Origin of the sequence: Salinicoccus hispanicus, from assembly GCF_009831115.1 — a bacterium.
GTDB lineage: Bacteria > Bacillota > Bacilli > Staphylococcales > Salinicoccaceae > Salinicoccus > Salinicoccus hispanicus.
Genome location: NZ_WUUK01000005.1, coordinates 170082 through 278519, shown reverse-complemented (window position 1 = coordinate 278519; position 108438 = coordinate 170082). Strand labels below are relative to the sequence as shown.

General features: G+C 46.3%; 101 protein-coding genes, 1 rRNA gene and 1 pseudogene (1 of these 103 cut by a window edge). 66 read left to right on the top strand and 37 right to left on the bottom strand.

What is annotated here, in order from left to right; translation table 11 throughout:
- Positions 1 to 11: 11 nt before the first annotated feature.
- The 5 genes from rrf (at position 12) to tsaD (ending at position 2783) form a co-directional block, all read left to right on the top strand.
- Positions 12 to 126, top strand: a 5S ribosomal RNA gene (rrf, locus tag GQ671_RS12840).
- A 106-nt stretch (positions 127 to 232) separates the two neighbouring features.
- Positions 233 to 700, top strand: a complete 468-nt coding sequence (gene tsaE, locus GQ671_RS12835; protein ID WP_160657995.1) for a tRNA (adenosine(37)-N6)-threonylcarbamoyltransferase complex ATPase subunit type 1 TsaE — start codon at positions 233 to 235, stop codon at positions 698 to 700.
- On the top strand, positions 681 to 1337 hold the full coding sequence (gene tsaB, locus GQ671_RS12830) for a tRNA (adenosine(37)-N6)-threonylcarbamoyltransferase complex dimerization subunit type 1 TsaB (RefSeq protein ID WP_160657975.1): 657 nt from the start codon (positions 681 to 683) through the stop codon (positions 1335 to 1337). Before tsaE ends, tsaB begins: the two co-directional genes overlap by 20 nt.
- Positions 1313 to 1768, top strand: coding sequence for a ribosomal protein S18-alanine N-acetyltransferase (gene rimI / locus GQ671_RS12825; RefSeq protein WP_322789486.1), 456 nt, complete (start codon positions 1313 to 1315; stop codon positions 1766 to 1768). The genes tsaB and rimI overlap by 25 nt, the downstream gene beginning before the upstream one ends.
- Entirely contained in the window at positions 1761 to 2783 is a 1023-nt protein-coding gene (tsaD, locus tag GQ671_RS12820) for a tRNA (adenosine(37)-N6)-threonylcarbamoyltransferase complex transferase subunit TsaD (protein ID WP_160657969.1), read from the top strand. The genes rimI and tsaD overlap by 8 nt, the downstream gene beginning before the upstream one ends.
- A 271-nt stretch (positions 2784 to 3054) precedes the next feature.
- Here the strand turns inward: tsaD and GQ671_RS12815 are convergent, their stop codons facing one another.
- The gene (locus GQ671_RS12815) at positions 3055 to 4968 is read right to left on the bottom strand and encodes an ABC-F family ATP-binding cassette domain-containing protein (RefSeq protein ID WP_160657967.1); all 1914 of its coding nucleotides are present in this window, start codon (positions 4966 to 4968) and stop codon (positions 3055 to 3057) included.
- Between the two features lie 137 nt (positions 4969 to 5105).
- On the opposite strand from GQ671_RS12815, the gene GQ671_RS12810 reads away from it, so the two are divergent.
- From GQ671_RS12810 to GQ671_RS12785, 6 genes are all read left to right on the top strand, one after another.
- A complete protein-coding gene (locus GQ671_RS12810; protein WP_281354851.1) occupies positions 5106 to 5738 on the top strand; it encodes a redox-sensing transcriptional repressor Rex in 633 nt (210 codons plus the stop codon).
- 10 nt (positions 5739 to 5748) lie between these two features.
- Positions 5749 to 6015 carry a twin-arginine translocase TatA/TatE family subunit gene (locus GQ671_RS12805; protein WP_380645303.1) on the top strand — a complete coding sequence of 89 codons (267 nt, stop codon included), beginning with the start codon at positions 5749 to 5751 and terminating at the stop codon, positions 6013 to 6015.
- 54 nt (positions 6016 to 6069) lie between these two features.
- The gene (gene tatC / locus GQ671_RS12800; protein WP_160657961.1) at positions 6070 to 6831 is read left to right on the top strand and encodes a twin-arginine translocase subunit TatC; all 762 of its coding nucleotides are present in this window, start codon (positions 6070 to 6072) and stop codon (positions 6829 to 6831) included.
- A gap of 12 nt (positions 6832 to 6843) precedes the next feature.
- On the top strand, positions 6844 to 8313 hold the full coding sequence (locus GQ671_RS12795) for a glycoside hydrolase family 32 protein (protein ID WP_160657957.1): 1470 nt from the start codon (positions 6844 to 6846) through the stop codon (positions 8311 to 8313).
- A gap of 112 nt (positions 8314 to 8425) precedes the next feature.
- Positions 8426 to 9262 carry a MurR/RpiR family transcriptional regulator gene (locus tag GQ671_RS12790; protein ID WP_160657954.1) on the top strand — a complete coding sequence of 279 codons (837 nt, stop codon included), beginning with the start codon at positions 8426 to 8428 and terminating at the stop codon, positions 9260 to 9262.
- Between the two features lie 232 nt (positions 9263 to 9494).
- The gene (locus GQ671_RS12785) at positions 9495 to 10580 is read left to right on the top strand and encodes an LPXTG cell wall anchor domain-containing protein (protein ID WP_160657951.1); all 1086 of its coding nucleotides are present in this window, start codon (positions 9495 to 9497) and stop codon (positions 10578 to 10580) included.
- A gap of 174 nt (positions 10581 to 10754) precedes the next feature.
- Here GQ671_RS12785 and GQ671_RS12780 read toward each other — a convergent pair whose 3' ends face one another.
- From GQ671_RS12780 to GQ671_RS12770, 3 genes are read right to left on the bottom strand one after another with little or no spacing between them, the layout of a single operon-like run.
- Entirely contained in the window at positions 10755 to 11396 is a 642-nt protein-coding gene (locus tag GQ671_RS12780) for a hypothetical protein (RefSeq protein WP_160657948.1), read from the bottom strand.
- A gap of 47 nt (positions 11397 to 11443) precedes the next feature.
- A complete protein-coding gene (locus tag GQ671_RS12775; RefSeq protein ID WP_160657946.1) occupies positions 11444 to 12031 on the bottom strand; it encodes a TetR/AcrR family transcriptional regulator in 588 nt (195 codons plus the stop codon).
- A gap of 19 nt (positions 12032 to 12050) precedes the next feature.
- The gene (locus tag GQ671_RS12770) at positions 12051 to 12758 is read right to left on the bottom strand and encodes an MBL fold metallo-hydrolase (protein WP_160658036.1); all 708 of its coding nucleotides are present in this window, start codon (positions 12756 to 12758) and stop codon (positions 12051 to 12053) included.
- 85 nt (positions 12759 to 12843) lie between these two features.
- On the opposite strand from GQ671_RS12770, the pseudogene GQ671_RS13045 reads away from it, so the two are divergent.
- Positions 12844 to 13000 (top strand): annotated as a pseudogene (locus GQ671_RS13045) (IS3 family transposase); the annotation flags it as partial.
- Positions 13001 to 13071: 71 nt separating this feature from the next.
- On the opposite strand, the gene GQ671_RS12765 reads toward GQ671_RS13045, so the two are convergent.
- Positions 13072 to 14772, bottom strand: a complete 1701-nt coding sequence (locus tag GQ671_RS12765; protein ID WP_160657943.1) for a M3 family oligoendopeptidase — start codon at positions 14770 to 14772, stop codon at positions 13072 to 13074.
- 135 nt (positions 14773 to 14907) lie between these two features.
- Between GQ671_RS12765 and GQ671_RS12760 the strand changes: the two genes are divergently transcribed.
- Both GQ671_RS12760 and GQ671_RS12755 read left to right on the top strand, forming a co-directional pair.
- Complete coding sequence (locus GQ671_RS12760; protein ID WP_160657941.1) at positions 14908 to 16335, top strand: phosphate--AMP phosphotransferase; 1428 nt, start codon at positions 14908 to 14910, stop codon at positions 16333 to 16335.
- Between the two features lie 251 nt (positions 16336 to 16586).
- Positions 16587 to 20228 (top strand): S8 family serine peptidase, encoded by a 3642-nt coding sequence (locus GQ671_RS12755; protein ID WP_160657938.1) that lies wholly within the window; start codon positions 16587 to 16589, stop codon positions 20226 to 20228.
- 49 nt (positions 20229 to 20277) lie between these two features.
- Here GQ671_RS12755 and GQ671_RS12750 read toward each other — a convergent pair whose 3' ends face one another.
- Positions 20278 to 21030 (bottom strand): CPBP family intramembrane glutamic endopeptidase, encoded by a 753-nt coding sequence (locus tag GQ671_RS12750; protein ID WP_160657936.1) that lies wholly within the window; start codon positions 21028 to 21030, stop codon positions 20278 to 20280.
- Between the two features lie 173 nt (positions 21031 to 21203).
- Between GQ671_RS12750 and groES the strand changes: the two genes are divergently transcribed.
- The 4 genes from groES to GQ671_RS12730 all read left to right on the top strand — a co-directional run bounded on the left by groES (position 21204) and on the right by GQ671_RS12730 (position 25128).
- On the top strand, positions 21204 to 21488 hold the full coding sequence (gene groES, locus GQ671_RS12745; RefSeq protein WP_160657933.1) for a co-chaperone GroES: 285 nt from the start codon (positions 21204 to 21206) through the stop codon (positions 21486 to 21488).
- Positions 21489 to 21551: 63 nt separating this feature from the next.
- The gene (groL, locus tag GQ671_RS12740) at positions 21552 to 23180 is read left to right on the top strand and encodes a chaperonin GroEL (RefSeq protein ID WP_160657929.1); all 1629 of its coding nucleotides are present in this window, start codon (positions 21552 to 21554) and stop codon (positions 23178 to 23180) included.
- Positions 23181 to 23375: 195 nt separating this feature from the next.
- On the top strand, positions 23376 to 23669 hold the full coding sequence (locus GQ671_RS12735) for a hypothetical protein (RefSeq protein WP_160657926.1): 294 nt from the start codon (positions 23376 to 23378) through the stop codon (positions 23667 to 23669).
- Between the two features lie 493 nt (positions 23670 to 24162).
- Entirely contained in the window at positions 24163 to 25128 is a 966-nt protein-coding gene (locus GQ671_RS12730) for a formylglycine-generating enzyme family protein (RefSeq protein WP_160657924.1), read from the top strand.
- Between the two features lie 132 nt (positions 25129 to 25260).
- Here the strand turns inward: GQ671_RS12730 and GQ671_RS12725 are convergent, their stop codons facing one another.
- Positions 25261 to 26403, bottom strand: coding sequence for a helix-turn-helix domain-containing protein (locus GQ671_RS12725; RefSeq protein ID WP_160657922.1), 1143 nt, complete (start codon positions 26401 to 26403; stop codon positions 25261 to 25263).
- A 265-nt stretch (positions 26404 to 26668) separates the two neighbouring features.
- Between GQ671_RS12725 and GQ671_RS12720 the strand changes: the two genes are divergently transcribed.
- From GQ671_RS12720 to GQ671_RS12710, 3 genes are all read left to right on the top strand, one after another.
- Positions 26669 to 28033 carry an MFS transporter gene (locus GQ671_RS12720; RefSeq protein WP_160657919.1) on the top strand — a complete coding sequence of 455 codons (1365 nt, stop codon included), beginning with the start codon at positions 26669 to 26671 and terminating at the stop codon, positions 28031 to 28033.
- 73 nt (positions 28034 to 28106) lie between these two features.
- Positions 28107 to 29648, top strand: coding sequence for a sulfatase family protein (locus GQ671_RS12715; RefSeq protein ID WP_160657917.1), 1542 nt, complete (start codon positions 28107 to 28109; stop codon positions 29646 to 29648).
- A 62-nt stretch (positions 29649 to 29710) separates the two neighbouring features.
- The gene (locus tag GQ671_RS12710) at positions 29711 to 31990 is read left to right on the top strand and encodes a glycoside hydrolase family 3 C-terminal domain-containing protein (protein ID WP_160657915.1); all 2280 of its coding nucleotides are present in this window, start codon (positions 29711 to 29713) and stop codon (positions 31988 to 31990) included.
- Positions 31991 to 32172: 182 nt separating this feature from the next.
- Here GQ671_RS12710 and GQ671_RS12705 read toward each other — a convergent pair whose 3' ends face one another.
- Both GQ671_RS12705 and GQ671_RS12700 read right to left on the bottom strand, forming a co-directional pair.
- A complete protein-coding gene (locus tag GQ671_RS12705; protein WP_160657913.1) occupies positions 32173 to 32412 on the bottom strand; it encodes an indolepyruvate ferredoxin oxidoreductase subunit alpha in 240 nt (79 codons plus the stop codon).
- 174 nt (positions 32413 to 32586) lie between these two features.
- The gene (locus GQ671_RS12700; protein WP_160657911.1) at positions 32587 to 33354 is read right to left on the bottom strand and encodes an NRDE family protein; all 768 of its coding nucleotides are present in this window, start codon (positions 33352 to 33354) and stop codon (positions 32587 to 32589) included.
- A 165-nt stretch (positions 33355 to 33519) separates the two neighbouring features.
- On the opposite strand from GQ671_RS12700, the gene GQ671_RS12695 reads away from it, so the two are divergent.
- From GQ671_RS12695 to GQ671_RS12685, 3 genes are all read left to right on the top strand, one after another.
- Positions 33520 to 35520: a penicillin-binding transpeptidase domain-containing protein gene (locus tag GQ671_RS12695; protein ID WP_160657907.1), complete on the top strand. Its 2001-nt coding sequence runs from the start codon at positions 33520 to 33522 to the stop codon at positions 35518 to 35520.
- 172 nt (positions 35521 to 35692) lie between these two features.
- Positions 35693 to 36529 carry a glutamate 5-kinase gene (gene proB, locus GQ671_RS12690; protein WP_160657905.1) on the top strand — a complete coding sequence of 279 codons (837 nt, stop codon included), beginning with the start codon at positions 35693 to 35695 and terminating at the stop codon, positions 36527 to 36529.
- Positions 36529 to 37800, top strand: a complete 1272-nt coding sequence (locus GQ671_RS12685; protein WP_160657903.1) for a glutamate-5-semialdehyde dehydrogenase — start codon at positions 36529 to 36531, stop codon at positions 37798 to 37800. The genes proB and GQ671_RS12685 overlap by 1 nt, the downstream gene beginning before the upstream one ends.
- Before the next feature lie 70 nt (positions 37801 to 37870).
- Here GQ671_RS12685 and GQ671_RS12680 read toward each other — a convergent pair whose 3' ends face one another.
- Positions 37871 to 38071, bottom strand: a complete 201-nt coding sequence (locus tag GQ671_RS12680) for a cold-shock protein (RefSeq protein ID WP_145288934.1) — start codon at positions 38069 to 38071, stop codon at positions 37871 to 37873.
- A 242-nt stretch (positions 38072 to 38313) separates the two neighbouring features.
- The gene (locus GQ671_RS12675; protein ID WP_160657900.1) at positions 38314 to 39204 is read right to left on the bottom strand and encodes a fructose bisphosphate aldolase; all 891 of its coding nucleotides are present in this window, start codon (positions 39202 to 39204) and stop codon (positions 38314 to 38316) included.
- A gap of 460 nt (positions 39205 to 39664) precedes the next feature.
- Between GQ671_RS12675 and GQ671_RS12670 the strand changes: the two genes are divergently transcribed.
- Positions 39665 to 40432 (top strand): glycerophosphodiester phosphodiesterase, encoded by a 768-nt coding sequence (locus GQ671_RS12670; RefSeq protein ID WP_160657898.1) that lies wholly within the window; start codon positions 39665 to 39667, stop codon positions 40430 to 40432.
- 7 nt (positions 40433 to 40439) lie between these two features.
- Here GQ671_RS12670 and GQ671_RS12665 read toward each other — a convergent pair whose 3' ends face one another.
- Entirely contained in the window at positions 40440 to 40790 is a 351-nt protein-coding gene (locus tag GQ671_RS12665; RefSeq protein WP_170288714.1) for a DoxX family protein, read from the bottom strand.
- Between the two features lie 120 nt (positions 40791 to 40910).
- Here GQ671_RS12665 and GQ671_RS12660 point away from each other — a divergent pair, with 120 nt between their 5' ends.
- Positions 40911 to 41315 (top strand): DUF805 domain-containing protein, encoded by a 405-nt coding sequence (locus GQ671_RS12660; RefSeq protein WP_160657894.1) that lies wholly within the window; start codon positions 40911 to 40913, stop codon positions 41313 to 41315.
- 229 nt (positions 41316 to 41544) lie between these two features.
- On the opposite strand, the gene GQ671_RS12655 is transcribed toward GQ671_RS12660, so the two are convergent.
- A complete protein-coding gene (locus GQ671_RS12655; RefSeq protein WP_160657892.1) occupies positions 41545 to 42462 on the bottom strand; it encodes a DMT family transporter in 918 nt (305 codons plus the stop codon).
- A 118-nt stretch (positions 42463 to 42580) separates the two neighbouring features.
- Between GQ671_RS12655 and GQ671_RS12650 the strand changes: the two genes are divergently transcribed.
- The 3 genes from GQ671_RS12650 (at position 42581) to GQ671_RS12645 (ending at position 46577) form a co-directional block, all read left to right on the top strand.
- On the top strand, positions 42581 to 43159 hold the full coding sequence (locus GQ671_RS12650) for a nitroreductase family protein (RefSeq protein WP_160657890.1): 579 nt from the start codon (positions 42581 to 42583) through the stop codon (positions 43157 to 43159).
- Positions 43160 to 43345: 186 nt separating this feature from the next.
- The gene (locus tag GQ671_RS12935) at positions 43346 to 43501 is read left to right on the top strand and encodes a hypothetical protein (RefSeq protein WP_170288713.1); all 156 of its coding nucleotides are present in this window, start codon (positions 43346 to 43348) and stop codon (positions 43499 to 43501) included.
- Between the two features lie 67 nt (positions 43502 to 43568).
- On the top strand, positions 43569 to 46577 hold the full coding sequence (locus GQ671_RS12645) for an efflux RND transporter permease subunit (protein ID WP_160657887.1): 3009 nt from the start codon (positions 43569 to 43571) through the stop codon (positions 46575 to 46577).
- Between the two features lie 35 nt (positions 46578 to 46612).
- Here GQ671_RS12645 and GQ671_RS12640 read toward each other — a convergent pair whose 3' ends face one another.
- Both GQ671_RS12640 and GQ671_RS12635 read right to left on the bottom strand, forming a co-directional pair.
- Entirely contained in the window at positions 46613 to 47506 is an 894-nt protein-coding gene (locus GQ671_RS12640; RefSeq protein WP_160657885.1) for a cation diffusion facilitator family transporter, read from the bottom strand.
- Positions 47507 to 47572: 66 nt separating this feature from the next.
- Complete coding sequence (locus GQ671_RS12635) at positions 47573 to 48424, bottom strand: prephenate dehydratase (RefSeq protein ID WP_160657882.1); 852 nt, start codon at positions 48422 to 48424, stop codon at positions 47573 to 47575.
- A 445-nt stretch (positions 48425 to 48869) separates the two neighbouring features.
- Between GQ671_RS12635 and ddlA the strand changes: the two genes are divergently transcribed.
- Together ddlA and GQ671_RS12625 are read left to right on the top strand one after the other, a co-directional pair.
- A complete protein-coding gene (gene ddlA / locus GQ671_RS12630) occupies positions 48870 to 49931 on the top strand; it encodes a D-alanine--D-alanine ligase (RefSeq protein ID WP_160657880.1) in 1062 nt (353 codons plus the stop codon).
- 25 nt (positions 49932 to 49956) lie between these two features.
- A complete protein-coding gene (locus tag GQ671_RS12625; protein WP_160657877.1) occupies positions 49957 to 50472 on the top strand; it encodes a GNAT family N-acetyltransferase in 516 nt (171 codons plus the stop codon).
- A 34-nt stretch (positions 50473 to 50506) separates the two neighbouring features.
- On the opposite strand, the gene GQ671_RS12620 is transcribed toward GQ671_RS12625, so the two are convergent.
- Positions 50507 to 51553, bottom strand: coding sequence for an LLM class flavin-dependent oxidoreductase (locus tag GQ671_RS12620; protein ID WP_160657874.1), 1047 nt, complete (start codon positions 51551 to 51553; stop codon positions 50507 to 50509).
- Positions 51554 to 51665: 112 nt separating this feature from the next.
- Between GQ671_RS12620 and pepT the strand changes: the two genes are divergently transcribed.
- Positions 51666 to 52886: a peptidase T gene (pepT, locus tag GQ671_RS12615; RefSeq protein ID WP_160657871.1), complete on the top strand. Its 1221-nt coding sequence runs from the start codon at positions 51666 to 51668 to the stop codon at positions 52884 to 52886.
- 95 nt (positions 52887 to 52981) lie between these two features.
- On the top strand, positions 52982 to 54379 hold the full coding sequence (locus tag GQ671_RS12610) for an MDR family MFS transporter (RefSeq protein WP_160657868.1): 1398 nt from the start codon (positions 52982 to 52984) through the stop codon (positions 54377 to 54379).
- A 49-nt stretch (positions 54380 to 54428) separates the two neighbouring features.
- Here GQ671_RS12610 and GQ671_RS12605 read toward each other — a convergent pair whose 3' ends face one another.
- Positions 54429 to 55895, bottom strand: coding sequence for a DHA2 family efflux MFS transporter permease subunit (locus tag GQ671_RS12605; RefSeq protein WP_160657865.1), 1467 nt, complete (start codon positions 55893 to 55895; stop codon positions 54429 to 54431).
- A gap of 79 nt (positions 55896 to 55974) precedes the next feature.
- Entirely contained in the window at positions 55975 to 56148 is a 174-nt protein-coding gene (locus tag GQ671_RS12930) for a hypothetical protein (protein WP_170288712.1), read from the bottom strand.
- A 148-nt stretch (positions 56149 to 56296) separates the two neighbouring features.
- Between GQ671_RS12930 and GQ671_RS12600 the strand changes: the two genes are divergently transcribed.
- A complete protein-coding gene (locus tag GQ671_RS12600) occupies positions 56297 to 56758 on the top strand; it encodes a DinB family protein (RefSeq protein ID WP_160657863.1) in 462 nt (153 codons plus the stop codon).
- A gap of 110 nt (positions 56759 to 56868) precedes the next feature.
- Here the strand turns inward: GQ671_RS12600 and GQ671_RS12595 are convergent, their stop codons facing one another.
- The gene (locus GQ671_RS12595) at positions 56869 to 57531 is read right to left on the bottom strand and encodes a type 1 glutamine amidotransferase domain-containing protein (RefSeq protein ID WP_160657861.1); all 663 of its coding nucleotides are present in this window, start codon (positions 57529 to 57531) and stop codon (positions 56869 to 56871) included.
- A gap of 124 nt (positions 57532 to 57655) precedes the next feature.
- On the opposite strand from GQ671_RS12595, the gene GQ671_RS12590 reads away from it, so the two are divergent.
- From GQ671_RS12590 to GQ671_RS12580, 3 genes are all read left to right on the top strand, one after another.
- Positions 57656 to 58456 (top strand): class I SAM-dependent methyltransferase, encoded by an 801-nt coding sequence (locus tag GQ671_RS12590; protein ID WP_160657859.1) that lies wholly within the window; start codon positions 57656 to 57658, stop codon positions 58454 to 58456.
- A gap of 123 nt (positions 58457 to 58579) precedes the next feature.
- A complete protein-coding gene (locus GQ671_RS12585) occupies positions 58580 to 59218 on the top strand; it encodes an FMN-dependent NADH-azoreductase (RefSeq protein WP_160657857.1) in 639 nt (212 codons plus the stop codon).
- Positions 59219 to 59297: 79 nt separating this feature from the next.
- Complete coding sequence (locus GQ671_RS12580) at positions 59298 to 59729, top strand: GNAT family N-acetyltransferase (protein ID WP_160657854.1); 432 nt, start codon at positions 59298 to 59300, stop codon at positions 59727 to 59729.
- 4 nt (positions 59730 to 59733) lie between these two features.
- Here GQ671_RS12580 and GQ671_RS12575 read toward each other — a convergent pair whose 3' ends face one another.
- Entirely contained in the window at positions 59734 to 60003 is a 270-nt protein-coding gene (locus GQ671_RS12575) for a hypothetical protein (protein WP_160657852.1), read from the bottom strand.
- 417 nt (positions 60004 to 60420) lie between these two features.
- On the opposite strand from GQ671_RS12575, the gene GQ671_RS12570 reads away from it, so the two are divergent.
- Positions 60421 to 60558, top strand: coding sequence for a hypothetical protein (locus tag GQ671_RS12570; RefSeq protein ID WP_160657849.1), 138 nt, complete (start codon positions 60421 to 60423; stop codon positions 60556 to 60558).
- A gap of 51 nt (positions 60559 to 60609) precedes the next feature.
- On the opposite strand, the gene GQ671_RS12565 is transcribed toward GQ671_RS12570, so the two are convergent.
- The 6 genes from GQ671_RS12565 to GQ671_RS12540 all read right to left on the bottom strand — a co-directional run bounded on the left by GQ671_RS12565 (position 60610) and on the right by GQ671_RS12540 (position 68099).
- Positions 60610 to 61002, bottom strand: coding sequence for a VOC family protein (locus GQ671_RS12565; protein ID WP_160657847.1), 393 nt, complete (start codon positions 61000 to 61002; stop codon positions 60610 to 60612).
- A 62-nt stretch (positions 61003 to 61064) separates the two neighbouring features.
- Positions 61065 to 61907, bottom strand: a complete 843-nt coding sequence (locus GQ671_RS12560) for a carbohydrate ABC transporter permease (RefSeq protein ID WP_160657844.1) — start codon at positions 61905 to 61907, stop codon at positions 61065 to 61067.
- A 4-nt stretch (positions 61908 to 61911) separates the two neighbouring features.
- Positions 61912 to 62799, bottom strand: coding sequence for a carbohydrate ABC transporter permease (locus tag GQ671_RS12555; RefSeq protein ID WP_160657842.1), 888 nt, complete (start codon positions 62797 to 62799; stop codon positions 61912 to 61914).
- A gap of 8 nt (positions 62800 to 62807) precedes the next feature.
- Positions 62808 to 64169: an ABC transporter substrate-binding protein gene (locus GQ671_RS12550; RefSeq protein WP_160657839.1), complete on the bottom strand. Its 1362-nt coding sequence runs from the start codon at positions 64167 to 64169 to the stop codon at positions 62808 to 62810.
- A gap of 378 nt (positions 64170 to 64547) precedes the next feature.
- Entirely contained in the window at positions 64548 to 65939 is a 1392-nt protein-coding gene (locus GQ671_RS12545) for an L-cystine transporter (RefSeq protein WP_160657837.1), read from the bottom strand.
- 87 nt (positions 65940 to 66026) lie between these two features.
- Positions 66027 to 68099, bottom strand: a complete 2073-nt coding sequence (locus GQ671_RS12540; protein WP_160657834.1) for a HelD family protein — start codon at positions 68097 to 68099, stop codon at positions 66027 to 66029.
- Between the two features lie 126 nt (positions 68100 to 68225).
- Here GQ671_RS12540 and GQ671_RS12535 point away from each other — a divergent pair, with 126 nt between their 5' ends.
- The 7 genes from GQ671_RS12535 to GQ671_RS12505 all read left to right on the top strand — a co-directional run bounded on the left by GQ671_RS12535 (position 68226) and on the right by GQ671_RS12505 (position 75460).
- Positions 68226 to 68636 carry a hypothetical protein gene (locus tag GQ671_RS12535; protein ID WP_160657832.1) on the top strand — a complete coding sequence of 137 codons (411 nt, stop codon included), beginning with the start codon at positions 68226 to 68228 and terminating at the stop codon, positions 68634 to 68636.
- A gap of 115 nt (positions 68637 to 68751) precedes the next feature.
- Positions 68752 to 70257: a pyruvate kinase gene (locus GQ671_RS12530; protein WP_160657829.1), complete on the top strand. Its 1506-nt coding sequence runs from the start codon at positions 68752 to 68754 to the stop codon at positions 70255 to 70257.
- A gap of 151 nt (positions 70258 to 70408) precedes the next feature.
- A complete protein-coding gene (locus GQ671_RS12525) occupies positions 70409 to 71560 on the top strand; it encodes a hypothetical protein (RefSeq protein ID WP_160657827.1) in 1152 nt (383 codons plus the stop codon).
- A gap of 22 nt (positions 71561 to 71582) precedes the next feature.
- Positions 71583 to 72818: a metal-dependent hydrolase family protein gene (locus tag GQ671_RS12520; RefSeq protein ID WP_160657824.1), complete on the top strand. Its 1236-nt coding sequence runs from the start codon at positions 71583 to 71585 to the stop codon at positions 72816 to 72818.
- Positions 72819 to 72933: 115 nt separating this feature from the next.
- Positions 72934 to 73443, top strand: a complete 510-nt coding sequence (locus GQ671_RS13150) for a DUF378 domain-containing protein (RefSeq protein ID WP_160657822.1) — start codon at positions 72934 to 72936, stop codon at positions 73441 to 73443.
- Between the two features lie 148 nt (positions 73444 to 73591).
- On the top strand, positions 73592 to 74485 hold the full coding sequence (locus GQ671_RS12510; RefSeq protein WP_160657820.1) for a diacylglycerol/lipid kinase family protein: 894 nt from the start codon (positions 73592 to 73594) through the stop codon (positions 74483 to 74485).
- 87 nt (positions 74486 to 74572) lie between these two features.
- Positions 74573 to 75460, top strand: a complete 888-nt coding sequence (locus GQ671_RS12505) for a YitT family protein (RefSeq protein WP_380645296.1) — start codon at positions 74573 to 74575, stop codon at positions 75458 to 75460.
- Positions 75461 to 75505: 45 nt separating this feature from the next.
- On the opposite strand, the gene GQ671_RS12500 is transcribed toward GQ671_RS12505, so the two are convergent.
- Positions 75506 to 75931 carry a GNAT family N-acetyltransferase gene (locus GQ671_RS12500; protein WP_160657817.1) on the bottom strand — a complete coding sequence of 142 codons (426 nt, stop codon included), beginning with the start codon at positions 75929 to 75931 and terminating at the stop codon, positions 75506 to 75508.
- A 145-nt stretch (positions 75932 to 76076) separates the two neighbouring features.
- On the opposite strand from GQ671_RS12500, the gene GQ671_RS12495 reads away from it, so the two are divergent.
- From GQ671_RS12495 to GQ671_RS12465, 7 genes are read left to right on the top strand one after another with little or no spacing between them, the layout of a single operon-like run.
- Positions 76077 to 76514, top strand: a complete 438-nt coding sequence (locus GQ671_RS12495) for an SRPBCC family protein (RefSeq protein ID WP_160657814.1) — start codon at positions 76077 to 76079, stop codon at positions 76512 to 76514.
- Positions 76515 to 76555: 41 nt separating this feature from the next.
- The gene (locus tag GQ671_RS12490) at positions 76556 to 77770 is read left to right on the top strand and encodes a hypothetical protein (RefSeq protein ID WP_160657812.1); all 1215 of its coding nucleotides are present in this window, start codon (positions 76556 to 76558) and stop codon (positions 77768 to 77770) included.
- Positions 77770 to 78945, top strand: a complete 1176-nt coding sequence (locus GQ671_RS12485; protein ID WP_160657809.1) for a hypothetical protein — start codon at positions 77770 to 77772, stop codon at positions 78943 to 78945. Before GQ671_RS12490 ends, GQ671_RS12485 begins: the two co-directional genes overlap by 1 nt.
- Complete coding sequence (locus tag GQ671_RS12480; protein WP_160657806.1) at positions 78945 to 79841, top strand: ABC transporter ATP-binding protein; 897 nt, start codon at positions 78945 to 78947, stop codon at positions 79839 to 79841. Before GQ671_RS12485 ends, GQ671_RS12480 begins: the two co-directional genes overlap by 1 nt.
- Positions 79838 to 80572: a hypothetical protein gene (locus GQ671_RS12475; protein ID WP_160657804.1), complete on the top strand. Its 735-nt coding sequence runs from the start codon at positions 79838 to 79840 to the stop codon at positions 80570 to 80572. The genes GQ671_RS12480 and GQ671_RS12475 overlap by 4 nt, the downstream gene beginning before the upstream one ends.
- A complete protein-coding gene (locus tag GQ671_RS12470) occupies positions 80569 to 81390 on the top strand; it encodes a carbon-nitrogen family hydrolase (protein WP_322789488.1) in 822 nt (273 codons plus the stop codon). The genes GQ671_RS12475 and GQ671_RS12470 overlap by 4 nt, the downstream gene beginning before the upstream one ends.
- 22 nt (positions 81391 to 81412) lie before the next feature.
- Positions 81413 to 82099 carry a GOLPH3/VPS74 family protein gene (locus GQ671_RS12465; protein WP_160657801.1) on the top strand — a complete coding sequence of 229 codons (687 nt, stop codon included), beginning with the start codon at positions 81413 to 81415 and terminating at the stop codon, positions 82097 to 82099.
- Between the two features lie 9 nt (positions 82100 to 82108).
- Here the strand turns inward: GQ671_RS12465 and GQ671_RS12460 are convergent, their stop codons facing one another.
- Entirely contained in the window at positions 82109 to 82315 is a 207-nt protein-coding gene (locus GQ671_RS12460) for a hypothetical protein (protein ID WP_160657799.1), read from the bottom strand.
- 519 nt (positions 82316 to 82834) lie between these two features.
- On the opposite strand from GQ671_RS12460, the gene GQ671_RS12450 reads away from it, so the two are divergent.
- Positions 82835 to 83065: an AbrB/MazE/SpoVT family DNA-binding domain-containing protein gene (locus tag GQ671_RS12450; protein WP_160657795.1), complete on the top strand. Its 231-nt coding sequence runs from the start codon at positions 82835 to 82837 to the stop codon at positions 83063 to 83065.
- A 51-nt stretch (positions 83066 to 83116) separates the two neighbouring features.
- Here the strand turns inward: GQ671_RS12450 and GQ671_RS12445 are convergent, their stop codons facing one another.
- Positions 83117 to 83374 (bottom strand): hypothetical protein, encoded by a 258-nt coding sequence (locus GQ671_RS12445; protein ID WP_160657793.1) that lies wholly within the window; start codon positions 83372 to 83374, stop codon positions 83117 to 83119.
- A 168-nt stretch (positions 83375 to 83542) separates the two neighbouring features.
- Between GQ671_RS12445 and GQ671_RS12925 the strand changes: the two genes are divergently transcribed.
- Together GQ671_RS12925 and GQ671_RS12440 are read left to right on the top strand one after the other, a co-directional pair.
- Positions 83543 to 83701 carry a hypothetical protein gene (locus GQ671_RS12925; protein ID WP_170288711.1) on the top strand — a complete coding sequence of 53 codons (159 nt, stop codon included), beginning with the start codon at positions 83543 to 83545 and terminating at the stop codon, positions 83699 to 83701.
- Between the two features lie 65 nt (positions 83702 to 83766).
- On the top strand, positions 83767 to 84117 hold the full coding sequence (locus GQ671_RS12440; RefSeq protein WP_160657791.1) for a Fic family protein: 351 nt from the start codon (positions 83767 to 83769) through the stop codon (positions 84115 to 84117).
- Positions 84118 to 84369: 252 nt separating this feature from the next.
- Here GQ671_RS12440 and GQ671_RS12435 read toward each other — a convergent pair whose 3' ends face one another.
- The 3 genes from GQ671_RS12435 to GQ671_RS12425 form a co-directional block, all read right to left on the bottom strand.
- On the bottom strand, positions 84370 to 85416 hold the full coding sequence (locus tag GQ671_RS12435; protein ID WP_160657789.1) for a C45 family autoproteolytic acyltransferase/hydolase: 1047 nt from the start codon (positions 85414 to 85416) through the stop codon (positions 84370 to 84372).
- A gap of 179 nt (positions 85417 to 85595) precedes the next feature.
- On the bottom strand, positions 85596 to 86021 hold the full coding sequence (locus GQ671_RS12430; protein ID WP_160657787.1) for a hypothetical protein: 426 nt from the start codon (positions 86019 to 86021) through the stop codon (positions 85596 to 85598).
- A gap of 43 nt (positions 86022 to 86064) precedes the next feature.
- Positions 86065 to 87561: a flotillin family protein gene (locus GQ671_RS12425; protein WP_160657785.1), complete on the bottom strand. Its 1497-nt coding sequence runs from the start codon at positions 87559 to 87561 to the stop codon at positions 86065 to 86067.
- Positions 87562 to 87848: 287 nt separating this feature from the next.
- On the opposite strand from GQ671_RS12425, the gene GQ671_RS12420 reads away from it, so the two are divergent.
- Both GQ671_RS12420 and GQ671_RS12415 read left to right on the top strand, forming a co-directional pair.
- Complete coding sequence (locus GQ671_RS12420; RefSeq protein ID WP_246153263.1) at positions 87849 to 89360, top strand: PTS transporter subunit EIIC; 1512 nt, start codon at positions 87849 to 87851, stop codon at positions 89358 to 89360.
- A 12-nt stretch (positions 89361 to 89372) separates the two neighbouring features.
- On the top strand, positions 89373 to 89555 hold the full coding sequence (locus GQ671_RS12415; RefSeq protein WP_160657783.1) for a hypothetical protein: 183 nt from the start codon (positions 89373 to 89375) through the stop codon (positions 89553 to 89555).
- Positions 89556 to 89634: 79 nt separating this feature from the next.
- Here GQ671_RS12415 and GQ671_RS12410 read toward each other — a convergent pair whose 3' ends face one another.
- Positions 89635 to 90765 (bottom strand): NADH-dependent flavin oxidoreductase, encoded by a 1131-nt coding sequence (locus tag GQ671_RS12410; protein WP_160657780.1) that lies wholly within the window; start codon positions 90763 to 90765, stop codon positions 89635 to 89637.
- Between the two features lie 177 nt (positions 90766 to 90942).
- On the opposite strand from GQ671_RS12410, the gene GQ671_RS12405 reads away from it, so the two are divergent.
- Complete coding sequence (locus tag GQ671_RS12405; RefSeq protein WP_160657778.1) at positions 90943 to 92532, top strand: glutathione ABC transporter substrate-binding protein; 1590 nt, start codon at positions 90943 to 90945, stop codon at positions 92530 to 92532.
- Positions 92533 to 92585: 53 nt separating this feature from the next.
- On the opposite strand, the gene GQ671_RS12400 is transcribed toward GQ671_RS12405, so the two are convergent.
- Together GQ671_RS12400 and GQ671_RS12395 are read right to left on the bottom strand one after the other, a co-directional pair.
- On the bottom strand, positions 92586 to 94091 hold the full coding sequence (locus tag GQ671_RS12400) for an FAD-dependent monooxygenase (protein ID WP_160657775.1): 1506 nt from the start codon (positions 94089 to 94091) through the stop codon (positions 92586 to 92588).
- A gap of 147 nt (positions 94092 to 94238) precedes the next feature.
- Positions 94239 to 95330, bottom strand: a complete 1092-nt coding sequence (locus GQ671_RS12395; RefSeq protein WP_160657773.1) for a glycerol dehydrogenase — start codon at positions 95328 to 95330, stop codon at positions 94239 to 94241.
- A 253-nt stretch (positions 95331 to 95583) separates the two neighbouring features.
- On the opposite strand from GQ671_RS12395, the gene GQ671_RS12390 reads away from it, so the two are divergent.
- The 3 genes from GQ671_RS12390 to GQ671_RS12380 all read left to right on the top strand — a co-directional run bounded on the left by GQ671_RS12390 (position 95584) and on the right by GQ671_RS12380 (position 99297).
- Complete coding sequence (locus GQ671_RS12390; protein WP_160657770.1) at positions 95584 to 96363, top strand: CHAD domain-containing protein; 780 nt, start codon at positions 95584 to 95586, stop codon at positions 96361 to 96363.
- A gap of 46 nt (positions 96364 to 96409) precedes the next feature.
- Complete coding sequence (locus GQ671_RS12385; RefSeq protein WP_160657767.1) at positions 96410 to 97228, top strand: hypothetical protein; 819 nt, start codon at positions 96410 to 96412, stop codon at positions 97226 to 97228.
- A 248-nt stretch (positions 97229 to 97476) separates the two neighbouring features.
- Complete coding sequence (locus GQ671_RS12380; RefSeq protein WP_160657764.1) at positions 97477 to 99297, top strand: purple acid phosphatase family protein; 1821 nt, start codon at positions 97477 to 97479, stop codon at positions 99295 to 99297.
- A gap of 214 nt (positions 99298 to 99511) precedes the next feature.
- Here GQ671_RS12380 and GQ671_RS12375 read toward each other — a convergent pair whose 3' ends face one another.
- Positions 99512 to 99925: an NUDIX hydrolase gene (locus GQ671_RS12375; RefSeq protein ID WP_160657762.1), complete on the bottom strand. Its 414-nt coding sequence runs from the start codon at positions 99923 to 99925 to the stop codon at positions 99512 to 99514.
- A gap of 113 nt (positions 99926 to 100038) precedes the next feature.
- Between GQ671_RS12375 and GQ671_RS12370 the strand changes: the two genes are divergently transcribed.
- The 5 genes from GQ671_RS12370 (at position 100039) to GQ671_RS12350 (ending at position 108317) form a co-directional block, all read left to right on the top strand.
- Positions 100039 to 101316 carry an acyl-CoA thioesterase/bile acid-CoA:amino acid N-acyltransferase family protein gene (locus GQ671_RS12370; protein ID WP_160657759.1) on the top strand — a complete coding sequence of 426 codons (1278 nt, stop codon included), beginning with the start codon at positions 100039 to 100041 and terminating at the stop codon, positions 101314 to 101316.
- A 102-nt stretch (positions 101317 to 101418) separates the two neighbouring features.
- Entirely contained in the window at positions 101419 to 102156 is a 738-nt protein-coding gene (locus GQ671_RS12365; RefSeq protein WP_160657757.1) for an SDR family oxidoreductase, read from the top strand.
- Between the two features lie 170 nt (positions 102157 to 102326).
- The gene (locus tag GQ671_RS12360) at positions 102327 to 103820 is read left to right on the top strand and encodes a hypothetical protein (protein WP_160657754.1); all 1494 of its coding nucleotides are present in this window, start codon (positions 102327 to 102329) and stop codon (positions 103818 to 103820) included.
- Positions 103821 to 104116: 296 nt separating this feature from the next.
- The gene (locus GQ671_RS12355; RefSeq protein WP_160657752.1) at positions 104117 to 106945 is read left to right on the top strand and encodes a hypothetical protein; all 2829 of its coding nucleotides are present in this window, start codon (positions 104117 to 104119) and stop codon (positions 106943 to 106945) included.
- A 22-nt stretch (positions 106946 to 106967) separates the two neighbouring features.
- Positions 106968 to 108317: a M20/M25/M40 family metallo-hydrolase gene (locus GQ671_RS12350; protein ID WP_160657749.1), complete on the top strand. Its 1350-nt coding sequence runs from the start codon at positions 106968 to 106970 to the stop codon at positions 108315 to 108317.
- A 51-nt stretch (positions 108318 to 108368) separates the two neighbouring features.
- Here the strand turns inward: GQ671_RS12350 and GQ671_RS12345 are convergent, their stop codons facing one another.
- Positions 108369 to 108438, bottom strand: the 3' end of a protein-coding gene (locus tag GQ671_RS12345) for an alpha/beta fold hydrolase (protein ID WP_160657747.1). Its footprint extends 743 nt past the window's final position; the window shows 70 of its 813 coding nt (coding positions 744-813); its start codon lies beyond the right edge, outside the window; it ends in the stop codon at positions 108369 to 108371.

The following is a 108438-nucleotide window of genomic DNA, read 5'->3' as shown; positions in this document are numbered from 1 at the left end:
ATTCAATATTGTCCGGTGGCGATGGCGGAGAGGCCCCACCTGTTCCCATGCCGAACACAGCAGTTAAGCTCTCCAGCGCCGATGGTAGTTGGACTGACGTCCCGTGAGAGTAGGACGCCGCCGGGCAGTACTAATACATAATTAAATTATGGATGCGATGAGCCGCATTGAGACCTTTACAGGTCTCTTTTTTTGTATAATCGGAGTATATGATAGATAAGGTGGCGTAATTATGGAGTATACTATTCAAATCAATGATCTGGGTGAAACTGAAAAGCTTGCCCGGATAATTGCGGATAATATGGAATCGGGTAGTGTGATTCTTCTTTCTGGTGATCTAGGTGCCGGGAAGACGACATTCACCCAATTTCTTGGCAGATCTCTAGGTGTCAAAAGAAGAATGAGTTCTCCGACTTTCAACATCATTAAAACTTATCGTGGGAATCAGACAATCCATCATATGGACTGCTACAGACTTGAGGATAGTGGTGAGGACCTGGGATTTGATGAATATTTCAACGGCGAGGATATTTCGATTGTAGAGTGGCCACAATTTATTGAAGACTTCCTGCCTGATGAACGTCTATCAATCCATATTACCGTTGCAGATGAAGAGACGCGTGTTTTCAGTTTCAACTCATCCGGTACGGAATATACAAAAATAATGGAGGCATTGGCATATGATTTCCCTTCTAATTGATACTTCCAACAGGCCATTATCTGTTGCACTCAACAAAAATGGCTATTGTCTGGCGGAAATAAATACAACCGTGAAAAAAACACATTCTGCTACAGTGATGGTTCATGTCAGCCGGCTGTTTGATATAGCTGGGTATAATCGAAATGATATTGATCGTATTATAGTTGCCCGGGGACCCGGTTCCTATACTGGTGTCCGCATCGGTGTCACTGTTGCCAAGACACTGGCGCACGCACTCGGGGTGGATCTCTATTCCGTATCTTCATTGGCTGTCATTGCAGCATCAAGCAACAAGGAAGGCATACTGGCTCCGATGTTTGATGGCAGAAGAGGGAATGTATACAGTGCAGCCTATCGATTGGGACAGAATGGAATGGATGAGGTTGTGCAGGCTGGATACAGATCCCTTGATGCATTGAATGAACAGTTGGCAGAATATCCGGAACATCAATGTCTTCTGGATGGTGAAGAGAAGTTCAGCGAAGATGTAGAATCATTTCTTCATACAGTCCCGCGTATCAGTACGATTGAGAAGTATGAATCCATGATGCGCCAAGAGGATGTCCATGGTATGGTGCCTGAATATCTGAAAGTATCGGAGGCTGAGAAAAATTGGATGGAGCGCACGCAACAATAAGAGAAATGACGATTGATGACCTGGAAGCAGTATATGAAATCGAGTGTGCTTCTTTTCCTCAGACTTCCTGGAATATAGAATCATTCCTGAGGGAACTGACTGCCAACCAGTTCTCATACTACTTCGTCATCGAAAAAGAAGACAGCATTGTCGGCTATTGCGGCATGTGGCTGGTCATCGACCAGAGTCAGATTACAACCATTGCCGTCAGTAGCAGGGAGCAGGGCCAGGGCTATGGCCGCCAGCTTATGCAGCACGCCAAGTCGTATGCAGAAAAATCTGCTGATATACTGTCGCTGGAAGTAAGTGTAGATAACGAAAAGGCGATGAAGCTTTATGAAAAAGAAGGATTCCTTTATGGAGGAATCCGTAAAGATTACTATGGACCCGGAAAGGATGCACATGTCATGTGGGTGAAGCTGAATGAATGAAGATGTCATTATACTGAGTATCGAGACGAGTTGTGATGAAACAGCATGCAGTATTATTAGAAACGGTAATGAAATTCTATCCAATGTTGTCGTCAGTCAGATTGAGAGTCATAAACGTTTCGGCGGAGTAGTGCCGGAAGTGGCTTCGAGACATCATGTTGAAACGATAACACTAGTAATTGAAGAAGCACTCCAGACGGCAGGTCTTTCGCCTCCAGATCTATCCGCTGTGGCGGTGACTGAAGGTCCCGGCCTGATTGGTGCACTGCTGGTCGGCATCAATGCAGCCAAGGCATTCAGCTTTGCACATGAATTGCCGCTGATTCCTGTACATCATATTGCAGGTCACATATATGCCAACCAGCTCGAGGAGGATCTCCAGTTTCCACTCGTCTCCCTCATCGTCTCCGGAGGTCATACGGAACTGATCTACATGAAAGATCATATGTCCTTTGAAGTCATTGGAGAAACAAGAGATGATGCAGTTGGCGAAGCATACGACAAGGTAGCCAGAGTCATCGGACTGCCGTATCCGGGTGGCCCCCATATCGATCGTCTCAGCAAGGAAGGCGAAGATAGTTTCAACTTTCCGAGACCCTACCTTGAGCCGGGCAGTTATGATTTCAGCTTCAGTGGCCTGAAGTCTTCGGTCATCAATACACTGCATAATCACAGGCAGAAAGGCCTTGAAGTGAAGTCTGCGGATGTAGCAAGAAGCTTCCAGGAGAGCGTCATTGATGTATTGACGAAAAAAACAATACAGGCGGTAGCGGATTATGAAGTTGAGAACTTGATTATTGCTGGTGGTGTAGCAGCAAATAGCGGGCTCCGAGCGCAATTTGAAATACTTTGCCAGGAGCAGGATATAAAATTAAGTATCCCTGCTCTGAAATACTGTACCGATAATGCAGCAATGATCGGCGCCGCAGCATATCATCTTTATAACAATAAAGCATTCGGCGATCTGGATCTGAATGGCAGAAACTACATCGATATAGAAGAATACAGCATATAAAAAGGCAGTCCCAAAATTGTGGACTGCCTTTATCTTCGAATGTAGAACATTTGTTTCGTTATTGGCTGTGGATAACTTGTTAGTAATATTGTTATAAGCTTGTCAAAAGGCGTGGATGCTGGGGATATAAGTGTGGATAAAGATGTGTATAAACTGTTGGCTTTGTGGATAAAGTGCAGAGATGCCCGATACAAGGCACTTCTTAATGTGTATAAAGCTGTATGTCTTACCTGACCGTTCAAATCTTTAAAAAAGAATGTACGTTCCTATCCTATACTTCTTCAATCTGTTCTTCGAGCGCTTCCCATTCCAGCATCTGCTGCTCCAATGCTTCTTTCCGATCATTCAGCTGCTGATCGTATTCGGCGGCTTTTTCATAATCCCCATAAACTTCAGGTTCAGCAAGTTTTTCTTCAATCGTTGAAATTTCTTCTTCCAGTTCAAGGATCATTTCTTCAACTCTGGCAGCACTACGCTTCAATTTCTGCATTTCATTGCGCTTCTGCTTCTGCTGATGGTAATCTGAACCGTTCTGCCCACCTGCCTGGCTGTTTTCGGTCTGGATGGTGAGGGAGGCCTGTTCGTCCTTCTTATGACGGTAGTAGCTGTAGTCGCCGTTATAGACCTTTACATGCTGCTGATCCATTTCAACAATCTTGGTAGCGATGCGGTCGATGAAATAACGGTCGTGCGAAACAAACAGGATGGTTCCTGGGAAATTCTGCAGTGCTTCTTCAAGTACTTCCTTACTATCGATATCCAAGTGGTTGGTCGGCTCATCCAGTATGAGCAGATTATTCTTTTCGAGCATCAGTCTGGCAAGCTGTATACGTGCTTTTTCGCCACCGCTCAGATCATTGACACTTTTCAGCACTTCCTCCTGGGTGAACAGGAAACGGCCGAGCACTTTGCGGACGTCGCTTTCATTCATTTCAGGATACTCATGCCACAGCTCTTCCAATACATTTCTATTGGAAGTGAATTCCGCCTGCTTCTGATCATAGTAGCCGATGGAGACATTTGTACCGTAGATGATTTCTCCCTCATGTCTCGGCAGTTGCTTGGCAATGGTCTTTACAAGAGTGGATTTACCGATACCGTTCGGGCCGATGATGGCGAGCCGGTCACCCTTGTCGACATTCAGATCGATGCCACTGTTCAGCGTCTCCTCGTATCCGATGGCGAGCGATTTGATTCTCAGCACGTCATTTCCGCTTTCTCTTGTTATATCAAAGGAGAACCGTGCACTTTTCCGATCGATCATCGGTGTGTCCATGCGATCCATCTGCTCAAGCTTCTTGCGTCTGCTTTTTGCCATATTGCTTGTCGAGGCTCTCGCTATATTTTTTTCAACGAATGTTTCAAGCTGTTTGATCTCTTTCTGCTGATGTTCATATGCTTTCACCTGAAGGCTGAAGTTCTTTTCCTTTTCCTTTACATACTTCGTATAGTTGGAGTGGTAGAGTGTTCCACGGTGCATCTCCACTTCAAAGATCTTATCCACGGTCCGATCCAGAAAGTAGCGGTCGTGGCTGATGATTGCGATTGCCCCTGTGAAACTGTTCAGATACTGTTCAAGCCATGCCACCGTACTCATATCGAGGTGGTTGGTCGGCTCATCAAGCAGCAGCAGATCAGGTTTCGACAGAAGCATCTGTCCGAGTGCAAGCCGTGTTTTCTGGCCGCCTGAGAAAGCATCGACATTGCGTTCAAGGTCGCTGTTTGAAAAATTGAGCCCGGTGAGTACAGTTTTGATCTGGGCATCGATGGTATAGCCGCCGCTTGATTCAAAAGTATTCTGCAGACGATCGTATTTCTCCAGCTGTTCGTCATATGACAGGTCCTGGTAGTCATGTTCTGCAAGCCAGGCGGTCGTAGCATTCATTTCTTCCTGGGTGCGCAGCAGTTCGGCAAAAGGCCGCATCATTTCATCCCGCACAGTCTGCGTGGATTCAAGTGTCATCTGCTGGGTGAGATATCCGATGGAGATGCCTTTCGGGGTCGTAATTCTGCCATCTTCGACACTGAGCTCACCAGCCATCATCTTCATCAGTGTCGTCTTGCCAGCACCGTTCTTGCCGACGATGCCGACGGTTTCTCCTTTTTTGATTTCAAGATTTATATTTGTAAAAATCCGGTCTGTACCGAATGATTTTCCTACATTTCCTAATTGCATTACTATCATATGAATTCCCCCACTTCATTCAATTTTACAACAAACAAGTCAAAAAAACGATGAAATTAAGTGACAATGACTACACGACGAAAATAGAGATATGCTATAATATACCGACAGAGTGCAATAGAAAAGGTGTGGGACATTTGAACAGTAAAAAGAAAATCCCAAACGCAACAATGAAACGTCTCCCTTTATACTATAGATTTTTCAAGAATGCCGAGAAGACAAGTGTTGACAGAGTTTCCTCAAGGGAGATCAGTGAAGCACTGGATATCGATTCAGCCACAATCAGGAGGGACTTCTCCTATTTTGGTGAACTTGGCAGAAAAGGCTATGGCTATAACGTCAAAAGCCTGCTGAATTTCTTCATGGAACATATCCAGGGTAATGAAGTGAGAAATGTGGCAATCATTGGTGCAGGGAACCTGGGCAGTGCATTATTAAACTACAAATTCAACAGCATAAATGATAGAATGAATGTGGTAGCTGCCTTTGATAGTAATGCTCAGATTGTCGGGACATCCATCAATGGCACGACAGTATATCATTCGGATGAGCTTGAGGATCTGATCAGTAGACACAGCATAGATGTTGCGATACTCACTCTGCCGGTGGAGGTCAGCCAGGATATGGCTGAGCGTCTGGTGGAAGCAGGCATCAAAGGCATACTCAACTTCACACCGATCAGATTGAATGTAAGTGATGAAATCTATGTCCATAATATAGATTTGAGCGTTGAATTGCAGGCACTATTCTTTTATATGAAACATATCTAGGAGGGATACTATGCTCGAAACATTAATGCCGGTGACACTGATGGCAGTAGGCCCGACAAGTATGATCGTAATTGCTGTTGTAGCATTGATCATATTTGGACCTAAAAAATTGCCGCAGTTCGGACGTGCGATGGGTTCAACTTTAAGAGAGTTTAAAGATGCAACCAAAGGTCTCGCTACCGACGACGATGATGATGACGAAGACGACGACAAGAAGAAACAGCCAAAGAAAATCGAAACAGTCGAAGTCGAAAAAGTTGAAGAAACTAAAGTATAAAGGTCTGAAGAGGTGGCGGAAGCCGCCTTTTTTTTAAAGAGGTGAAAATGAAGTATGAACGACTCGGAAAAAAGGGAGATCACCGAACATCTGGATGAATTGAGGAAACGGCTGCTGATTGTCATGTACTTTTTTGTCGGCGCCATGGTTATTGGATTTTTCCTATCCAAGCCACTGATCTACCAGATGCAGAATGCACCCTGGACGGAAACCATCCAGATGCACGCGTTCCAGGTGACCGATCCCCTGAAAATCTACCTGATGATCATCATTGTCATCGGTTTTGTCATCGTGCTGCCGGCGATACTCTACCAGCTCTGGGCATTTGTTTCCCCAGGACTGTACAGTAACGAAAGAAAGCTGACTTTGGGCTATATACCGATTGTCATGGTCCTCATGCTGCTCGGTATGGCTTTTGGGTATTTTATTCTTGTACCCTACATCATCCAGTTCACTTTTGAACTATCCGAGGAGATGGGCATCGAAACCACGATCGGAATCAACCAGTATTTCGGCTTCCTGTTCAGGACGGTACTGCCATTCGGCGTCATATTCCAGATGCCGATCCTTGTGCTGTTCCTGACACAGCTCGGACTGCTGACACCACTATTCCTCAAGCAGAACAGAAAATATGCCTATTTCATCCTGCTGGTGGTTGCGGCACTCGTTGCGCCACCGGATGTAATGACACATATACTGCTTACCGTGCCGATGATCATCCTGTATGAAATCAGCATCTTCATTTCCAAAATTGGCTATCGCAGACATCTGAAAGCAGAGCAGAAAGCATTAGAAGAATCATTGGATTCCGACTAGGGGGTATTCCAGATGAAATTCAATCCGGATGCCAGAGCGTCTCTGGCGCTTGATGGCAGCAGTGAAAATTGGACTGGTCAGATTGAGAAGGCACAGGAGAATCCGTGGCGGCAGAAATATCATATCCAGCCGCCTGCGGGCAGCATGAATGCATTGGACGGCTTTGTATACTATGAAGGCAAGTACCATATTCTATATCAGTGGGCGCCTTTCTACACGCAGGGCAGAAAGTATCTGTATCATGTAGTATCGGACGATCTTGCTGTATATCATAATCTTGGAATAGTGGATGCATTACCGGACGGAGCCGATTCAGGCTCCGCTTCTGTAATGAATGATATGCATGTATATCGCACGATAATGGATGGGGATACCTCACTCCAGCATCATACGGCATTCAGAGAAGAAGCGGGAGGGCTCCGCCCACTCCATACAGCATCCATCATAAAAGGTGCACCAGAAGGTTATGCTCCGATTGTGAAAGATCCAAAAGTGTGGAAAGAAAATGGCAGATATTGTATGATAATGGGAGCAGCTACTAAGAATGACTTCGGGCGTGTGCTCTGCTTTACCGGCACGAAACCTGAAGCATTTGATTACATAGGCGAGCTCAAGACAGAGCTCGACCAGTTCGGTTTCATGTGGGAATCACCCGAACTGTTTGAACTGGATGGATTCCATATCCTCATGTTCTGTCCACAGGGACTCGACAAGTATCAGCACAGCTACTGGAATATCTATCAGTCTGGATATGTTCTCGGCAGAACGGATATGGACAAGATGACCATGAAGCATGGGGACTTCCATGAACTGGATCAAGGCTTTGATTTCTATGCGCCGGAGACGACGCAGGATGCTTCCGGCAACCGTTACATCATAGGATGGATGGGGATGAAGGAGACGGTCTATCCAACAGATGGAGCATGGTCCCACTGCCTGACGCTGCCCCGGACACTGTCCATTGAAAATGGTGTGCTGAAGCAGAGGCCGGCAGCCGCACTGGCAGCTCTGAGAACAGCTGAAATGACAGCAGAAGGATATTTTGATCATCGCCCGAAGAAGATGAAAGACTTCTACGGTGACAGCTATGAGCTTACAATGGATATTCTTGAAAATACTGCTACACAGTTATACATTAATCTGAGAGTAAGCAGACGGGAACAGACCAGTCTGATCTACGATTCAGGAGCACATACACTTGCTCTTGATACGACTTTCAGCGGTGAAATGCCCGAAAATGTCGATGGGACTGTTAGGACAGCGAAGCTCGATGCACCGCTTTTCAAACTTCAGATATTCGTTGATGTTTCAAGCATAGAGATATTCATCAATGATGGGGCAGCTGTCATGACAGCACGCATCTTCCCTTCAGAGAAAGCCGAGGGCGTGGAACTGTCTACTGAAATGGGCAATTGTCATGTCAGAATGTCCAAGTACGAACTGAAGTCTCTGGCATCCGAACCAACCATTCAAGAGCAATGAGGGAACCGGGTTTCGGAATTTGCACACAATATTGTTTCAATTCTGCTTATAATCGATTGAGTATTCTGTTATTATAAATATACATACAGTAAGGGTGAGAGGAGAAAAGGATATGTTTTCGGTACTGAGTCAGATTCGCAAACGTTACGAATATATGACACCTGTAGAGCAGCGGATTGCAGATTTCATGTTGGACAATCCTGCCAAAGTCATCAACATGCCCGTCAAGGATATCGCAAGAAACAGTGATACAAGCGATGCAGCCATCGTCAGATTTTCCAAAAGGATTGGCCTTGCTGGCATCAAAGAACTGAAAGTCGAACTTGCCAAGGAGCTCCATACACTGGAAAAGGAAAATATATCAAGGGTCATTGATCTCGAGCATGACACCCATAAGGATATTTTCGATAAAGTATTCAAGAATACGATACAGGCGCTCTACAACACAGAAAAGATTGTCGATCGTGACACCATGAAAAAAGCGGCCCAGCTTTTCGCCAAATCCGACAATACTTTCATATTCGGTCTCGGAGATTCCGCCAATATCGGAAATGAACTGGAACAGAAGCTACATAGAGTCAATATCAATGCGTTCTTTACTTCAGACAAGTACCTCTGCATGACCCGGCTGTCAAATGCCACAAAAAATGATGTCCTGTTCCTCATCACCCTGTCCGGCAAGACAAAGGAAGTGGTCGAGGTTGTGAAGCTTGCCAAAAAATTGGGTGTCAAGACCATCATACTGACCCAGAACCATGCTTCCATAGCAAAGCGCAATGCCGACATCGCAATAGAAATCACCGAGGAAGAAACAAACATCCAGTATATGAACATGACAAGCCGTATCGCCCAGCTCGTCATCTGTGATGTCCTGTTCTTCTATATTTGCCGGGAACTTGGGTCCTCGGCGTATGAGACCATCATCAAAACATATGATGTCACCCATTGAACTCCTTTCACACTGAAAGGAGTTTTTTTAGTTCATATAAACATTTCTGATACAAAGTTACTTTATTGAAACATTACTGAAATATTCCATCGTAATAAGGCACCAGTATTAAGGTTATGTAACAACTCGGATATTAGGTGGATACCCCCTGCTCATTCTAATATAATGATGATTATTGAAAGCGACTAGAATGGTATAGTCTGATGGGGGAGTCATATTGAAAAATAAAATAATGAAGAGTAGTATCGCATCCCTGCTGATTGCATCTACCCTATTCATATCCTATATAGACACAGTAATCCAAGCGGAAGAAGCTGAAGCAGAGGCGACTACGGAAGAAGCTGTTATGAATGAAGACGTCCAGGTGGAAAATACTGAGGAAGCATCATCAGAAAGCGTAGAAGCACCGTCTACAGACGAAAATACTGCTGAATCATCAGAGGAGCCATCCACCGAAGCAGCACCGGAAGACGTGCTTGTCAGTGCCACTCCGGACGATTCAGATGAAACCGAAGCCCGTGAGGCGGCAATGGAAGCTCATGGACAGAATGATGAAAGCCAGGAGAGTGGTACATCTGCCGAACTGTCTTCAGAACAGCCTGGAACTCCTCCTCTTGAAACGGATGAGGGTTATAATACAGTACCGGAACCAACCGAAGAAGTGACGGGTGAACCGGTAACGGAGGAAGCACCGACGACTGAACCGGAGACTGGGGAAATTCCGACATCAGAGCCGGTGGAAGAGACACCGGCTTCTGAGGAGACCGTTGAAGAAACAATTGAAGAGACCAATCAGCCTCCGACAAGCGAAGTGCCTGTACAGGAGGATGAAGGAACTGTAGCAGAAGAACCGGTCGTGGAACCGGTGGAACCTTCATCAGAAGTACCAGCATCAGGTTCTGAAACGGATGGCAGTGGTTTCGCACCGTATCCGGAAGTGGAGAATGACTACGCAGGCCCAGGACCTTCCGAAGCGCAGGCTACTGAAAAGAAAAGATATTTCCGATACGATTATGGCAATATACTGGAAGGCATAACTCTTCAGCCTGGAGCATCGGAAGCAGAGCTTGGACTTCTGGATAAACGGGTCAATCGCTTGTTGTCAGCGAGAATCATGGAAGAATCGGAAGTGGACGAAGCGGATATTTATGAAATTGAAGAAAAGATCAAGAATGAAGAAGCCGTTTCTACTTCAACATCGCGAGAAATCCTTCCGGATACAGGGGAGACGAACTACACTTTTATCTACGGCACAGTACTCTTCATTTCAGGTATAATACTGCTATTTATAATGAGAAAACCAAAGCATAATAAGTAAAAAACATTCCAATTATGAAATAACCCCAAATGGTAGACACTTTAAAAAAGTGACCCATTTGGGGTTATTTCTGTTATGCCGTTTCAGTTTGCTAAAGTGGCTATTCATCGTCTACAGCAAACAAATCTTCAGCATTTCAGATGCTTACATGAAAATTGTGATATCTATTATTTTTCATTTTCTTGATCTGGTTATTTCCCATGCTATCGAAAAACAACCGACAGCCATCAGAAGCCCGTGGATGACACGTAGTGGCTGATCAGCCAGGAACTGCGGCAAATACAATATCATCCCTATTGCAAGCAAAACACCGGTCCATTTCGAGTGTTTCCCGGATTTCCAAAAAGTATTTGCCACGATAATTGTTGAAATCACGAGAAGGATGAGTCCAATGATAAACAGAATCAGGCCAGGGCCGGAACGGACAATTGCTTCCAAACTGACTAAGCTATCGTTCTGCTGATCAAGTGCAGCATGACCGATTGCATGAAGTCCGAAAGTCTCTCCGCCATAATAAGGCATGGTTAAACCAAGTCCGATAATCGAAAGTCCCGTGGCCGTGTAGACAGAAGAAGCGGAAGACTTATTCTCAAATGCTCCGGATAACCCTAAAAAACCGACTGACAGAAAAGTGAAAGCAACCATTCCTAAAATATGGGATATCATCCATTCGCCAGAGGCAAAAACAACCGCTCCCTCCATGGTTTTTTCATCTGAAAAGGGCCGGATTATCGGATAAAGTACAAATGCTATTCCTGAGATAATAAAGGGCAGATTAATGAAATCTGCTTTTTTTACTTGTGTCAGATTTATCATTCGAACCACCTTCTTCACTTAAAATCATACCTTATTCATTTTTTCTTCTAATCTTTATTCTTCTGTTTTTCAACCATTGAATGGATGCCTTCAAGATAGGTTGAGATGGTAACTGAAAAACTTTCATCGAGATCAACGGACATTTGAAAGCCTCCCGTTCTTTCCAATGAAGCAAAGCCGTGTAATATGCTTCTCAAACCTCTTACAGTATGAATTGCCGCTTCCTCCTGCAATTCATATTCTTGAAGGACTTGTAAAACCAGCTTAACGATAGCGGTTTGGGCGTGTTCCAGCTTCTCATCTAAAGGTTTCGAAATTCGGTTGGCTGCATCGTAAAGTCCAGGATGAATCTTAACAAAGTCAATATAGGCTTGCGAAAGTGCATGAACTGCCTGGTCACCTGTTTTCCCTACTGCGGCAGGCAATAAATGAGCATAAAGTTGTTCTGTGCCATATAGAGACAATTTCTGTTTTAAGCTCTGTAACCCATCAACGTGGTTATACAGGGATGGAGGTTTAATGTGTAATTCCTGGGCCAGCGAAATGAGTGAGAGTTGATCCAACCCATGCGCGTCTACGAGTGCTGTTGCTTTTTCTAAAATCAAATCCGTATCCAGCTTTGTCCTGCTTGCCATTTTGCCACTTCCTATTTCTTCATTTTATCTGTTGTTTTGCTTCTTCAATTGCCTTGTCCATTTGCGCTTTGGGATCCTCTAACATTTTGCCATGTCCGACTGCTAGTAAAGCGGGATTTAACGCACATAGCTTCTGGGCACTTTCCAAAGCAAGCTCTTTGTGCCATGTTGCTAGTGCTGGAAATGGAAATAGCGGCTTCATTACACCTGAAACAGCGATTCCACCTTTTGTCTGCATCGCATCGCCTGCTACCAGATTGCCATTGCGCAAATCAAACAGACTGATGGATCCAGGTGTATGTCCTGGTGAACAAACCACTTCCAGAGAACCGATCCGATCACCTTCCATAAGTAAGATATCCGGCCTTGTTCGGATCCCTTTTGGCACCCCTCCACGTATCGGTTGGTTCGGTTCATCTGGAAGCAAAGTCATATTACCAGCCAACAATTGTGCGTCTCTATCCGAAATATAAACACTCAATTCAGGAAGAGCAGCTTTCATTGCATCCAATGAACCCACATGATCACTATGAGCGTGTGTCAGTATCAATCTGGTGATGGGCTTGCCGATTTTACTGGCAGTCAGAAGAATTTTATTGTGGCAAAACGGCATTGCAGAATCTATCAGCGTTAAGCTGTCATCTTCCTCCACTAAATAACAATTCACAGGGAACAGCCTTGGCATAAATGATAGTTGATGCAAGTTTTTGGCGTTGGAAATCAACATTATCTTGAGCCTACCTCTCTTTAAAACTAATCTTACTATTATATTAACTAATCTTAATAGTTTATGCAAATTTAAAAGAATAAACTTCTCTGCTTTCAAGGATGACACTGGTTTTAAACAGGCGGCCAGCCTAGGCGTCTTGAAAGGGGTGGTGGATGATTACATGGCGCATTACAACAGAATACGAAAGCAGTGCCAACAAAAAGATGACTCCGGCAAAATACCGAAGTCATCTTATGGCAGCCTGGCTGCAGGGTACCTTTTTTATGAACTGTCTATTAGATGGGGCTCAGTTCATGAATAGGATACTTTTTTATAGTACTTTATCGTCGATAGAATTCAGATAATGCTTAACTTCCTCCACTACGGATTCAAGGCATCCATCCTCAAACGGAGAGGTCAGATTGGCCGACTGTGCCAATGCATTGAATGGCAGTGAGCCACCCAGTTTGCACAGATTGACATAGTCCGCCCATGCTGCGTCGAAGTCTTCATTTGCACGCTTCCAGAACTGGAGTGCACACACTTGCGCCAGCGTGTAGTCGATGTAGTAGAATGGTACACCGAATACATGCCCCTGCCTGTGCCAGAACGCTCCGCTTGAGAGCGGCTCTATGCCATCGTAGTCACGGTGCGGCAGATATTTATCTTCAAGCTTCTTCCATTCCTGACGGCGCTCGAGAGGTGTGAGTTCGGGGTTCTCATAGACAATATGCTGGAACTCGTCGATGGCCACTCCATAAGGCAGGAAGGAGATATTGTCCGCCATATGCGTGAACTTGAATTTATCCGTATCTTCCTTGAAGAACAGGTTCATCCAAGGGTAGGTGAAGTATTCCATGCTCATGGAATGGATTTCAGCAGCTTCCAGTGTCGGGAATTGATATTCCGGTACTTCGAATCCTCTCGACATATAGCTCTGGAATGCATGCCCGGCTTCATGTGTCAGCACAGTCACATCGTCCAGTGTACCATTGAAATTCGAGAAGATGAACGGAGATGCATGGTTCGGTATGAACGTGCAGTACCCGCCGCCTTCCTTGCCTTTCTTGGCTTCTACATCAAACAGTTCGCGCTCTCTCATGAATGTATAGAATTCGTCTGTTTCCGGAGACAGTTCTTTGTACATCTTTGCACCATTCTCAAGAATCTCTTCAGTATCGCCTTTTGGTGTCGCATTACCGGTGACGAAATCGAAGGATTCATCATATGATTTCAGTTCAGAAAGGCCGATTCTCTTGCGCTGTCTTTCCTTCAGTTCCGTAACGAGCGGAACCACGTGATCCGCCACCTGGCGTCTGAAGTTCTCCACCATATCGCGGTCATAGTCGATCCGGTTCATACGGATATAGCCGAGTTCGACGAAATCCTTATATCCCAGTTCCTGTGCAATCTGATGGCGTGTCTTGACGAGGTCATCATAGATCTGATCGATCTTTTCCAGCTGCGTTCCCATGAAGCCTTGTACAGCTTCGGTGGCGCCGCGTCTCATATCACGGTCCTTGTGCTGGGCGTAAGGGCCGAATTCGGACAGGTTGAGCACCTTGCCATCGAACTCGATTTCCGCAGAAGCCATGAGTTTCGAGTACTCGGAATCGAGCTTGTTCTCTTTCTGAAGCAGTTCCTTCACTTTCGGGTCGAACCCTTTGATTGCATTCTGCGCCAGGGCAAACAGCTGCTTTCCGTATCTTTCCTCGAGTGCATCCCTATGTTGGCTACTAGAGATTGCCTGGTAGTATTTATGGTCGATCTCCTGGATCATTGGTCCGTATTCATCGAAGAACGTTCTCTCCTGATCATAGAACTCATCTTTTGTATCAATGGAAGCACGTATGTAGGTCAGTGTGCTCATTGTCGACAGGTGGTTGAAATGTACATTCAGCCTGTCGATGACCTCACCTTGTTCCTCTGCAGAATTCTTTGTCTTGAACTCTTCGAGCAATGCATCCACTTCAGAAGATATTTTTTCAAGATCCGGTCTTTCGTATTCATAGTCTTTAAAAGTGCGTACCATGTTCATCCCCCTAAAAGTTATATACACTACCATATTATCATATTCATTTGAGATGCACCTCAAGTTTACAATATGTTCAGATTATTTGACTTGTGGGTAGAGATAGGAGAGATGATAAACAAAGGGAGAGATGACATGGTAGAAACAGATGAGATGCTTGAGAACAGAATAGGAGAAATGACGAGAAAGACGAATGAGTTGGGGATTCCACTCATGATTGTGATTGAAGGCCCACCAGCATCCGGGAAATCCCGTCTGTCGAACGCACTGTATATGGCGCTCGATGCCAAATATACGGATTTCATGGCCACCCGTCCGCCAAGGGATATAGATCTCAGGTACCCGTTCCTGCAGCGCTACTGGAACCACCTGCCGAAGAACGGGGATATCAATATCCATTTCAGAAGCTGGTATGCCCAGTACATCGAATACAAGACGAACAATGTGCAGGAAAACGTCAGAGTGGACTACGGGGAGATCAAAAAGGATATCGACCACTTTGAACAGACGCTGATGAATAATGGCTATGAAATCATCAAGTTCTACGTGCATACGACGGATGAAGTGAGAGACCGGCATATTGAAAAACTGAGGGCGAACCCTGTGCTGAAGTGGAAGGCGGAGGAGTTTGCAGAACGGCTGGATAAGATCGACTATGAAAATGAAATGAAGCAGTTCCTCAATGAACCGACCGGCTGTCCGTGGACGGTGATCGATTTCGAGGACAAGGGTGGTGCAATCAACACGCTCTACAGCACCATCATAGAACGTCTGGAGAAGCGGGTTAAAAAGGAAGAGAACGCGAAAACACCGGAAGTGGATGGAGAATTTACCAAGAACTATGAACCTGAATTCTTCAACTTCGACTTCAAGAAGGAAAAGATCAAGAAAAAGGAATACAAGGAGATACTGCCTGAACTGCAGTCGAGGATGCGCGAAATCCAGTTCCAGCTCTATGAGAAGAAGATGCCGCTCGTCATTGTGTACGAAGGCATGGATGCAGCCGGCAAAGGTGGCAATATCAAGCGTATCCGGGAGAGTCTGGATCCGACCGGGTATACGGTCAATGCGACCGGGGCACCGAGCGACATTGAACTGGCGCGCCACTACTTATGGCGGTTTGCCATCGATACGCCAAGAAGCGGACACATCGGTTTCTTTGACCGCAGCTGGTATGGCAGAGTGCTTGTGGAACGTATCGAAGGGTTCGCAACGAACACGGAATGGAAACAGGCCTATGAGGAGATCAACAACTTTGAGAAATCATTGTATAATTCCGGTGCAATCATCGTGAAGTTCTTCCTGTCACTCGATAAGGATGAACAGCTGGAACGCTTCAATGATCGTCAGGATGACGCGGACAAGCAGTGGAAACTGACGGATGAAGACTGGAGGAACAGGGAGAAATGGGATCTCTACGTGCAGGCGGGGGAAGACATGGTGCGCGAAACGAATACTGAACACGCACCCTGGCATGTCATCGCCGGAAACAATAAGAAATATGCCAGGATTACGGCACTCAGAAAAGTGATAGAGGCGTGTGAAGCGCGTCTCGGTAAATAGGCAAATAATCTATATACGATAATCCCGGAAGTTGGAAATCAATCCGAATTCGGGATCTTTTTAGTGTGGAATTCATGATTACGGGATTCCAAAGATCATTTCATTCTTAGTATTGATGGAATCCACGGCCATCCTCATATGATTTTCAAGGAAATACTTATTGCACCATCATTGGAAAATGTATATCCTATAGAAGAACTGTTTAATTTTTGAAAATTTGAACAGTTCATAATATATAGGGGGAATGATAGATGCAGTCGTTTAAACGGATTTTTCTTCTATTCACAGCACTTCTTCTGGTATTCAGTGCATTCGGCACCGAAGTAATGGCAAACGAACTGGGCAAACCGGAACGTTCGCCAACATTGGACGAAACGCACTTTGAACAGTATCAGAACGTGCAGAGCCAGCTGGATGTTCTTACGGGTGAGGCCCAGCTTGGTGAGAGTCTTGAGAACAAGGAAGGTAATGTGAATGTCATTGTACATTACAGGGAACCTTCTGTTGGACTCCAAAAAGGGATTGTACAATCACAAGGGAAAAAATGGTCTGGACTTGATGCAGACAAGGTCAGACAGAAAATAGAGAAACAGCAGCGTCAGGCTGAACACAGTATGCGGAATAAGAATATCAATTTTTCCAAAGGCAATACATACTCTACTGTGCTGAATGCCGAATCCATGACTGTTGCAGCAGAAGATCTTGGAAAACTGCTGGAAGTTGAAGAAGTGGCACTGGTCGAGGAGGACTATTTTGTCCAGCTCGATCCTGAAGTCGGCACGATACACAATGAAGACATCGAAGGTGTGTCTGATGTATCGGATGAAGATATGGCACCGAACTACATCACAGGCATTACGCACCTTGATATCCCGAAAGTATGGGAACTTGGCAATCGCGGCCAAGGCGTAAAAGTAGGCGTCATCGATACAGGTATAGACTACAACCACCCCGATCTCGCTGATGTATACAAGGGTGGCAGAAACTATGTGAACGGTACGAACTATCTGGTGGAAAGACCGTCGGATGATCCTTACGAAACAAAACCTGAAGAACGTCCGGATGGTCTGCCGGAATATGATGATCGTGGCAACTCCTATTGGACGACACACGGTACACATGTGGCCGGAACAATTGCAGCACAGGGCAATAATGACTACGGTATGATCGGTGTAGCACCGAATGTCGATCTGTATGCCTATCGTGTACTCGGTGCATACGGCAGTGGTTATACATCCTGGATTGTAGGCGGCGTTGAAGGCGCAGTAGAGGATGGCATGGATGTCATCAATCTTTCTCTCGGCAATACGCTGAGTGATGAGAGCCAGGCAAACTCCTTTGCACTGAACAACGCCATGCTGCTCGGTACGACTGCTTTTGCAGCAACCGGCAACTCTGGTCCAGAACGCTCTACAGTCGGTGGACCGGCAACGAGTACGATGGCCATCAGTGTCGGCAATACGACATTGCCTGAGCAGAGAGTGGCCTCCAATGTCACACTTGAAGCAGGTAGTTTTTCAGAGACATTTGATGCGAACTTCATGGCTTTCATGATCGGTTCACATCCGGAAGAAAACCTTGAAGAGACGATGGAAGTCGTCAGTGTACCCGGTGTCGGAAATGGTACCGACTTTGAAGGTGTTGATGCTGAGAATAAAGTCGCACTCATACAGCGTGGTGAAATCGCATTTGTCGATAAGATTGCGAATGCACGTGATAATGGTGCTCAAGGCGTCATCATCTACAATTCCGCAGACGGATCGAACGCGCCTGGACCGGTGGACGTCTTCCTCGGTACAGCATTCGACTACGTACCAACACTTGATATCTCGCATACACTCGGTGCAGAATTTGCATCTGCAGTAGACGAAGCGGGTACCGGCAGCATCACTTTCAACAGCTTTGAAGATGCAATGACAGCGGGTGACGCAGTGAATGATTCCTCTTCAAGAGGTCCGTCTACGCCGAACTTCGATATTAAACCGGACGTTTCAGCACCAGGAACAAACATACTTTCCACAATTCCTGAATTTGCTGCTTCCGGAGATTATTCCAAAGCATACTCACAATACACAGGCACTTCCATGGCGACACCGCATGCAGCGGGAATCGGCGCACTGCTTATCGAACTGCATCCGGAATGGACACCGTTCGACGTGAAGTCAGCGATGAGCAACACGGCCAAAGTACTCGATACGACGCTCTATGATGTATTCGATCAGGGCGCAGGACTCGTCCAGCCGTACGCTGCAGCAACAACGAATACACTGATTAAAGTGCCGCATGAATCCACAATGGATGGTGAAACGCACAGTCATACACGTGGTACGATGTCCTTCGGATTCGTCAGCCCGGGTGAATCGGCACAGACAGTGACGAAGGACCTCATCATCGAAAGCAGCTCCGGGGAGACCTACAGCTTTGATGTCGTAACAGTCAAAGCACCGACAGGGTCAATGGCCGGCGCAACACTGACACCAAGTACACAGTCGGTGACAGTGAACGGCAGCCAGACGGTCCAGTTCAACCTGGATGTACCGGCGGGTGTTGAAGAACCGGGCAATGAGTTCCTCGGTTATATCAATGTTACAAGTGGATCCGGTACGTATTCCGTGCCATTTGCGGTCGGTTTTGCACCACCGATGCAGCAGGGATTTGCAGAACTCTATCTTAACGACTACCATATGTCACCTAACGGCGACGGCGTACAGGACGAAACGTCCGTATATGCGGCTTTTCATAATCCACAGCAGCTGACAGCATTCAGCTGGTACGATCTGCTCAATCCGACAGCAGGACCGAATGCAGATGGCTATATTGGCGATTTCGCCTTTATTGAAGGCATAGGATCTTCTATTACAGTGCCTGTAGACGGGACAATGTATAATATCGAAAATGGAGAATACGTTTATTCAGACGTGCCGGATGGTGTATATACGATAGATGCCATTTCTCTCCATGAAGGCGGCACCGAACTCCAATATGATGGACCATTGTTCGTCAAACGCAGTGCAGCACAAGTTGTGGACCCGGCAATTTCGGGTGGTGTCATCTCAGCTGATATTGAAGACCTCTACATCGAAGTACTTCCGGTACTTGAGGAGATGTACGGCATGTCCTATGATCCAAATACCTTCATCAGTTCAAACTATGAGCTGACTGACAATGCGGGTACAGAGGAAGGTGCTGTTACGATTGATGCTGACGGTACACTGTCACTTGATTTCTCAGGCCACACAGGCGTGCATAATCTGACACTCGAATTTATTGATATAGCGGGCAACAGTGGCACATACGTCTACACGGTCAATTTCGACGAAAATACAATCACAGAAGGCGAAGCGGAACTGCCTGATGAGGAATTACCTGAAGAAACACCGGAAGACAATGCTTACGAGCTGACAGAAGCGGATATCGGTGATGGCATTACAAGAAACAATATCAAAGATATTCAGGTGACCATACCTGACGCAAGTATCCAGGACGGATCTGCTTCAATCAGAATTTCAGATGAGTTGATTTCGCAGTTTGCGGGAATGCGCAAGAATAAGACGGTTGTATTGAACGTCGGCAGCACAGCAGTCCAGCTGACCGTTCAGAACTTCCAGCAGTTTGCAGCATATGATGCAGTGGAAGTCGATGTACTGCGCGCGCCAGGCACAGAAGCGAATCATGTAGGTGACATATATGAATTCATACTCAGAGGGGTTGCTGGTGACGAGACAGAAACGATCACGCAGCTCGACTCGGCAATGAGTATCATGATCGAATCACCTGGCAGGCACTTTGATGTATATGATATCGCGGCCGATACAGTCGTCAAATCAAAATACAATAAGAAGCAGCAGGTCGTGCAAACGACAGTACCATCTTCATATGTCGTCATAGAATAATAAAAATGCATCCGGAGATATCTCCGGATGCATTTTTCAATCTATAGGGCTAGAACATCAGACGCAGTATTGTACCTGCCGTATCCCGTATCTGCTCAAGCTGTTCGATATAGTCCTTGAACATCACCTGGAGCAGGACAACGAGTCCGTTCATCAGCATATGGACGAGTATCGGGACAAGCAGCCTGCCGCTCATGACATACAGGAAGCTGAATGTATAGGCCATGGTAACGTAGATGAGAATGTGCGTAAGATCCCAGTGGGCAAGCGCAAAGATGAGTCCACTGATCAGCCCGGCGACGAGAAAGCCGATGATTCTGGCACCTGGAATCATTTCATATATCTCAGCAAAGATGGCCCGGCGGAATACGTATTCCTCAAGTATCGGACCGAGGAGCGCCACAACGAGAATCATGAATGGTGCAGATTCTATCATTTCTATGATGCTGTTCGTGTTTTCACTCTCTATCGGATTGCCGAGAACATGCACATTGACAAGTCCGGCAACAATCTGTGAACCGTAGGCAAGAACAACACCACCGACCACCCAGGCGATTGTTACAGGTATATCCGACTGCGGTCCGCGTTCGATGCGGTTTTTATTCTTATGCAGCCGCCCGATTATGATGACGACGATGACACCGATCGCAAAAGCAGCTGCCTGATATGGCATGACCTGATCCAGCAGTTCCGCCTCGGTAATCGAAGGGTTGGTGAAGGCAAGGACAATAGAAACCGGCAGTACAGCAAGCTGGACTGCAATGAATACGACGATGATTAAAGCGCTGTATAACTTTCTCAAAATAAACCCCCCATTTTCCAATACAGCTATTCTACCCTAAAAATTAATGTGATTAAAGCAAATAGATATCACTTGCAATATTGACCAACTTTGATTATTATTTAATTGTTAGCACTTCGAATGTATGAGTGCTAAATCTAATGATATTTGTACTATTAAAGGAGGGTTTTCACGTGTTGAAACCATTAGGCAACAGAGTCGTCATTGATCTGACTCAAAAGGAAGAAAAGACAAAGAGCGGTATCATCCTGACTGAATCCGCAAAGGAAAAACCACAAGAAGGAACTGTGGTGGCAGTTGGCTCAGGAAAAGTATTGGAAAATGGCAAACGCGCTGAAGTTGAAGTCAAAGAGGGCGATCGTGTCGTCTATTCCAAATTTGCTGGTACTGAAATCAGACATGATGATCAGGACTATTTGATTCTCGCAGATTCCGACATTCTGGCTGTAATCGAATAATCGCATCCAATAAAATAAGCGCAATCCATTAGATTTAGATTTGTATAGGAGGAATGATTGTAAATGGCTAAAGAACTGAAGTTTTCTGAAGATGCACGCCAGTCCATGCTCGCTGGTGTAGATAAATTGGCAAATGCCGTGAAAGTGACACTTGGACCGAAAGGACGTAACGTCGTTCTGGATAAATCCTTCACTTCACCACTGATCACCAATGATGGTGTGACAATCGCAAAAGAGATCGAACTCGAAGATCCATATGAAAACATGGGTGCCAAGCTGGTTGCCGAAGTGGCAAACCAGACAAATGAAATTGCCGGTGACGGTACAACAACAGCGACAGTACTCGCCCAGGCAATGATCCAGGAAGGCCTCAAGAACGTAACAAGCGGTGCCAATCCCGTGGGTATCAGATCCGGTATCTCCCAAGCTGTGGAAGTTGCAGTGAAAGAGCTGGAGAACATTTCCCGTCCAGTGCAGGATAAGGAATCCATTGCACAGGTTGGTGCAATCTCAGCTGCAGATCCGGAAGTTGGCGATTACATTTCCGAAGCAATGGAGAAGGTCGGTAATGACGGCGTCATCACAATCGAAGAATCCCGCGGATTCAAAACTGAACTTGAAGTCGTTGAAGGCATGCAGTTCGACCGCGGCTACACGTCCCCTTACATGGTGACGGATTCCGAGAAGATGGTTGCAGACCTGGACAACCCTTATATTCTTATTACAGACAAGAAGATTTCAAACTTCCAGGATATCCTGCCACTGCTCGAGCAGATCGTTCAGCAGTCCCGTCCGGTACTCATCATTGCTGATGACGTCGAAGGCGACGCAATGGCGAACCTCGTACTGAACAAACTGCGCGGTACGTTCACTGCAATCGCAGTCAAAGCACCAGGATTCGGTGATCGTCGTAAGGCGATGCTCGAAGATATCGCTGTACTCACTGGCGGCCAGGTCATCACAGAAGATCTCGGACTCGACCTGAAAGAAGCGACAGTCGACATGCTCGGTACAGCATCCAAAGTCAATGTGACAAAAGACCATACAACAGTGGTTGAAGGTGCCGGAGATAAGACGAACATCGAAGCACGTATCGGTCAGATCAAATCCCAGATCGAAGAAACAGCATCAACCTTCGATAAGGAAAAACTCCAGGAACGCCTTGCGAAACTTTCCGGTGGCGTCGCAGTCATCAAAGTCGGTGCTGCAACCGAGACGGAAATGAAAGAGCGCAAGCTCCGTATTGAAGATGCTTTGAACTCCACACGTGCCGCTGTCGAAGAAGGCATCGTAGCCGGTGGGGGAACTGCACTCGTCAACATCTACAACAAAGTGGCGGAAATCGAAGCGACAGGCGATGTGAAGACAGGTGTCAACATCGTACTGAAAGCACTCGAAGCACCACTCCGTCAGATCGTTGAAAACGCCGGCCTTGAGGGTTCAGTCATCGTAGAACGCCTCAAGACACAAGAACCAGGCATCGGTTTCAACGCAGCAACTGACGAATGGGTGAACATGATCGACGAAGGTATCGTGGACCCTACAAAAGTCACACGTTCCGCACTGCAGAATGCAGGATCCGTTGCAGCCATGTTCCTCACTACAGAAGCAGTCGTTGCTGACATTCCAGGTGAGAATGGCGGCGGAGACATGGGTGCCGGCATGGGCGGCGGCATGCCAGGCATGATGTAATTATTTTAATAAGTACGGATATGACAGGGCTCTTAGGAGACCCTGTCATATTTTTTGTGTACAGCTTTTTATGATGCTGCTGAAACTCGTGGAATCTGTCTTACTTTTTTGGTGTTCTAGAATGCTTATTCAATTTACATTTATAGGATTGTCTATTTGAATTTAGATAAGGTCAGAAATAGAGGAGATGTAAAAATGGAGGATCGAATCATGAAAATACTCAGTTTGATCATTGGTATTTTCTTTTTTGCTTTCTATATAGTTATCATTGACAACATATTTTATAACGGCAGTTACTTGGGTTTCCCCTATATTCTACTTACCATCTACTTTTTCATTTCAATCTTCACTTTACCTCTAGTCAGTCTGGAAGCAGGGGAAGCAACGAAAGACAAAAATGTTTTTGTTGCCAGTAATTCCTTAATTGGAGCATATCTGATTTCGCCAATCTGGGTCGCATCAAAGTTTTTTAAAAGCAAAGGAAGTTAGGGGTAAACCATAGCAGGGTTCACATGCTATATTTGATAAAATTCTTTCTCAATACTCGAGCAGTTATAAAAAATTTGATGGAAAATCCCTATATACCTCCAGTGTCATAGAGACATCTCGTTCCAAAGTGTTTCATATGAAGAAGCAGTATCATCTATGCTAAGGTAGAAGCATCATTTGAAGCAGAACATAGGAGGAATTTTGATGTCCGTAAAAAATCAAAGACATATTGAGTCAAATGACTTTGAAAGAAAAAGTCGAAATGTTATCCGGGACTGATGTAGGAAATAGATTTCATTAGTCTCTCATCAGTTCATTGAACTGATGAGGGGCTTTTTAATTATGAACTTCTATGCTGTTCATATGGACACTATCTGAGTATCCATAAATACCTTAGATATCACACCATATTTTTCTTTTTCATGTTAGAATCTAAAATAATTACATATTCATATCTGCGGATATAATTAGTTTGGAAAGGAAGCTATGCTCTATGAAGAATCAGTCTTGTTGTTCAGGTAGCCGAGAGATGATGCAAAATAGTACTATAAAAAAAGCAGAGCAGGAGAAACAGGATATATCCCAAAGGAGCGATATCCGTTTTGAATCCAAGATGGTGCGTATCCCTGGAGGAAGTTTTCTTATGGGTACAGAGGATGGAGAAGGATTCAAGTCTGATGGCGAAGGGCCCATAAGAAGTGTGGAAGTATCATCCTTCTACATGGATGCCCATACAGTGACAAATCGGGAGTTCACGCAATTTGTCGAGGAAACAGGATACAGAACAGAAGCTGAATCTTTCGGGTGGTCTTTCATATTCTATAAACTGCTTCCTGAAAACTATGAACCGACAGTGCAGCAGCTGCCAGGTATTCCCTGGTGGTATGCTGCAGAAGAGGTGTATTGGTACCAACCGGAAGGGCAAGGCTCTTCTATCGAAGATCGAATGGACCATCCGGTTATTCATGTCTCTTGGAATGATGCTGCAGCATTCTGCAAATGGGCTGGAAAAAGGTTGCCGACTGAAGCAGAGTGGGAGATGGCCGCCCGAGGTGGTTTGGAACAAAAGAAGTTTCCTTGGGGAGATGAACTTACTCCAGACGGAGTACACTACTGTAATATATGGCAAGGAGCTTTTCCAAAAGAGAATACGTTGGAAGATGGCTTTATGAGTACTGCACCGGCCCAGTCATTTCCACCAAATGGCTACGGTCTACATAATGTAGCGGGAAACGTATGGGAATGGTGCTCGGATTGGTTTGCTAAAAACAACCATCAACGTTCTGCCGTCAACCCGACCGGTCCGACGGAGGGAAAAGCAAAAGTAATGCGTGGGGGCTCCTACCTCTGCCATCATTCATACTGCAATCGATACAGAGTGGCAGCGAGAAGTTCCAATACTATGGACAGTTCTGCTGGCAACATTGGTTTTCGTTGTGTGGTGTCAGCAAACGACTAGTGAGATTTCCATTTTGAATTAGTAAAAAGCGTAATATAATAAAAAACTTATCCCTGAAGAAATTAGGTTACCTCCTACTTTCTTCAGGGATATTTACATATTTTATTACTGTATAGACCACTGTCGCTCAAATTATAGAATAGAGTAGGCATTGCGAAACTTCTTGGGAGTCAATCCGGTATGTTTCTTGAATACCCTTGTAAAGTAGCTTTGATCGTGGAAGTTGAGCAACGTTGAAATCTCCAATAGAGAGTAATCTGAGGAAGTAATCAGCAGTTTTGATTCTTCTACTTTTGCTTCCTGAATATAGTCTTTCAAGTTGATACCGGTTTCTTTTTTGAATAATGCAGATAAATAATTTGGGTGTACATTCACTATTTCTGCCAGTTTGCCAAGTGTAAGATCATCATATAGATTTTTAAAGACATAGCTCACACATTGATTGATAATGGTCGAATATTGAATTCTTGTTTTCTTTGCGACTTGAGATGTGAAATCGATGATGGCTGTCTCCAACGCATGATCGACCTTCTCTTGTGAATCCAACTCCTCCAAATTCTGTATATGTAGATCGCTCAACGTATAAGCAACTTCATTATGCACGCCGTTTTTCATTACTTCTCGTGTCATCAGAGCGATGATGACAATTCCCAAATTCTTTCTACCACGTAGCAGATTACCCTTTGATAAGACCCCTATCTTACCTGACTCGGGAGTTGACCGAAATTCCTTTATTGCAGTCTGAGCATCACCTTTTTGTACAGCCTGAAGAAACTTTCTCTCATAAAGCTGAGTATGATGGAGGGAAAATTCTCTTCTACCTTTGGAAATCGCCAGATCAGGCGCTTGCAGTTCTTCTATTTTGATATGATTCTTGTTGTGGATGATATCATGCAATTCAATCTGTTCATTATGAATCATGTAGTACAGTTGCATAAGAATATAGAAATCTTTAGTCCCATCCAATCTTACAAGAGATTTTAGATAGTTTTCGATTTCACTATTTTGTCTGTTACTTGAGATCTTTCTCATAATACTTTCTTTTTTTGTATCAATGTCCAGGTAAGGCCCAATAATGAATATCCCTTCTACTGTACCGTTACTAATGTAAGGGAGGGTTATAAACTTCTCCATATAAACAGTACTCTGGATGGAGGGGCCGTCGATTTTGGTTTGTTCATAGATCTTCTTCAACATCTCGGATTTAGAAGGGTAGAAAGGATTTTTATCATAGTTGAAAGAGAATTCAACAATTATCTCTTGATCAAAGTTCATGAAGAAGACTGGAATCCGATGGATCTCAAAGAACACTCTGCTAATGTATTCAAGTTTATCTGCATTCTGTTCTATTTTAATCCCTCCTATATTTATAGTTTATCAGTTGAGATGCTGCTCACAAAATTTTTAATATTTTCATTATTTAATATTAATATATTACTAAAAATATTGATATATAGACACATAAAATAGTTAAAACCCTTTATATTTTAGAAAGCGCTTACGAAAACGCTTTACAAATATGAATGTCAGGTGGAATTCTATGTTTAAGGTAGATCAGGTTCCTTGGAAGGAACGGATCAGTTATGGGTTGGCGGATACTGCTTCCAACTTAATTTTTGTTATGGTATCCACTTATTTACTTTACTTTTATACTGATGTCTTCGGAATCGGTGCCGGTGTCGTGGGGACACTGTTTCTCATTGTAAGGTTTCTTGATGCTGGTACCGATCTTTTTGCAGGGTATGTCATCGATCGAACAAGTACGAAATGGGGAAAATTCAGACCTTACTTTCTATGGATGTGTCTGCCTTTCGCCATTCTGGGTGTCATCGCGTTCCTCACACCGGATTTAAGTACAGAAGGTAAAATATGGTACGCGTATTCAACATACATACTTCTGGGGCTTGCATATACATTTATCAATATTCCTCTATCTGCGATGTTGCCAAGTATGTCTAATAACCCTCAGGAAAGACACGAAGTTACTTCCATTCGATTGATTTTTGGGCAAATCGGTGGGTTTATAGTCTCTGTTTTCACATTGCCGTTAGTCTCTTTCTTTGGAGATGGCAACGAAGCAAGAGGATTTGCACTTACGATGACTCTCTTTGGAATCATTGCGATACCAATGTTCATCAATGCTTTCAAAAATACGACTGAGAGACAATATTATAAAACTCAAGAAGTTGTCCCTCTTAAAGAAGGTATGAGAGCTTTCAATCTACCTTGGTTGATCATTTTCATTTCGAAGATGGCATTCTTTTTCATCTTCATTATAAGAAATCAATCCACTGTTTATTTCGTCCAATACAATTTTGGAAGGCAAGATATTGTACCAATTGTAATGGGTCTGAACTATTTAACGATTGTTGCACTTCTACTCATTCCCTTCTTTACAAAACGATTTGGTGGAAAAGGAACAATGCAGTTGGGTATCATCATAGGTATCATCGGATCCCTCATCATCTATGGCGCTACCTTGCTTTCATCTATCCCGCTGCTTTATTTGGGTGTGGGTATCGGAAGTATTGGACTCGGTCTAATTCCAAGTCTATTGTTCTCCCTCATTGCTGATACTATCGATTACGGCGAATGGAAATCTGGAGTAAGAGCAAATGGTCTTCTATACTCTGGTTCTACTTTCGCAGCAAAGTTCGGTATGGGTATTGGCGGAGCAGCAGGTGCATGGATGCTTGCATTCGGTAATTATGTGCCTAATGCTGATTCGCAGTCTGCTTCTGCTTTGAGCGCCATCGAGTTCAGCTATATCTGGTTTCCTGTAATCAGTTTCACCCTGGTACTGATCCTACTTCAATTCTATAAACTGGATAAAATGCATCCTCAAATCGTAGCTGACTTGAAAGAGAGAAATGGAGAAATTGAGGAAGTAACGGCAAAAAATTAAAGAGTGTCTTACTATAGATTTTAAAGATTTAAACGATAAGAAACATAATTTGAAAATACAAGGAGCGATATACGTGAAAGTTTTATTTCTAGATCTAGACTCTGTAAGTCCACGTCACTTAGGGAGTTACGGATATGAACGAGACACCTCTCCAAATATCGATAAGATTGCAGAGCAAGGGGTCCAGTTCAACAACTACTATACTTCCGATGCCCCTTGCGCCCCTTCACGCACCGCTCTGATGTCCGGACAGTTCGGCCTGCGCAATGGTCTTGTCGGACATGGCGGTACTGCCGGTGACATGAGACATGAAGGGGAGAGCAGAAACCTATTTTCAGATCTATCCGTCGGTGGGTCACTCCCTTCGTTCCTACAGCTTGGCGCGGGGTTGAATACAGCGTTGATCAGTCCTTTTCCACAAAGACATGGAACGTACAATTTCTATGCGGGTTTCAATGAAATTTTCAACACAGGTGGATTTGGTATGGAATCTGCTGAGCAGGTGACACCTGTAGCTAAAGACTGGTTGGACAAGAATGGTAAAGACGACGATTGGTTCCTTTACATCAACTATTGGGATGCACATACGCCTTACCGGGCACCTGAGAGTTTCGGAAATCCATTCGAAAATACTGAATTGCCATCATGGGCCAACGAAGAAACGCTTGAAAAGCACCAACAGGCAGTGGGACCACATAGTGTACATGAGCTCGAAATCGATCATAACAATATGACCTATACCAACGAGGTGAGCGATAAGTTCCCAAGAAGCCCAGGCGAGATAAAGACGATGGCTGATTTGAGAAAGATGATTGATGGATATGATACGGGGATCCGTTACGTAGATGAACACGTAGGGATGCTGGTTGATCATCTTGAGCAACTGGGTGTGTTGGAAGACACCGTCATCATCATTTCTGCAGATCACGGGGAAAACATGGGACAGCTTGGCATTTATGGGGAACACGCGACTGCAGATGATGGGACATGCCGGATACCAATGATCATCAAATGGCCAGGAATGCAAGAAGGTGTAGTGGACGAAGGTCTCCACTATCATCTGGACCTGCCGCTTACATTGGCGGAAATGCTTGATCTGCCAGCTTCTCCAAATTGGGATGGTCGCAGTTTTGCTGACTCCTTGAAAACGGGCGCAGATACCGGACGGGACTATCTAGTGATTTCACAATGTGCACATGTTGCGCAGCGTAGCGTCAGATTCGGTGATTGGCTCTATATGAAAACATACCACGACGGTTACCATCTATTCGATGATGAGATGCTTTTCAATCTAAAGGATGATCCAAGAGAAGAAAACAATGTCGCTGAAGCACACAGAGAAGTATGTATGGAAGGCGCTTACTATTTGAACCAGTGGCGTGATACGACGATGATAAAAGCAGGTCTTGATGTTGATCCACTTTGGACAGTTATGAAAGAGGGGGGACCTTTCCATGCCAAAGGATTCCTTAAGAATTACGGTCAGAGATTGATTGAAACTGGTCGGGAAGAGCAGTTCGAAAAGTTGAAAGCAAAGCATCCTCAGGAATTTCCGGAGGAAAGAAGAGATGAAAAAGGCGAGTTCACTCGAAAAATGATGTCCAGCTTATTTTAATAATAGTAAATAGAGCGTGGGTGACGAGTAAATTGAACATAAAATTAGAGGAGGCATTCATTATGTCCGACAAAATCAAAGAAATACTGAGCCAGATGACTCTCGAAGAAAAGGTTGAAATGTGTTCAGGTGCTGATTTCTGGAATCTAAAGGGAATAGAGCGCCTTGGTGTTCCTTCAATACTGGTAACTGATGGGCCTCACGGGGTTAGAAAACAAGCGGAAGGGGCCGACCATTTGGGATTGACCGACAGTCTGCCTGCAACCTGTTTCCCTTCAGCAGCAGGTCTTGCAAGTACATGGGATCGTAATCTGCTCACAAAAGTGGGACGTACACTTGGAACAGAGGCGTTATCAGAAAAAGTGGGTGTACTGCTTGGACCGGGTGCCAATATTAAACGTTCCCCACTATGTGGGCGCAACTTTGAATATTTCTCGGAAGACCCGTATCTATCCAGTGAACTTGCTGCGAGTCATATCAATGGTTTGCAGAGCCAAGGTGTAGGTGGATCGTTGAAACACTTCGCTGTCAATAACCAAGAGCACAGACGCATGTCTACAAATGCTGTAGTAGATGAGCGAACGTTGCGCGAAATATACCTCGCAAGCTTCGAAGGGGCTGTAAAAAAGGCCCAGCCTTGGACGGTAATGAGTGCATACAATAAAGTAAATGGTGAGTTCGCTTCAGAGAACCACCGTCTACTCACAGAAATCCTTAGAGAAGAATGGGGATTTGATGGGATTGTAGTATCCGACTGGGGTGCGGTAAATGAGAGAGTAGCAAGCTTGAAGGCTGGTCTTGAACTTGAAATGCCAGGCAGTTATGGCATCGGCAAGAAGAAACTGCTTGAAGCTGTTGAATCAGGCGAACTGGAGACTGGTCAGTTGGATGAGTCTGTAGAAGGACTGCTTGAATTGATTTTCAAAGTTGTAGAAAGTCAAAAGAATGATGTATCTTTTGATAAGAAAGCGCATCATAATTTCGCAAGTGAAGTGGCATCTGAAAGTATGGTACTTCTGAAAAACGAAGACCAGATTCTCCCAATCTCCAAAGAAAAAGATATCGCCATCATTGGTGCACTGGCGAGAAAACCACGTTATCAGGGCGGAGGCAGTTCAAACATCAATCCAACAGAGCTTGATGACATCTATAACGAACTGTGCCAAGATAATACGGCTGACGTGAGTTACTCTGAAGGTTATGCGCTTGACGGAGACCAAGTAGATGATGCTCTGCTACAGGAAGCCAAAAATCATGCTGTCCAAGCAGAAACAGCAGTGCTGTTCCTTGGCTTACCGGATGCATATGAATCTGAAGGTTATGACCGCACGCATCTATCATTGCCTGAGAACCAGCTTCAACTGATTGAAGCGATCAGCGAAGTCCAATCTAATATTGTCGTTGTACTGAGCAATGGTGCGCCTATAGAGATGCCTTGGCTACCTAAAGTTAAAGCCGTGCTTGAAGGATATCTTGGAGGCCAGGCTCTAGGCAGCGCAATTGCCAAACTGCTGTATGGTGATGTAAACCCGAGTGGCAGATTGGCCGAAACTTTCCCAGTTAGATTGGAAGATAATCCTTCATACCTCAACTTCCCAGGCGACGGTGATGAAGTAGAATATAAAGAAGGTATCTATGTCGGTTATCGCTACTATGACAAGAAAAATGTGGAGCCGCTGTTCCCATTTGGTTATGGGTTGAGCTATACGACATTCGAATTCGGTAATCTTGAAGTGGAAGAATCAAAAGATGGAGACTATAACGTAAAAGTTTCTGTGGACATCAGTAACACAGGAGATCGTGCAGGCAAGGCAGTTGCACAACTTTATATAAAAGATGTCGAGACTACGATTTCACGCCCTGAGCAGGAATTGAAAGGGTTTGAGAAAGTCCACCTGGAGGCAGGCGAAACAAAGAAAGTCACTTTTGACCTCGATATGCGTTCCTTTGCTTTTTATGATGTTGATCTCCAGGACTGGCGCGTAGAAGGTGGAAAGTTTGAAGTTGCAGTTGGTTCATCTTCAAGGAATCTTGAACTTTCTCAGACAATAACTGTAAAAGATAGCCATACTAAGCCAGAGAAAGTGAATCGCAATACGACGATGGGTGATTTGATGAAGAACCCTGAGCAAGCAAAAATTGTTGAAAATATGCTTGCCAGTGTTGAGACACCGCTTACTCAGCATATGGATGAAAATAGTGGTATGAGTGATATGATGGAAGCAATGACGAAGTATCTGCCACTGCGCGCCTTATCCAACTTCAGTGAAGGTAAATTTACAGAAGAGGATATGCAGAAGTATATCGATGAATTGAACCAAGCAAGTACACCTACTGTGTAATTAACCTATATGGGTAGAGAAGCAAAAAGACCATCGCAAAGTTCAATTGAGCTTTGCGATGGTCTTTCATTTGGTTCGAGAATAGTATAAATGGCTTAGAATTTTTAACATCAAAACTATGGGTAGATTATGAATTAAAAAATGAACCTTGTTCGAGGACACTCCCTCGAACAAGGTTCATTTTATTTACTCGCGAAAAACTTCTCGGCTTTGGCCAGGAATGGCTCATCTTCCGGTGTCATTTCGTATTCTTCTACGATCGCATCTACCGGGCAGACGGCGACGCATGCGCCACAGTCGATGCAGATGTCAGGATCAATGTAGAACTGATCTGCTCCTTCTTCGATGCAATCGACGGGACAGACTTCTACGCAGTCTCCGGACTTCTCAGACATACACGGTTGCAGGATAACATATGCCATGGTACGACCTCCTCACTTTTATGGATATTTCTTTCGTTGGTTGGGGCTGGTACTCGTGTTCTTATGTGTAGACTTGAAATATGCCTCATTCTTCTGCTGAATGCTATCGTCAGGCAAATCATCTATATACTAATGATAAGGCATATGTGTAGTCAGGTCAATTTAGCCAGTAGATTAATACGAGTCGATTTTGAATGCATATTGGCTTTCGCCGGTCTGTCCGTCTTCTGAAAATGTTCGTTCAACGAATGTTGCATTGTCGTCATGGTCCACAAGAACGACGGTGGATGACCGGGTGCCATATTCCGGGATATTGATGAAGGCGGATGACAGCTGGCGCTCGAGTGATTCGGCCAGGCCGGTTTCCGGCAGTTCTTCCGTGGTCTGTTCGGAGTCGGCAAGCAGCTCGAAAATGACGTCGATGTCCAACGCGTCTGTATTATGCATATATTCCTCAAGCCTCGTTCTACCTTTGACGACTTTCGGCCATGGGGTATCGAGATGATGATTGCTCAGACCATGGGCACCGTCGGTAACAGCATCGACACTGCCGCCATCGTTGTTCAGGTAGAAGAGTTCGTCCTGGTTGCCGACAAGCAGATTGAACCCGGAGTAGTCATCCTTCTCGCGGTCGAGGGCATCAAGATAGGCTTCTGGTGTTGCGTGTCCGGTGAGGTAGTCACTGACCAGTGCGCCGCGTGATTTCTTATCCGTATCCAAGAAACCTGGTTTCCTGATGTTCGTAACGGCTGCAAACCGTCCCTGCTTCGTCAGTCCGAGCCATGTACCGCCTTTCTTCCGGTCCTGTCCGGCAAGCATGTCGGGATGGTCTTCCCAGAACTGGGCTGGGGCTGTCGGACGGCCATAGAATTCATCCCGGTTTGCTGCAATGACCAGCTTGTAGTGCGGGTGGTTGTTCTTTTGAAAAATGATCAGGCACATAGAATCCCCTCGTTCTTTTATAGGTTGCCTTCATACTATCACTTTAAGGGTGTTATAGCATGGGACGGGGTTCAGCTCGTTTTCCACCAGGAAAATATTGTGTTCTCTTTAAGGTGCTGCCCATCACTGGTATAATGATGAATATTAAAAATTGTGGAGGTCAAGATGAAGAAATTTCTATGGTCGATACCGGTAATTGTAATAATTCTGGCTGTGGGTCTTTATTTTCTGATGACATCGGATCTGTTTCAGAAGTCGGAAGAGGAAACGCTGAATCAGTTCACTGAAGCCTATCAGAATGGAGACTACGCAGACATATACCCGCTTATTAACGCATCTTCGAAAGAGAACTACTCTGAAGCGGAAGTGGTTGAGCGGAACCAGCAGCTGTTCGATTCGCTCGGAGTCGAAACCGCACGTCTTAAGGACTTGGAAAAGATAGAATCCGAATCGGAAGATGACACCGGGCAGACGTATGTCGGCAATCTTGTGCTGGATACCCGCTATGGGGAAATGAACAGGGAATACCAGATGGATTTCACCTACAATGAAGAAGAGAATGAGTGGTTTGTCGAATGGACACCGGATATGATCATCCCGGGACTTGATGATAATGAGCTGAGCATTGCGACGACTTCAGGTGCGCGGGGAGACATACTGGACCGTAATGGTGAACCGCTTGCATTCAATGGTACAAAGGAAACAGTAGGGTACATCGCCGGCCAGGTGGATGAATCAGAACTGCTCGAGACCGCTGAAGTGCTCGACATGGAAGAGGAAAGTCTTCAAAGTATTTTCAATGAGTCCTGGATTGAAGATGGCATGTTCGTGCCGGTGAAGGATGCGCACCGTTTTGATGATGAAGAGAAAGCGGACTTCGAAGCACAGGGGCTCTCCATCCAATCTTTCAGTGAGCGGGAATATCCGCTTGATGAAGCAAGCTTCCATCTGCTCGGTTATGTTGGACCGATTACTGCAGAGGAACTTGAGGAGCGGGAAGGATACAGCTCCGGTGACATGATCGGAAAAAGGGGCATTGAAAGGCTGTATGAAGACAGACTCAAGCCGGAGCAGGGCTATACCGTCCAGTTTGTGGATGATAGTGGCACTACTGAAGAAGAACTGTTTAGCGAAGCGCCGAAGGACGGAGAGGACATCATCCTGACAATTGATGGTGACACCCAGTCGACCATCTATGAGAATCTCGAAGAGGATTCGGGAGCGGGTGTTGCCATGGATCCGAATAACGGTGAAATGCTTGCTACCGTCAGCTATCCGAGTCCAAGCCCCTATGACTTCATGTTCGGCCTGTCACAAGAAGAATATGATGCACTCGAATCCGACGATGGCAGCCCGTTGCTGAATAAATTCAATCGTACGACGTCTCCAGGTTCCACCCAGAAGATACTGACATCGATCATAGCGATGAATTCGGATACTTTTGACAGGGACGCTGAAATGGAGATTACAGGAAAAGGCTGGCAGCAGGATGAGTCATGGGGCGGCTATGAAGTGAACCGCTACCACGTGATGGACGAATCATTCGATCTGAGGAAGGCACTGACCTATTCCGACAATATCTACTTTACACGCACGGCCCTCGATCTTGGAGCGGAAACCTTCATAGAGGGCATGGAGGATCTTGGCATCGGCCAGGAATATGATACGGACTATCCGATCTATACAAGCCAGGTTTCCAATGATGGCACGATAGAGAGTGATATACTGCTGGCAGATACAGGCTATGGGCAGGGAGAGCTGCTGATTTCACCAATCCAGATCACGTCCATCTACGGTGCAGTCATCAATGGTGGAGATGTCTATGAGCCGCACATCACACTCGAAAGCGAGGATAATGTGCTGATTGAAGACATTGCAAGCCAGGACAAGCTCGATTATCTTGAAACGGCGATGCGGGATGTCGTCAGACTGAACCATCCTGATGATACAGAGCGTGACTATGCCGAATTTGCCGGCAAGACCGGAACCAGTGAAAATAAGACGTCACAGGATACCCGTGGAGAAGAGACGGGCTGGTTCATCGGCTACGATCAGAGCACAAAAGATATGGTCATGAGCCTTTATGTTGAAGACGTCGAGGATAGGGGTATGAGTGAATATACTGCCCGGAAATTTGCTGAAATACATGATGCCCTGCGTGAATAGAATAGCTTGCCCGGAACCCTATGGTTCCGGGTTTTTTAATACGTTAATAAAAGCAATTAGAATTACCCACATAAGAAAAGTTTAGAAAAATCTAAAATAAGTATGGATTTATATGCAATTTTATGTATAATTAATAGATATTATTAATTGTACCTTCATGGGAGGGGTTTAGATGAATCGTGATTTTCTGAAAGACAGTAAACGTATCGTCATAAAGATCGGCACAAATTCGATAATGAAGTCGCCCGGAGAAATTGACTACCGTAAAATCGATCGATTGTCCTACGTCTGTTCCGTACTTCAGCAGCAGGGGAAAGAAGTCATACTCGTCAGTTCAGGTGCCGTCGGTGTCGGCGCCTGTACGTTGAAACTAAAGGAATACCCTGAAACAGTCGCAGACTTCCAGGCCCTGGCTTCCGTCGGCCAGTGCGCCCTCATGAATCTATACTGCCGCTTCTTCCAGCATTATGACCAGTATGTCGGCCAGATTCTGATGACCCGTGATATCGTCGACTGCCCAATTTCCTATGTCAACTGCAAGTCTGCGATAAATTCCCTGTTGGCGAGAAAGATCATCCCCGTCATCAATGAAAATGATGCCATCTCGACAGATGAGAAAACCTACAATAGAAAGTTCGGTGAGAATGATACGCTTGCAGCGGTCGTGACTGAACTTGTCGATGCAGATCTGCTGATCATATTAAGTGATGTCGATGGGCTGTATGATGCCAATCCGCAGACCACTGCCTATGCGAAACTGATACCAAGCGTCGGTAACGTGGACGCGGATATACTCGGCATGGCAGACGGTACTGGCTCCACGTTTGCAACCGGTGGCATGGAGACGAAGCTGAAGGCAGCCAAGTATCTGATGGATAATGACAAGAGCATGATCATCACGAGTGCTGAAGATCCTTGCCTGGTTTTCGATATATTGAAAGGAAACGAGATCGGTACGCTATTCAAGAAAGATGTGCGTGAAAAAGCACTGCAAGGGGAGGAAAAATAATGGCACATGCATCTGTAGATACAGATATGACACTTGAGCAGATGGGGATAGCTGCAAAATCATCTGCGAAAGTACTGCGTAAGCTGAGTACTGCCGAGAAGAATGATGCTCTCGAAAAAATGGCGGAAGCGCTGGAAGCACAGCAGGATTTCATTCTGAATGAGAATATGAAGGATCTGATGCACAGCAAGGAAGCAGAATACCCGGAAGCCATGGTCGAGCGTCTGACTTTGAATCAGGAGCGAATCCAGGGCATGGCGAATGGCCTGAGACAGATCGCCGGCCTGCCGGATCCGACTGCAGTGTCAAAGGGCGAGTGGGTGAATGGTGATGGCCTCAGAATTACAAGAAGGAGTGTTCCGCTTGGTGTCATCGGCATCATCTATGAATCGCGTCCGAACGTGACGGTCGATGCAACAGCACTGTGCCTGAAAGCGGGAAACAGCGTGATTTTGAGAGGCGGCAAGGAAGCGATCAACAGCAACAAGGCACTGATCCAGGCGCTGAAATCCGGGCTTGAAGGTTCCAGTGTTCCCGCCGACAGCATCCAGCTGATTACAGATCCATCCAGGGAACTGGCGGCAAAATTCATGAAGTTCAACGCCGGTCTCGACTGTCTGATTCCCCGGGGCGGGGGCAGCCTGATCCAGACAGTACTCGACAATGCCACGGTGCCGGTCATCGAAACAGGGACGGGCAACTGTCACCTCTACATACACGAGCAGGCTGACCTGGCCATGGCAAAATCCATATTGATCAACGGCAAGACGCAGCGCCCTTCGGTCTGCAATGCACTCGAGACGCTGCTGATCGATGAAAGCATCGCTGATACGGCATTGCCAATCTTGTCAGAAGCACTGGCTGAAAAAGGGGTGCTGATCCATGGAGATGAAACAGTGTGTGCACGTCTCAAAGATGCAGTGCCGGCGACAGAAGCGGACTACCACGCGGAATATCTGGCCAATGAAATTGCCGTGAAGATTGTGGCGGACTACGAGACTGCGGTTTCGCATATAGAAAAATATTCATCCGGGCATTCCGATGCGATCGTAACGACCAGCTACACCCACGCCCAGGATTTTCTGGACGATATCGATTCGGCTGCAGTATACGTCAATGCATCCACCCGTTTCACGGACGGCGAGATGTTCGGCTTCGGCGGAGAGATCGGCATCAGTACCCAGAAACTCCATGCCAGAGGCCCGATGGGGCTCGAAGCACTGACGAGCTACAAGTACGTCATTCTAGGCTCAGGACAGATAAAGGCATAAAAAAATCCCCTCTCAATATTGAGAGGGGATTTCCATTAACATGAAATACTAGTAATATCCTAAAATATTATTAAAGTTTTACGATGTTAACAGCTTGTGGTCCGCGCTGACCTTCTTCGATGCTGAATTCTACAGCTTGACCTTCGTCAAGTGTTTTGTAGCCTTCTCCTTCAATGTTGGAGAAGTGAGCGAATACGTCGTCTCCGCCTTCAACTTCGATGAAACCGAAACCTTTGTCTGCATTGAACCATTTAACTGTACCTTGTGTCATATAAATGACCTCCATAAATAAATTTAATAATATCTTAAGCGTATAAACATAAAAAAATTCACACGTTACAAAAAGTACCGGCCAAATCACGATTACTCTTTGTAACATGTGAATTAGATACTGCTATACTTAAAAATCTTATTACAGTTACTATACATCATATAAAGTGGTATGTCCACCCTAAAAGGCGAATAAGTTAAAAAAAGATTGTGCCTCCATCATTGATGGAGGCATCAATAGTACTATTTTTTATTGACGGAAGCATCATAGATTGTATCTACAGCCTCTTTCAGCTTCTTGTCAAATTCATCATCGGACTGGTTGACGTTGAGTTCTGCTGCCAGTGCACGGGAGAAGCTTGCAATCAATCCTTCGTTCTCCCTGAGCTTTTCATTCGCCTCGTCTCTTGAATAGCCGCCGGATAGGGCAACCACCCGGACCACTCTCGGATGTTCGATGAGAGATTTGTATTCATTGGCATTTGTCGGGATGGACAGCTTCAGCATGACCTGCTGATCTTCTGTCAGCTGATCGAGGTGCTTCTCGATCTCTTCTCTGAGAATCTTCTCGGACTGCACTTTATTCTCGCTGTAGACATTGACCTCAGGCTCGATGATCGGTACAAGACCGGCATTCAGAATCTGTCTGCCGACTTCAAACTGCTGGTCGACGACTTCCTTGATGCCCTGTTCATTCGGCTCAAGAATATTGGAACGCATCTTCGTACCGAAAATGCCTCTTTCATTTGCACGTTCAAGCAGCTGGTCGAGTTCCGGCATCGGCTTCATGAGCTGTACGCCATCCTTCTCATCCGCAAGTCCCTTATCCACTTTCAGGAAAGGCACGATGCCTTTGTCTGCCAAGTACTCGGCAGTGTACTTGCCTTCGATTTCGCGATCCATCGTCTGTTCAAACAGGATGGCACCGAGAATCTGATCGGAATTGAATGAAGGTGAGGTGATGATCCGTGTACGCATCTCATGCACAAGTGTGAACATTTCATCTTCATTGGAATAGGCATCTTCCTGAACACCATAACCGAGAAGTGCCTTCGGGGTACTGCCGCCACTCTGGTCGAGCGCTGCAATAAATCCTTTTCCATTCTTGACTTTGTCGAATTGTTCCTGATTCATGAATTCCACTCCTTTGTTTTTCAAGTATCCATACTATCTATTCCCAAAAATCGAAGGGTTATAACTTCCTGACCCCTATAATATGATTTTCCAGTATTGGGACAAGTACGTCAAATTATAACGTCTTGCAATCCCAAGTTAATTATAAATAAGTTAAAAAAATCAAGCGGCTGTATAAAATCCTTGGACTAATGATAGTTGTATTCGCCTGCAGAGTGAAAAGAGGGATCGCTTCCAAACTGTGAATCCATCTCTTCACCTTTCATTACAGGAATGATAACTTCTTTAAGATTATGTAAATATACAATATGGACAAAGTATTTATGATTAAATGGTATATATGGAAGGAAAATAAAAATCCAAGCTTTACATCACCATAGCTTAGGCGCTGCAACCGGCATGATGGCGCCAAAAATTGAGCATTGCCCTTATAACAATATACTGATTGGGAGGAAGTCCAATGCAGACGAAGATATATGGTCACAGAGGCGCCATGGGAGAGTACCCTGAAAATACGATGCTTGCATTCAAAAAGGCGATTGAAGCGGGAGTGGATGGCCTGGAGATAGATGTCCACCTGACCCGGGACGGTGAAGTCGTTGTCATCCATGATGAATATGTCGATCGTACGACCGACGGCAAAGGTGCAGTGAAGGATATGGATCTCCATACGCTGAAGACGCTGAGTGCAGGCAGTGAGTTTGAAGACTTGGACAATTACGATCCGGCGACCTGGACTCTGGAACGGATTCCGACTCTGGATGAGGTCATGAACCTTGTGGGACAGCATGAAATTGAACTGAACATAGAGCTGAAAACCAATGTGTTCGAATATGAGGGCATAGAACAGAGGGTCCATGACATCGTGGAGGGCCACAACTACTTGAATAAAGTCATCTACTCCTCTTTCCACATGCCGAGCATTCTCAGGATGAAGGCGGTCGACCCGGAAGCAAGGATTGCCTGGCTGACCGACAAGGTACCGTTATGGCCGATAGACCATATGGAGGAGCTTGCCCTGGAAGCACTGCATATCAGCTATAAGGCAATATTGAAGCACCCTGGCAGAATTTCCGGCATCGAAGACAGGATCCGGGTGTGGACAGTGAACGAAACAGGAGATGCCAGAAGGCTGATTGATCATGGCGTGGAAACGCTGATGACGAACTATCCCGAAAAAATGATGGCAATCTCAAGAGAGCAGCAAAAAGAGATAGAGCACATTTAAGTGTGCTCTATCTTTTCAGGTCTTCAAGCATACGGGTCATCAGGTTCTGAAGGGGCAGTCTGCCGAGCAGTGCCCACTTAGGCAGGTGGTCGAGACCGAGTTTCTCCTGGTGCGTATACATATAGATATTGGCCGGGAAGACAGCCCATAGGAATTTCTGCATGCCTGAGAGCTGCCAGTTTTTTATTTTTCCGGCCAGAAGGAGAACGCCGAATACGAGTTCAAGGACGCCGGTGAAATAGGCGATGAATGTCTTGAACGGAATGAACCCGGGAGTGATCCTGGCAAATTTCCCCGGCTTCAGAAAGTGCGCGATGCCTGCAATTGTAAATACGGTACCCATTACTATTCTTTTCATCATGATGCTCCTTATATGGTTGGTATGATTCAATTATATATGCCCGAAGGGGATGAGGTGAAAACACGGCAGCAACTAATGTATACTCGGTATGAAAGTAGATAAAGGAGCGGATAGCAAATGCTGAATCATCTGACACGGTTTTTCACAAAATCATTCCAGTTCAGCGGCCGGGCAACAAGGCAGGAATTCTGGATCCCCAATCTCATCCTTACGCTTGTCGCTTTACTCATCGGTGGTCGCAAGAGGAGTGAACGCACGGAGGGAATTTTCACTGCACTGATCATGCTGCCTTCACTGAGTATCACATCACGCAGATACCAGGATGCAGGGATTTCGGGGTGGTATCAGCTGCCACAGTATCTTTCCATCCTCCTTCTGCCGTTTGCATTCATGAGTTTCATCGGAAAAGGCGCAAAAACACTGATTGTCATAAGCATTGCAGCAGTCAATATTGCCGGCCTTATATTTACGTTACTACCGAGTAGACCAGCCAACAAATATGGTCCAAAACCGCTAAATTAAAAAATGTTTAAATTTTAATATTTTTTTAGTGAAACCACTTTCACCATGTGCTATAATTCGTTTAACATTTCAGGAAAGGGGATTCATATGGAGGCGAGTTTGGTAGATTTCCTGACACAATTCTTTGTATTGGCGACAGCGGGCGGTTTCGGCTTTTTGGTTTTCAAAATTTATAATGACGGATCGGAAGAGGAAAAAGCGGAGTAGATACTCCGCTTTTTTTATTGCTTTATATCTGCAGCAGAATGATGCCGGAGAGTATCATCAGGACACCGATGATGCGCCTTGTATCGACCCGGTGGGTATGGATGCCGAACAGGCCGAAGTGGTCGATGGCCAGACCGATCAGCATCTGCCCGAATATGACACTCATGAGCGTCAGTGTCGCACCAAGGTGGGGTAGCAGAATGATGTTGGTGGTGACATAGACTGCGCCGAGTGGCCCGCCCATCAGATGCCACCACTGCAGCCGGCCATTATCAACCGAAGTCGGGAACCTGAGCCGCCGTGCCGTCGCAAGCGACAGTACGAGCAGTGCCAGTGTACCGACGACAAATGACACCAGTGAAGCCAGGAAGAATGACGACACTTCGTATCTCAGCGCACTATTTATCGCGCTCTGTATGGGGGGCAGCGCACCGGTGGACAGTCCGAGCAGCAGCCACCCGTTTGAACGGCTCTGTGCGGTCCGGGCACTCCTTTTCTTATAGTTCATGAATACGATGCCTGCAATCATGATGGCGATACCGAGTATGCGGAATAGACCAAGTGGCTGTGTGGGCGCGCCGAACCAGCCGAAAGTATCCACCATGAGTCCGATGACCATCTGGCCGGCAACCGTCATGATGACAGTCAGTGCAGCTCCTATTTTTGGGAGGAGTATGATATTCCCTGTCAGGTAGATAACACCGAGCAGCCCGCCTGTGAACCATATGTATGAGAAATCTTGTGAGAGTATGAAAGAAGGCGCCAGTTTTCCCGGGTTTACAGCGAGATTGATGACAAGCAGCAGAACTGTACCGGTCAGGAAAGAATAGAATGAAGCGAGCAGCAGTGAGCGGGTGAAGCCTGCCAGTCGACTGTTGACCGAAGTCTGCACGGGTACGAGCATTCCGACCGCTATGCCGAATAAGAGTAGAAAGATCAAGGATGTTCCTCCTTATCATAGTAAGAGTGATAATAATTATCATTTGCTTTGTAAAAGGAAAACAAAGTTTGATAATGTATAGTTAGTAATTATAATACATAGTATAGGAGCAATGGAAATGAATGTTTTCGAAACGATAAAGAACAGGCGCAGTATTGGCAAGATGAAAGATGTACCAGTGGAACGGGAGAAGGTCGAAAAGATTCTCGAGGCGGCGATCTGGGCCCCGAACCATCGCCACACGGAGCCATGGAAGTTTTTTGTCCTGAGCGGCGAAGGCAGAAGACCATTGTCCAGGGTGCTCAAGGAAGTGGCCTACGGCCGCGTGGATGAACCGGAATCAGAGGCCGGCCAGAAGCGGATTGAGAAGATCAGTCAGAAACCTTTCGCCGCACCGACTGTCATTGTAGTGGCCCTGTCTCCGGATGACGATCCAAAAGCAATTTATATTGAGGATGTATGTGCTGTTGCAGCAGCTACGCAGAATATGCTGCTCGCAGCGCATGAGATGGACATCGCTTCGATATGGAGAAGTGGGCCGATCTTCGATACGCCGAAAGTCAGGGAATATTTCAATCTGAGCGAGCGCGAGGAGATTCTCGGTCTCATCTTCCTTGGCGAACCGGATATGGAGAAGGGGAAAGTAAAACGTACGCCATTTGAAGAGAAGACGACATGGATCGAATCCGACAATTAATATCATTTTAAATCAATTAGCCCCTCCAGTTTCAGGGTATAGAGGAATACTTTGATATCCAGAGGAGGTTTATCATGAGAAATATCATCTATATCGTAGTGGTTGTCCTGATTGTGCTGGCAGTTCTGTCACTCATCCTGTAGCAGTAATGAAGCCTGAAGGGACATCTCAGCAGGAGGACTGTAAATGAAGTATGCTGCAGGCATCTGCTTTGCCTTAGGTCTGCTGGTCATGATCGGCCTGCAGACGATAGTGCCGGATTCGTTCACTGTCATAGGATACCTGGCCGTGCTCATACTATTTGCTGTGGGCATATATTTCAGCTATGACAGTGAACTATAGATGAAGCCTGCCATAAAGGCAGGCTTCATCTAACAATTGAAGATACATATAGGGATGAGGAAAACGTATGAAACATTTATTTGAAGCCATCATTAAACGCAGTCTTCTGTTTATCATTCTGATTTTCACCATTTCGATTTTCGGCATCTATACATTCCTGACAATCGACCAGCGCGAAATCCCAGAGACTGAAGTCAACCTGATCAATGTGACTACAGCATGGCCAGGGGCTGATAAAAATGATGTGGAAACGAATATAACGGACATTATTGAATCTGAAATTTTCAGCATCGATGGGGTGGACAGTGTATCCTCTGTCTCGCAGGACGGTGTTTCGGTGCTGACACTCGAGCTGTCCGATTCAGTCGAGTCGAAAGATGTGCTGAATGCTGTCAACAACCTTGCAGGCGGATTTTCGGGTGATCTGCCTGAGAATGCTGCGGAGCCGGTCGTGCAGTCTCTGAGCAATACGTTTCCACTGCTGAGCTATCAGTTCCACGCTGGTGAACGTGCGGAACTTGATGATATCAGAAGCAACCTTGAGGCTCTCGAAAGGGATGTGCTTCAGATGGAGGGCATCGACGGTGTAACCGTCAAAGGCTATACCGCAGAATCCTATACCATCGCGCTCGATCGGGGAGCAATGGCCGAGGCGACTCTCGACCCGAATCAGATTCTTGGCGAGATAGAGGGCGCTCTGAGTCCTGTCATTCTTGGTCAGGAAGAGGAGAATGGCAATATCATCCGTCTGTCGTTCGAGGATGAAACGCCCGTCTCAGTACTCGAACAGGTGAGGATCGGGCCTGAGAGTACACCATTGGCGGAACTGGCAGAAATTGAAATGCGTCCGGACAATCCGGAAGATATTGTTCAATATGACGAAGAGCCAGCTGTATCATTTACTGTGTTCCTGGCACCAGGTCAAGATGTGCCTTCTGTTTCACAGAACGTTGAGGGGGTCATGGATGAGGCGATTTCGGATCTGCCGGAAAGTATCGATGTGACAAACATCTCATCTGAACGGGAGAATGTAGAGGATATCTTTACCGGTCTCTACATGTCCCTGGCCATCGCTCTGATCGCAGTCATTCTGAGTACATCACTCGGACTGTCACTATCCGGTTCCATCACGGTAATGACGACTGTTGTCCTTTCCATTGTCATCGGTCTGATCCCCGTGCCGTGGTTCGGTGTCGACCTCAACCAGATTTCCGTCATCGGGCTGATCATCGCCCTCGGTATTCTGGTGGACGATTCCATTGTGGTCAATGACAATATAGAAAGAAGATTTACGCTCGGGGATGGACGTGTGGACGGCGTCTATAATGGCGTGAAGGAGGTGGCCCCTTCGGTCATCTCGTCCACACTCGCCATCGTCTTCACCTTTTCACCACTCCTGCTGCTCTCCGGCGCCAATGGGGACTTCATCAAGGCACTGCCGAGCATACTGATCATGACCATGCTCGTCTCGACTGTGCTGGCACTGACATTTGTACCGGCCGCCAGATACTTGCTTGGCCAGAGGAAAGTGCCTGAGTATCCGGGTCTGCTTGGACGATTGTTCACGCGGGGAGGGGATTTCTATGCGGACAGGGTACTGCCTGCAATCATCAGACGCCCACTCATCACGTTCTTCACAGTACTGGTCATCGGTGCGCTGTCCCTTGGACTGATCCGTTTTACACCATTCGAGTTCTTTCCGGAGGCCGACCGTTCTGAAGTGACAGTAGACCTGATTTTCGATGAATCCCAGACAATCGGGCAGACGCATGATGATGCCAATGCAGTGCTGGATCATATTCTGAATGAAATGCCGCATGTTGAAGCGGTATCGCTGTTCACCGGCACAGGTCTGCCGAATCTGTTTGGTGCATCACTCGATCAGACTGGCTCGAATACGGCACAGATTGCAATCGAAATTGATAAATCACAGCTCAGTGCATCCGAGACCATCGACCAGTATGAAACGCCGCTCAGAGAGGCTTTCCCGGAAGCGACCCTCTTCATGGAGACGATTGTCCAGGGACCACCAGCAGGTGCACCGATTACAGTCGAACTGTATGAAGAAGATATCGACCAGCTCAATGAGCAGACGGATACACTCAGGAATAGACTGGAAGAGGATGGCGCACTGGTGACGACGAATCTGGGTGAAAGTGTACCGACGACCAGATACAGCATCGATCATCAGGCGCTTGAAGAGAACGGAATTTCCATATCCCAGGTGAAAAATGAACTGAATATGCTGTCTTCAGGCATTCCGGTCCAGGGCATCATTGCTGATGGAGAAACACGGGAAGCAACGCTCAGGTATTCGGATGACTCCACCATCCAGAATATCGATATTGTCAAAATGGCGGGAGAGCAGCCGGAAACATACCCGCTCTCTGATTTCATCGAAGAGGACGAAATTGAAAGTCCCAAGTATATTCATCATAGAAATGGAGACAGGATGGTGGAACTGCAAGTCTATGCAGACGATGAAGCAGCTGCGGAGGAGAGCATCGAGTCATTCCGTGGAGAACTGCCCGGTTCCAGTGAAATGATCATCGGCGGAGAAGCATCCGACCAGACCGATTTCTTCGTCGAGATCAGCATTCTATTTGGTATCATACTCATACTGGTATATCTTGTCATTGCGATCGAATTCAATTCAATCATCATGCCGCTGATCATCGTATTCAGCATATTCCTGGCCATCAGTGGTGGCATTATCGGGTTGTTCGTCACCCAGACACCGATCAGCTTCCTTGGCATCATGGGCATGGTCTCCCTTTCAGGCATCGTCGTCAGAAATGCGATTGTCCTTCTCGACTTCATTGAAGCAAGGCGGAAGAGCGATGCATTCGATATCAATGAAGCCATCTATGAAAGTGGACGTGCCCGATTCAAACCGATCCTGCTGACAACAATAACAAGCATCATTGCACTGACACCCGTTGCCTTCGGTGGCGATGCACTGTTTGTGCCACTGGCCGTAACAGTCATCGCAGGGATTGCGTTTTCCACAATTCTGTCGATGATCGCAACACCAAGCCTGTACTACTTATACTACAAGGTGAGGTACAGAAAATAGTTCATGAAAAGACGCGATGCCAACAGGCATCGCGTTTATTTCTGTTGCTCATGTGTAAAGACGACCGTAATCCATGGATCGAGCGTCAGTTCCTTCAGGCTCTTTTTTAGTTCATGCCGTATTTTATCCTGTTCACTGATCCTGAGGTCTTCCTCCAAGGCGACGATGAACTCGATCTCGATATAGAGCTTCGGTCCCATCTTCTGCAGCCGGAGTGCGTAGTCCTCGAATGCATGCCGAAGACTGAGTGATTCGACTTCCGCTTCGACCTGCTCACTGATCTGATGACGGGGCGCCATCTCAAGCAGTTCCCTCAGGGCCGTATACATTTCCAGCAGCGGGACTTTGATGAAGTAGCCGGCAACGACAACGACCATCAACGGATCTACATACGGCACAAATATATCCAGAGGGGTAAAACTCAAACCCCAGCCGATGACGAAACCTGCAAGTACCCCGGCACTGAGCAGTGCATCCATGCGCCACTGGTTCATTTCGGCTGAAATGATTTCATTGCCTTGCCCTCTCGATCGAAAGTAGAAGTAGGCAGCGTAGCATCCGATGGTTGAAATGAGTGCGTAGGCGATGCCTGTACTCATCGACATCACGTTTCCGCCCGAGAAGAGGGCGCCCAGTGCCTGAACGAGAGAGATGAGGATCAGCATCAGTATGCCGACATACTTGATGACAATCGTCAGCGGGATGAAACTCTCCTTGCCGAACGGGAACCGCTTTTCGTCCTCCTTGGAGATGAAACGCAGCGCGAGCATCGACAGCACCGACAGAAGCACACTGATGAAGGAATAATATCCATCAAACTGGATCATCTGACTATCAGCCAGAATTCCCCAGAAAATACCGAGTGCTGCAAATGCCAGCGCACCGATGATTGAAATCATGATCAGCTTTTGAGCATTATTGTTATTCATACCGATTCCCTTTCCTACTGATTCTTTCCCATTATACATGGAGCGGGCAGGGAAATCCGGGAGATTCTATTCATTGGTCATCACTTTTTCATAGGAGGGGATTTTCCCCTTCTGGTAGGTGCCGAGAATGTTGATGTATCTGCTGACCCGAACCACGTCATCCAGTGCACGGTCCAATGTTTCACCCGTACCCTCTTCAACATCAATAAAGAAACCGTATGAGAAAGGTTTGTGCTGGATGGGTCTTGATGTCAGATTGAGCAGATTGACGCCATGTTTTTTGAAGATGTTGAGTATCTCACTGAGTGATCCAGTACTGTGGTCGGTTTCGATATATAATGAAGTCTTGTTCGTTCCAGCAAGTCGTTCCAAAGATTTTTTCCTGAAGAACAGGAAGCGTGTGGTATTGAAAGGATTGTCGCTGACATTCTCGCGGACGATATTCATACCGTACAGCTTGGCCGCATGACTGCCGGCAACAGCAGCAATGGTCGGGTTATCGGCATCTCTGACCATCCGGACGGCTTCGGCCGTATCGGAATATTCCTGGACTTCGATATCAGGATACCCGCTCAAGAATGCATGGCACTGTTCCAGTGCTTCCGGGTGGGAATAGACCCGTGTCAGTGTGTCGATATCGACCGGATTTCTGCTGATCAGTGCATGATCGATCTTGACATATATCTCCTCTACAGCATCCACTTCGAGATACTTCATCAGGTCGATGGTACGTGTAATCGGACCGCTCGTCGAATTTTCGACAGGTAGTGCAATATAGTCGATTTCATCCTGAACGAGGGCATCCACCAGCGCTTTGAAGGTAGCATGCCCCTTCATTGCATATGCCCCGCCTTCGGCAAATGTCTTGCAGGCAACTTCACTATAAGAACCTTCCACACCCTGATATCCTATCAGCATCATAACCACTCCCATAAATAAATTAAAAAACCATTCGAATCACTCCCGGCACAAGAGAAACCCAAATGGTCCAAAAATAAAAATCCCAGCCACTTAGATTTCATAAATGGCCAGGAATGAAATTATCCATCCAAATCAGCCATCATGGATATAGATCGCCTATATCCACGATGGAATATAGACGCTATCTAAAATAGCTGAAGAAAAAAGTATTCAATTGAGCTGTTGTGTAATGTGTATCCATATCCATCACTCAATTCTCTTTAAGATTGTCTATAATCCTAACAACAGAAGTGTGAATTGTCAATATATTATCTCAATCTCCATATATTTTATTCTACCGGCATATAAAATAAAGAAGTGTCAGCACCTCTATGATAAAATCATAGTAACATTCGAGCTATTATAAGCTAAATGAAAGTAATCCGGACATAGGAGTGTTTGTATGGAAAAGTTGAATATAGGAATCATCTATGGTGGACAGTCGACAGAGCATGAAGTCTCACTACGTTCTGCTGAAAGTGTACTGGATGCACTGGATAAAAGCCGCTATACGGTCAGTCTGATCTACATATCGAAAGCGGGCGAGTGGCTGCTTGCCGACCAGTCGGATAAAATCGAGGTACTGAAGAATGGAGAGAACGGGGTCAGCCTGTCCATCCTGCCTTCACGGCAGTTCATTTCAGAGAAGGGCGAGCACACACTGGATGCCGTACTGCCGATCCTGCACGGTACCGCCGGTGAGGATGGTGTCGTCCAAGGCGTACTTCAGATGATGAACCTTCCTTATGCCGGCTGCAACGTCAGAAGTTCAGCCTTGTGCATGGACAAGGATATGACCAAGCGTCTGCTGAAGATGGAAGGCATTCATGTTGCCGACTGGGTACTCTGCCGGCATCATGAGAAAGATGCAGTGGATTATGTTGCAGTAAAGGAGGCACTTGGACTGCCGATGTTCATCAAGCCTGTGAACCAGGGATCTTCCGTCGGAGTATCCAAAGTGACGGATGAACAGACATTCCAGAAAGCATTGGACCTTGCATTCGAGTTTGATACGAAAGTGATGATTGAAAGTGCAGTCGAGGGGCGCGAGATTGAAGTGTCCGTCCTTGGCAATACAGATCCATTTGTATCGGTGCCTGGAGAAATCGTGGCAAATACCGATTTCTACTCCTACGAATCGAAATACATCGATGAAAACGGCGCTGCACTTGAAATTCCAGCCCGTCTCGATGATGCCACACGCGAACGTATCCAGAAAACGGCAATGGATGCCTATAGGATACTCGACTGCGAAGGCATGTCTCGCGTCGATGTCTTTTTGCAGGAAGACGGGGAAATCATTGTCAATGAAATCAATACATTGCCTGGATTCACCAGCATCAGCATGTACCCGAAGCTGCTTGAAGCATCCGGTATCAGCTATGCTGAACTGCTGGACCGGCTGATTATACTGTCGTTGGAGCGCCACGCGCAGAACAGCCTTCTGAAGACCGATCTATCATAGACAAATCATAAAAGGGGATGGGCATATGGAAATGAAATTGAGGACAGCGGATGCAGGTGATGCAGCAGCCATTGCGAAAGTGCAGGTCGACAGCTGGAGAACCACCTATAGGAACATTGTCGACCAGGCGTACCTGGATAATATGAAGTACGCAGATCGGGAAAGAGTCTGGGAAAAGGCGGTGGAGCAGAACCCGATATTCGTGCTTGTCGATGGCACAGATGAAATTGTCGGTTTTGCGGTCGGCGGGCCGGAACGCAGTGGGGACTTCAAGGGATATGACGGTGAGCTTTATGCCATCTATCTGTATGAATCCGTACAGGGCCATGGAGGCGGCAGATGTCTGGTCGAAGCCGTAGCCAAAAATCTTATTGAACGTGGATTCGGCAGGATGGTCATTGCAGTGCTGTCAGAAAATCCGGCATGCCGATTCTATGAAAAGATGGGCGGGCACAGGATTGGCGAAGAGGAAATAGAAATCGGCCAGTCGAAGCATACGGAACTGATATATGGTTTTGATGAGCTGAAGTCGATGATATGAAAACATCCCCCTCGTTTCGAGGGGGATGAATGCGTCATCTGCCTTCCCATCGTGCAATTTCTTCTCTGACAATGGGCGCAACTTGTTCTCCGAAGAGACGGATGGATTTCATGACCTGGTCATGCGGCATCGTGCCAAGTGGTGTATGGAGCAGGAACCGTTTGATACCGACATTTTTGCGCAGGTCGATGATTTTTTCGGCTACGGTTTCAGGACTGCCACAGTAGAGCGCGCCTTTTTTTGACCTTGCGATATCGAAGCTGCGTCTCGTGTAGTTGCCCCAGCCACGCTCTGCACCGATCTTATTCATACCCTGCTGTGTGGAAGGGAAGAACAGATCTGCAGCTTCTTCGTCCGTGTCCCATATGAATCCATGACTGTGCGAGGCGATGCCGAGCGTTTCGACCGTGTGGCCGGCCTGAGCTGCAGTCTGCTTGTACAGCTCGACCAGAGGGGCGAAGTTCTGTGGACTCCCGCCGATGATGGCCAGTGCCAAAGGCAGACCGAGTCTGCCGGCTCTGACTGTGGAGTCCGGCGTGCCGCCACTCGCAATCCAGATTGGAATCTGATCCTGCTCGGGTTTTGGGAACACCTGGAATCCATTCATCGGCGCACGATGGTTGCCGCTCCAGCTGATCGGGCCACCTTTTTGCAGTTTCAACAGCAGATCCAATTTTTCTTCAAATAGGGCGTCATAGTCATTCAGGTTGTATCCGAACAGCTGGAATGACTCGATGAAGGAGCCTCTGCCAGCCATGATCTCCGCACGGCCGCGGGAAATGCCATCCAGCATGGCGAACCGTTCATGGACTCTTACAGGGTCGTCCGAAGACAGGACGGTGACAGCACTGGATAATCTGATGTTTTCCGTACGTGCCGCACCGGCTGCCAGTACGACTTCCGGAGCGGAGACGGCGTAATCCTCACGATGGTGCTCGCCGACAGCATAGACATCGAGCCCGACCTGGTCTGCCATTTCAATTTCTTCGACGATGTCACGCAGTCTTTCAGCGTGTGAGATCGTCTTTCCTGTATGCGGATCGGGTAATGTTTCTGCAAATGTACTGATTCCAAGTTCCATGTCATTCCTCCAAGATTCTGATGGTTTCATTTTAACACTCGACAGAGACTTCGACCGGATTAAAGCTCCGGGGTTATGATAAAATAAAATAAAAAGCATAGGAGATGGAAACATGCACAACAAACTGATTGATAGACTTTCCAGATACGCAAAAATCGACACACAGTCTGATGTTTCAGGCGACGCAGTACCCTCTACATACAAGCAGTGGGATTTGATCAACCTGCTCGCTTCGGAACTGAAGGAAATCGGCATGGGGGAAGTGGAAGTGGATGACAATGGATACCTCATGGCTACATTGCCGGCCAACACCGACGGTGCACCGGTCATCGGTTTTCTGGCTCACGTGGATACGGCAACCGACTTTACGGGTGCCGGTGTCAACCCGCAAGTAGTGGAATACGCAGGCGGCGAAATCGTATTGAATGAAGCACTGGATGTTGTACTTTCTCCGGACCAGTTCCCGGAACTTGAAAACTACAAGGGACATACGCTCATGACGACCGACGGTACGACACTGCTCGGTGCCGACAACAAGGCCGGCGTGGCGGAAATCATGACGGCGATGGAATATCTGATCAATAATGAAGAAATTAAGCACGGTAAGATCAGGGTCGCCTTCACACCGGATGAGGAAATTGGACGCGGACCGCATCACTTCGACGTGGAACGATTCGGTGCGGATTTCGCCTATACTGTGGACGGCGGACCACTCGGTGAGCTTCAGTATGAAAGCTTTAACGCTGCAAGTGCCAAAGTGACGTTCATCGGCAACAGTGTCCATCCCGGCACAGCAAAGAACAAGATGGTCAATGCCGGACGCATGGCGGCTGATTTCATCACCATGTTCGATGCGAAGGATACACCGGAGCATACTGAAGGGTATGAAGGATTTTTCCATCTGACAAATATCAATGGGGACGTGGAGAAGACGGAAGTCAACTTCATCATCCGTGATTTCGGCAAAGATGAATTCGAAGCCCGCAAGCAGGAGATGCAGGCTCATGTCGAAGCGCTGAAGTCGGAGTACGGTGCCGAGCGTGTTGTACTTGATATGTCCGACCAGTACTATAATATGCGCGACAAGATCGAGCCACGCATGGAGATTGTCGAGTACGCGAGGAAAGCCATGGAGAAACTCGACATCACGCCGATCATCCAGCCGGTCAGGGGCGGCACGGACGGCTCACAGTTGTCCTACAAAGGATTGCCGACGCCGAACATCTTTACTGGCGGAGAAAATTTCCACGGCAAGTTCGAGTATATTTCCATAGATAATATGGAGAAAGCGGTCAATGTAATCACTGAAATCAGCCGGATTGCAGCTGAGTAGATTAGTTGATATTTGTTTCTGAGTCAGGCAATATTGAATATTGTTGTTAGACAACCAAAATACTGTATTGCTTATTTAATGAAAGAAGGATTTTTATGTCAACCAATGAACAGCAGTCGCAGGCGGGTATCAATCGATTACCGTTGATGGCTGTACTTGTTTCTGGCGCATTTGCAGCCATTCTGAATCAGACGCTTTTGTCTACAGCAATTCCTCCAATCATGGAAGACCTGGAGATCAGTGCGGATGTTGCGCAATGGCTGCAGTCCGTCTTCATGCTGGTAAACGGCATAATGATTCCCATTACTGCTTTTCTGATCGGGAAATTCTCGACGCGTAGCCTGTTTTTTACAGCAATGGGGCTGTTCGGCGCAGGGACGCTGGTCTGTGGTCTTGCACCAAACTTCTCAGTACTGCTCGGAGGAAGAATTCTTCAGGCTTCAGGTGCCGGTATCATCATGCCACTGATGCAGACGATCATCTTCCTGGTCTACCCGATTGAAAAGCGTGGTACAGCAATGGGCATATTCGGGCTGGTCATCGGATTCGCACCTGCCATCGGGCCGACACTTTCCGGCTGGTTCGTGGAAAGCTATCCATGGAGAGGCCTGTTCTTCATCATCATTCCGATCGTGATCATCGATCTGATTGTTGCATACTTCATACTTAAGAATGTCACCGAAAAGACGAATCCGAAACTTGATGTGCCATCGATCATCCTTTCCACCTTCGGTTTTGGTGGACTGCTCTACGGCTTCAGTGCCGCCGGCAGCAGTGGCTGGTTGAGCACACCGGTAATGGCTTCACTCATATTTGGTGCAGTGACGCTGTTCCTCTTCATCAGACGACAGAACAGACTTGAGCAGCCGATTCTCGAGTTCAGAGTATTCAAGGATAAGATCTTCGCGATATCAACAGGACTCGGCATGGTCGTATTCATGTCCATGATCGGTGGTGCAGTGATCCTTCCGATCCTGATGCAGGACATGATGGGATTCAGTGCTTTCGAATCCGGTCTCATGCTGCTGCCTGGTGCACTGGTCATGGGGTCGATGAGTCCGGTCACCGGCAGGCTCTTTGACAAGTTCGGAGCAAGGTGGCTTGCCATCATCGGCCTGTTCCTTGTCACAGTTTCAACGTTCATGTTCACTATGATCACCATCGAGACGACATTCACATATCTGGCCGTTGTCAATGTGTTCAGGATGCTAGGAGTGGCCATGGTGATGATGCCGGTGACAACTGCCGGTCTGAACCAGCTGACACCGCAGATGGTACCGCACGGTACTGCGATGAATAACACAATGCGGCAGATTGCAGGCGCAGTCGGTACTGCACTGCTCGTCTCCATCATGACCCATACGGGAAATCCTTCGGCCGGGCTGGAAGGCATGATAGAAGGTGTCAATACGGCATTCCTTGTTGCTGCCATCATTTCACTGGTTGGTCTGCTACTGTCATTTGCATTGAGAAAACCAACGTCACAAAATTAAAAAAGACATCCACTTTGAAGCCGAGCTTCAAAGTGGATGTCTTTATTTTTTATTTCTCGTCTACTGCAACCTGTCGTGTCTTTGTAATGGTGTCCGTTGCAACGTCATCAGTAGATACACGTTTAAGGAAGAACGACAATACTAGAGCAATGGCAAGCAGCAGTGTGGCGATCAGGAAGGCAAGGTTGATACCCGACAGCATCGCTTCATTGGCAACTGTAACGTCAGGAGCGGTCGCCTCACCCAGTATTGTATTCATCCTGTTCTGCATGATGGTGATCAGAAGCGCTGTACCAATCGCACCGGACACCTGATTCAGCATACTGTTGATGGATGAACCATGTGGTGTGAGGTGTGGCGTCAGCTGATTCATGCCGTTTGTCATGACCGGTGTCATGACAAGTGTCAGTCCAAATGCACGGATCGAGTAGAGCAGGATCAGAAATCCATAGCTTGTATCGAAAGTGAGCTGGCTGAAGAAGAATGTCGTTGATGCTGCCAGAAATAATCCGAATATGGCAAGTCTTTTAGGGCCGAACATATCAAACAGCTTGCCGGATACAGGACTCATAAGTCCCATGATCAGTGCCCCCGGCAGGAGCAGCAGGCCTGTATCAAGTGGAGAGATGCCCTGGATATCCTGAAGATATATCGGCATCAGGATCATGCCGGAGAATAGTGCCATGTTCGTTACTCCGATGATCAATGAAGACAGTGTAAACATCGGGGACTTATAGACCGAGAAGTTGAGCATCGGGTCATTCATGCGTGTCTGTTTTCTGATGTAGATGAATACACTGATGAATCCGACGACAAGTGCAATGATGACGTCTGCTTTAAGCCAGCCGCTGTTGCCGGCGGCACTGAAGCCGTAGAGGATGCCACCAAATCCGATTGTTGAAAGAATGACGGATGGGACATCGAGTTTTGTACTGTAGTTCGTATCTGTCTCAGGCAGTTTGAACCAGCCGATGCTGAGGACGACCAGAAGCACTGGAACCATCATGAAGAACAGAAGGTGCCAGGAGTAGTTCTGGACGACAAAACCTGACAGTGTCGGTCCAATTGCTGGCGCGAAGAACATTACAAGACTGAAGAGTCCCATGGCTGTCCCGCGCTGTGCAGGTGGAAAGCTTGTAATCATGACGTTCATCAGGAGTGGCATCAGAATGGCCGAGCCGGAAGCCTGGATCATCCGTCCGATGATCAGCACGACGAATGTCGGCGAGAAGCCGGCAACGAGTGAGCCGGTGAGGAAAAGCAGCATGGCCAGAAGGAAAAGTTTTCTGGCACTGAAGCGCTGCATCAGGAAAGCGGTCGTCGGAATGACGATACCACTGACCAGCATGTAGGCTGTAGAAACCCATTGTACTGTGGATGTCGTCACACCGAAATCATCTTTGATGGATGGCAGTGCAACATTCAGAAACGTATTTGACAACAGGGCGACGAAAGCGCCTGAAAGCAGTATGAATATAAGGCGATAATCGGGTTTGGATCGTTCAGTTGTTTCCATAAAATACCTCTATTTCTTTAAAATCAATATTACTATTATATTCCGATTATCGAAATAAGCAAGGTTTTTGTTTTATGGATCATCCAATTCGATTATCAATGGTGATATAGATGAAAAAGCCTAAAGTGATTCCAAGCAGCAGGGAAAGAGGGATGGCAAATCCGGCAAGCGCAGGTAAGAATGTCGTAATCAGCCAATAGATGGCAAGCGCGACGATACCCATCAGTACCAGACTCGATAGTAAACGTGTCATAGATAAACCTCCACTATAATTTTAGTAGATGCAGTAGGCATCTGATACTATCCGAATTATATCATAATGCAAAAGCATGTCTGAATGAATAAAGTCTCCTATGAAGGGTAGAGAGACAATATACATCCAATAGAAGAGGAGAATGAAAATGAGTAGAGAATTATTGCTGTTTGAACTGGGAAAAGTAAGAGAATGGACACTATCCATATTTGACGGATTGGAAACTGAAGATTTCCATACAGTCGCTGCTGAGTTTCCAAACAGTCTCCACTGGCAGCTCGGCCATGTTGCAACCATGATGGAGCAGGTGACTCAAAGCCTGACTGACAAGAATGATGAAACGTATCAGAGATATGTGAAATACTTTGGCTATGGTACGAGTCCTGACGACTTTGATGATGAAACACCAGCCATTGATGAAATCGAAGCACTGCTGAAGGGACAGCCGTCACGCCTTGAAGATGTTGAAGAGGAAACAATCCAGCAGGAACTCCCTGAAGCATTCATGGGAATGACCACTCAGGAGGAAATGTTCGGCTTCACAATCATGCACGAAGCGATGCACGTAGGCAAGATGGAAGAAATGAAGCGGGTCACGAAAAACCAATAGGACAGAATTGAAAAGAGCATCCTGGGATGCTCTTTTTTCTGAAAAAATGTTATCATTCATCTTAAGAAACAAATAAAAACCCCGACACCTGGTCGGGGGAGTAGGTTAGCCTATTGCAATTTGTTGACGACTGCTCTGGCTGCCGCTTCGGCTGATGCAGGATTCTGTCCAGTGATGAAGTTGCCGTCTGTGACAACGTGCTCTTCCATCGATTCGCCGACGACGAAGCCGGCGCCATGGGATTCCAGTTTGGATTGCAGTGCAAAGGGCATGTCGTCCAGAAGTTCCATCGCTTTTTCTTCTGCATTTGTGAAACCTGTCAGTTTAACGCCATCTACGACATATTTGCCATCTTTCGTCTTGGCGTCGACAAATGCTGCCGGTCCATGGCACACTGCGGAAATGACACGGCCATCATCCTTGAAGAATGCGAGTATGTTCTGTATATCCGGCTGGCCGGGGAAATCATACATTGTGCCATGGCCACCGGCGAAGAATAATGCGTCATATCCTTCATATACCATATCCTTGACGCGTTTCGTATCCTGCAGCAATCTGATGACCTCGTTATTCTTATCTTCATCATCGCTCAAAGAGTTCGGATCAAGCGGTACAGAACCGCCCTTCGGTGATGCGATATCCACTTTGAAGCCGGCACTCTGGAAAACGTGGTAGGGCTCTGCAGCCTCGCCAAGCCAAAGTCCGGTCGGCCTGTTTTCGTCACCATTGATTGTTCCATGATTGGTCACTATCAGTAATACGGATTTAGTCATATTGGTATCCACTCTCCTTTCTTCTGGTTTACCCGGAGTGGGCGGGCGATAATCCCATTTAAAAAAACCTGTTATATGAAAATATGCATTAAAAGAAAAAATCATCTTTATGGAGGACATTAAAATGAATGTGAATTTTGGCAATGTTGCTGAGGAGTATTTGAAGTTCAGGGATGATATCCCTGAAAACCTGCCGAAGGAACTGGAAAAGCGAGGTGTTGAAATCACTGGCAGTAAAGTGGCGGACCTCGGTGCAGGGCCAGGTCTGCTCAGTAAAATATTAAGTGACAAAGGTGCCATTGTGGATGCAATCGAGCCATCATCACAGCTTATTGAAGTCGGCAAGGAACACATTGGAAGTGATCAGCGGATCAATTTTACGCAAAACTATGCGGAAAATACCGGCCTGCCTTCAAACAGCTACGATATTGTCATAGTGATGCGCGCTTGGCACTGGTTCGACCGGGAAGCAACAATAGAGGAGGTCAAGCGGATTCTGAAACCTGGCGGCCGCCTCATCATCATCGATTCCGGTTTCACCTCTGCTTCCCGTATTGTCAAAGAATCCATGAAGATCATCCAGTCCTATTCACCCGACAAGCAGATCCGTGCAGCAGGAACGAAAGAACTTGCTTCCCAGATGATCAACAGTTTTCCTGTAGAGTGGTTCGATGAATGGAAGCATGCCAGATTCGATCTCATGGATCTGTACAAGATGGACTACGATGTCCGCTTCACCAATGAAGAATGGGTTGGCCGGCTGGCCTCCGTCTCCTGGATTGCCGCTTTCAAGGAAAAGCAGAGAACGAGCACCTTGAATAAGATCAGCACTTATCTGGAAGAGCATTTTCCGGACGGCAGGCATAAAATTCCACACATTTTGAGCGTTGCCATCCTAAAAAATAAAAATAACCTCCCACTGTAGAATAATTTGTCTTCAATTAAAAATAGTTTGTGAAAAACAATCATTTTTATTTACAACTTGATTACTTTTTGTTATTATATGGATTATGTGATATCAAACCACAAACATTTGGAGGCAATATAGATGAAGAACGTACTTGTAGTCAAAGCAAATAACCGGCCAGACGGCATCTCAACAAAGATGTATGATGCATTCATGGAAGGTGCAGAGGACAATAAAAACCTTAATATAGAAACATATGATGTATTTGCACAAGATATGCCATACATCGGACACGAATTATTCAGCGCACTCGGTAAAATCCAGAACGAAGAAGCACTGGAAGCAGACGAGCAGCGTCTGATGGATGCAAAACAAAAAGCGATGGATGCTTTCGAAAAAGCAGATGTCATCGTATTTGCATTCCCACTATGGAATCTGACAATACCTGCACGTCTTCAGACGTTCATCGACTATGTATATTCTGCAGGGTTCACGTTCAAATACAACCCGGATGGCTCCATGGCACAACTTATGACGGACAAGAAAATCATCCTGCTCAACGCACGCGGAGGTGTCTACAGCACACCTGAAGCGAGTGGTATGGATATGTCCAACAACTACATGAAAGCTGTCTTCGGCGGTGTATTCGGAATGGAAATATTCAATGAGATCGTTATCGAAGGACACAATGCAATGCCGCAGGAAGCGGCAAGAATCATAGAAGAAGGTCTTGAAACGGTACGTGAAAGTGCACGTGAGCTTGACGCACAGTTTGCATAGAATATTTAATCGACCGATGCCCTTTGCATCGGTCTTTTTATGGTATTATTTGATTAAACCTGAAAAAGGAGGCATTTGAATGTGGCATGTGAACACCTTTGAAGAATTGGACACCCGTACCCTGGAAGAGATATACAGACTCAGGGTGGCCGTGTTTGTAGTGGAGCAGGAGTGTGCCTATCAGGAAATCGATGGCAAGGATGCAAACTGCACCCATATTTATAAGACAGATGAGACAGGCATCATCGCCTACCTCAGAATTGTGCATGAAACGCCTGTATCCATTGGACGGGTCATCGTCAGGCAGGACCGCCGGAAGGGTGGGCTCGGCCAGGAGCTGATGCGCCAGGCAATGGATTTCGTACATACAAACCATCAAGGTGAGCTGATCTATCTGCATGGTCAGGCACATCTTGAGAAGTTCTACCAGTCCTTCGGCTTCAGAACAACTTCCGATGTGCATCTGGAAGACGGCATTCCCCACATAGATATGGAATACAAAGAGAATTGATCATTCAATTCTCTTTTATTTTTGTCTCCTCGATCAGCCAGCGTCTGTTTTCGTCCCTTTCGTAGGACAGGCGGTTTTCTGCTCTGATCTTATGAAGTTCCTCCATCATCGACTGGTTTTCAAGCAGATAATTTTCCTGCCTGATCTGCTCAAGTTCAATCTCCTTATTCAGTACATCGACACGAATCTGTTCCATTTTCCTCTTATGCTTCATATAGTCACTGCCGGAACCACTCGCCACCGCAATCAGTACAATCATCACTATCCACCACATGAGTTTTACCCCTTTTCAAATTATTCCTGGTATTTGAAACCAGTATACAACACTCGCAGCATAGATGGAGGTAAAAGTACCGGATATAGGCATTTTTTCACCATTTATCGTATACCTGCAATTGGGTTTATTCTGACAACTGTCCAATAGTGTATGAACAAACCAGGGAAGCGGTTACATATGAATAAGAATGCAATAAAAAGCATCAACTTGCTGTTTAGATAAACATAATGAAATTATATTACACATATTTTATTATTTTATTAAATTGATTAAAAATTATCAATAGATTTACTTTGGTAATTATATCACATGATAATTGATAAAACCTCGATATGATGGTATATTTAAATTAACTTAAACGAGAGAAAAATAATCGTCGATGAAATAAATTACAAAATTTTAGGGGGAAATAAAATGTTTTCAACAGATCGTGTTTCTGCAGACCTACGCATGGCAGAGTATAAGAGAATGGCTGAGAGTTCCATCCATCTTTCCGAAAAGAAGAAAGTAGCTAAAACGAAAAAATCCTTCCTTGCAAGAATGTTCGGCTAGGATCCATGCGAATGACCATCCCTGATTAAGAAGAGGGGTGGTCATTTTTTATTAGGATAGATTCAGCTGCCACGTGACACCGAACTGGTCCTGTATCCAGGCGAACTGTCTGGAGAATCCGTAGTCATCGAGCGGCATGTGGATGGCGCCTTTGTTTTTAAGTTTTCGATAGTAGAGTTCCATCTCTTGGGATGTCTCGCACTCGATGAAGAATGACATGCTCGGTGTAAACGTGAATTCATGGGGCACCTGGCTGTCCATCACTCTGATGAGCTGATCGTGGATTCGTATCGCCCCCTGGGCCACCTTGCCTTCAAGCCCGGGTGCAGCAGCATCGTATTTCTGCAGCAGCAGTACTTCTGCATCTCTGAAAGTTTCAGCATAGTAGTCGAGTGCTTCTTCGGCACGCCCTTCAAATGTAAGAAACGGGTTCATTGATTTCATAATCCTACTCCTCATTTTTTCTCCAGTATAACAAAAAAATAGAGCACCCCGCGCGGGGTGCTCTATTTTTCTTCTGTCTGGCCGAGTATATTCGATCCCTGTATGAAATACTTCTGGAAAAAGAAGAACAGAAGTATGACGGGCAGCAGGACGAGCAGTGAGCCGGCCATCAGATAGTTCCACTGTGTACTCGACTGCTCCTTGAATACTTGCAGGCCGAGCTGCAGTGTGTAGAGTGATTCGTCATTCAGGTACAGCAATGGGCCGAGGAAGTCGTTCCATACCCCATTGAATGAGAATATCGCAACTGTAAACAGTGCCGGCTTGATCATCGGCAGCGCAATCTTGAAGAATATGTGGAAGTGGTTGGCACCTTCCATGCGGGCGGCTTCAATCATGCTGTTCGGTACACTTTTAAAGAACTGGCGCAGCAGGAATATGTTGAACGCACTGCCGAAGAATGAGGGAAGTACCAATGGATAGTAGGTATTTACCAGTCCCAGCTTTGCGAATATTACGTACTGTGGAATCATTGTGATGAATCCCGGCAGCATCATGGTGGACAGTACAAGAATAAACAGCTTGTCCCGACCTTTGAAGCTGATTTTGGCGAATCCATATGCAATGAAGGCATTGACGAATACGTTGGCCAGGACAACAAGTACAGTAATGACGGAAGTATTGATGAAATAGGTGACAAAAGGTGCTGCCTGGAATATGTCTATGAAATTCGAGAACTGTATATCCTCGGGAATGAAAGTGAATTCCCCACGATAAATCTCCTCCATCGACTTCAGTGCGATGGATACCATCCAGAACAGCGGTGCAATCATGAACAGGCTGCCGACGACGAGAAGAACGAAGTTGAAATTTCTCCAGAACTTCATCTTATTGGAGTTGTACATTCAGTCATTCCCCCTCATAATGCACCCAGCGCCTGGCGAATTTGAAATTGATGACCGTCAGGATGAGCACGATGACGAAGAGTATCCATGACATTGCCATCGCATATCCCATATCAAAGAGATTGAAGGCGTTGATCCACATATAAAGATTATAGAACAGAAGCGAGTTCTCCGGGGCCCCGGCATTATTGGAACTCATTACATAGGCTTCCTGGAAAATCTGGAATGACCCGATGGTACTTGTGACGATATCGAAGAAGATGATGGGTGAAACCATGGGCAGCGTAATCCTGAAGAACATCTGCGCCCGGGAAGCTCCGTCCATGATGGCTGCTTCGTAGAGTGCTTTCGAGACACCCTGCATGGCGGCGAGGTACAGCAGCATGCTGCCCCCGGCACTCCATAGCTTCATGATGATCAGGGATGGCTTCGACCATTCGGGATCGAACAGCCAGTTCGGCCCATCGATTCCGAACAGGCCGAGAAACTGGTTGATCAGCCCCGTGGATGGATCAAGCAGCTGCATCCATAACAGATAGACACCGACCCCTGACAGGATCGCAGGCAGATAGTAGATGGTGCGGAACACCCTCATGCCGCGGATGTTCTGGTTCATCAAGGTCGATATCAGTATGGCCATGATTGTGGTCAGTGGTACCGAGAATATTACAAAATACATCGTATTGTAGAGTGATGTCCAGAACAGGTCATCATACATGAACAGTTCCTTATAGTTCTGTAGACCGATAAAATCCATCTGTGAGGTTACATTGTAGTTTGTAAAGCTGCCGAAAAGAGAAAAGAGGAGGGGGCCGAGTGTCAGCCCCAAAAACCCGATGATCCACGGCAGTATGAACAGATATCCATACAATGTCTCTTTCTTTTTATACATGCAATCACCTATCTGTTATTTTCAACTATGCGTTCAAGGTCGGACTGTGCCTTTTCAAGTCCCGCTTCGACACTGGTATTCTCGCTGACGATGGATTCGAAGGTCGGAGTGATTGTGCTGGAGTAATCCGGTGCGATGACAGGCTGTGGTGTAAGCAGTGTGTCATCCATATTCTCGACCATGAGCGAATACACTTCCTGGCCGGCTGCGCTGAATTCTTCGCTTTCGGCTGCGGCCATGGCAGCTTCCTGATTGGCGACAAGGTCAAAGTTGTTCTCCGCCCAGTAGAGCTGGGTATCATGGTTTGTCAGGAATTCGATGAACTGGTAGGAAGCTTCGGGATCTTTCGCACCCTTAGGCACTTCGGCAACAAATCCGCCACCCCAGGAAGTATGACCATTGCCTTCTTCCTTCTCAGGCATTGGTGCCACACCAAAGTTCAGATCCTGACCGAAATCTCTGAGCTGTACATAATAATTGGCATTCTGTACCATCATCCCGATATTACCCGCCATGAATGGATCCTGCTGGGCATTTTCAAACTGCGAATTGATGGAAGTGATGGTATTTCCTCCGTATTTATTCTTCTGTTCGAGTATCCAGTTGAAAGTATCATGTACAGGTTCAGTATCAATGGATACGTTTCCTTCTTCGTCAATGAAGTTCTCTCCAAGTGCATTCAGCATCCATAGATCGGAGCCCGGTCCGATAAGCGGATAGAAACCGATGGTTTCGTAGCTGTCCCCTTCCTGCACATCAAGTGCATCAGCATACTCCTCCATCTCTGCCCACGTGGATGGCGGGTCTTCCGGATCAAGTCCTGCTTCTTCGAACAGATCCTTGTTATAGAAAAGTATCTGTGTATCCGTGTTGAACGGGAGGGCGTACATCTCGTCGTCCACCATCGTCGCTTCTGCCATCTGATCGTAGAAGCGTCCCTGCACCTCTTCATCGACAAATTCGGTGAGCGGCTCCATCTGTCCTTCCTGTGCTCTCAGCTTGACCGTGTTGATATCGTTGATGATGACATCCGGTGGGTCACCCGCAGCGATGGCTGCAAGGTTCTTCGTCCAGATATCCCCCCATGGCACGTAAGTATGCTGGACTTCTATTTCATCCTGAGAATTGTTGAAGTCTTCTATGATCTGATCAACAATCGGACGTCTTTGCTCGGAACCCCAGAAAGTCCAGAAATCAAGCGTAATCTTTTCACCATTTCCAGATGATTCGGAACCACTGTCTGCGGTATCGTCTGAAGCACTGTCAGATTCCGTAGAACCCGAGTCTTCAGAACCCCCTCCAATCTGGAAACCCCCACAGGCACTCAGCAGTACTACCGACATGATAATAAGTAATAGGTATTTCTTCATGCTCAATCCCCCATTCAGCTATAATATTTAGAATATTCATTTATGAGTACATTATAGCAAAGAAGCAGTAAAATACTATGGAGAAGTAGTAATAATAGGTAATTTATTTTTAAGTGTTCCATGCATAACGCATCAAAATGGAGGAGTGTCAGGGATTATAACAGTTTTTGAGAAATATTGAGCATAAGATATTTTTGTTGATATAACTAGGATTGAATCTTCTTTCCAGTGCGGTATCGTCGAGGAATGAAGGAGGGGATATGTATCAAAAAAGTACTTCTACTGTAATACAATCACAAATTGAAAGTAATATTTTTTGAAATTTACATTTATAAAATTTCAAAAGAAAAACCGGTACCCCAAGGGTACCGGCTGATGCTATGCTTCTGCTGTGAGCTCATCGAAGTGCTCATCGTTATATACGTTCTTATCGAGCGTGCCGTTGGTTTTGGCAGTGATTGTGCCGGCTGTCATCGAACCGTTCACATTAAGTGCGGTTCTGCCCATATCGATCAGTGGTTCGATGGAGATGAGTACGGCTGCAAGAGCGACCGGCAGGTTCATGGTGGAGAGGACGATGATGGCTGCGAATGTTGCCCCGCCCCCGACACCTGCGATGCCGAGTGATGCAATGACGGTCACCGCGATCAGCGTCACAATGAACTGTGCATTGATTTCAATACCGGCTGCCGGTGCAATCATGATACCGAGCATTGCCGGGTAGATGCCTGCACAGCCGTTCTGTCCGATGGACAGCCCGAAGCTGCCTGAGAAGTTGGCGATGCTTGCAGGGACACCGAGTCTTGTACGCTGCGTCTGTATATTGAGTGGCAGCGTACCTGCGCTTGAACGTGAAGTGAATGCGAACAGCAGTGCTTCGGAGGTCTTCTTGACATACTGTATCGGATTCAGTCCAGTGAGTGATATCAGCAGCAAGTGGATGATGTACATCGTGATCAATGCTGCGTATGAAGCGACGACAAACAGTCCAAGATCGTAGATTGCCTGGAAATCGCTTGTTGCGACCGTTGAAGTCATGATGGCAAGGATACCGTATGGTGTCAGAGCCAGTACGATTTTGACAAGCTGCATGATCCAGTCGTTCAGGGCGATGAGACCTTGCCTGATCTTGTCGCCGCTCTCCGGATTACGCTGCATGAGACGAATGAAGCTGATGCCTAGGAATATGGCAAAAAATACGACCGCAATCGTGGAAGTCGCACGGTCCCCGGTAAAGTCAAGGAACGGGTTGGCCGGCAGCAGGGAAACAAGCTGCTGTGGCAGTGTCTGGTCCTGCACTTCGGAAGCAGTGCTTTCCAAGGATAGAGCACGGTCGTTCTCCGCTTCGCCGAGGTTCAGGCTGGAAGCATCCAGATTGAAGACAAGTGCTGCAGTGATGCCGATAGCAGCAGCGATGGCCGTTGTACCCAGCAGCAGCCCGATGATCTTAAGTCCGGACTTCAGGAATTTCTCCTTGATGTCCATCTTTGCAAATGCACTCAGGATTGAGATGAAGATCAGTGGCATGACAATCATCTGCAGCAATCTGACAAAGCCGCTGCCGACGATGGAAATCCAGTCCATCGTGCTTGTGATGACTGTATTTTCAGCACCATAGATGAGATGAAGTGCTGCACCGAATATGAGACCGATCAGAAGGCCGATCATTACACGATATGAGAATTTTACATTCCGGCGCTTCAGGTAGACGAGAGCACCGATCAGCAGCAGGAATGCAATGAGATTGATTACGATGAATAATACATCCATTATGTTAGCTCCTTTGAATTTGTAATTAACAAGAAGTAATTATAATGGAACAATACATACTTGTAAAGTAGGATATCTTGGGAAATTCTAACTCCCGGGATTCAGCAGGTGGAGGTGACGTGTGGCACGGGATGCGAGCACGTAGAGAATGTGTTTCGAGTCCGTGTAGTCATGCGCACCTGTAAGGATGACCGTATTGTATTCGAAGCCTTTCGACAAGTAGTAGGGCAAGACGATGAACGACTGGTTGTACAGTGTATCCGTTTCTCCGAGGTTCTTGATCTGCGGGAATTCATGCTTCAGTTCCCCGTAGTAGTAGTCGGCAGCGGCGCGTGTCGGCGTGATGATGGCCACTTGCGGGTGTTCGTCTTTCCGGAGCAGTTCCCTGACATAACCGATTTCATCATCTGTACGTACCTTCTGCACTTCATCCCCATCGACAGAGACCGATTTTATGGAATCCGGGATGAGGGTGTTCAAAAAGGCATTGATCTGGTTGGTGGAACGGTACGACTGTTCCAGCCGCTTCTCTGTATGGTCCCGGGCGTTGAGGGCATCCTTCCTGCCTGGATGGATCTGCTGGTTCGGGTCGCCGAGGCTTGTGAATGTCGCCTTGTGGTAGAAATGGCGCATCACATAGTACTGGATGTTCGAATAGTCCTGTACCTCATCGATCAGCACGTGCTGGATCTGCCTGTCGGTACGACCGAGCAGATGGATATAGAGGTATAGAAGGGGCGCAATATCTTCATATTTAAAGTCGTTCTCCTTGATCGAGCGCACTGTCTGATTGCGGTACGTCCTGTCGTCGATGGAATTCAGATACAGTTTCTCAAAATGGACGAAGCGGAATAGTGAAATCTGGCGATGGACAACCTTGAGCTGCTTTTTCGCATGATCATGCGCTTCCTTTTTCAGTTCGTCCTCTTCGCCGATGTACGTATTCGTCTCCTGCAATACTTTGAACCGCTCATCCTTCAGCCTTCTGATCTCTTCGTTGTAGCGGGATAACAGCCGCTCCTGCATCTTGGCGAGTCTTCTGCGGACCGGATGGGCGGAAAGTTCATTATAGAAAATATAGGCAAGGCCTTCTTTTGTAAAGAACATGCCGTTCTCTCCGACGAGGTTTCTGAATACCATGCCCGATTCGCCGAGAGACTGGATGAACTGGTGAAGGGAGCTGAAGTAGTCGAGTGAATTTTTATATTCGTATATTGCGTGGCCGGATTCACTTTCCCTCAGGCGACGTATGTTCTCATAGACATGTTCGAAGTTTCTGCCCTTGAAGTAGGGGAAGCGGGATAAAAGTCGATAGAATGTCGTATTTTTGACGTGGTTCTCACCGAGCTCCGGCAGTACATCCGACAGGTAGTCGTTGAATACTTCGTTGGGTGATACAAGCAGTATATTTTCAGGATCGAGCGTATTCTTATGCTGGTATAGGAGATAGGCGATCCGCTGCAAAGCAAGAGATGTCTTTCCGCTGCCCGGTGGTCCATATACAAGCGTATCCCTGGATAATGGCAGACGGATGATATCATTCTGCTCCTGCTGGATGGTCGAAACAATATTTTTCAGTCTGGATTGTGACGAGTCGGTGATCATATTCTGAAGAATTTCATCACCGATATACATGTCACTGTCGAACATGTTGACGAGGGTGCTGTCGTCAATGATGAACTGGCGTCTCTGATCGACTGTGGCATCGATTCTGCTGCCGTCAGGTATGATATAGGAGAGGTCACCTGTCCGGTTCTCATAGAACAGGCTCGCAATCGGTGTCCGCCAGTCATAGATCAAGATGTCATTATCCTTGTTCTTTATTGTGCCGGTACCGATATAGATTGCTTCGTCATCGACGACAATCTTGCCGAAGTACGGCTTTGGTATCATGCGCCTGGTCCGTTCGAGCATGGTGTTTATATAGTTGTAGTTCATTTCCGTTGTTCTGATTTCCGGCAGCATCTGCACGAATTCCATGACGTTGCCGTCTTCAAAGTCGATGACATTCGAGATGTTTTCATTAATCTCGTACCGCGTACCGACGATGCCCTCTGCGGTGCGACCCTGTTTCATTGAGAGGTCGGCTTTGAATACTTTCAGGAAATCAACGATGAAGCCGAGATGTCTGGCTTCATCTTCAAAAGATAGAATTTGCATTGGGATCCTCCTTTGGTTTGACACTTATCATATATGTATTCGTGCTATTTTAACAGACTTAAATTCATAAAAGCCATATGCTATAATGGAAGTGTGAAAATCTATCATTCCTAAAGGATAGCGATCATGAGAAAAATAATAATTTCGGGTCTTGTGACCGGCATCATTTCGGGCATGCTGCTCTTTCTGGTGTGCTTCTATGTCGAATTTGCAGCAGAGATGGAACTGATGACACTGCTATTGAACGTGGACTTCATCTACGACGGCGGCCTCAACATCGTGCTCGAGGTGGCGCTTCATCTCGTAGTATCCGTCATTCTGGCCACGGTGCTCAAATGGCTGTACGTCTACAGGAAAGAACTGTATATGCCTGGCATGGTGACGGTGGGTGCAGTGACGACACTGCTCTACTTCATCCTTTCGACACTTGCAGTCCAAAATCTGGAACTCTACGGCTACATCGGATTCACGCTCTGGGTGATCCTTCATATCGGCTATCTCGAATCCCTGCACCTGATGTACCGGCTTGGTATGTAGAATTTAGCGCTTTCCGACCTTTCATGGTCCGGAGGCGCTTTTTATTATGGTAGATTTCAGGCAAACGGGTATATACCAATATATATGAATAAATCATACAAATGAGGTGATACGGATGAATAGGAAGGACGCACAGATACTGTTCCGTGAAGTGATGGATGTGAGAGCATCGGTCAGGCAGGAGGGGGATGCCCTCTTCAGTGAATGGAGCCGGAACGGTATAAGGGAAGTATACAGGAACAGTGCCAGAAACCTGGCCTACTATATGGCATTCCGCAGCAAGGATATGAGGGAACTGCAGGAAAAACTGATTCCGTGGGGGCTTTCATCACTCGGCCGCCTTGAAGCGGATGTGATGGGGACATTGAATGCCGTAGTGTGCACACTCGGGCATATTACAGGTGAAGATGTCGGCGATATCGACTATCGTTCCTCTGATTCTTTTCTGGAACGGAAGCAGGCCTTAAGGAAAAATTCGGATGAAATTTTCGGGCCTGCCCATGAAGGCCGGGACACCCGCATACTCGTCACGATGCCGTCCGAAGCAGGGGGAGACTATAACCTGGTCAGACAGCTGGTGGAGTCGGGCATGAATATGGCGCGTATCAACTGTGCGCATGACGATGCCTCCGTGTGGTCGGGCATGATTGAAAATATCAGGAAGGCAGCGGATGAAACAGGACTTTCCTGCCGGATTCTGATGGACATCAGTGGGCCGAAAATAAGAACCAGGCATCTTCTGACTTCAAAACGCAATCCGAAGCTTGATGTGGGCGAACGGTTCCTCCTGTCAGGGGACGAATCGATGACACTGCCTCAAGACATCGAAGTTGCGCTCAATACTTCCGTGCCGGAGATGATCGATAGGATTGCAGTGGGGCAGAATATCAAGATGGATGACGGTCACATCGAAGCAGAAGCACAGGAGCGGGTCGATCAGGGTGTGATATGTGAAGTCATCCGCACAGTGAAAGTGGGCGGGGTCAAGGTCAAGACCGAGAAGGGCATCAACTTGCCGGACCTTGATTTCAAGCTGCCTGTTCTGACCGAGAAGGATTACAAGGATCTTGACTTCGCTGCGCAGCATGCGGATGCCATCGCTTTCTCCTTCATCAAGGATATGGAGGATATCGACCTGATAGAATCGGCCCTCTGTGAACGGCTCGCCCGCGGAAGTGAGGATCTCCCGATCATCGCAAAGATAGAAACACCTGAAGGCATCAGGAATCTGCCGGATATCATCCAGCGTGCAGCAGGTGCCAGGCCATTCGGCGTCATGCTGGCCCGTGGTGATCTGGCAGTTGAGATCGGCTATGAGCGCCTTTCGGAGATACAGGAAGAGGTGCTTTGGATCTGTGAAGCAGCGCACGTACCGGTCATCTGGGCGACACAGGTCGTCGAGTCGCTGGTCAAGACGGGCATACCGACACGCTCGGAGATATCGGACGTTGTTGCAGGTTCAAGAACCGAGTGCATCATGCTGAACAAGGGGGAGTACATTGCGGACGGTGTACAGGTGGTAGCTGATATTCTTGGCAAGTTCGAGGACCATCACTACAAGAAGACGGCAATGCTTCGGTCGCTCAGCATCGCTAAGAATACCTTCGACAGAAAACAGTAGATTAAAGCATAAGAGAAGCAGATCCTCTGCTTCTCTTTATTATGGAAACGTATTCATTATCAGAATGATCTATTTTTTCTAAAAAATCTTTATTTTATGTCTATGTAGGCTTATACTTACGTACATCATAAATATTCAGGAGGGATTGGTCATGCTACAAGAACCCATTGTTGCGACAGTTATGATTTTCGCACTGATCGCATTTGGAGAACTGCTCTCGGTCTTGACCAGGGCGAGGATTCCGATGCTACTGACAGCGATGCTTGGCTTTCTGATACTGACATGGATAGGAATATTTCCGGAAGATATTCTTGAACTTTCTACACTTCCGGCATTGGGTGCAATACTTATCGGCCCTCTGATTGTACATATGGGTACGCTCATGCGATTCTCCATTCTGAAGATGCAGTGGCGTGCAGTCATCATCGCATTATCCGGGCTGGTGGGCGCATTGACCCTGGTATTGACGATTGTGACACTGGTATTCGATTTTCCTACAGCAGCAAGCGGCGTCGGTCCGCTATCAGGCGGTGTCGTGGCCCTGCTGATTACAAATGAGACATTGACGGACCTTGGGCTGACGAGTCTGATTGTTGTCCCCGTGCTCGTTCAGGCATTCCAGGGTGTCATCGGAATGCCGCTAGCCACATTCTTCATGAAGCGGTATGGCCGCACGTTCATGGAAAACAAAGAGGCATCAGAATCGGATAGTATCGGATTCGAGGAGGAACGAGGCATTTCACGCTTCAGCCTTATGAAGAACAACACAATCAAGCTGTTTGTCATCTTCCTGCTCGGCATGTTCGGCATCCTTCTCGGTGATCTGACCGGCATCCACTACACACTGTTCTGCCTGCTTTTCGGCATCCTTGCCCTGAATACGAACCTGCTGCCGAAAAGTGCGCTTGAGTCCGCCAATTCATTCAGCTTCATGATGGTTGCCCTCATCTTTGTTATTATAGGTTCGATGGGTGGTATCACACCGAATGATGTACTTATGAATATTCCTGCAGTTGCAGTCATTCTGGGCCTAGGCATATCTGGCATCATCACGGGCGGTTTCATTGCGTCCAAACTGGTCGGCTGGCATCCTTACAAAGGCGTTCCAGTGGCGCTCACTGCACTCATCGGTTTTCCCGGCGACTACCTGATCTGTGAGGAAGTGGCCAGAAGTGAAACGGATAATCCGGAGGATCAAAATGCACTCTTCCAGGAACTCGTGACGCCGATGCTGATCGGTGGATTTGTTACAGTGACAGTTGCTTCAGTCATCATCGCCAGCTTCATCATGAGTCTGATCTAAAAAAAAATTAGGAGTGGAGAAAATGGAAAAACTATTCATTAAAAATGTCAATCTGATCGATGGTACTGGATCTGAACTGATCAGCAATACGAATGTACTGATTGAAAATGGACGATTCAGCTCGATTGATGCAAGTGAATCCGAAGCAGAAAACGCACAAGTGCTCGATGGACAGGGGCAATACATGCTTCCCGGGATGATCGATGCGCATGTCCACATGATGGTGGAATTCAAACCGTTGGAAGAGCGGCTTGTGACACCGTTCTCCTACAACTTCTATGCTGCGATGGAGTACCTCAATCGAACATTGAACGCAGGTGTGACGACGGTAAGGGATGCCCTGGGCAGTGATCTCGGACTGAAGAAGGCAATCGAGGATGGTCTGGTCAAAGGACCACGCATGCAGATCAGTGTCAACGCATTGACCATAACAGGTGGTCATGGTGACGGCTACAACTATTCCGGTGTCGTGACGGATCTCCTCCAGCCGCACCCTGGGATGCCACCTGGCATCTGTGATGGCGTGGAGGAAGTGCGCAAGAAGACGCGGGAAATGCTGAGAGCCGGTGCGGATGTCATCAAGGTGCATGCGACAGGCGGGGTATCCAGCCCGACCGACCACCCGAAATTCACCCAGTTCTCTCTGGAAGAGCTGAAGGTCATCGTCGAGGAGGCGAAATTCCGGAATGGCGTCAAAGTGATGGCGCACGCGCAAGGGCTGGAAGGTGTCAGGCAGTGTATCGAAGCGGGCATCCATTCCATCGAACATGGCATCTTCCTTGATGATGAAGTGTGCGGCATGATGAAGGATCAGGGGACATATCTTGTGCCGACACTGCTTGCACCCGTATCCGTACTTGAATTTGCAGAAGAACTTGGCATGTCGAAGACGGCAGTCCAGAAGTCGGAGGAAGTCATTGAAATCCATAAGGAAAGCTTCACCCGTGCATACAAGGCGGGCGTCAAGATTGCCATGGGTACTGACGCCGGCGTATTCAAACACGGCACGAACTTGAGAGAGCTGGAACTGATGGTGGAATGTGGCATGACGCCGATCGATGCCATCGTTGCCTCCACAAAGACAGCAGCAGAGTGCATGGGCTACACGGATATCGGACTGGTCAAGGAAGGCTATGTCGCCGACTTCATCTTCTCGAAGGAAAACCCACTGGAGAATATAGGCGTCTTGAAAGATAACGATAATATCCAGGTTGTCGCCAAGGAAGGCATAGTGTATAAAAACAGAATGGATGCATAGAAAAGGTCCCGGTGGAAACCGGGATTTTTCTATGCAAAGAGAATATAGCCGAATGTTTAGTCGCCTATATAGAGGGAACATGATGACTAGTAAAGTAAAAGAAAGGAGAGAGCATATGAAAGCATTGGATATTCTAGCACTCGTACTTCTAATTGTAGGTGGGCTCAACTGGCTGCTTGTCGGTCTATTCGAATTCGATCTCGTTGCTTCCATATTTGGAGGGCAGGACGAAATCCTCTCCAAAGTCGTTTACATCCTGGTCGGTCTTGCAGCACTCTACTGCCTGAAATTCTTCGGCATGATTACAGATGATGGCGCACGTCGTGAAGCGCATCATGATGACGTCAATCGTAACCACGACCCAGCTGCTGACAATGCAACGCATAGAACAGCTGATGGTACACCAGGCACAAGACCTACGCTTGAAAATGAAAGAAACACAAGAACTGATGGTACTGTGAATGATAAGACTGTCGACGATACAACGCATAGAACAGTCGACGATACACCAGGGGCGAGACCAACACTTGAAAACGAAAGAAATACAAGAACGGATAGTGTCGTAAATGATGACACTGTTGACGATACGACGACACGCAGAAAAGACGATACAGATCGTCTATAAACTTTAAATGCTATACAATCTTGCAAATTGCAGATAGAAAAAGAGGCGTCCAGTCATTGCTGGATGCCTTTTTATATGGACATTTAATCGACATAATACAATCATTCCGATAGAATGATGTAAATACATTCACCGATGGGGGAAATCTATGAAAACAGCTGCGGTCATTATAAACAAGAAGTCGGGCAAGAAGAAGAAGCCGCCAATCGAATATGGCGTCCTGCGAAACCTGCATTCACAAGGGTATGATGTAAAACTATTGTATACTGATGGATCGGATGCGAAAGACTTGGCTAAAGAAGTGTCAGATTATGCTGACCTGATCGTTTCAGCAGGCGGGGATGGAACGCTCGGTGAAATCATCGATGGCATGGTGGAGTGTGGTTCCGACTCGACGCTCTCCATACTGCCGGCGGGTACGGTCAACGACTATGCCCGTGCGCTCGGACTGCCGCTTGATATGAGTGAAGCCATTGATAGTCTTTCTGCACCCCAGAAAGAAATTGAGGCCGATGTCATCAGATTCAATGACCGGCATGCCGCCTATCTGATTGCACTGGGTGATTTCATGGAGTCATTCACGAAAGTCAGTTCAAAAGTCAAGAATAGGTTCGGCATCCTCGCCTATATGTATGCCGGCCTCCGGGCACTATTTACAATGAAGGAGTACCGGGTCAGGATAGATACAGCGGAGGAAAAGGTGATGGAGGATTCCATACTGACCATCGTGTCCAATACTTCCTCTGTCGGCAGTTTTGCTAGCCTTCTGCCAAATGCACGCATAGATGATCATTATCTGCATATCCTGAATATCGCGCCTTCAGGACCAAGAGAAATCGTTGAAATCATCATCGCGGCCTTGCGCGGAACGATTGCCGAACACAAGAATGTCCATTATATGCGCACCCGGAAGCTGACGCTTGATACTGATCGGCTTGAAGTGATGGATGTCGATGGGGATGCCCAGCCATTTGAGTCGATGGATATAGAACTCATACCAGCATGTGTGCGTATCAACGTGCCGGAAAGCTATGTGGAATAGTATGGTCGCTTCTCACGATGTTGAAAAATTTCCCTTTATCGTATATCATGTATCGATGGAAAGAAAACATTAAGGAGGAGGATAATTGTGCGGAACAGAAAAAAGCGCAACAACTTTGATAAAAGAAGGCTTGCATTCAGTCCAAGACTCACCCAGCAGACCCTGATCAATATTGCCACGGTAATCATAGGGTCTTTTCTTTTTGCCATCGGTGTCAATTCATTCATGATTGCCGGCAACCTGGGTGAGGGGGGTGTCACAGGCCTCGCGATTATTCTCTACTACGCGTTCGACATTTCGCCGGCTCTGTCGAACTTTGTGCTGAACTCGATACTCCTGGTGATCGGATTCAAATTCCTGAGCAAACGTGCAATGTACTATACGATTGTCGTCGTGTTTCTGACATCATTCTTCCTCTGGCTGACGGAAACTTGGCGCATAGAGACCGATGAGATATTGATCAATACTGTTTTCGGCGGTACACTTGTCGGACTGGGGATCGGTCTGATCATCCGCATCGGGGCGACGACTGCAGGCACGACGATCCTCGCACGTCTTGTCAATAAGTATATGGATATCAACGTTTCCTACGCGCTGATGTTCTTCGACCTGGTTGTCATAACCATCGGACTTACAGTCATGACGCTGGAACAGGTGCTGCTTACTGTCATTGCACTCTATATCGCGATGAAGGTCATGGATTTCATCATCGAAGGGATGAATCCGAAGAAGGCAATCACCATCATTTCCGATCATCCGGACCGGCTCGGCAAGATGATCAACAGCGAAATCAGACGAGGTGTGACCATCATGAATGGCCGTGGATTCTATACGCAGGAGGATAAGGATATCCTCTATGTCATCATCAATAAGTCGCAGCTGACGCGATTGAAGCGTCTGATCAGACGCTACGATGAGGATGCCTTCGTCGTCGTCCATGACGTCAACAGCGTACTCGGCAACTATTTCATATGATCAAAAGGACCTGGAAGCTTCTGCTCCCAGGTCCTTTTGCGTTCATTACACCGGATTGTGTTTCAAATAGATGCACAGGTCCTCTCCATCCTTGATGATGCCGAATCCTTTATGTACGAGCCAGTTTCTGGTGAATGCACTTGCCAGACCATCATCCATGAATAGATAGATCTTCTCTATATGACTGGTGTCTTCAATATAGGCATTCATCAACTTTGACGCGATGCCTTTCGTATGATGCTCAGGATGTACCAGGAAGTCAGAAATGAGTTGGGTAAACTGCATGTCCCCGGAAGAGCGGAGCAGCCCGACAAGCAAGGTTCCATCCCATGCTGTGACCAGATGGTCCGAGCTGATGACTGCTTCATATAGCGCATCGAGCCTATTTTCATACGGTGTATCTCCACTGCTCATGTACAGCTGTTCGATGTCACTGTAGGCAATGTTCCGATCCCTGCTCATATTCAACATGCGGCCACCTCTTTTTATTATAATAATAGCGTTTACATATCGAATAACGCAATGATTATTGAAAATTCAAAAATAAGAATGTATAATTTTTATTAAATATCTAAAATTTAGAAAATAACTACATAGGCATAAAAAGGGGATACTCATGGAACTCTATACTTACGACGCACGAATCAAAGCGACGCCTGAGCAGATATTCGAGGTCGTCAACGATGATGACAGACTGAAGGAATGGAGCCCGATCTTTGCAGGCAACATCTATTACACAGAAGACAAGCGCACGAAGGGCACCAAGTTCAGAACGATGATGAAGGTACTTAACAAGACATATCAGTTCCGATCGATCATTACAGAATATGAGGAGAATCGGTTCATTGAAGTGGAAACGACACTCAAGCAGGGGATCATCACTTCATCATTCAGGCTGAAGCCGGAAGGCAAAGATGAAACGAGAGTCCAGGTGACAAGCCGCTTCGACGCAGAAAGCAAAAGGTATGCTCTGGTTCTGAAAGGCATCAGGCCTGTGGTCAGACGGGTGCTCGATAATCAGATGAAGAAGCTCGAAACCATTACGGCACACTGATACAGCGCGCATCCTATAAATAGAAACCGAGGAGACTACATATGTTTACAGCTGTATTCAGAGAAACACTGAAACGGACATGGCGGAATCGGAAGAATCGACTGGTCCTGATTCTGTCTCTCTTAGGCATTTTTGCCTATCTGCTGCTTTATCTGCCGGGCACCGAGCATCCGACAACGATCGACCGGGAAGGCCTGGTCCTCGAATTGAGCGCTGAGTATGGGATGAAGGAGTCACGGCTGCAGCAAGGGGATATCGCAGTCAACAGCTTTACTGGCACCAATACATATAGTTTGGCTAAAGAAAATTACGAAAACTATTACACATTCGACAGTGCAATCGATAATGGAGATATCCGATTGCTTGTGGATCTCATAACCAGCCCCAGACTGATGCCGCCAATGGCTGGAGATGCAGAGAGAATGAATAGTGACTTTGGTAGTGATATGCACCTGGCCAACTACGAAACGGCAGTGATGAACACGGAGCTTCGAGCCATTGCGGAAGAGGAGAATCTCACACTTCATCTGTACGACCAGAAGACGGCTGCCCAGCAGCTCCATCTCTTCCTGAAGACAAACGGTCCGCTGATCCTGCTGCTCGTAACCATATTCGTCGCCAGCGAAATTCTTGTTGACGATAGGAAACACCGCACATTGAAAGCAGGTCAGCCCTTCGGCTGGTGGCGCTACATCTTTTACCAGTCCATATCGCTTTTCGCCATACTGATCACGGCATTTGCTGTGCTGCTGTCATTATTCTATCTGGTCGCTGGTATCCTATACGGGTTCGGTTCATTTGGACTCGGGGTATCTTCTTATGCTTACCAGGAAGGCTACCGGGGAGAAGTAGTGAATTTCTCAACTCGGGTAATCGGCAGTTTTGTCGCCATGTCCGTGGTATTCATCCTCCTTCTTGTCTATCTTTTTGTCCGTCTGAATGCGTGGCTGTCACTGCTGTTCCGGCATGATGTGGTGGTCATGATCATCGGCTTCCTGATTGTCGGTTTCAACCGGATATACAGTGGGGGTGGTGAGGCGACCATTTTCGGTATCGGTGGACAGTACTTCCCACAGAACTATTTCGAATTCGGACAGGTGCTGAGTGGCGAGCGCAACTTTCTCGCTCTGAATAATGGCTTCACCTTTGGCACAGGTGTCATGGTACTGGCTGCTTCAATCGTGATTCTTGAAGTTCTGCTGCTGTTGACGGTGAAGTGGATGAATAGGCAGAAGTTCGAAAGGGAGGTGGGATGATGCGACTCTTCAGGTGGGAAACATTGAAAGTACTTCGTGACTGGAAGGTACGCATACTGCTTGCTGCGCTGATCCTGTTCGTTGCAACTTATTCCACTCTCTATCAGAACCGTTCAGTCGAACTGCCGATCGAGGAGACGAGAGCGCAGTATACGGATACACAGGATCTGTTCCGTGCCATACCACAAGAACATTTTGAAACAGAAACCGGTCAGGATATATATGACCGGCTGGCACGTCAGCAGAGCATACTCGGCATGCAGCGCTACATTCTTTCAGAAAAGGAAGGCAATACTGTAGAAGGGCTTGAAGAGATTGTCAGTGACTACGTCGATCAGGGCATCGAGATGGCAGAAAATCAGCTGTATTTCCATGCAGCCGATGATTTCGAGTCCCAGGAGCTGCTGCTCACCTTCATGCCGAGCGAAATCGAAATCAACAACCGTCTCAAATTTCTCAATTACTTGAAGGAGAATGATGTCGCCATCGACTGGAACCCGATGTCACCGAGTCTTGTGCTCTACACACTGGTCAACATCATTGCCGGTGTATTCATCTATATCATCGCAGCAATATTCGGTGCCGACCGGTTCAGCAGGGATCAGGAAAACAACTGGAGCATCACCCAAGGATTGCCTTATACATGGAAGTTCCAGTGGCGCCAGCGCACCTTCATAAGCTGGGTGCTGATCTGGATGACACTGATCATCGGGATACTCATTTCCTACTTTGTCAGCCGGCTGTCCACGGACACCGGCACGCTCATGTACCCGGTGCAGCTGTATGATGGGGAAAGTGCAGTATATATCAGCATACTGCAGTATGTCGTCATGACGTTGCTGCTTGCCATGGCACTGAGCTACGTCATCATCAAACTGTCGACCGGACTCAGCTGGGTGTTCAGAAATATCTATCTGACCATCACAATCGTGGTCGCCATCTTCTTCATCCCTTATATATTCACAATCATTTCACCACTTGGCAGCTGGAACCCGTTCCTCTATATACAGTTGCTGCCGATGCTTGAAGGGGAGTGGGCAGACATCGGTAATGTCAATATCGTGAAGATGCTCATTGCGATCGCACTATTCTATATACTGATTGAAATCCTGTTCCACTTCATCTTCAAACTGATACCGACACGGACAGGCAGACTTGAAAGGAGGAAAAACTGATGCCACTCGAAATAAAGGATCTGACCATCAGCTATGGTAATCACGTCGTTCTTGAGAGTATCAATTTCAGCATCCCGGACGGCAACATCATCGGACTGGTTGCACCGAATGGTACCGGCAAGACGACACTATTCAACGCAATCATCCGCTTCATTCCGATCAATAAGGGGGAGATACGGGTCGATGGGCAAGCTTATAAAAACACGACGAAGGATGTTCGGGCACTGCATGAAAAGATCACATTTTTCCCTGACCAGGCCGAGCTTTACGAAAACTTCTCGGGATATGAACATATCGAAATGTATCGCGATATATGGAAAGGCGGCAAAGGTGACATCGATGCGATTGTCGATCGTCTCAATATGGCAGGATACGTGGGTGACAAGGTCAATTCCTATTCTCTCGGAATGCGCCAGAGATTGTGTTTTGCCATGATGATGGCTGCAGATACGAAGATCATGTTCATGGATGAGATCATGAACGGGCTCGATCCAGTCAATGTCGAGCTCGTCAGCAGAATTCTCCAGGAAGTGAAACAGGAGGGCAAGATCATCATTGTCGCGAGCCACCTGCTCGAGAATCTGGACGACTACGCAGACCAGATCTATTTTCTCAACAATAAGGATATCTACTATACGTATGATCGGAAAGATGCACAGGAGAATTTCATCAAAGGAAATATCGGGCCAGAGCATTACCAGTCAATCGATACGCTCCCGGAAGGCACACTGTATCTGAACCGTCAGCGCATCTGCATCCCGACAAAAACGCTGACAGACGCTGACAAGCTGAAATTGATGAACCGTCTGCAGGAAGGGGGTTCGGAGTCGGTGACTATTGGGCCCCTCGGCACTTATGAGCACTACTTGCGCATCTATAAAGGTGTGGAATCATGAAGCGTGGGTTTGTACTGCTGATGGTATTCGGGTTGGCCGGATGCGGTTACACCGGCATCATGCCTGAGACATATGATGGAGAAGCGTTTGTAAAGGATGAAGCGGCAATCAGTGCCTATGAAGAAGATAAACTGCTCAAGGGTGATGATATTGCAGAACGCTTTCCGTATGTTGAAAGCAGTGAACTGGCCGGAACGGTGGACAGCAGTGCAGGTGAGCAGATGACACTTGAACCCGGTACATACGAAGCAGGGGAAGATCTCGAGCCTGGAAGATATACAGGCGTGCTGGTGGACACTGCCGGGGCAATCATCATCAAAGATAATGCAGGTGTGAGAATCATGGAAATCTCCATCGGCATGCGGACACCAGATGCCACCTTCGATCTGAAGCCTGGCTATACTTTGACATTCAAGTCCCGCGATGGTGAACTTGAACTTTCATCGGTTGAAAATGATATGATGGAACCAGAGGAGACAGGTAGTCTCATGATACCCGCAGGTACGCATACAGCAGGCACACATATCGAACCCGGAACCTACATGCTGGCGTCTGAAAGCCTGCCGATAATGGGTGAATCCGGTGAACACCGGATCTATTGGAACACAGCTGGCAAGTATCAGAACTTTGATCCATTGGAAGGGCCGGATCCGGAGCTTAGTGTCAGTGTGGAAATCAACCCCGGGGATACCATCGTTTCAGACTACTATATCGAGCTGTTTCAGCAATAGTCATATGGAGGAGTGATCGTATCAATATAAAAGTACTGCAGTACCAGGTTGTATTTGGAGACTTGGAAGCGAATCTTGAAAGAGTGCAGGAAGTATTTGCGAAGGAGAACCTGAAAGGCACGGACGTTGTCGTACTGCCGGAGATGTGGACATCAAGCTACGATCTTGAAAATATAAAGCAGCATGCATGCCATCACCTGGAACCGGCAAAGTCCATCATTGTATCACTTGCACAGGAGTATGATGTCAATATTGTTGCCGGTTCTGTCGCCAATATGAAGGCTGACCCGGAGAAGGTATATAATACCGCCTTCGTCATCGATCGGAAAGGCAAACTCATCTATGAATATTCCAAGATGCACCTCGTACCGATGCTCAATGAACCGGAATTCCTTGCAGCCGGGCGGGACAAGGTAAATACGTTCATGCTTGATGGCAATACGTGCGGCATCGTCATCTGCTACGATCTCAGGTTCCCTGAACTGTTCAGAGATCTGGCACTGAAAGGCGCGACGTCCATCTTTGTTGTTGCCGAATGGCCGATGGCACGGAAGTCGCACTGGGAGACACTGACACGCGCACGTGCAATAGAAAACCAGCTGTACATCATTGCCGCTGACACCTACGGAGAGATCGGAGACCAGAAGTACGCTGGACGTTCCATGATCGTCGGGCCATTCGGTGAAAGCGTGGATGAAGCGGCAGATCATGGAGACGCCACACTGACCGGCCGCCTCGATGGGAGTGAAGTCGACAGAATCCGCAAGGAAGTGCCGATTTTCGATAGCCGTAAAAGAGAGATGTATCATTTTCTATAAAACTTTATAGGGAGGAAACGATATGTTTACCATTGCAGAAGCACTGCTGCTACTTGCAACGGATGATGAGAAGGGAACACAGGTCAATGGGGCTGATTCCATTGAGTATGGACTTACCGGAGCCATCCTGTCCGAACTGACGCTGATGGAACGGATAGAGCTGCAGGAGGATAAGGTTGTCGTGGTGGACCGCACGCCGACAGAGGTGCCTTATTTCGAAACTGTTCTGGATGAGATGGAAAAAGCCAAAAAACCAGAGAAAATCGAGTACTGGATGGACCGTCTGCCGTTCAAGATGCATAATATCAAAAAAGAGATCATTCAGTCTCTGGTAGATAAAGGAATTTTGAAAGAAGAGTCCAAGAAATTCCTATTTGTCTTCAAATGGAAACACCATCCCGAAGCAGACGGCAGAGCCGAAGAGGAGATCAGGAATAGACTTCAAAGAATTGTATTCAAAGATGAGACCCCCGACCCACTCGCCGGCATCCTATTGAATCTGATAAAGATATGCAACCTGACCGCTGAAGTGTTTGGTGAGGAAAAACAAGAAACTGCAGAGAAGCGGATTGAGAAGATTGCAGCCGAGAGCGAATATGACGTTGCCATCAATAAATCCATCGAGGAGATGGAAGCGGCAATCATGATTGCGACCACCACAGCCATTTCTGTAACAGTGCTCAATAATACCATGCCACCGAACAATTAGGTGGCATGGTTATTTGTCGTGCTGATTATGACTGCCATAGATGGCGTAGATCATAGTACCAATCAGTAAACCGATACACGCACCAGCAGGCAACGTATAGACCATGATCGATGGATTGAAGATTATAGCAATGACAATGCCGATCAAACAGCCGAAGATCATGCCGAGACCGATGCTGCTGTCAATCCAGTCCTTTTTAGTCGTTTGTTTTGCCATATCAATGCACCCTTCGTTTATGACGTAAGTCAGTAGGACGTCTTATGCGAGAAGTTTAGTTACCTTGATTATATACGAAAGAAACGAGCTATGCAGAGTTCAATTTGTCAGTAAGATTATGAAGAATGAGAGCTATCATAAATAAACCGTATCAACTTACGATACGGTTTATTTAAATTATATACAATTTTCGAAGTGAAAAATAGATAAGTTAATAATGAGGACAATTGGTATAGACAAAATAAATGAGTTTGAGGTGTCTTATCAGGCGAATGCAATATCAGGGGTTATTATGGAGTGGAGAAGTAATGGGTTTAAGAACTCTGTTGATGAGATGAACAGCATTCTTTTCAGTATACTGAAAAGATACAAGTTCTATTAGAATTAAATATGCATCCAAGTCCAATCGGCGTACAAAAAAAGAGCAGCTTACAAGGGCTGCTCAGAAAACGTAAATTCCTTTGATGGGGGCGCAAAGTTTAATATTAAAGTATATACTTTAATGAAAAGGGGAGTTTTATGGCTATTCTAAGAAAATTGAGGAAAATTGGAAATAGTACGGTTGTCAGTATACCAAAAAGTATTCTTGAGACGTTGAAGGCTGATGAAGGTGACAACTTGGAGTTTGTTGCAGATGGTGATTCAGTAGTCATTAGAAAACAAGGGGATTACCAAAAAGAGATACTGGATCTATCTAATGAAATGTTTGCAAAGTATGATAAGACAATGCGTGATCTGGTAGATAGATGATACGCTACCTGACAGAATAGGGTTTAATACTCATCAATGTAAATCGGTTATTTAGCGTAGAGCAAGCTGAGTAAGCAGCTTATCCCCTAATCTAACAATAAGGAAGAAAATTATAATATCAAAAATAAAACCAATCCCATAAAATTGAGTATATGCTTCCTTTACTTCAGGGCCGTCTATTATACCCAGCCAGTCAAATGGAAAGCCTATATATCTTTCTTCTCCGAGAACCTTGTCTCCTATGGTAAATGAAGATACTGAAAAAAGTATTAATGCGACCATCAAGTAGAAAACCTGTTTTCCTTTCATAGTATTCTTCCTTTCAGAAATTTAAAGACGATTTTGATAAAAAATAGACTTAAATCAATTGCAAATATAATGCTGTAAAGTCTGTTGCGGTAAATAGATTTTTAAGGGGGTTGAATTATAAAAAAGCGTTATTTCTTGATATAATAATACTATCAGGAGGCGATTCGTATGCTTACACTAGATTCTAAAATCAATCAGCAAATCGCACACAACTTAGCACTGAAAGGGATGAAGGTTCCAAAAGAGCAGCAAAAAAAGATACTAGAAGCAATTAATTCAGATAAAGAAATTACGAATCAATTGATTCGTAGAATTGCATTTAAATGACAAAATATAGCGCACACGATCAGGATGGTTACTTGCTTCAGTCTAATCTTTTGGGTGCACGGGATATGAAGGAACTAGAGCAACTCGAAAGAGTTGCTTTTTATCTATCATCCTCAAAATTAGAAAGTGATGGTTTAGATTTTCTTCTACCTGTAAGTTCCACCTCAATTATGAAGTTGCACAGAATGCTATTTCATAAGATATATGATTTTGCAGGTGAAAGCAGAGATGTAATTCTGATGAAGGATCAAACAAGGTTTTGTGAGCCTCAATACATGGAAGAACAGTTAGATGAAATTGTTAAAGAAATCAATTCAGAAGCAACATGGTATTCGTTAAAAGATGCTGCAAAACGATTAGCATATTTTAAAGCAGAACTGAACATGATTCATCCATTTAGAGAGGGAAATGGATGAACGATAAGAATAATTATCAGAGGGATCGCAGGATCTATGGGATACAGGCGGGCTTTTGACTCTATAGATAGCGTAGAATATTTGGAAGCGATGGTTGGATCCCAATATAATACAGCAAAGCTCGAATTGATTTTCTTAAACTCTTTAAGTAAAAATGAACTTTAGAGCAGTAAAGTATGTATCCCAAAGTCGAATGCATATAGACTTTGGGTTTTTAATGATGTTATGTCAATTCATCGTGGCTTTGCAGCCTCATCCTTCCATATTCACGAACGGTACGTCATATTCAAGTGTGCCTCTAATCTGCTTGACGTTGACCTTATCGCCGTCGAGCCATTTCTTGAAATCGAAAATAACGGGTTTCTTATCTGGACCAATGACGAACCATGCTTTTAGATCTTTAGGGAAGTAGACGGATGTGTGTATTGTACCTGCTGCTGCATCGTATTTATCTGAGAAAATACCGTGATCAGGGTTATTCATAACTTTAAATGCTTCGTAAGGATTGGTGGCATGCTGCTGTTGTTCTTGTATTGTTTTTTCGCGTTGCCGTGTCTCTGTCTGCCGATGCTGATTTTCATCATTCAGCAAGTGGAAATGATTTGTACATACATTGGATTTTCTGACTGCGACATTTCTTGGTGATGCTTCGACGACGTAGGATACACCATCTGCATCCAGAATAATGTAGCTGAATGAATGCCTGTGAGGAATTTCTTTCAATAAAGCGATTGCCTCATCTACGTCGGCACATGTTTCGAGGACCAGACGCCCGATCATATTGCAAATGAACCCATCACCTGAACTTTTCCTGTGGGTGAAATTATAGCCCATCACCAGTCCCTTTTCGTTCATGCCATCTATCCGGCCGGTAATCTGCATGGAGGGACCGATTACGGCGTATCCGTGATCAGTCGGTTCATAAAATGTGTATCGCCCTTCATATCCACGTGGCTGACTGTCATAATTGCGAACCATGAAGTCGCTATCGGTGAAAATGGAACAGCCGCTTCGGGTAAATTCCAGATAATAGCCACCAAACAGCTGGAATGCCTTTTTCATTTCCATATCAAGTGCATCAGCCAGTCCTTGGATTTCCTCCAGTATGGCTGGTGAGTATTTTGAAATGATTGTGATATATTCTTCGGGATTGACTATAAAATGACGATCTTTACGGTGTTCCCATTGTTTTTCACGGTTGGGTAAAATTAGTGAATCTTTGAGCTGCTGACCTTGGAAGTAACCAAAATCATAATGCGTACCTCTAAATTGAACCACATCGCTGTAAAACTGCTTCATTATATCTCCGCCTCTGACTATTCTCTCTTGTCAGTATACATACTTAATAGAAAAACGCATCGATAACGAATCAGCAGGTCTATAGTGCGAATAGTTAAAAGATATTATGAAAAAAATGAGATGGTTCAATTCTATAATTTTGATCACCGTAGTACCTGTATTTCTGTTCAGCAACTACTTCAGCGGCTCTCATCCTCTGTTACGAGCTTATGTGAACTGAAAAATATTGTTCCCAAAGCAATGACTCCAAGGGGAATCAGGATGGTAGGCAACAGCGCACCGCCCATTTCAGCATAAAATGCAGATTCTCGATAGGGGGTGTAATTATTACTGAATAAGAAAAATGCCATTGTAGCCAGAAAGACTATATTTGCTATTTTATTCAGTGACGTTTCTTTGATGATGACAGTATCACCGTCTTTTACATAAATCTGATCACTGAGGTCAAAGGGTTGAGAGTATTTCAGTCTGCCTGCTTCTTCTGGAATCTGTATCGTTTTATCTTGAAATGCATGGATATTTGTAATCTTTTCACCATTGAACGCGAGCTTCAGTGGCATCAGTATCCCTAGAAACCATGTACGTCTTTTTACGGTAATCTCCATAGGGTCCTCCCTGTATTAAAAAATGACTCCGAAGAGTCATTTTTTATTGTTCTTTACTATCGATGTCGTCAACATAGTTCTCGTCTTCCAGATCTTCACCATCTGCTTCGTCTGCGGGGAATGTTTCACTAACTTCTTCTTCAGTATCCGGCTGTACGCTGGCGGTCAGGTTCTTCAGGAAACCTTCCATGTCAAAACCGGTCATCTGACCCATGCTTTCCTGCAGGTTGGCCATGGTGCCTGTAACGGTTTTAGGCAACGATTTGAGCTGATCTCCGCTTCCGCCGTCCAGTATGCGGATGGATTCGACATTGCTCATGGAGTCGCTGACTGCTTTGGCGAACTCAGGCATGATTTCGATGAGTTTCTCCATCAGGATGACATCCTTATGCTGTGCCATTGCTTTGGCGCGGCGTTCGATGGCTTCGACTTCAGCCAAGCTCTTCTTGCGGATGACTTCCGCTTCTGCATTACCTTCTGATATACGGGCGGCGGCACTGGCTTCTGCTTTTTTCGTCTCAGCGTAGTAGTCGGCTTCTGCCTGCTGCCTGCGTACTTCCACCTGCTGCTTTTCAATTTCAACGTCATTTTCACGTTCCATCTTACGCAGTTTCAGTTCGTTCGCTTTCTCCTGCTCACGGATCTCGAGACGTTGCTGTTCGACTGACAGGCGACGTTCTTCTGCTTCAAGTTGTCCAGCAGCCTCGGCGATTGCCTGCTCTTTGGCTGTTTCTGCAGAGTTTCTGGCTTCTTTGAGTTCCTTTTCTTTACGGCTATCAGCAATATTCATTTCACGTTCATATTTCTCACGTGAAATCTTTTCGTTCACTTCAGCCTGCTTGCTTTCTGTCGCAAGCTTATTCTCACTTTCCGCAATTTCCGCTTCTTTTCTGACGCGGGCGATCTGTGGACGACCAAGGTTTTCGAGATAATTTTCATCATCTTTCAAATCTGATAGGCCAAGGGAAGTGATTTTGAAGCCCATGCGGTTCAGCTGATCCTGTGCGATCTCACGGACCTGTTCATTAAAGCTCTCACGATCGGCGTTGATGCTTTCAACCGTCATCTTGGAGAGGATGGCGCGGAGGTTCGAGTTGAGTACTTCGGATACTTCGTGTTCAATATCGTTCTGGTCCTTGCCGAGGAACTGCTCGGCATATTTTACGATGCCTTCCAGATCATCAGCAACTTTCACTGTCGCCACGGCCTGGCCGTAGATGCCGACGCCTTCCTTGGTGTAGACTTTCGGTGTTTCTATTTTCAGCTGGAAGGATTTCAGGGAGACTTTCGTTCCTGTCTGGAATAGACGCAGCCGATGTCCGCCACCGCGGATGACTTTCATGTAGCGTCCCTGATCATCCTTATAGATGTTCGTCTCTTTCGCTTCATCTCCAAGATTCGGTCCGGTAACGATCAATGCTTCGTTGGAAGGTACAGTTCTATATCTCACTTTCATATAGAAATACCATGCGATACCTGCGCCAATGATGAGTACGAGAATCGCACCCAAAATAATAACCAAGGCCATATTTTCTGCCATTTCCTACACTGCTCCTTTTCGAATGATACGTAAATCTGCTATGTAGCAACGTCTGAACTTCTATAAATTAAAATATATCCATTCACTAGATATTTTACATTAAATTTTACAGTTATACAGGGAGAAACAAGAATAATCTATATATTTTAATTAATTTAGACAAATTGATGTTCTACCAGTCCCCACGATCAATTATTTGAGGTATTCTATTATCATGAGTGTTCAAAAAATATAGCTTTAGTCCATCTCTTTTAATTTGGATGTATTTTAAAATAAGTGGGAAAGCAATGCTGGAAGGAAAGGTGAAAGCACCGATGAAGAACAAGAGAGAAAACTACCAGGAGCTCGCTCGGCAGATCGTAGAACAAGTGGGCGGGGAGGAGAATATCGATAATGTCATCCATTGTGTGACACGTCTACGTTTCTATCTAAAAGACCCTAAGCTTCCTGATACGGAAAAAATAAAAGATCTGGACGGTGTCATGGGTGTTGCTCTGGCAGGGGGCCAGTATCAGGTGGTGGTTGGGCCTGCGGTGGATGATATATACAAGGAAGTGATGGCGCAGCTGTCCCCATCGGAAGAGACAGCATCGAATAGACAGGCTGCTGGGCCTCCTGAAGACAGTACATTCATGGAGAAGGTCGGGTACAACTTCAATCAATTCATCGGTATCATCACCGGTTCTGTCATGCCGATCATCAGCATTCTCGCTGCCGCCGGAATCATCAAGGGGCTGCTTGCGGTTCTGACTGCGACGAATATTGTGACGGATATGGGCACAGCCTACCTGATCATCAATGCGATGGCGGATGCGGTATTCTACTTTCTGCCTGTACTGATCGGCTTCAATGCAGCCAAACGGATGAATGGCAATCCTGTACTGACCGCTGTGATTGGTGGAGTGATCATTCACCCGACAGTTCTTGAAGCGGCGAATAGTAATATGAATATCTTTGCCATCGGCAACTTCGCCTTTCCATTCGTCTCATATACATACTCCATATTTCCGATGATACTTGCGGCTTGGCTGGTGAAGAATCTCGAAGACTGGCTGAAAACCTGGGTGTCCGCGTATATCCAGGCAATATTCATTCCGATCGTCATCATTGGACTCGTGTCAGCCATCACGCTACTCATCACCGGTCCTGTACTTGTCGGTTTCTCTACAACGCTTGCCAACGGGCTGCAGTCCATGCTGGACTTCAATGCGCCGCTGTTTGGTGCTGTCATCGCAGCATTCTATCAGCTGCTGGTCATATTCGGTCTCCACTGGGGCATCGTGCCGGTCTATGTGAATGACTTTGCGACACTTGGATACAGCTATCTGTCGGTCATGATCAGTGTCACCATCGTCGGACAGGCCGGTGCCGCACTCGGAGTCGCTGTGAAGTCGAAAAAAGCGGAAGTGAAGGAACTCGGTTATGCCGGGGCATTCTCCGCCTTCTGCGGCATTACAGAACCTGCCATCTACGGCATCAACCTGCGTTTCCGCAGACCTTTCATATGCGCAAGCATCGCCAGCGCAGTCGGTGGACTCCTCGCCGGTATTCTCGGCGTCAACATGTGGAGTATCATCGGATCCCTGATCGGACTGCCATCCTTCATCGATCCCGACAATGGCATCACCGCGAACTTCTGGTACGCGATTCTCGTCACATTCGTTACACTCGCGTTGTCCTTCGGTCTGACCTACGTCTGGGGATACAACGACAAGATGGAGATGTATAAGAAGCGTGAGAAGCCGAAGAACCCGACGAAAGCAGATTTTTCGAATAGCTCAAAACAGCAGATAAAATAGAGGGTGAATACGATGAAAGAAGTGAAACTCTCTAAAATTCAAAAAAGGAATAGGGAGAGAAGGGAAGATGCGATTCGTGCTGTGAGAAGGGTAAACCCTGACTTCAAACCGGGTGATAGATATTTCGATAAACCGGGTCGTAACCCTGAAAAGCAGAGGATATTGGATGAAATGCGAAGAAAAGCAGAACGGTAATAACTTGTAAAAGAAGAACCGATTATGGAATAGAAAAATGCCTGGAATTGACTGCGAAGTCAACTCCAGGCATTTCATTTTACTGATCCTTACGCGGTACTGGATAGAATCCTTTATAGAACTGCTCCCATAGGGGTTCGGTCAGTCCATGCTTATCTTCTCTTTCAGGGTCGAATACGTTTGTGATTTCTTCTTCTCTGCCATTTTCGATCTTATTGATGAAGTCGGAGTCGAGCAGCAGTACGCGGCCAAGTCCGAGCAGGTCGACGTTGCCGTCTTCGATTGCTTCCAGTGCCTGTTCCGGCGTGAAGATGGAGCCGATGCCGATCAGTGGCATGCGACCGCCGATCCATTGGTGCAGCAGTTCGATACGTCTGGTGCCCTGATATTTGCCGTCGCGTGTTTCGGAGTTCACGTCGAAGAGTGAAACGTGCAGGTAGTCGAGTGGTTTATCGACGAGTTTGCCGATCAGTTCTTCAGTGATTTCCATACTGATGCCCGGTGATTCCACTTCTTCCGGCGAGAACCTGTAGCCGATGATGAAGTCCGGGTTTCCATGTTTCTTGGCCGTTTTGACAACTTCATCCACAACTTCCATGGCGAACAGGTAGCGGTCTTCTCCCCATTTGTCCGAACGCTTGTTGAAGTAGGGGGAGACGAACTGGTGGATGATGTAGTGGTTGGCACCATGGATCTCGACACCGTCGAAGCCCGCTTCAATGGCTCTGCGTGTCGCTTCGCCGAATGCCTTGATCGTCTCTTCAATTTCGTCCGGCGTGATCTCCCGTGCATCATGGGGTTCCGGCTCACCGAAGCTCTGCATCGTGATCGGGCTCGGTCCGGCAGATTCGCCAGTGGCTGTCTGTGATGGCAGGGCCTGTACACCGCCGTGGTGGATTTGAAGAATCGCTTTTGCGCCGTTTTCCTTCATGGCATCCGCAATCTTTCTCTGTTCTTCAATGTCCGAATCACGGACGATGGAAGGCTGTCCAGGGAACGCTTTGCCGAGGTCTGTAACATTCGTTGCCGCTGTCAAAGCAAGACCAACACTATTCGATTTTTGGCGCATGTATTCGATCTCTGCATCCGTCGGTGTCCCATCGTCGTTCGAGGAGACGTGGGTCAGTGGAGCAAGTACAAATTTATTTTTCAGTTCAACGCCGTTCGGCAGCTGAACACTTTCAAATAATGGTGCGTATTTACTATTCATTATGAATAAAATCCTCCTGTATGTGCTGTAGTGATCTTTGAATACATACTATAACAATCTGCTTTACTTATAATCAATTTTGCTGTCTGGAAGATATTTTTGAAATGTGTATTCCTTTTTCATTCCGAGTATATTACTATGTATAGTGTTCATATAAATAGATGGAGGGGGAAAGATATGAAAAAATATTTGGTCCCATTGCTCATGTTCCTGTTTGTACTGCTGCTCTCGGCATGTACAGATGACAGCGAAGTGGATGAGACAGTGGAAGAAGATAATACAGATGCAGCAGAGACAGGCAGTGGAGAAGGCATCACGATGAGTGTACTGGCAACGCCGAACTCGCTGGATCCTCATGCTGCCAACGACCAGTCATCGAATCACGTGAACGTCAACATATACGACCGTCTGGTCGAATTCACACCTGAGCTGGAAATCGAGCCCGGTCTGGCTGAATCCTACGAACAGATCGACGATCTGACCTGGGAGTTCAAATTGAGGGAAGGCATCCAGTTCCATGACGGTACGGAATTCAACGCAGAAGCGGTCAAAACGAATCTCGACCGTGTCAGAGATGAAGAAGTGGGTGCACCTGTCGCATTCCTTTTTGAACTGATCGATTCCGTTGAAGTGGTGGATGAGTATACAGTACATATCACAACGGTCAACCCATTTGCGGCACTGCCATCACATCTGGCACATCCTGCCGGCAGCATGATCAGCCCGGCTGTCATCGAGGCGGACTATGAACAGTATGAGGATGGCGGCGAACTGCTGACTGAAGTCCACCGCAACCCGGCCGGTACAGGACCCTATACTTTCGAGGAACTGTCCGAAGGTGAATTTGTGACATTGTCCCGCAATGAGGACTACTGGGGAGAGCCGGCTCAGGCAGAGTCCTTCACATTCAAGGCGGTGCCTGAAGATTCGACACGCATCGCAGAACTGATGACGGAGACGACCGATCTCATATATCCGGTCAATCCGAACGACTACGCACAGATTGAGGAGAACGAAGGCACGAGAATGAACGAAACGGAAAGTGTCCGTATGGAATATGTTGGATTCAACACCGATAAGGCACCATTCGACGATCCGATTGTCAGAACGGCGATTGCGCAGGCAATCGACAAGCAGGCCATCATCGATGAAATGCTTGAAGGCAAAGCAGAAGTCGCCGATACGCTACTCGCTCCAGCCGTCTTCGGCCATAGTGATGATCTCGACACGAATGCGTATGACACAGAAGCGGCAAAGCAGCTGCTCGAAGAGAATGGATACGGCAATGGATTCACTGCCGAAATCACAGTCATGGACCGCACTGCGGCAGACATGGCAGCATACATCCAGGAAGCACTGGCCGAGCTGAATATAGAACTTGAAATCTACCAGCTTGATTCCGGTGCGTTCCTTGACTATGTCGGTGGCGGCGATCATGAGATGTTCATCGGTGGCTGGGGTACAGTCACACTGGATGCCGACTACGGACTCTACGCCCTGTTCCATTCATCGAATATCGGTACATCCGGCAACCGTTCCAGATACTCAAACAGTGAAGTCGATGCACTGCTTGATGAAGCACGTTCCGAAACGGATGAAGAGGAAAGACTGGCGCTGTACGAAGAGACCCAGCAGATACTGCTAGACGAATCACCGATCATTCCAATCTATCATCCATCATTGCTTACAGGCATGCGGGATGATGTGGAAGGGTATGGCCAGCATCCGGCCAGCTTCCACTTCCTGAAAGACGTGCATAAAGAATAAAGAGAAGGGATGGCCCGCCAACTGGCGGGTCATCCCTTTTTAAATATCGTATATTAATATGATGCCATTCGTATATCATATTCTTCCACATACTGTTTGATGACATCAGTATGCCTCGTTGTCGTAGCCACTCCGATATGACCATCGGGGCGGACCAGGAAAGCTGAGTCTTTCTTCACGCCTCTATGCTTCATCTCCTGCGTCCAGCTGGTGTAGTGGAGTGGGATGCCGTATATGTCCGACAGTCTTTTGATGCTGGTGTTCGGCTTGCCATAGACATGCATCTGCCAGTCTGCACTTTCCAGCGGTTCGAAGTTGTCGCCATCATCCATTCTGATCCAAGGCAGACGGTCACCGGCACGAATACCGCCGACTTTCCCTCTGCTCAATGGACTGTCACGATAGCTCAATTTTGTCTGCGAAAGCATTTTAAATACCTGCATCCTGAGTTTCCTGATGCCAAACAGTTTCGGTATCACTTTTGGAATTACGATATTCCTGATCATCCTGCTGCCGATGACGAGCTGGAACGCCCGGTCTGTCGTTGCCACGAGCTTCCGGGCGAAGGTGATCCGTTCTGTCTCATATGTCTCGAGAATGCGTGCGTCCATCCTGTTCTGCAGCACCATCGCAAGCTTCCACGCCAGATTGAAGGCATCACCGATGCCTGTATTCATTCCCTGACCACCAGCCGGACTGTGTATATGGGCGGCATCTCCTAAAATAAATACACGGCCCTGCCTGAATATTTCCGCCACACGATGGTGAACTTTATAAGAAGAATACCAGTTCACTTTGCCGACTTTGACAGGCAGTACTTTCTCCACATGGGGGATGAGAGGAGAAAATGTTTCCGGCGGTCCATCCTCAAGCAAGGACTCGGGTATGATGCCGATCAGCCGTACATTGCCTGTTGTCCGGATATTCAACGCCAGCTTGAAATCACTGCCACGGAAACCGGCGGAAAATCCTTTGAACGGTTTTTCATTCACCGTATCCGCCACAAAGAACACCTGGCTGTACGTTCCGCCGGGGAATCCGATATTCAGCTGCTTTCTGACAGTACTGTGGGCACCGTCACAGCCGCATATATAGGCAAACCTTGAATCGCACTGTCTGCCATTCCTGCTGATTGCCGCTTCCAGATGATCCGCCTTTTCCTCGAAATCAACCAGTGACGTCTGCCATTCCACTTCAATACCCTTCGATTTCAGATGTTCGATCAGAATCGATTCATGGATATCCTGCGCCAGACTCAGTACGAAAGGGTAGGGGCTGAGTCCTCTGCCCATCTCCCCAAGCGGTACTCTGGCGACTGCCTGTCTATTCTTATATAAGTGGACCGCATCTTCTACAATACCGGCATCCGTCAGCTTGTGCGCGACTCCAAGCTGACGGTAGAACTCTAGCGTTCTTGCGTGGATGACCATCGCTCTGGAAGTCGTTCCTGGACCGGTATTCTTATCAATGATTCGAAAAGGCACACCTTGTTTCTCCAGACCAAGTCCGAGCGCCAGCCCGGTGGGACCTGCACCGACAATCAGCACTTCTTTTTCCATATGATATCATCCTCCGACCGATGTATTTTGTCTGATATTACCTTTCAATATCTTCATACCCGTTTCAATCGTATTTAGGAAAATGAAATCTCTTTATGTCTGCACAAAAAAACTGGCAGGAAGCTTCCTGCCAGCTCTAATCGTATATTATCTGTTGCTCAGTTCGTTGACTGCAAGGATGGCGTTCGCCACGTCTTCAGCGGTGATCTTATCGCTCAAGTTCGCGAATGTGTCGTTTGGATCGATTGCGAGCTTGCCGACTTTCACGAGGTCTTCGAAACTTGCATCCTCAAGGTGCATTTCCTTCAGAGTGGTCGGCATGCCGATGCTCTTGTAGAAATCGATATATTTGAACATCTTCTCATCAGAACTGTTTTCGAGCAGCAGCTGTACCAGTGTGCCGTAGGTTACTTTCTCGCCATGTGACAGGTGGTGGATATCACCGGACAGCGTGGTGAAGCCGTTGTGGATGGCGTGCGCTGCAGCCAGTCCACCGTTTTCGAAACCAAGACCTGAGAGGAGTGTATTGGCTTCGATCACTGCATTCACTTGAGGTGTCACGAGTCCTTTGGAAGCTGCCTGGAAGGCTGCATGTCCGTGCTTGAACAGTGTTTCCTCACATTTTTCAGCAATTGCGATGGAAGCAAGTGTCGGCTGGCCACCGACCATCGTTTCACCTTTTCTGTTCAGTGTTGCTCTCGCTTCGACAAGCGTTGCCATCGCATCACTCATGCCTGAAGCGAAGAGTTTGATCGGTGCGTTGACTACGACGTTGGAATCGACGATGATCAGATCTGGATTTTTATCGTAGAATCTATATCCTGTGAATTCACCTTCATCGGAGTAGATGACGGAAAGTGAACTTGTCGGTGCATCCGTAGAAGCTGTCGTCGGCACGATGATGACCGGTGTCTTCAGATTGTCAGCGATGGCTTTTGAAGTATCAAGCGTCTTGCCGCCGCCGACACCGATGACGATATCGACATCATTATTTTTACCGGCTTCACTCAATCTGTCTATTTCCACTTCAGATGCCTCTCCATTGAATTCTTCATAGGCAAAGTCAATATCGACAGTGTTGAAGCTTTCCTTGATGGTCCCGCTGGTGATGGACCATACCATTTCATCAGAGATCAATAGTGGCTTTTTGGCCAGTTTCTGCGTTTCTTCACCAAGCTTAGCGAGAACACCCTGACCTTGTATATACTTGCCTGGGGACTGGAATACGAATTGCGCCATTTTAAAACCTCCATATATTTTATTCAATATACAGTGTATCCCCGATATGACTTCTCAAACATGCGTAGCGCCATCCAATAAGGCGATTTTGTGAAAAGACAATTGTTCAATTCAGGAATTACATTTCCTTGCCCGACCTTGGAGCCTCTGGCCGGGTTGTAGAATTTCTCTGGATAAGGTATATATAGAGATAGAAACGTCGTTATGCTTGGATGGTCCGGAAGGGATCAAAACATTGAATGAGGTGTAGAAGATGGAAACAGTGCAGGATGTACTCTCGAAACGTGCCCGCCGGCTGAAGCAGTCGCATACGGATTACCTGAACAACCCCTATTACCCGAAGAACGTCCACGCGGTGCGTGTGAATTCGAGGAAACTGCGCAGCCTTCTGAGCTTCCTCAAACCCACAATTGAAGAAAAGAAGTATGACAAGCTGAATGAAGCGCTGAAAGGATTGGGCCAAGCATATGGACCATTGCGTGAAATGGACGTGCTGATTGATCTATGTAACCAGGTCGCTGTGAAATCCCCTGATCTGAGTGACAGCTACCAGCAGATGTTCAGGTATCTCCATAAGGAGCGCAATGCAGAGATGGAGCGGACGCTTGTAGAAGCGGATAATAACTTTAAAACGATAGAGACGGTGGAAGCGGATCTGAATGGTTTGATATTCAATACCAATGCCGACTGGAACGACTTCATCACAGAACGTCTGGAGAAAAAGAATAAGGCACTGAAGGCAGCCTACCGCAAAGTCGATCGGAATGAGTATGAAGCGATACATGACATTCGGAAGGAAGCGAAGAAGCTAAGGTACTCGGCAAGATATCTCGGCAAACTTGCATCTTTGAAGCATAAAGGTATACGCAAGGAAGCCAGAAGAATCCAGGAAGAGTTCGGCAAGATCACTGATCATCATGTGAATGAGCAGATGCTTCTGGATTATGCAGATAAGGTGGATGATAAAAATCTGAAGGAGACTTTCAGGAAAATGAGTGAGACACAGAAGGGTCTTGATGAAAGTAGCAATTGAGTGGGCACTGAGCGTCAACTGAAAATTGAATATAAGAGGGACGAATATGAAAAATAAAAAGAAGTCTGCAAATCTTGCAGCAATCGTTCTGACAGGTGCAATCCTGGGCGGCTGCAGCAATCCTTTTGATGCGATTGCAGACGTCATCAACTCCGTAATATCAGAAGACACGGAAGATGTAGCAAGCGAACCAGCGGATACGGCAGAAACAACTGACTCAGACACAAGTGGGATAGTGGAAGAAACGACGACAGAAGAAAGCATAACGGACGATAATGTAACGGAAGCACCAGAAACAGAGACAGATGAGGTTGAAACATTGGACTACAGCCATCTGATGAACCAAGGTGAAGCAACGACTTTAGGGGAAGGCACATTCACGGTTGGTGAAGATATTCCTATCGGTCGATACCGCGCCACTGTGACCGAAGGGTATGGCAACCTTTTCATCTACGACGAAGCAGAACGCATGACTTTGAGTGCAACCATGAGCGAAGTATCGGATGATTCCAACCAATCGAGACCGGGTGAAGTAGTGATTTTTCTAGACGAGGGACATGAACTCGAGATTACAGGAATAGATGATGTCGACTTCACTCCATATGAGACAGACGAAGTCACTGAACTTTCACCGGGGCAATGGGTAGTTGGAGAAGACTTCCCGGCTGGCCTATATGACATCAGCCTGGAAGAGAGCGAAACCCTTGGATATTTGAAAGTGAACGTCATCAAAGACTATGAGAAATCACGATTCGCCTTAGGGAGTTTGGCGTACGGAGGCACAACGGAATTTACAACCGCATTCGAAACGGGAGAAGTAATTACCATCGAGTGGGTTCCGAAGGTGGTGCTTACTGAACGGTAGATGCAACTGAATAGCAGTTGGAACTTGAAACAGGTTCCAGCTGCTATTGTTGTGCAAGAACCATACATATTGTTAGGAAATATATAATTTATAAAGTTTCCTGGTTTAATATAATTACGTTCTGTTTCTGGATGAATTCCCTATGTAAAGCCTTCCTTACATAATCTTAAGATGCAGTTAACATTCCTCTTCTATAATTAATTATGCAATGTATCATATTGCATCTATAAATAGGAGGGTATCTAAGAATGGCTTTCAAACAGTTTCTCGATAAGCGTTTTCTAGCAATCAGTATGATCACCCTGATCATACTCATCTTGATTACATCAGCACTGGCAAGTCCGATTGCACAAGCTTCAGGTGGTGGTGGTCCAATCGCCCCTGATTCCGAACCGGAAACAGAAGAGCAGGAATTCAATCCTGTCCTCACTGATGCCAAGCCGGAAGTAGCGGAGATCGAAGTAAATAATATGCCAAATAGAATCATCACCACTTTCAATGGTGATACGACAACTGAAATGGCCTTCAACTGGTACACGACTGAACTTGCCGAGAATCCGATGGTATGGGTTTCTGAATCCGGCAACTTCGACGATGCGATGGCATTCGAAGCAGAGGCGACTGAAGTGACATCAAGCTTTGGTGAGCGTGATCAGCACGGCAACTACATCTTCGCTGAAATAGCGGAAGACGAAGAAGGGGAGCCGATGGAAGATGAGAACGGCGAACCAATCATCAATGGCTACTATACAGATGCCCAGGCGCATGGTGATGACTGGATGTCCGGCGACTATGGTCACATGGAACTGATTGACGTTACTGAGCATTCCTACAAAGCGAAAGCGACTGATCTTGAACCGAATAAGACATATTACTACAAAGTAGGCAGTGAAGCGGATTACATGAGTGAAGTCGGACAGTTCAAGACTTCAGGTGAAGCTGGCGAAGCTTTCAAGTTTATCCACTATACAGATACTCAGAATGCGTTCTGGAATGAAAATGTACGCAATGAAGCGGCATTTGGTGCGGATACCCTCGAACATGCACTTGCGACAGCGGGAGATGCAGACTTCGTCATGCATACAGGTGATGTGGTCGAAGTGGCAGAAGTGGAAGATGAATGGATCGATCTCTACGAGCGTTCCCGTTCATCCTTCATGCAGACTGCCATGGCGGTTGCACCTGGTAATCATGATGAATATACGCTGCAGTATGGCGATGACCCGGTTGTCGAGAAATTCAACGAGCACGTGAACGTGCCTGTAACCAACGAAGCCATCTCAGGTGGTTCATACTATTCCTATGACTATAACGGCGTTCATTTTGTAACATTGAATACAAATGACAACAAGGAATCCGATGACAATCCTGAAGGTAAAGCAATTGGACAAGAACAGATGGACTGGATCCGTGAGGATATAGAGCAGGCGAGAGAAGATGGTGCAGAATGGATCGTATTGAACTACCACAAGCCGCTCTATTCAAAATCCTACCACTCCTTGCAGGATGAAGATGTACAGCTTGTCAGAGAAGAGCTGACGGCACTGATTGATGAACTTGATGTAGATGTTGCACTTCAAGGGCATGACCATGTCATTTCCAGAACTCATTCACTCAAGCACATCCCATCTGAAGAAAACTTCTCGAATGGTGAAGTTGAAGATGTAAGCACATTCGTAGGTGAGAATGGCATAGAGTATCTCGATAACCCTGAAGGTACAACTTACATTCTGCCGAATACAGGCGGAACGAAGGAGTACGACAACGTCTTTGAAAAAGGTGTCGACCATCTGCATGAAGTCAGACCGAACCTTGACTGGATGACCCAGGAAGATATGGACTACTACAACAGCCTGTTCGCTTTCGGCTACCAGCCGCAGGAAACAGATGCATTTGAAGAGTCCCACTCCAACAACCGCGACTCCTCCACACAGAACTTCGCAGTGTATGAAGTCGTGGACAATGAAATGGTCGTAAGCATGTATCAGGTAAGTGGCGACCTTCATCTTGGCGAAGAGCGCACAGTGGAACTCATCGATGAGTTCGGCATCTACAAATCTGCCGAGTAATCGGCAGTATATGAATTTATAAAGCAAGTCCTGGGGGAGATTCAACTTCCAGGGCTTGTTTTATTATTGATGTGGTAGAAAAGAATTAAATCAACGAGGCACATGGATCTATATTTTTTAGAAGAGATCATTCAAAAGGATATTGAGAATGAACCAAACGACATAGTGTTCGAATACGTCCGGTCAATTTAATAATTCATTCTGAAATCTATTTCTAGAACTCTACAAAGAATGGGTGGACTGTCTCATCGAGGCACTTCTCAATTCGCTCTCGGAAATTGCTGACCTTGACCATGGATAGTCCTTCTTCAATCGGGAAGTAGCCAACTTCAAGGCTCTCAGGCGAAGTTGTCGGCTCTCCGCCGACTGGCTTTGCGAGAAATAGGCTGTTGCATATGGATCTTCGGACATTCTGGTATATGCCGCAGAACTTGATGATTTCCACATCAATTCCTGCTTCTTCCTTCGTTTCCCGGATTGCCGCTGCTGTCAGAGATTCACCTTCTTCAACCTGTCCTCCAGGCATTTCCCATCCTCTCTTTGGTCCATTGATCAGAAGTATCTCATCATTATCATTCAATACAATCGTTGCAGCAGACACAATATGTTTTGGTGGTGTGAATGACATTTCTTTGCCTCTTTCTGTTTTAGAATTTCTTCGTGTATAATTATAACTGAAATAAGACGAAATTTTTAGACATTTCATATGAAGTTGTTTTTAGATCATAAAGGAGACTGACTATGTCGAGAATAGTTATGGAACAAGATGAACTGCTTATTGACCAGCCACTGAATCTAAAAGCAATAGATTGTACGCCTGGGGATATAATTCACATCAGTGCAGAGATGTTCGACGAGGAAAATAAGCTGTTTCATTCGTATGCATCATTTTTGGTAAAAGATTCCGGGATTGTAGATCTGGCTATAGATATACCGATTGAAGGTACATATGATTCAGAGGATGCTGCAGGTTTGCTGTGGTCGATGATTCTCAAGGAGACAGATGAAGATGATTATTTCGTAAAGAAGACAGACCGGAATCTTTCTGTGAAATTTCAATTAAGACATCAGGAAGAGATCATGGATTCAAAAGATATCTCAATAAAATTCATGAACGATGATGTAAAAAGACTGGATATCACTGAGAGTGGAATTGTTGGAAACTTGTATGCACCTTCTGGTGGAGGGAAGTATCCTTCCGTCATCATACTGAGTGGATCCGATGGAGGGAATGAGTCACATGCCTCGTCCTATCTTGCCTCAGAGGGCTACCTGGTCCTTGCGCTATCCTACTTTAATGATACTGGTCTCAGACCGAACCTTGAAAACATAGAACTGGAATACTTCAAAGATGCTGCAGCGTTTCTTAAGTCCCATGAGAACAGTAATGGCAGTGTCAATTTGATCGGCTACTCGAAAGGGGCTGAACTGGTCCTGCTTCTCGGTGAGAAATATGACGGCTACCATTCGATCATAGCTGGTGCGCCATCCATCCACATCACTTCGGGCATGAAAAATGGCATGTTCGCACCAATCACCGGATGGGTGCAGAATGATGCGCCATTGCCATTCCTTAAAATGAAGTTCTCAATGAGAATGATATTGAAATCCATGAAAGGCTGGATTATGAAAAAGCCGTTCAACTTTCTAGATGTATGGGACAAGTCATTGCGAACTGAAAAAGCCTCTGAAAGCCGGATAGATGTACAGAAAATCACCTGTCCGCTTCTGGTTATCGCAGGCGGAGACGACCAGCTCTGGCCATCTAAATCCCATACAGAAAACATAGAAGCGCAGAGAGAAGATGTCAGAGATAAATATTTGATTTATGAAGCGGGCGGTCATTTTATTTCCTTTCCTTACAATTTTCATCAGATGCCGGCCAATGTAAACATGAAGATTGGTAAGATGACGATGAACTTTGGCGGGTCCAAGAAAACTAATGCCAAAGCGAGCAAACAGTCTCTGGAAGAAATTCTGAGTTTTCTTCATGCACATAATGAAGGAAGAGATGTATAGGACATCGGGATTATCCTGTTATTCAATTTGCTTTATCAGGTATATCCAGCAAATATACTTGGACTCATTAGAAAAATAAGCAGTCTCTAGGAGAATCAGATCATGAAAAAACGCATATTGATTACCGGCGTCAGTCGGCCACAAGGCATTGGAAGTACTCTGGCACATAAGTTTAGAGCATCGGGTTATGAAGTGCTTGTCCATGGCAATTCCAAGTATGACACATACATGGAATACCCCGATGCTGGAGAGTCGTCATCCTTCCGTGAAATAACAAGATTGAAGGATTCGGATCTATCCATCAAAGAAGGCATCGACCAATTGATTTCAGAACTGGCAAACGATGGCCCCATCGATCATCTCATTCTATGCCATGCCTACAGTACGCACGGTGAGATGGGCACTTGGTCATTCGATGACATCAATAATCATCTGATCACCAATGTCACTGCCAGCATGCTGCTGATTCAGGAATTTCATAAGCAATTCCAGGGAGGAGATGGATGCATCACTTTATTTTCCTCAGGTCAGCACTTGGGACCGATGACTGATGAAATTCCCTATGCAGTGTCGAAGGCAGCCATTGCCAATCTGGCGACGCAAACCTCTCATGCGATGGCAGAACAAGGGATTAGGGTGAATGCCGTGAACCCGGGCCCGACAGATACTGGCTATATTGAAAAAGACAGTGAATTATATACCCACATTGCGAACCAGTTCCATTCAAAACGATGGGGCACTCCGGATGATGTTGCCAACCTCCTACTTTTTCTTCACAGCAATGAAGGAAAATGGATTACGGGTCAGACAATCGATAGTGAAGGCGGATTCAGACGTTGAAGTGAATGTGCTCGGTAAAATGTAGAACACCCGCATAAATTGGATTTTGAAGCTTACCTCAAAATGAGGAATCTTGAATAGTGCATGTATTCCCAGGGTATCTGTAAATAAAAGTAAAGGAAATACATATATATCTTTCCTTTGCAAAAACAAGTTACGAGGGGATAACTATGCGAAAATACTTGTTTGCTTTATTCAGCGTTGCCATGTTGATCGGCTGTCAGAGTGGTGAAGAGGAAGCCGGAGATACTTCAACTGAAAGTGAAAGTGTTTCAGAGGAAACTATAGAGCAGGAAACGACTGAAGCTGAGACAACTGAGGAGAGTACAGAAGAAAGTACAGAAAAATCTGCTGAGGACTTGACGGAAGAAAGTACTGACTCGGAGGGATCAGAGAATGAAGCGGACAATAGTGAAGAGTCAACAGAGTCAGATACATCATCAGACCAAGCCTCTGGGGAATCTGACTCTGAGCAGGTGAATGTGCTTGCTACACGCTGTATCATCAGTAACCTTGGCGACTGCGAAGGTGTACCTCTGGAAGCACAAAAAGCAGAATACGAGCGTCTGCTGAATGAAGGCGTCTTGGGAAAAATGGATGTAACAGATACATTTCTTGAAGATGTTCTGGGATCTCATTTGACAATGCATAACCAGAATGACGCTGGAACATTTCCAGAGGATCGATATCCACCATCAAGTGTCGATGATACAATCAAGTACTTTACCATGGAACTTGAAAACTACTATAACGGAGAGAGTGAAGCGGCGCTCGGTTATTTGAAAGAGGGAAGTTCTCTATATCAGTCTACTGTTGAAAATAAAAAAGCTGGAGATTTCATGGACTATAAACTTTATGATGTCAAAGTGATGCCTCTTGAAGACAGTGCGGGACCAGATTCGAGAGAGATAGAAAGAGTCTATTCCCACGCATCATCGAATGGTATTGAACGTGACCGCGTTTCATACGATACGCCTGAAAATAACTCTGGGGATAACGGTAAAATTCAACTGGCGGCTATTGAAGATCATGAACTCCTTGAAGAGAATATAGATTATGAGGAAGAAATTAATGAAGCATACGGTTCTGCCAACACTGCTCCGGCACATGCCAGAGAATGTGTTATCCAGTTTATCAGAACGTGTAAATCAGATGCTGTCGATGATGTAAGGGATGCCTATGATCAGTATGTGGCCAATGGTACACTGCCGGAAGCAACAGAAGCTGAAAGTTATCCTGCCCGAATCGACGAATCAAGAACTGAAATCGATTATGCAATCAGAGCGGCCGGGTCGATGTCTGCCAAGAACTACGTGAATTACTTTCAGCATTATGCCTACGATCTGATGCAGTACTACAATGATAAGAGTGATGATGTAATCTATTATCTGGAGCCGGATAGTGAAGCATACGATGCAATCGTAGCGAATAAGGAAACTGGGAATTACAACGACCATGAAAACTACCTCGTCAACGTTGATGATAAGAATTTCAGCTATATGAGCAATCCTCCGCAGAAAATGATTTTGGAACGTGTATACTCCCATGCGACTTCTGAAAGGAAACGTAAAAATAGCGTCCTCTATAAGTTGAAACTGGATGAAGTTTCAGGTATAAAGATTATTAGTTACGAAGAACTTTCAGATGAACCGTTTGACGAATGATCTAGAATCCACATGTAGATGAGCCCTGGTAATCGGACATCAGTCCGATTACCAGGGCTCATTGTTTGTCTTTATTTCTTCAGGAGGTCGTTGCTCAGCTGATTGACTTCGTCCTTCTCATGGAAATTGCGTGACCGACCAGATGATTGATAGCGAAGGCGGGTTCAGGCATTGAAGTGGATGGTGAGTTAAAAATTTCGAGTATATGATAACTCCTTAGGGTAACTGAAAAGGAAAGCAAAGGAATTACATATATATCCTTCCTTTGCAAAATACTCTATAAGAAGGGGACAACTATGCGAAAATACTTATTTGCTTTATTCAGTGTTGTCATGCTGATCGGTTGCCAAAGTGGAGAAGAGGACACAGAGGATACTTCAACTGAAAGTGACGCCGCTACAGGGGAATCTATGGAACAGACTGCCAGCAGCAATGAGGAGACGACTGAAGAGACAACAACGGAGGAGAGTATTGAAGAGAGTACAGAAGAAAATACAAGTACGGAAGCGTCAGGGAATACTGAAGAGGCGAGTAGCGAAGAAACGACAGAAACTGAAACATCATCCGATCAGTCATCTGACGCTGAGCAGGTGAATGTGCTTGCCACGCGTTGCATCATCAGCAACCTTGGCAACTGCGAGGGTATACCTTTGGACGCACAGAAAGCAGAATACGAGCGTCTGCTGGATGAAGGCGTATTAGGTAAAAGAGAGGTCACGGATACGTTTGTTGAAAATGTGATGGGCTCTCATATGACAATGCATAATCAAGATAAAGGACCTTCCATCGCCGAGGGACAGTATCCGCCATCTGACATAACTATTACTGCGAAGTATTTCGAGATGGAGCTTGAGGATTACTATAATGGTGAGAGTGAAGCGGCTTTGGAGTATTTGGTAGAAGAGACGTCTTTATACGGAGCGACTGTAGCTAATAAGGAATCAGGCAAATTTAGTGACTACAAACTATACAGTGCCAAAGCGGTGGAATCAGAAGACGGAGAACCGATCAGGGGACAGATTGAGAAGGTCTACTCTCACGCATCGTCTGACGGCATTGAACGTGAGCGTGTTTCATATAAGTTAGGAGGCAGAAGGGGGTCGGCAGAACCTGGAGAAATTCATTTGGGGGAAATTGAAAGTCGGGAATTAGTCGAAACAAATATAGAGTATGAACCTGATATCAAAGAGGAATATGGCCCGGTCTCTGATGCTTCACCGCATGCCAGAGAATGTGTCATTAAATTTAATATCGAATGCGATCTGGACTCGGTAGAAGAGGTGAAAGATGCGTACGATCAATATGTCGCAAATGGTACATTGCCCGAAGCGACAGAAGCAGAAAGCTATCCTGCAAAAATCGATGCGTCACGCGAGGAAATCAATTATCAGATGAATCGCATAGAACCAGTTTCTGCCAAGAGCTACAATAATCACTTCAAACACTATGCTTACGATTTGATGCAATACTATAACGGTGAGAGTGAGGAAGTGCTTCATTATCTGCAGCCAGACAGTGAGGCATATGAAAGCATTGTAGCGAATAATGAGGGTGGTGACTACGAGAACTATGAGAATCACCTTGTCAGTGTAGATGACAGGGTCTTCAGCGAGACGAGCGAACCTCCACAGGAAATGATTCTGGAGCGTGTGTATTCACATGCAACTTCTGATGGGGAGCGTCGAAATCGAGCACTCTACCAGTTTGAACTGGATGAAGTTTCAGGCATACAGATCATAAGCTACGACGAACTATCAGATGCGCCTGACGAAGGGACAACGGAGGAGAACGCGGAAACGTCTCCTGAGGAAACGACTGAGGAAAAAGCAAGCACGGAACCTCCGGATCACGCTGAGGAAGCCCCAACAGAAAAACCGACGGCGTCTGCCTCATTCAGAGAACAGGCAGATACAAAGTCTGAACCGGATCAAGTGAATGTACATGCGACACGCTGTATCATCAGCAACCTGAATGACCATTGCGAAAATGTTCCACTTGATGATCAGAAAGCGGCATATCAGCACCTCCTGGATGAAGGGGTTTTTGGTAAGAGGGATATCACGGTGACTTTCCCGGAAAATGTAATGGGATCGCACATGTATATGCACAACCAGAACCCGGAAGGCCCGACAGATGCCGACCATCAGCCGTTATCAAGTGCAGATATCACAGCCCGGTACTTTGCGATGGAACTTGAAGATTACTATAACGGAGAAAATGAGGCTGCACTGGAATATCTGAAAGCGGACAGTCCAATTTATGAATCGACAGTGGAGAATAAGCAATCTGGTAATTATAAAGATTATAAACTCTATAATGTAGAAGTAACGGATATTTCCCCGATCGAAGGGATGAGAGCAGTCCAAATTGAACGTATCTACTCTCACGCGTCCTCGAACGGTATTGAGCGGGCGCGTACCATATATACTCGAAATCAGGATGGAAATTCAGGACCGATAGAAAGAATTCAGCTGGAAACCGTTGAAAGCGAGGAACTGCTTGAAGAAAACATGGACTATAGTGAAGAAACTGCCGAAAGCTACGGACCACCAAATACAGCCTCTGCGCACGCTAGGGAGTGTGTTCTCAAGTTCTACAATGAATGTGAAGTGGATTCCATAGAGGAAGTCAGAGATGCCTATGATCAGTATATTGAGAACGGAACATTACCAGAAGCAACCGAAGCAAATAGCTATCCGTCGCGTATTGACAAGTCACGTCGGAATCTTGGTTACACTAGACGTATTGTAGGAGGAGACTCAAACAGGAGCTACGACAATTACTTGAAAAACTATGCTTACGACCTGATGCAGTACTATAATGGTGAAAGTGATGATGTGCTTCATTATCTGCAGCCGGACAGTGAGGCATATGAGAGCATTGTGGCCAATAATGAGAGCGGTGACTATAGGAACCATGAGAATCACCTGGTCAGAGTGGATAGGAATAACCTCAGCATCCATGAAATGGGCCCACAGGAAGTGCTTTTGGAGCGTGCCTATTCTCATGCAACTTCTGATGGAAAGCGCAGAAGTAATGTACTCTATCAGCTTGAGCTGGATGATGCTTCAGGTATCCAGATTGTAAGTTTCGAAGAACTTTCAAATGTATCGTTTGAAGAATAAAGCAGAGAACAGGTGAGTAGCGATGAATTACAAGGAAATCATTGATCAGAACAGAGAAGCATATCTCGAAGAACTATTTGAAGTGCTTAGTCAGAAAAGCATCAGTGCGCAGGATGACGGTATTCGCGAATGTGCGGAACTGGTAGCGGATAAGCTGAAAGATGCTGGCATGAAGCATGTGGAACTGATGGAAACGGAGACTCACCCTGTCGTCTATGGTGAATACCATGTTTCAGATGATGTACCGACCATCCTCATCTATGGGCACTATGATGTCCAGCCGCCGGATCCAATCGAAGCGTGGGACAGTCCGCCGTTTGAGCCGACGGTACGCGATGGCCGAATCTATGCACGGGGTGCGGGCGACAATAAAGGCCAGATGATGGCGCAGGTTCTGGCAATCCGGACGTACCTTGAAGCAAAAGGGACGCTGCCGGTGAACGTCAAATTCCTGATCGAAGGGGAAGAGGAAATCGGCAGTGCCAACCTGGTCGATTTTGTTGATGCACACCGTGAGAAGCTCAAAGCCGATCTCGTCTACGCATCTGACGGTCCGATGCTGCCTGACAACCATCCGTATGTGCTGCTTGGTGTTCGTGGCATCCTGTATGTAGAGCTTGAAGTCGAGGAAGCGGCTTTTGATAACCACTCCGGAAATAAAGGAAACATCGTGCCGAATCCGGCATGGAAACTGATCGATCTGCTTCAGACGATGCGCGATGCAGATGGCAATGTCCTGATAGACGGTTTCTATGACGATGTGCTGCCGCCGACGGACGAGGAGATGGCACTGCTTGAGAAACTGCCATTCGACCTTGAAGAAGTGAAGCGTAATGTCGGTCACGACGGCATCAGTATGTCGAAGGCCGACTACTATCGTAAGCTTTGCTTCGAGCCGACGTTCAATATCGCAGGTTTTACAAGCGGATATGGCGGAGAAGGGTCGAAGACGATCATTCCGAAGGATGCGAAAGTGAAGATCGATATACGCCTCGTCATGAATCAGGATCCGGATAGGATATTCGAACTATTGAAGACTCATGTAAAAAAGCATACCCCAGATGTTACAGTGAAGCAGTTCGGTAAAATGTGGCCGTCCCGCACATCTGCTGACATGCCGTTCATCGAACCGATCCGTCAGGCGGTTGAAAAATCATTCGGCAAGGAAGCCTTCATTCAGCCGAGCCTCGGTGGCAGTCTACCCGATGCCATCTGGACAAAAGTGCTCGGTGTGCCTTCCGTGCTGGTCCCCTATGCAAATGTCGATGAGGCCAACCATTCGCCCAATGAGAACATCATGGTGGAAAACTTTTATAATGGCATAGAAACAACTTGCCATGTGCTGGATGTCATAAAAAATAGTGATATGTAATATAAAGCCCCCGCAGCGGAGTGATGTCCGTTGCAGGGGTAACTTTTTGGTTTATTTTTTCAGGATGTCATTGATCAACTGATTGACTTCATCCTGCTTTTCATGGAAGATGGCGTGACCC

Excerpts from the sequence above, each read along its gene's own strand:
- GQ671_RS12735 (WP_160657926.1), top strand. The coding sequence starts at position 23,376 with ATGGAGGATCGAATCATGAAAATACTCAGTTTGATCATTGGTATTTTC.
- GQ671_RS12425 (WP_160657785.1), bottom strand. The coding sequence starts at position 87,561 with ATGGCAGAAAATATGGCCTTGGTTATTATTTTGGGTGCGATTCTCGTA.
- GQ671_RS12665 (WP_170288714.1), bottom strand. The coding sequence starts at position 40,790 with ATGAAAAGAATAGTAATGGGTACCGTATTTACAATTGCAGGCATCGCG.
- pepT (WP_160657871.1), top strand. The coding sequence starts at position 51,666 with ATGCACAACAAACTGATTGATAGACTTTCCAGATACGCAAAAATCGAC.
- proB (WP_160657905.1), top strand. The coding sequence starts at position 35,693 with ATGAATCGTGATTTTCTGAAAGACAGTAAACGTATCGTCATAAAGATC.
- groL (WP_160657929.1), top strand. The coding sequence starts at position 21,552 with ATGGCTAAAGAACTGAAGTTTTCTGAAGATGCACGCCAGTCCATGCTC.
- GQ671_RS12765 (WP_160657943.1), bottom strand. The coding sequence starts at position 14,772 with ATGGTACGCACTTTTAAAGACTATGAATACGAAAGACCGGATCTTGAA.
- GQ671_RS12365 (WP_160657757.1), top strand. The coding sequence starts at position 101,419 with ATGAAAAAACGCATATTGATTACCGGCGTCAGTCGGCCACAAGGCATT.
- GQ671_RS12555 (WP_160657842.1), bottom strand. The coding sequence starts at position 62,799 with ATGTATAAAAAGAAAGAGACATTGTATGGATATCTGTTCATACTGCCG.
- GQ671_RS12390 (WP_160657770.1), top strand. The coding sequence starts at position 95,584 with ATGGAAACAGTGCAGGATGTACTCTCGAAACGTGCCCGCCGGCTGAAG.
- GQ671_RS12925 (WP_170288711.1), top strand. The coding sequence starts at position 83,543 with ATGCTTACACTAGATTCTAAAATCAATCAGCAAATCGCACACAACTTA.
- tsaE (WP_160657995.1), top strand. The coding sequence starts at position 233 with ATGGAGTATACTATTCAAATCAATGATCTGGGTGAAACTGAAAAGCTT.
- GQ671_RS12360 (WP_160657754.1), top strand. The coding sequence starts at position 102,327 with ATGCGAAAATACTTGTTTGCTTTATTCAGCGTTGCCATGTTGATCGGC.
- GQ671_RS12440 (WP_160657791.1), top strand. The coding sequence starts at position 83,767 with ATGAAGGAACTAGAGCAACTCGAAAGAGTTGCTTTTTATCTATCATCC.
- GQ671_RS12685 (WP_160657903.1), top strand. The coding sequence starts at position 36,529 with ATGGCACATGCATCTGTAGATACAGATATGACACTTGAGCAGATGGGG.
- GQ671_RS12705 (WP_160657913.1), bottom strand. The coding sequence starts at position 32,412 with ATGGCATATGTTATCCTGCAACCGTGTATGTCTGAGAAGTCCGGAGAC.
- GQ671_RS12410 (WP_160657780.1), bottom strand. The coding sequence starts at position 90,765 with ATGAATAGTAAATACGCACCATTATTTGAAAGTGTTCAGCTGCCGAAC.
- GQ671_RS12510 (WP_160657820.1), top strand. The coding sequence starts at position 73,592 with ATGAAAACAGCTGCGGTCATTATAAACAAGAAGTCGGGCAAGAAGAAG.
- GQ671_RS12645 (WP_160657887.1), top strand. The coding sequence starts at position 43,569 with ATGAAACATTTATTTGAAGCCATCATTAAACGCAGTCTTCTGTTTATC.
- GQ671_RS12435 (WP_160657789.1), bottom strand. The coding sequence starts at position 85,416 with ATGAAGCAGTTTTACAGCGATGTGGTTCAATTTAGAGGTACGCATTAT.
- GQ671_RS12465 (WP_160657801.1), top strand. The coding sequence starts at position 81,413 with ATGTTTACCATTGCAGAAGCACTGCTGCTACTTGCAACGGATGATGAG.
- GQ671_RS12370 (WP_160657759.1), top strand. The coding sequence starts at position 100,039 with ATGTCGAGAATAGTTATGGAACAAGATGAACTGCTTATTGACCAGCCA.
- GQ671_RS12535 (WP_160657832.1), top strand. The coding sequence starts at position 68,226 with ATGAGAAAAATAATAATTTCGGGTCTTGTGACCGGCATCATTTCGGGC.
- GQ671_RS12485 (WP_160657809.1), top strand. The coding sequence starts at position 77,770 with ATGCGACTCTTCAGGTGGGAAACATTGAAAGTACTTCGTGACTGGAAG.
- GQ671_RS12545 (WP_160657837.1), bottom strand. The coding sequence starts at position 65,939 with ATGGATGTATTATTCATCGTAATCAATCTCATTGCATTCCTGCTGCTG.
- GQ671_RS12560 (WP_160657844.1), bottom strand. The coding sequence starts at position 61,907 with ATGTACAACTCCAATAAGATGAAGTTCTGGAGAAATTTCAACTTCGTT.
- GQ671_RS12550 (WP_160657839.1), bottom strand. The coding sequence starts at position 64,169 with ATGAAGAAATACCTATTACTTATTATCATGTCGGTAGTACTGCTGAGT.
- GQ671_RS12355 (WP_160657752.1), top strand. The coding sequence starts at position 104,117 with ATGCGAAAATACTTATTTGCTTTATTCAGTGTTGTCATGCTGATCGGT.
- GQ671_RS12790 (WP_160657954.1), top strand. The coding sequence starts at position 8,426 with ATGTTTTCGGTACTGAGTCAGATTCGCAAACGTTACGAATATATGACA.
- GQ671_RS12350 (WP_160657749.1), top strand. The coding sequence starts at position 106,968 with ATGAATTACAAGGAAATCATTGATCAGAACAGAGAAGCATATCTCGAA.
- GQ671_RS12720 (WP_160657919.1), top strand. The coding sequence starts at position 26,669 with ATGTTTAAGGTAGATCAGGTTCCTTGGAAGGAACGGATCAGTTATGGG.
- GQ671_RS12795 (WP_160657957.1), top strand. The coding sequence starts at position 6,844 with ATGAAATTCAATCCGGATGCCAGAGCGTCTCTGGCGCTTGATGGCAGC.
- GQ671_RS12770 (WP_160658036.1), bottom strand. The coding sequence starts at position 12,758 with ATGTTGATTTCCAACGCCAAAAACTTGCATCAACTATCATTTATGCCA.
- GQ671_RS12780 (WP_160657948.1), bottom strand. The coding sequence starts at position 11,396 with ATGATAAATCTGACACAAGTAAAAAAAGCAGATTTCATTAATCTGCCC.
- GQ671_RS12660 (WP_160657894.1), top strand. The coding sequence starts at position 40,911 with ATGCTGAATCATCTGACACGGTTTTTCACAAAATCATTCCAGTTCAGC.
- GQ671_RS12460 (WP_160657799.1), bottom strand. The coding sequence starts at position 82,315 with ATGGCAAAACAAACGACTAAAAAGGACTGGATTGACAGCAGCATCGGT.
- GQ671_RS12450 (WP_160657795.1), top strand. The coding sequence starts at position 82,835 with ATGGCTATTCTAAGAAAATTGAGGAAAATTGGAAATAGTACGGTTGTC.
- GQ671_RS12710 (WP_160657915.1), top strand. The coding sequence starts at position 29,711 with ATGTCCGACAAAATCAAAGAAATACTGAGCCAGATGACTCTCGAAGAA.
- GQ671_RS12380 (WP_160657764.1), top strand. The coding sequence starts at position 97,477 with ATGGCTTTCAAACAGTTTCTCGATAAGCGTTTTCTAGCAATCAGTATG.
- GQ671_RS12695 (WP_160657907.1), top strand. The coding sequence starts at position 33,520 with ATGAAGAAATTTCTATGGTCGATACCGGTAATTGTAATAATTCTGGCT.
- GQ671_RS12420 (WP_246153263.1), top strand. The coding sequence starts at position 87,849 with ATGCTGGAAGGAAAGGTGAAAGCACCGATGAAGAACAAGAGAGAAAAC.
- GQ671_RS12785 (WP_160657951.1), top strand. The coding sequence starts at position 9,495 with ATGAAGAGTAGTATCGCATCCCTGCTGATTGCATCTACCCTATTCATA.
- GQ671_RS12725 (WP_160657922.1), bottom strand. The coding sequence starts at position 26,403 with ATGAACTTTGATCAAGAGATAATTGTTGAATTCTCTTTCAACTATGAT.
- GQ671_RS12580 (WP_160657854.1), top strand. The coding sequence starts at position 59,298 with ATGTGGCATGTGAACACCTTTGAAGAATTGGACACCCGTACCCTGGAA.
- GQ671_RS12530 (WP_160657829.1), top strand. The coding sequence starts at position 68,752 with ATGAATAGGAAGGACGCACAGATACTGTTCCGTGAAGTGATGGATGTG.
- GQ671_RS12475 (WP_160657804.1), top strand. The coding sequence starts at position 79,838 with ATGAAGCGTGGGTTTGTACTGCTGATGGTATTCGGGTTGGCCGGATGC.
- GQ671_RS12490 (WP_160657812.1), top strand. The coding sequence starts at position 76,556 with ATGTTTACAGCTGTATTCAGAGAAACACTGAAACGGACATGGCGGAAT.
- GQ671_RS12635 (WP_160657882.1), bottom strand. The coding sequence starts at position 48,424 with ATGCTGATAGGATATCAGGGTGTGGAAGGTTCTTATAGTGAAGTTGCC.
- GQ671_RS12625 (WP_160657877.1), top strand. The coding sequence starts at position 49,957 with ATGGAAATGAAATTGAGGACAGCGGATGCAGGTGATGCAGCAGCCATT.
- GQ671_RS12805 (WP_380645303.1), top strand. The coding sequence starts at position 5,749 with ATGCTCGAAACATTAATGCCGGTGACACTGATGGCAGTAGGCCCGACA.
- GQ671_RS12525 (WP_160657827.1), top strand. The coding sequence starts at position 70,409 with ATGCTACAAGAACCCATTGTTGCGACAGTTATGATTTTCGCACTGATC.
- GQ671_RS12400 (WP_160657775.1), bottom strand. The coding sequence starts at position 94,091 with ATGGAAAAAGAAGTGCTGATTGTCGGTGCAGGTCCCACCGGGCTGGCG.
- GQ671_RS12430 (WP_160657787.1), bottom strand. The coding sequence starts at position 86,021 with ATGGAGATTACCGTAAAAAGACGTACATGGTTTCTAGGGATACTGATG.
- GQ671_RS12730 (WP_160657924.1), top strand. The coding sequence starts at position 24,163 with ATGAAGAATCAGTCTTGTTGTTCAGGTAGCCGAGAGATGATGCAAAAT.
- GQ671_RS12935 (WP_170288713.1), top strand. The coding sequence starts at position 43,346 with ATGAAGTATGCTGCAGGCATCTGCTTTGCCTTAGGTCTGCTGGTCATG.
- GQ671_RS12585 (WP_160657857.1), top strand. The coding sequence starts at position 58,580 with ATGAAGAACGTACTTGTAGTCAAAGCAAATAACCGGCCAGACGGCATC.
- GQ671_RS12395 (WP_160657773.1), bottom strand. The coding sequence starts at position 95,330 with ATGGCGCAATTCGTATTCCAGTCCCCAGGCAAGTATATACAAGGTCAG.
- GQ671_RS12815 (WP_160657967.1), bottom strand. The coding sequence starts at position 4,968 with ATGATAGTAATGCAATTAGGAAATGTAGGAAAATCATTCGGTACAGAC.
- GQ671_RS12565 (WP_160657847.1), bottom strand. The coding sequence starts at position 61,002 with ATGAAATCAATGAACCCGTTTCTTACATTTGAAGGGCGTGCCGAAGAA.
- GQ671_RS12375 (WP_160657762.1), bottom strand. The coding sequence starts at position 99,925 with ATGTCATTCACACCACCAAAACATATTGTGTCTGCTGCAACGATTGTA.
- GQ671_RS12775 (WP_160657946.1), bottom strand. The coding sequence starts at position 12,031 with ATGGCAAGCAGGACAAAGCTGGATACGGATTTGATTTTAGAAAAAGCA.
- GQ671_RS12650 (WP_160657890.1), top strand. The coding sequence starts at position 42,581 with ATGAATGTTTTCGAAACGATAAAGAACAGGCGCAGTATTGGCAAGATG.
- ddlA (WP_160657880.1), top strand. The coding sequence starts at position 48,870 with ATGGAAAAGTTGAATATAGGAATCATCTATGGTGGACAGTCGACAGAG.
- GQ671_RS12575 (WP_160657852.1), bottom strand. The coding sequence starts at position 60,003 with ATGTGGTGGATAGTGATGATTGTACTGATTGCGGTGGCGAGTGGTTCC.
- GQ671_RS12605 (WP_160657865.1), bottom strand. The coding sequence starts at position 55,895 with ATGGAAACAACTGAACGATCCAAACCCGATTATCGCCTTATATTCATA.
- GQ671_RS12760 (WP_160657941.1), top strand. The coding sequence starts at position 14,908 with ATGGTAGAAACAGATGAGATGCTTGAGAACAGAATAGGAGAAATGACG.
- tatC (WP_160657961.1), top strand. The coding sequence starts at position 6,070 with ATGAACGACTCGGAAAAAAGGGAGATCACCGAACATCTGGATGAATTG.
- GQ671_RS12680 (WP_145288934.1), bottom strand. The coding sequence starts at position 38,071 with ATGACACAAGGTACAGTTAAATGGTTCAATGCAGACAAAGGTTTCGGT.
- GQ671_RS12500 (WP_160657817.1), bottom strand. The coding sequence starts at position 75,931 with ATGTTGAATATGAGCAGGGATCGGAACATTGCCTACAGTGACATCGAA.
- GQ671_RS12385 (WP_160657767.1), top strand. The coding sequence starts at position 96,410 with ATGAAAAATAAAAAGAAGTCTGCAAATCTTGCAGCAATCGTTCTGACA.
- GQ671_RS12415 (WP_160657783.1), top strand. The coding sequence starts at position 89,373 with ATGAAAGAAGTGAAACTCTCTAAAATTCAAAAAAGGAATAGGGAGAGA.
- GQ671_RS12520 (WP_160657824.1), top strand. The coding sequence starts at position 71,583 with ATGGAAAAACTATTCATTAAAAATGTCAATCTGATCGATGGTACTGGA.
- GQ671_RS13150 (WP_160657822.1), top strand. The coding sequence starts at position 72,934 with ATGAAAGCATTGGATATTCTAGCACTCGTACTTCTAATTGTAGGTGGG.
- GQ671_RS12480 (WP_160657806.1), top strand. The coding sequence starts at position 78,945 with ATGCCACTCGAAATAAAGGATCTGACCATCAGCTATGGTAATCACGTC.
- tsaD (WP_160657969.1), top strand. The coding sequence starts at position 1,761 with ATGAATGAAGATGTCATTATACTGAGTATCGAGACGAGTTGTGATGAA.
- GQ671_RS12670 (WP_160657898.1), top strand. The coding sequence starts at position 39,665 with ATGCAGACGAAGATATATGGTCACAGAGGCGCCATGGGAGAGTACCCT.
- GQ671_RS12930 (WP_170288712.1), bottom strand. The coding sequence starts at position 56,148 with ATGACACGTTTACTATCGAGTCTGGTACTGATGGGTATCGTCGCGCTT.
- GQ671_RS12700 (WP_160657911.1), bottom strand. The coding sequence starts at position 33,354 with ATGTGCCTGATCATTTTTCAAAAGAACAACCACCCGCACTACAAGCTG.
- GQ671_RS12405 (WP_160657778.1), top strand. The coding sequence starts at position 90,943 with ATGAAAAAATATTTGGTCCCATTGCTCATGTTCCTGTTTGTACTGCTG.
- GQ671_RS12620 (WP_160657874.1), bottom strand. The coding sequence starts at position 51,553 with ATGGAACTTGGAATCAGTACATTTGCAGAAACATTACCCGATCCGCAT.
- GQ671_RS12570 (WP_160657849.1), top strand. The coding sequence starts at position 60,421 with ATGTTTTCAACAGATCGTGTTTCTGCAGACCTACGCATGGCAGAGTAT.
- GQ671_RS12600 (WP_160657863.1), top strand. The coding sequence starts at position 56,297 with ATGAGTAGAGAATTATTGCTGTTTGAACTGGGAAAAGTAAGAGAATGG.
- GQ671_RS12610 (WP_160657868.1), top strand. The coding sequence starts at position 52,982 with ATGTCAACCAATGAACAGCAGTCGCAGGCGGGTATCAATCGATTACCG.
- GQ671_RS12595 (WP_160657861.1), bottom strand. The coding sequence starts at position 57,531 with ATGACTAAATCCGTATTACTGATAGTGACCAATCATGGAACAATCAAT.
- GQ671_RS12590 (WP_160657859.1), top strand. The coding sequence starts at position 57,656 with ATGAATGTGAATTTTGGCAATGTTGCTGAGGAGTATTTGAAGTTCAGG.
- GQ671_RS12755 (WP_160657938.1), top strand. The coding sequence starts at position 16,587 with ATGCAGTCGTTTAAACGGATTTTTCTTCTATTCACAGCACTTCTTCTG.
- GQ671_RS12540 (WP_160657834.1), bottom strand. The coding sequence starts at position 68,099 with ATGCAAATTCTATCTTTTGAAGATGAAGCCAGACATCTCGGCTTCATC.
- GQ671_RS12675 (WP_160657900.1), bottom strand. The coding sequence starts at position 39,204 with ATGAATCAGGAACAATTCGACAAAGTCAAGAATGGAAAAGGATTTATT.
- GQ671_RS12495 (WP_160657814.1), top strand. The coding sequence starts at position 76,077 with ATGGAACTCTATACTTACGACGCACGAATCAAAGCGACGCCTGAGCAG.
- GQ671_RS12640 (WP_160657885.1), bottom strand. The coding sequence starts at position 47,506 with ATGAATAACAATAATGCTCAAAAGCTGATCATGATTTCAATCATCGGT.
- GQ671_RS12445 (WP_160657793.1), bottom strand. The coding sequence starts at position 83,374 with ATGAAAGGAAAACAGGTTTTCTACTTGATGGTCGCATTAATACTTTTT.
- tsaB (WP_160657975.1), top strand. The coding sequence starts at position 681 with ATGATTTCCCTTCTAATTGATACTTCCAACAGGCCATTATCTGTTGCA.